Here is a 115,343-nt window from a genome sequence, read left to right as displayed (position 1 = left end):
CTGATCTGAAAAAGTGGTTTGTAAACGTGTGCCGAACGTCCATTTTTCAGTCGCTTTGGTATTTAAATTAAGATTTAATGTATAGCGTTTTCTGTCTGAACCTTCAAGTGCTCCCTGCTCACTAAGTGCAGAAAGTGACGTTGAGTACTGTGTACTTGCGTTTCCACCACGTATGCTCAAATTATAATTTGAAGAAACCTGATTAGATGGGTTGAGTTCCTCCTCCCAATTTGTATCTGCGTTTCCGAAGTATGAACCGTCACGAATACTTTGTGAAAACGCATCTGTACTTGAACTTGCATTAACAGCAGTAAGCCAAACTTCTTTAAACTGCGCTGCATTTAAAACATCTAAAGTAGGTGTCTTTTGTACAGTGGTAGAAGCACTAAATTCAAATTGTGTTTTACCATCTTTCGTACCTTGTTTTGTCGTAATGACAATAACTCCGTTTGCTGCACGAGAACCATAAATGGCAGCGGCAGATGCATCTTTTAAAACGGTAATAGATTTAATATCACTGGGGTTTATGTTTCCTATAGGCGTACTCAATCCTTGATTATCTAATTCTTGACCTAGATTACTGCCTTCGGTACCACCTACCGGGATATTACTTTCTGAAACAACAGGAATCCCATCAATAACATATAAAGGCTGGTTAGAACCAAAAAGAGAAGTTGTACCCCGTATGCGAATTTTTGAAGCCGAACCCGGTTGACCATTAGGTGAACTTACATTTACACCCGCTACGAGACCTTGTAAGCCTTGATCTACATTAATGGTTGGTGCCTGATTTTGAAAACCTTCCATATCGACTACTCCCACAGAACCCGTGATGTTTTCTTTTTTAACTTCACCATATCCTATAACCACGACTTCACTCATTTCTTCGAGTGACTCTTTTAAGGTTATATCTATCTGGCTTCTGCCAGCTACGGCAGTCTCATAGGTTTCAAAACCTACATAGGAAAATATAAGAGTTTCATTAGCCGCAGCAGCGATACTATACTTACCATCAAAATCTGTTGATGCCCCTATACGAGTATCTTTAATTTTAACTGTTACTCCGGGTAAGGGCAAACCATTAGCATCTTTTACGACACCAGTCACCCGTTTTTGTACAGAATTTTCTACAGACTCAATAAATGAACTTACTGCAACTTCTGGAGCGGGTTTAAGTACGATTAGATTTTTACGTATGACATAATCTGTCTTAGAAGAAGCTAAAATCTTGTCAAGGACGACGTTTATTTTTTCGTCGTTTACGTGAATAGATAGTAGTTTGTCTGTACTCAATGTCTTTACATTGTAAATAAACTTAAAATCTGTTTTAGCCTCGATTGCGGCTAGTACCTGTACTATACTCGCATCATTAAGATTAAGCGTCACCTTATTTCGCTGGGAATACGAGTTTGCCTGTAGACTAAATAAGGATACAAAAAGTAATAGCGTCGTGATTTTCATCGCTAGAGAATGTTTGTGTAAACGAGACATTATATGCCTCGTACAAATAGGGATTTTCATACATTTACGTTGTTAGGTTAATTAATTTGAACTAGTTGACTTTACATTTATTAGATCAGGGAATGTTGGCGCATTTCCTGATTTTTTTTTTACAGATTATTAATGATTATCACGTCTTCTTTGTGCGTAAATTTAAATGGCGCATCAAGAGCAAAAGCTTCTAAAACCTCATCTATAGTTTCGGTATCAAAGCTTGCATTAAAACGTTCTTTGTTAATAGTTGTGTTTTTATTTAAAATGGTAACCGCATACTTTCTTTCAATTTTCTGAAGAATTTCTGTAAAGGATGCATCTCTAATAATCAATCTTCCTTCTAACCACGCGGTATGTTCCCACATATTTGCTTCCTGTACAGAAATCGAATTTGAATGAGAATTAAAAGAGCCAAGCTGATTTGGCTTAAGAATAACAGATTGATTTTGAGTTTTAGAATCATTATACATTTGTACAGAACCTTCTACCAGAGCTACTGCTACCAGATTATTTTCTGCATACGAGTTTACATTAAATGATGTACCTAAAACCTCAACATTTACGCCTTGAGTTGAAATAATAAAAGGTTGGTTTTTTCGCTTACTTACATCAAAGTACGCTTCGCCTTTAAGGGTAAGTAATCGCTCTGTACCCGATTTAAAATTTATAGGGTAGGTTAACCTACTGCCGGCATTAAGCCGTATAATAGAACCATCTCCTAATTTTAAGGTAAATGAATTTCCGTTAGGTACGTTTAATGTATTGTATGCAATTTCTGTAGTTGCTGTAGAATTTGTATAGCTTAATGTATCTGCATTTTGAGATGCAATCTGAATCCCTTTTTTATTAAATAATTGAATCTGCTTGTTAGATTGTATAACTTCAATCGCTCCATTTTCAGTCTCTACACTTAGGGCGTTTTGAGTATTAATAGTGTCAGCAAAAGGACGATATACAAAATTAAAAGTTATGAGTATGGCAACGACAGCAGCGGCGGCATAATGCCATACCTTAATTTTTTTCTTTGGTAAAAGTGATACAACAGGTTTTTGATCTTTTACTTTACTTAAAACAATTTCCCAAGCTTGATCTGTGTCAAGATTCTGTAATTCTTCTATATCTGCACCTCTAGATTTTAAAGCGGATATTTTATTAAAGAAGTGTTTATTATCTGCAGATTCATTAATCCAAAGATCAAATAAAGCAGATTCCTCAGGAGTAAATGTTCCGTTGAGTTTTTTTAAAAGAAGATTAATTTCTTTTTTCATAGTAGCACCATAATAAGGGTTCTACTAATAAGAGTCTTGAAAGCTTCTTTGGGGTGACTCCAATTGCGAAAAAATTTATAAAAAAGTAAAAATTAACATTTAAAAATTAGAGAACGCCCATAAAACCTGCGCATATTTCATTGATTCTCGCAAAATTCTGTATGCCTTTTTTATATGTGTTTTTAATGTATTCTTAGAAATGTGGAGACTTTCTGCTGCATCTGCATATTTGTAACCATGTATTACGCAGAGTTCAAATGCTTTCCTGCATTCTTTAGGTAAAAGATCTAATTCTTTAAGAATACTACGGTTCTCTTCTTCTTTTATTATTTGATTTTCTTGGGTAAGATTTTTAGAAGGTATGCGATGTTCTGCATTAGTTAGAATTGCTATTTTAGAGTTTTGGCGTATAGATTTTAAACTCGCGTTATAAACACTTGTTTTAATGTAAGCAGATAAATTATTTATATGATCTATATCATCTAGTTCTAACAACTTAACAAAGACCTCCTGCACAATATCTTTTGCATTGTCTTTATCAAGCACATAACCGTACGCAAAAACACATAGGTTCTTGTAATCGTTTTGAAAAACAGATTTTATTTCGCCGGCCGAAGTATTCAAAAAGTAGGGACTTTCTTATAGTTACCGGGATAAATATAGTTTAGTTCTTTTTAACAGCAGATTTTAGAGCTAATTATTATAAGTTTTTACTTAAGACCCACATAAGTTTCTTTAATTCTGATAATATTTTAAAAAAATGACTTGAAAATTCTGTTCTTCATAAGTATGCAACATATTAAAAAAATAAAGGGAAACCTTTTAAAAAAAGATTTCCCTTTACAATCATAGCAATTGATTTCCCTAACTATTCTGGCATTACAACTGTGTCAATTACATGAATTACGCCATTACTACCCATAACATCAGTAGCTATAATCTCACTGTAACTTCCTTTTTGATCTTGTAACCAGATCTTACCATCTTTTTGCATAACCGTAATACTCTGCCCATTTAAAGTTTCTAAAGTAACGCTTCCGTTTCCTTTCTTTAAAGCAGCAACAACATCTGCAGCAGCAAGTTTACCAGACACTACGTGATACGTTAATATTCCCGCTAGAGCATCTTTATTTTCTGGTTTTAGCAACATTCCTAAAGTTTCTGAATCTACTTTACCAAATGCAGCATTGTTAGGTGCAAATACAGTAAAAGGACCATTACCTTGCAATGCAGAAACTAAATCTGCTGCTTTAAGTGCTGTTACTAAGGTTGAGAAATCTTCATTACCTACAGCAACATCAACAATTGTTTTTTGTGCAGATGCAAACTGACTTGCAGTTAACGTAATTACTGCGGTTAAAATAAATACTAGCTTTTTCATAAAAATTTGATTTTTTGGTTAAACGTTTGCGCTTTGTTTTCATTTGAAGCGCATTCATTTATATTTACACCAGATAATTTACGTTGGATGAGCATGAGCTCATTTTTGGTAAATCTTTAACATTCATGCAGAACGACAAATTTCTTATTGAAAGACTTAAGAATAAAGAAGAGTCAGCATTGGCAAGTCTTTATGACAAATACGCCCCTGCCCTGTATGGTGTAATACTAAGAGTTTGTAAAGATGAGCAGGAGTCACAAAATATTCTGCAAGACACATTCTTAACAATCTGGGAAAAGTCATTTCAATACAATCCAGACAAGGGGAAATTCTATACCTGGTCGTACCGTATAGCAAAGAATAAAGCGCTAAACTTTTTAAGGTCAGAAAATAAACTCATCCAGACAGATGATTTTAGCGTATATAATTTAGAAGAAGAACCCTTAGCTCCAGAACATGATTATTTAAAATTAAAAGGAAGCTTAAAACAATTAGACATACACCACCAGAAAGCTTTAGAGTTGATCTATTTCAAAGGGTTAACCCACAAAGAAGCTCATAAAGAAATGAATGTCCCATTAGGAACATTTAAATCATACATAAAACAAGCTTTAAAAAAATTACAAATAACATATAGCAAAGCTGTGGTATGGTTAATGATTTTAATTGAAGTGATACGATGATGGATAAGTCATACATATTAAAACATAACATCTTAGAGCAATATCTATTAGGTGAGCTGAGTCACGCCGATGAACAAAAGATTGAAAAGTTAGTCTTACAAGATTCAGATTTGAAAGAACATTTACATACGCTCGAATCTAATTTTGAGTCAATGGCTTTAGAAAATGCAATTGCCCCTCCAGAAAAAGTAAAAGATTTTTTAATGAAGGCCGTTAGGGGATCCAAAATCAGCGAAAATCCTGTCCCAAAAAACAACTCATTAAAAGTATATCTAAGTATTGCGGCCACAATTGCCGTGCTATTTATGATCACAAGTCTTTACATTTTAAAACAATTGAGCGACACTCGCAATCAATTACAGCTAGTAGACACTGAAAATGCAGTTTTAAATAAAAATATAGAAGATCTTAATACTAATGTAGAGCAAACATCAAAGCTGTTAGCTCTTTTAAAATCTCCTGAAACTGAACAATACATTCTTAAGGGAAATGAACTAGCTCCCGATGCTAAGGTTATTAGTTATGTGAATCATAAAGAAAAATCAATCATAGTAAATGCTAAAGATTTACCTAAACTAGACGAAAATCACGATTACCAAATGTGGGCAGATGTAGAAGGTGTGATGATAGATATGGGTGTTATTGCTAAAGAAAGTGAATTGCTGGCGATGAATTATATAGATAAAGCAGCATCTTTAAACATAACTATAGAACCTGCCGGAGGTAATGACCATCCTACAGTTTCACGTCTCGTGACCAATGTTTATCTCAGATAAGGTTCAAAAAAACCTTTAGAATTCCATTCTCTTATTACAGTTAAAGTTTTTTAAAATTATAGTATAAAGGTTTCCTTTTTAGAAAGTTAATTTGTTTCTCTACGACTTATATTACTTAGTTTAATTAATCTCAAACTTAAATATGCAGTTAATTCTTCCAGATATAAAAGAGTACGCTGGACTAGATGAACGCGTACAATCTCTATTAATACCTTCAGAAATCACGACTAACAATACACTTAGTAGACCACAACTTAAAGACGGTGAGCAATTAATTGAAGGGCAAAAAGAAATTAATCTTTATTTAGATAAGTTGGAGTCTTTCACAAAACAGTGGTACGCGTGCCGTTGCGATATGTTTCCATAAAACAGATTACCACATCATCACAAACCATAAAGCGTAATATCTACGCTTAATACTGTATTTTTATATCGGTGTTAAATTAAAATTATGCTCTACCATGGTTCTTAGATCAATTTTCTTTTTTTTATTTTCTACTTTAACTTTATTTAGTCAAACCCGTACGGTTACAGAGTTACATAAGGGTTGGCGTTTTCAAAAAGGAAATTTTAAAAATGCTGCGCAACCCGAATTTGACGATTCTAAATGGGAAGAGGTAACTGTACCTCACGATTGGGCTATTTACGGTCCGTTTGATAAAGAGATCGATAAACAAACCGTAGCCATAACTCAAAATGGTGAACAAACCGCCACCGAAAAAACAGGACGTACCGGCTCTTTACCTTTTACAGGAACCGGCTGGTATCGTACAAATTTTGAAGTGCCAGAATATTCAGAAGATAAAAAAGTGCTTTTATTATTTGAAGGAGCAATGAGCGAACCACAGGTTTACCTAAATGGAGAGAAAATAGGTGAATGGGCTTATGGATATTCTTATTTCTATTTTGATATCACGGCATTTTTAAAAAATGGTGAAAACACACTTGCCGTAGAATTAAGTAATAAAGAATTCTCCTCACGCTGGTATCCCGGTGCTGGTTTGTATCGTAACGTAAGCCTTATAGTTAAAGACAAACAAAGTATAGATCAATGGGGAACCTTTATCACTACTCCTATTGCTACGCAAGAAGAAGCAAAAATTAATATTAAAACTGAGGTTAGCGGAAATAATTTAAAATTGGTTACCACAGTTTTTGATAAGGATGGTAATCAAATTACCCAAGATTCTACAGCAATAGCGTATAGCAATCAGTTTGATCAAAATCTAAAGGTTGAAAAACCCAATTTATGGAGTCCTGAAAATCCGTATTTGTACACAGCAATTTCAAGCCTTTATTCGGGGAACGAATTAAAAGATGAAGTGACGACAAAATTTGGTATTCGTTCTATTTCCTATTCCGCAGAAACCGGTTTTCAACTTAATGGAAAAACCCGGAAATTTAAGGGTGTTTGTTTACATCACGATTTAGGACCTCTGGGTACTGCTGTGAATAAAGCTGCACTGCGCCGCCAGATGCAAATATTAAAAGACTTGGGCTGTGATGCTATACGCAGTTCGCACAATATGCCTTCTTTTGAACAACTACAACTAGCTGATGAAATGGGTTTTATGTTTCTCGCAGAAAGTTTTGACGAGTGGAAAAAACCTAAAGTTGAAAATGGTTACAACCGTTTTTTTGATGAATATGCCGAAAAGGATGTGGTTAATTTAGTTCGTGCAACCCGAAATCATCCATCTATCGTTATGTGGAGTGCAGGTAATGAAGTGCCAGACCAGTACGGAAGCGCAGGTGTAAAACGAGCGCGATGGTTGCAAGATATTTTCCATAGAGAAGACCCTACACGCCCTGTAACTGTGGGTATGGACCAGGTTGAAAATACCATGGAGTCTGGGTTTGGTGCTATTCTAGATGTTCCCGGACTTAATTACCGAGTGCATTTATATGAAGATGCTTATGATAAATTTCCTCAAGGTTTTATTTTAGGCTCAGAAACTGCCTCAACAGTGAGCTCAAGAGGTGTTTATAAATTTCCGGCTGAAAAGGCAAGTATGAAACAATATCCGGATTTTCAGAGTTCGTCATATGATTTAGAATATTGCAGCTGGTCTAATCTCCCCGAAGATGATTTTATATTACAAGATGATAAACCCTGGGTTATTGGGGAGTTTGTTTGGACGGGTTTTGACTATCTGGGCGAACCTACTCCTTATGATGAAAGCTGGCCTTCTCGCAGTTCGTATTTTGGTATGATTGACTTAGCAGGAATTCCCAAAGACCGTTACTATTTATACCGCAGCCGTTGGAATACCGAAAAAGAGACCTTACATATATTACCGCATTGGAACTGGGAAGGTCGTGCGGGCGAGAAAACTCCGGTTTTTGTATATACGAGCTATGATAGTGCTGAACTTTTTGTAAACGGTAAAAGTCAAGGTATACAAACTAAAGATAATGCTACACCCCAAACTCGGTATCGCTTAATGTGGAATGATGTTATCTATGAACCCGGCACTCTTAAAGTTGTCGCATTAGATGCTAAAGGAAACCCAGTTGCTGAAAAAGAGGTGAAAACTGCAGGCAAACCTTATGCACTAAAACTCGATGCAGACCGTACAACCTTAAATGCAGACGGCAAAGATTTATCATTTGTAACCGTTTCTGTGGTAGATAAAGAAGGTAACTTATGCCCTACCGCTACAAATCAACTTAATTTTAAAGTAACCGGTGATGGAAGTTATCGCGCTGCCTGTAATGGCGATGCCACATCACTTGAACTATTTCACGAGCCAACGATGAAATTGTTTAGCGGAAAACTTGTAGTCTTAGTGCAAAGTGATACTACACCTGGAGCAATTGAACTTAGGGTTAGCGGTACCAATTTAAAAACAGCTACATTAAATTTAGAAACCCTAAACTAAATATTTACATCCCTGTATATCTTGTTGATTTCGGTTTATAAATTAAAGAAGTTAATACGATTCTAAAAAACCTTAAATTTATAGAAATCAACTTGTTATATGCCTACAATTTTAGATGAGCAACCAGCAGAAGTGCGCGCTAACCTTAATCTTCTTAAGCGTGATTTAGATCTCAAAATACCTACAAAACAATTAGACAGAAACCTTTTAATAGCTACTTGGAATATTCGTTCTTTTGGAAATTTGACGCGCAAATGGGATTCAGATGATACAGACTCTCCTAAAAGAGATCTTCACTCCATAGTTTGTATAGCTGAAATCATAAGTAGGTTTGATGTTATTGCATTGCAAGAAGTAAAAAACAACCTCAGAGCTTTAAGAGACACATTAAAACTACTGGGATCTAATTGGTCACTTATCTTAACAGACGTAAATAAAGGCAACGTAGGCAATGGGGAGCGCATGGCGTACTTGTTTGATACCAGAAGAGTCCATTTATCAGGGCTAGCAGGTGAGCTTGTGGTACCTGAAGAATGGGAAAACTCAATAAAGGATAATGCGCTTTCTAAACAGTTTGTGCGTTCCCCTTATGCCGTATCTTTTAAATCTGGATCGCATACATTTATTCTTGTGACCCTGCATATTCTCTACGGAAAAAATAAAACTAATAGAATTCCCGAACTACGAGGTATTGCAAAATGGTTGAGAGATTGGGCAGAAGACATTAATTCTTATCATCAAGATTTTATTGCCCTGGGTGACTTTAATATAGATGCCCGTGGCGATTTATTAGATAAAACATTTCTTTCTGAAGGTCTATACATTCCTGAAGCTTTACAAAATGAACACGTAACCAGATCCATTTTTAACGAGACAAAATATTACGATCAGATTGCCTGGTTTAATGCTAAAAGTAGCAAACCGAAGCTCTCCTTAGAATTTTTAAACGGAGGCAGTTATGATTTTGTAGATATAGCGCTATGCAACCGTGAGCTAACTAAAAATAGTCTTTCCTGGCTGATCTCAGATCATTATCCGTTGTGGGCAGAATTTAAAATATGAATATCCTATTAAAATTAGAATGGCACTGTATTAAAGAATGTTTTCGTTCATAAAGCAAAAAAATTAGACTTGAAGAACCCCTGAATCACATTTTTCGTAACTTTAATAAAAGAAAAAAATAAGCTATGAAAACCTCATCACGTCTGGAACAAGCTATTAGTAAGCTTTATACCGCCTTTCACAGTGGTAATCTTAACCCAGAATGTTGTAAAAGTTGCGCTGTAGGTAATATTCTAGACAATACAGACACTTGGAAACATCTAACTGAAGGACACGGTTCATTACAACTTACTTACGTAGGTAAAGTAAATGAAGCTTTTGGTCGTAAATTAAACGGCTACTCACCTTCAGAATTGCTGCATATTGAAGCTGCTTTTTTAGAAGGCTGTGGATATACACTTCCACTTTCGCGAAAGCAAAACAAAACTATCGACCGCAACTCAAAAGAAGTCATGTTTAATGGAATGTGTGAAGCAGTCGCTGTTTTATGCAAACTTGATAATGTTGCAAATGTGATGGACTTTTCAAAACTCTTTGACTTTGAAGAAGACAAGCCGGTTTATAAACTTGCCTTTTAAGTTAAATTTCTTTTAGGATAACCATATATATATTCCCACGGTAAGTGCAACCAGTATAGATCCTGCAACGTTTACATATTTCCAGGGTTCACTGGGATTGGGATACAATTCCTGAACATAATTACCTTTAAAAGTTACTTTAGAAACCAAAAACATAATCAGGAAATTTAGAACGAACTCAATACCCCAAAGATGCACAAAGTGTATATCTAATTTTAGAATAAACGTTGTTAGAATATAGAATGAAAAACCAAATAGCAAACCTGCCTTTGCTCCTTTGGCATTGATTCGTTTAAAGAAGATTCCTGCTATAATTACAGAAGAAATAGGAATAAAAAAGATTCCGTTTAGTTCCTGAAGCAATAAATACAAACCGTCTGGTGCATATGCAACCATAGGAGCAACAGCGATAGCTAAAACTGCTAAAACTAATGAAGATAACTTACCAAAGCGCACCAGCTTTCTATCAGATACGGTTGGGTTAATAAGCTTCTTATAAATATCAAGACAAAATATGGTACTCGCAGAGTTGAGTACACTATTAAAGGTACTTAAAACTGCTCCCAGAATTACGGCAGCAAAGAAACCGAATAAGTAGGTAGGCAATACTTTTTTTACGAGCAATGGATAAATTAAATCTGGTGTTGCTTGAAATTCATCTTGAAAATAGTAATACGCTATAAGTCCCGGCAACACGATGATAATGGGGACAAAAAGCTTCAAAACACCAGTATAAATAAGCCCTTTCTGCGCTTCAGCAAGATTCTTTGCACCAAATGCTCGTTGAATAATCGCTTGATTCATCCCCCAGAAATACACTTGATTAATCATTAAACCGGTAAATAAAGTTGAAAAAGGAAGGTTAGAATCAGCAGCACCTATGATGTCAAACTTTTCGGGAGCAAAATCATAAACCGTTTGCATTCCTCCAAAAATACTTCCATCACCTATTTGATATAACGCAAATAGCGGAATCAAAATTCCCCCCGCCATAAGCCCTACTCCATTTAAAGTATCGGAATAGGCAACAGCTTTCAGTCCGCCAAAAATCGCATATAAAGAACCAATTACTCCTATTACCAGGACGGTATAGACAAGTGCTGTAGACCTAGAAATATCAAACATTTCAGAAAAACTGAAAACACTTTCGATATTTATCGCACCTGTATACAATACAATTGGCAACAGTGTCACCACAAAGGAGAGCATTAATAAAAATGCAACTACAGATCGCGTGGTACTGTCAAAGCGTTTCTCGAGATACTCAGGAATTGTAGTGAGCCCCATTCGTATAAAACGCGGTATAAAAAATAAGGCTGCAATAACGAGCGCAATCGCCGAGGTTACTTCCCAGGCGATTACTATAATACCATTTTGATACGAACTCCCGTTCATACCTATAAGATGTTCTGTAGATATATTTGTAAGAATCATTGACCCGGCAATTACAGTACCTGTAAGCGTTCTGCCGGCCAAAAAATAACCATTTGCGGTTGTAAATTGATCTTTACGTAGTTTCCAGGTCGTATAAAGAATTACAAATAAGGTGAATCCAAAAAAACCTATATAGGTAGCTGTCATAATTTAAAAGATCTTCTTTGCCCGATTAAAACATTAAGGTTTCCGGTAAGTATTTTTTTACCAATTCTTCGTAATACGGTCTCAATTTTTTAGAATCTGGCGGCACTGGTGCTTTTGAATACAAATCGTAGGGATTAAATTTCTTAACCCACTCAAACATCTCGTGATCCTTTTGAGTCATTAAATGTGCATATGCATTTTCTCTATGTTGTGAGTAAAACGAGTGATAACGTATCATATACAATGCAGGTTCGGGCATATAGTCTTTAAGTATCTGGTATAAATACTCATCGTGTCCCCAACTCATTTTAACCTTATCGAGACCGCAGTTTTCTTCATAAATCCCAAGTTTAGATGTGTACTTCTCATTATGGATATCAGGATTGTCTTTAAAAAACTCCGGGTAAACTATTTTATCAGAAAAAGCACACCCTACCGGGAAAGTATCTCCTACGACTGCCCATTGTGGCTCTCCAAAAAGACATAATACTTTGCCTACATCGTGTAAAAATCCGGTAAGCACAAACCAGTCTGGGTGACCGTCTGCACGTATAGCTTCAGATGTTTGTAGTAAATGCTGCAATTGATCTAAATCAATATCAGGATCACTATCATCTACGAGTGTATTTAAGAAGTCGATGGCTTCCCATATAGACATTTTTCTACGATCAAACTTTAAAAATTCGTTTTCCTTTTGAGTAACAAAATCATACGTCTGGTATTTATGATTTACACGGTAAAATTCTTTAACCGTATCTATCCGATCTGAATCTATATAGTTTCTAAATTCTTCCTCACTTTTCTCTGAAGGTTCTGGGTCTGGATATCTGTTTAATAAGTCATCTTCCCAATCGTCTAGATTTTGCATAGGACCGTTTGCTGTAGCATCCATAATATTTTATTTTTAATTAAACATTTTAGCTTTAAAACGTACTTTTTAGACCTGTTAGAAAATCTATTGAAGTCTATATAAATTTACAAAAATCAAAGACTCGCAATCGATTTCGAACTCATGGCAACCGAGAATGGTTAAATTCTGATTGGTGTAGTGTAAATACGCTTTACAAGAATAGATTTTATCTTCTTTAAGCATATGGATAAACTATGCAGTTATATGTACAACCTCGCCAGATATAGTATAAACGGGCAGGTGTTTCTAAATTTATTACCTTCAAAACACTAAGCATATTCATCTAGTCTTTTGCATGATTAAGCTGCGGTATTCTCTCACAGAACTCCTATCTTTGAGTTGGCTTTAGGGGTATTCTATCTAGAATTGAGACAGTCCCTTTGAACCTGTTTGGTTAACACCAGCGTAGGGAAAAGTAACAGAACTTCTACTCCAGAAAGAGCAGTATCCTCTAGCCGTAAATTTTAAAACATACGCGATGAACGAGAAACTCTGGCAACATATTTTAACCGTAAGAAATCAATCACCTCTAGTACAAAACATCACAAATTATGTAGTGATGAATAACACTGCAAATGCACTTCTTGCCATTGGCGCATCTCCTATTATGGCACACGCACACCATGAGATGGCATCTATGCAAAAAATATGCAACGCACTTGTAATTAATATAGGCACCTTAGATGAATATTGGGTAGAATCTATGCTCATCGCAGCAACAGAGGCTAACCACAATAACAAACCCTGGATTTTAGACCCGGTGGGCGCAGGTGCTACGCCATATCGCGATGAAGTATTAAATAGACTTTTAGATCTTAAACCTACTGCAATACGAGGCAATGCCTCAGAAATCTTGGCGTTAGCAAAACACAATAAAACCCAAACTAAGGGTGTTGACAGTTCTGCGTCGAGTCTTGAAGCTATAGATGCTGCCAGATACTTAACTAAAGAATTTGGATGCCTTGTTGTAATCTCTGGCGAGACTGATGTTATTGTAAATGAAGATCAAGAATTTAGATTAAGTAATGGTAATGCCTTAATGACAAAAATCACAGGTATGGGTTGTTCTGCAACCGCTATACTTGCTGCTTTCATTGCTATAATACCAGATCAAATTGAAGCAGCTATAGCCGCTACCGCTCTAATTAGTATAGCTGGTGAACTGGCTGCAAAACATAGCGCAGGGCCCGGCAGTTTACAAATGAATATCCTCGATAAATTGTATAACATCACAGAAACCGAATTTTTACAACATATTAAACTTTCTAATTAAATGAATAAAAATTCATTTCCATACCGATTGTATTTAGTCCTATCTGAAGAAGCTTGCGGTGGTAAAGATTTTTTAAAAGTTGCCGAAGAAGCTATAAAAGGTGGAGTAGACCTTATACAGCTGCGCGAAAAGAAAGCAACTTATGTAGAGTTTTTAGATAAAGCGCTTCGGCTTAAAGAGGTTACTACTAAATATGATATTCCCTTAATAATTAATGACAATCTAAGCGTTGCCCAGGAAGCAAAAGCTTACGGAATACACGTGGGTAATAACGATATTAACCCCACAGCAATTAGAAAAGACTGGGAAACCTGCAGGTTATTGGGCTACTCTATTGAATATCTAGAACAGCTATATAACGAACAAACCTATACATCAGATTATCTGGGAATAAGTCCGGTGTTTAAAACTCCCACAAAAACCGATACTGTTACCGCCTGGGGAATTGAAGGTATTCAGCAAATTAGAAATGCTACCGAAAAACCTCTGGTTGCAATAGGCAGTATAAAAGCATCAAATACAAGAGAAATAATTGAAGCCGGTGCAGATTGTGTGGCTGTTGTTTCGGCAATATGTGGTGTTAATAACCCTCAAAAAGCCGCATCTCTTTTTCGTAAAGAAATTGAAAAAGCTTCAAGATATAAACACAACTTAAGCTAAACCATGAAACATTATACGTATCCTTCTGTTTTGAGTATTGCAGGTTTTGACGGCAGTGGTGGCGCGGGATTACAAGCAGATTTAAAAACAATTTCTGCTCTGGGGTGTTATGCTACTACGGTCTTGACGGCACTACCCGTTCAAAATACAACCGGAGTAAAGTCAATTTTCTCAATTCCTGTTTCTGTAGTTGATGAGCAATTAGCTTCTATTTTTGAAGATATATTACCTTCCGCAGTAAAAATAGGGATGGTACATACCCCGCAACTGGTGGAAACTATTGCAAGATACCTCAACCAGCATCCTAACATACCTGTTGTTTTTGACCCTGTAATGGTAGCTACCAGCGGTCATAAACTAATTGAGGAAGCGACTATAAAAAGTCTTACCACTCATTTGTTTCCTGTTGCATCGATTATAACCCCAAATATGGATGAGGCTGCTTTGTTAGCAAATATGGAAGTAAAAAATCTCGACGATATGTATGTTGCTGGACAAAAAATTTTACAATTAGGCTGTAAATCGGTTTTATTGAAAGGTGGACATTTAAAAGAAAATATACTTACATCACTTTACTTCAAAGAAGACGGGAGCGTTGTAGAATATTCATATGAACGTTTTGAAACCCAAAATATGCACGGATCTGGTTGTACGCTTTCTTCGGCGATTGCTTCGTATATCGCACAAGGAGAAACCTTAGAGCGTGCAGTAAAACTAGGACAGGACTATGTGCATAAAGCAATTTATCACGCAAAAGATGTGATGATAGGTAACGGTAACGGACCATTAAATCACTTTTTTGATCCTCAAAAACTTATAAAAAATGAAATGGAGTAATACCAGCTGGAACCGTATTCAGCCTATATACGACAGAATTATTAAAATGCCATTTATCAATCAATTAGCAGATGGTTCGCTACCGCTTGAGCAGTTTCAATTTTATATACAGCAAGATTCAATTTATTTAGAAAACTTTGGGAGAGCACTTGCTTTAATTGCTGCGCGATGTCATGATGTGCAGGATATCCTTGCTTATACCCGTTTTGCTGAAGGTGCAATTGTAGTAGAAAATGCTTTGCATGAATCCTTTTTTAATGATTTCAAAATCACCAAGACACAGCAAATAAGCCCTGCTTGTCATCACTATATTCACTTTTTAAAGAGCACAGCTGCACTAGATCAGGTTGAAGTTGCAATGGCGGCAGTACTGCCCTGCTTTTGGATATATAAAGAAGTAGGTGATTTTATTTATGCAAATCAAACCTCAAAAAATAATCCGTACCAAAAATGGATTGACACCTATGCTGGTGAAGAATTTGGATTACTGGTAGAACAAGCTATTGCTATATGCGATCGGGTAGCACAAAACTGCAGTCAAAGTCAACTTGATAAAATGCATAGTGCTTTTTACATCGCTAGTCAGCTCGAATATATGTTTTGGGATAGTGCTTCAAAATTAAATAGCTGGGAGATCTAATTGTTAAAATTCAATTAAATAAAAAAAAATTTGTCACGCAAGAATAAACCTATCGTCATTAAGATAAGTAAGTAAGATTGACAAAATGTTTTCTATATATTTATTTGGATTAGCCGCCTTAATATCGAATTCACTAAGCGTTAATTATATATTTCAAAATCCCCTAGATTTAACTAGGGGATTTTTTTTTTGGTTATATATAAATATTTACCAAATCTAAATATCACAATTTAAGTTGTCCTTCAGTCAAATAAATACTTCAAGAATTCTTTATAATTGGGGTAAAACGTTTTTGAGATTTTGCTAAGAAATAGCAATTATCGATATGAAAATTATCTAAATTATGCACAAAGTATTCATTATGCGTAATCATCACATATAGTTTTTAACAAATCTTTAATACAACTCAATAAAACCTTAATAATCAATACTCCGTACATATTGTGTATTCTCTTTGGATACAACTTTTAATTAATCCAAAATACTCAATATTATGAAACACATTTTTACTAAAATCAGTATGCTGTCACTTGCGCTTTTGAGCCTAAGTAGTTGCGACAACGACGATTATTCTGAAGATCCTATTGCAATCGCAACTTGTGATGATGGGATTATGAATGGTACAGAAACAGGTATCGATTGTGGGGGCTCTTGTGCACCTTGCGCAGTTCCTGTAACACCGGGAAGACGTTCTGAGCTTTATGTTACAAATACAAACGCTTCAAACCCTTCAATCTTTAAATACAGTATTTCTGGAGATTCATTAGTGACTTTTACTACAAACTCTACAGTTACCGAAGGTATATACTATAATGCAACATCAGATCTATTAGTACAGGCTGCAGCAATGCCATCTGGTGTTTTACAAGCTTTCTCAGGAACAAGTGGTGTAGAAACTTCAACAATTACGGCAGATTTTACAAGTTCTGCAGATTTAACTTCACCTAGAGAAATTGCTGTAATGGGTGATACCTATGTAGTTTCAGACAATTCTGACAATACCTTTTATGTATATACATTAAGTGGTTCTGGTTTTACTCTTACTGCAACTATAGATATTCAATTTCCGGTTTGGGGAATTGCTTTTAGAGGAAATGATTTATATGCTGTTGTAGATGGTCCAGGTTCTAATGAACTGGCAGTATTTGCAAATTTTGCAGCTAATGCAACAACAGGTATTTTAAATCCAACCAAGCGAGTAACTATTGAAGGTATCGTAAGAACACACGGTTTGACATACGATGGCACCGATGATGTTATGATTATGACCGATATAGGTAGTGCTGCTGATGCAAATAATGATGGTGGTTTTCATATGATTTCTAATTTTTCAACAAAATTTGATGCTTTATCAGATGGTGAAGTTTTACCATTAAGTATGCAAGTACGTGTTGCAGGATCAAACACGATGATGGGAAATCCTATTGACGTTGCTTATGACTCTGAAACTAACGCTGTATATATTTCTGAAGTTGGAAACGGAAAAGTCTTAGGATTTACAAGCATAGGAACTGGTGGTAACTTAACGCCTTCATTCTCTAAAGATCTTGAAGGAGCTTCTTCTATTTACTTTTCTAGTGATGAGACTGATGGTCAAACCGGAATGGCTTCTATGAATAAAATGACAAAATTATATACTACTAGCACTGCTAATGGTGATATTACAATCTATGACGGTTCTGGTGCTACTTTAAAAACTGTTACATCTGCTGCTACAGGTTCTGAAGGTATCTTCTACTCTGCTCTTACAGATGTTTTAATTCAAGGAGCTCGCACGCCTGCAGCGCAATTAGAATACTATAGTGCATTCTCTGGCGCAGCGATGACTGCAACAGCAAGCTTTGCAAGCGCTACTAATACAAACTTAACAAGCCCAAGAGAAATCGCTGTTTATGGTAACAAGGTTGTGGTAGCTGATAACGCAAGTGGAATGTTATTTGTTTACTCATATTCTGGTACTGCATTTACACTAGTAAATTCATTCACTCCAGATTTTGTAGATCTTACCGGAGGTACACTAAGAAGCGTTTGGGGAATTACATTTAAGGGTAATGACCTTCTTGCTGTAATTGACGGCCCTGGCTCTAATGAGTTAGCTGTTTTTGAAGACTTTTTAACTACAAATACAACAGACGGTTCTATATCTGCTACTAAAACTATAGGTATTGCAGGTATCGTAAGAACACATGGTATTGATTATAGCGAAGCAGACGATGTACTTGTAATGACAAACATAGGTCTTGCCGCAGGTGGTGCCATTGATGGTGGTATTCACGTTGTACAAAACTTTAATGCTTTATTAACTGCTACTGCAGATGGTGGTACTATTGCTACCAGCAATCAAAACATAATTACAGGAGCTGCAACCTTAATGAATAATCCTATTGATGTTGCTTACGACAACAAAACTAAAACAGTATTTGTTGTAGATGTTGCTCAAGGTGCTGTGTATGCGTTTGTAAATGCTCTCACGCAAGGCGGTAATGTGGCGCCAGCTGTAAATAATACATTAGCACAAGCTGCTTCTATGTATTTATATAACAACTAAGCCTCTAGGCCTATCAAACCTAAATGTAAAAGGCTCCCAAATTGGGAGCCTTTTTTTATTAAAAATAACTTTGAAAAAAATATACCATTAATAATAACCACCCTACAGCAAGTAACAAACCACCTAACGGAGTTATAGGCCCCAAAAATCGCATTTTTCTTCCTGCAGCACTACTAAGGCAAAGACCATAAATAGAAAAAGAAAATAAAAATGTACCCAAGCTAAAGCAGGTTATAATAATTGATTCTAAACGTGTATTAAAATTAAGATTGAAGCTTAGAATCAATAATAGAATGGCGTGATACATTTGATATTTTATTCCGGTCTCAAAACTTCTCATTTGATCTTCATTTAATTTTTTCTTGAGCGCATGAGCACCAAAAGCACCAAAAACAATTGCTAAAAAACCAAATAGCGATCCAAAAAACTGACTTACTAAAATTTCCATAATTTATAATTGAATAGAATTTAAAGGTAAATTTTGAGAACTATTTAAACACAACTTTGCACTGAAAATTATATCTTCAAAAAATGAATTTGAAAAATTATATAACAGACGTTCCTAACTTCCCTAAAGAAGGAATTACTTTTAAGGATATTAATCCATTACTTGCTAATCCTGAAGCTACAAACAAAGCTGTAGAGCTACTTGCAAAAGGTTTGTACGGTTTTGATGCTACAAAAATTGTAGGCATTGAAAGCAGAGGATTTTTATTGGGTATTCTTTTAGCTCAAAAATTAAAACTAGGGTTTGTACCTATTAGAAAGCCAGGGAAATTACCGGGAGCCATAATTAGCCAAAGCTATGCGCTTGAGTATGGTGAAGATTCTATCGAAATTCAGGAAAATAGTATTAAACCAGGAGATCTGGTAATTGTACATGATGATGTCTTAGCAACTGGTGGCACGGCAGCAGCAGCTTGTAAACTTGTAGAAAAATGTGGTGGCACTGTTGTACAGTGCAATTTTTTAATGGAACTTAATTTTCTGGAAGGAAGATCTAAAATTAGCAACTACCCATTACACAGCATTGTGCATTACTAATCTAGTGAGTTTTTAGTAACCCATAATTTATATCCAAAAAGCGCCAACTGAAATTTGCTAGCCTTAGTAAGGTCTAACTCTTTTTTAGTAAAACTGGGCAATACCTTTTTATTAATTTTTGCCAGAGTTTTAAATAGGTGCTTTTTCATACTTTTTACTCTTTAAGTTTTAATAGTCTGATTCTTTCAAATTTAGAATATTAAACACAATTCTGCGCGCGCTTTCAGAAAGTGTTAAGACTTAAGTGCTTTAACTAAATAGCGTCTCGATGATTGTTAGAATTAAGGTTACCATAACTGTGATTTTTTGATTGATGAATTGTTTGTTCTACAAAGAATGCAAGTAAAAACCATATCTACAATTATTTTAAACAGTATTAATGCAATTGAATACAGTATTGTAAGTAAAAGAATCAAGTATACTTCATACTGAAACACTATTCCTATAATCTCGGTTTCATTCGTTAACTATAAGTTTAGCTATACGTGAAAAATGAAACATTTACAGACCTCTATTTTAGGTTTTCTTACTTTCTAAGAGCATTTTTAAAGTTAATTTACCGCTAAACGCAATTATCATCATATTCAAAAAAAAAACCGCTAAAGAATAGTACTCTAGCGGTTCTTTTCAAATATTTTTAATCTTATTATTTTTTGACTTTTGTGGTGATAATTACTACACCATCTTTACCATCCATTTTATCTTTATATAATGCTCTGGCAGCATCTCCTTTTAAGATATTTATTGATTCAATGCTAGAAGGGTCAATACTATTTAAATCTTTATCTAAAAAAATTTCACCATCAATTACAATTAAAGCCTTTGATGATTTTATCTCAGAATTTGAATCATTAGCATAGGTGGTATTAGATTTTTTTTCTTTCAATTCAATTTTAAGAGATTCTACATCTTTCTCAATTTCTTGCTTACGGGATTCTGAACGTTTCTCCATTTCCTCACGTTTTTTCTCCATTTCTTCCCGTCGCTTCTCCATTTCTGCTCTACGCTCATCCATTACTGCTCTACGCTCATCCATTTGAGCACGGCGGGCATCCAGTTCTTGTTGCATAGTGTCACTACTACTTACTTTTGTATTTGTATTTGTGCGTTGTACAATACTATTTGATCCAGAAACTACTCCAAAACTTCCATCTTCAGATCTGTAAATGACAATATCTCCTATAGGATTTGAGCTATTATAAGACGTGCTTGATTGGCTACCAGATTCTTCATCTACTACATTTAAAGATATACTGGTAATAAAACCATCGCTGTTATATTTTAGTTTTGAATATTTTAGCGAAACGTTATATTCAGATTTCAATTCTTTTACTAAAGCATCTAATTCTGATTTTGTAGCAGATTTAGAAATAACCTTCTTAAATTCCTTTGTATTTATCATAGGCGATTCGGCTTCAGTAGTTAATTCTATAACTGGCTTTGTATTCATATTAGAAGTTTCGCCAGTTGCATTTTTAGAAGATAATGATAATACGGGTTGCTTTACATTGGCATGTACGTTTTTCCCTTCGCTTTCCGAAGTATAACTTACAACTTCTTTTATATTGAAACTGTACATAAAAGCTGCCAATGCCGGCAAGACCAAAAGCATTTTCCACTTATTAATTCTTTTAGATTCTTGTTTGTTTAACATAACTATTCGTTTTTTGATAAATGATTGATAAAATGAATGTGAAAGACTAGGCACTCGCTTCGAAAAAGCAACACGTACTAATGCCAACTGATATTTTTTTTGATCTGTAACTTGACTGGCTGTCGCAGAGTCTGCGAGGTATTCTAAATTCTGATCTACTATTTTTTTATAAAGCCATGCGAACGGATTAAACCATTGCACAATTAGTAATATTTGTATTAAAAGCATATCTATACTATGACGTTGTTTAGCATGGGTTTGCTCGTGAAGAATGATCATCTCTAGCTCTGCTTGGGTATGACCCGTATGATCTAAAACGATGTAATTAAAAAAAGAAAATGGGGTCTCTAAACCGTCAATCTGTATATAATGAAATCCTTTACGTGTCGTAGAGCGTGAGCTTCTTACAAAACTTAGGATGTTCTTAACTTTTATAACTAATACGACAGTCATTACTAAAACTCCTAAACCGTATATAATACCTGCTAGTTCCCACCCGGTAATTTCTAACCAATTAGATGCTTCAATTTTGTTTGAAATATTGTTCTGCGTAGGAATATTGAAATCTACAAGTGCTTCATTTTTGTAAACTATGCGGGTTAATATAATTGGTGGAGCACAGACAGCAGTTAGTATGCCTATTAGTAAAAAATGTCTGTTGACTTTAAAAAAGGTTTCGCTTTCTAACAAAATTTTATATGCTAAATAAAATATAGCTAGGATTGTGGCACTTTTTAATAGGTAGGTTATAAGTAACATACTACTTCTTATTTTCAATTAAATCAAGAATCTCACGCAATTCGTTTGCAGTAATCTTCTCTTCTTTCGCAAAAAATGATACCATGTTTTTATACGAACTATCAAAAAATCGTCTGGTCGCTTCGTTCCAGAACTTGTTGCCATAAGCTTCTCTACTTATTATAGGAAAATATTGATGCGTTTTACCGTAAGCTTTATATCCCACATAGCCTTTCTCTTCAAGATTTCTTACAATTGTAGATACAGTATTGTAATGTAGATTTTCATCCTCGAGACCAGCCTGCACTTCTTTTACAAAAGCTTTTTCAAGCTTCCAAAGCACGTGCATAATCTCTTCTTCTTTGTTGGTCAATTTTTCCATTGTCAAAATTTATTTAGGGATTCTGTCTTGCTTTTCATTCGTTACTTATTCAACAACTTTAAATTTTCATAAATAATTAAAGATTAGCAGATAATCAAATGTAAAACTAAATTTTTAGGTAAACAACTATTTTTATAGTTTTAAAACTAGGTTTATAGTAATCTATATTTATAGGAATGAAAACGTATTCTACAAGCGTGAAATTTTTACCTATTTTTACAGAAACCTATTAGCCCTTGGACATTCTTGAAAATTTTAGAATACTCGATTTACTCGACATTCTATTAGTTGCAACTCTACTCTACTACCTTTATAAATTAGTTAAAGGAACTGTTGCTATTAATATATTTCTAGGAATTTGTATTATTTGGGTCATCTGGAAAATCACACAGCTGTTACAGATGGAAATGTTAAGTACCATTCTAGGACAGTTTATAGGTGCCGGAATGTTTGCGCTAATTGTTGTTTTTCAGCAAGAAATACGCAAGTTTCTTTTAATGATAGGTTCTACTAATATAGGTCGCAAAAGCGGATTTTTAAAGCATATTAAATTCTTGCAAGATGAAGCAAAAGATTCGTCAAACACTAAAGTTGAGGTAATCATTGAAGCCTGTGAAAAAATGGGAAGTGATAAAACCGGAGCTTTAATTGTTATTCAACGCACTACAAATCTCGATTTTGTAAAAAATACCGGAGACTCTATGAGTCTAGAGGTAAACAAACCTATTTTACAAAGTATCTTTTTCAAAAACTCTACGTTACACGATGGTGCAGTGATTATAGAAGAAAATAGAATTACCGCTACACGTGCAATTCTTCCTGTATCTAATGAACGTAATATACCGCTACGTTTTGGTTTACGACATAGAGCAGCTGTAGGTATCACTGAAAAAACAGATGCAGTTGCCCTTGTTGTGAGTGAAGAAACCGGTGCAATTAGTTATTTGAAAGATGGTGAATTTGTGCTTTTTAAAAGCAATGAAGAACTTATTGAAATTCTAAGAAAAGACCTTAGTTAAATCTCTATGAGTATCGAAAAGACCGAAAATACGCTCGTTATTGTGGATTACTGCAGAAATTGCGCTAAACATTTAATTCCCCATGCTAAATTCTGCGATAGTTGTGGTGCTAAAATCATTAAAAACCGAATAACGGCACGAAACCTTCTTGAGGATTTCAACGATAGGTTTTTAAGTATTGACGGCGCTTTTCCAAAAACGTTTATAGCTCTTTTTAAAAAACCCGAAGATGTTATAGGAGGTTATATAAATGGGGTGCGAAAAAAATACATATCTGCTTTTGGCTATTTCGCACTCTCCCTTTCGATTGCAGGTATTTATGTTTTTATAATTAGAGAATATTTTATGGATTCTCTTTTTGAAAACATAGCCTTTCCTGAAAAACAGAATAAGGTCAAATTAGATTTCATTAAAAAGATCACGCTGAATATCAATGAATATCAGGCATTATTCAGCATTATTAGTATTCCTTTTCTAGCTTTGATTTCAAGAATTGTTTTCTGGAATTATAAACAATTTAATTATCTGGAGCATATGGTTATTTACCTGTATGCTTTTAGCCACATTAACCTTACGTTTTACATTTTAGTAATTCTTACAATCTGGTCAACTTCCCTCTATACTTTTTTCAGTTTTGTCGGGATGATTGGGTATATGTTTTACTTATGTTATGTATTAAAAAGACTTTATCGTCTTAGCTTCTATAACTTAATCCTGAAAACTTCCTTATTTGCTTTAATAGGTATTTTGTTGATTTTACTACTATTTATTGCAGTGATCGTAATGACAAAAATAGGTATGTTTGATGAACTTTTAAAAAGTATAAAAACAGCTTAGGAAGTAAAAAATTAAACAATTTCTTGATTAGCCGCAAATTGAACCTCATAGAGATTGCGGTAATAACCACCCTCCTTCTGAAGCAGTTCTTTGTGGCTGCCTATTTCTACAATAATCCCTTTATCCATTACAATAATCTTATCTGCTTTCTTTATAGTGGCAAGACGGTGTGCTATAACAATAGACGTTCTGCCTTTTGTTATTTTGTTTATCGCTTTCTGAATAAGCTGTTCACTATTAGAATCTACAGAAGAGGTTGCTTCATCAAGAACTAGGATTCCTGGATTGCTTACATAGGCTCTTAAAAATGCGATAAGCTGTCGCTGACCACTAGAGAGCATTGCGCCACGTTCTTTTACATTATAATGATATCCATTAGGCAGACTACTTATAAAAGAATCAACGCCTATAGCTTTTGCAGCTTCTACCACGTCTTCTTCAGTAATATTAGGATTATTTAAGGTGATATTATTTAATATAGAATCTGCAAATAAGAATACATCTTGTAAAACAACAGCGATTTCAGAACGCAGCGAACTTAGCTTTACCTCCTTAATATCTATGCTGTCTATTTTTATTTTACCGCTATCAATTTCATAAAAACGACCCAGTAGATTAATTATCGTAGATTTTCCTGCACCTGTAGAACCTACAATTGCAACCGTTTCTCCAGCTTTTACTTCAAGATTAATTCCTTTTAAAACTTCTTCATCAGGAACATAGCTAAAACGTACATCTTCAAAAGTGAGATCTCCTCTAATACTATTTAAAATATGAGTTCCCTTATCTTCAATTCTAGAATCGGTATCCAGTATTGCAAAAACCCGGTTTGCAGCTACCATACCCATTTGTAGCGTATTAAATTTATCTGCTATTTGTCTTAAAGGCGTAAAAAGCATTTGTGAAAATTGAATAAATGCGGTTACTAAACCTATGGTTATAACATCACTTTGGGCCGCTCTAAGGCCACCATACCAAACTAATAAACCTATAGTTATCGAAGTTACCATTTCTGCAACCGGAAAGAAAATCGAGTTATACCAGACTGTCTTATTCCAGGCACGCATATGTTTTTTATTAATACCATCAAATTTCTTACGCTCAATATCTTCTCTTGAAAAAATCTGCACGATTTTCATCCCAGTAACACGCTCCTGTACAAACGAATTTAAATTAGCTACCTGCGTACGTACTTCTTCAAAAGCAACTTTCATCTTCTTTTGAAAAACACGGGTTGCATAAAGTATAAAAGGTAGAATTACAAAAACGATGAGTGCTAATTGCCAGCTCTTATAAAGCATAACACCCGCAATGACTAGCATTTTAAGCATGTCACTAATTATCATAAATAGACCTTCGCTAAAAATACTCGCTATAGTTTCAATATCATTTACAGCACGAGTAACCAGTCTACCTACAGCAGATTTATCGTAATACTGCATTTTAAAGCGAATCATATGACCAAAAAGCTTAACGCGAATGTCACGTACTACTTGTTGACCCAGCCAGTTTGCAAAATAAATAAACAGCAGTTGAAAGAGGGATTCACCTAATAAAACAATGAGGGTAAGCTGTATATAATAAATTAAGCTATCAATATCTTTAGGCTGCATACCTTCATCTATTGCAAGCTCAAGATAAATGGGCCTTAATACAGCAAATACAGATATTAATATCGCAGCAAAAGCCACAAAATAAAGCCTTACACGATATGGCTTAGTATAACCAAGCAAACGCTTAAAAAGCCCAAAATCAAATGCGTTACCTTTAGTTTCTTCTGCCATCTATCTTAAAAATTTCTTGAGGATATTTAACTGCGGTTAAGTAAAGCCCGTGTGCTGGCGCAGATGCTCCAGCTTCAGAACGTGCTCTGCTCGCAATTATATCTTTTACTTGAGAAGGAGTTATAATTTGCATCCCTACATCTAATAAGGTTCCTACTACCGCACGTACCATATTACGTAAAAAACGATCTGCGGTAATCGTGAAAATCAACTGTTCCTCTTTATATTTCCAGCGCGCTTGAGTAATCTCGCAAAGATAAGTTTTCACGTCTGTATTTGACCTGCTGAAACATTTAAAATCTTGTTTACCTAACAAATACTCAGCTGCAATATTCATAAGATTTACATCAAGTTCTTTCTCAAAAAAATAAGATTGATTATTCAAAAATGGATTCTTAGCCTGATGTATTTTATATTCATAACTGCGAGCAACAGCATCAAACCGCGCGTGTGCATCATCGTTAACAGGTAAAATTGAATTTACCGCAATACTCTGAGGCATAAATCGGTTTAAACGATGCTGCAAATGCTTTAAGTCTTCTTCTGAAAAAACAGTCTCTACGTCAACGTGAGCAAAGAGTTGTTTTGCATGAACCCCGGCATCTGTTCTCCCAGCTCCAGTAACAGCGACAACACCTCGTAGTAAAGTGGACAAAGCATCTTCTAAGACTTCTTGAACACTTATACTTTGGGGCTGTCGTTGCCAACCATGGTAGGGTTGACCATCATATGCTATCTCGATAAAATACCGCAAACTGTAGGTTTGTAATTAAGCCTGCAAAGATACATCTTTGCAAGAAGTCATGATTCTTCTCAATAGATTTTGACTAAATCTGATTAATTTATGAAAAAGATTCTCCTTCTTAGTGACACCCATAGCTATATAGATGATCGTATTTTAGCGTATGCCGAAAAAGCAGATGAAGTCTGGCACGCGGGAGATATTGGCAGTCTTGAAGTTACAGACGCCTTAAAAAAAGTAAAACCTTTACGAGCAGTTTTTGGTAACATAGATGATCACGAGATCAGGAAAGAATTTCCTTTAAATAATAGATTTATCTGCGAAGGTGTTGATGTTCTGATAACCCACATTGGCGGTTATCCCGGAAAATACTCGCATGCACTACGCGACGAATTACGCACACGCACGCCAAAACTATTTGTATGTGGTCACTCTCACATTTTAAAAGTTATGCCAGATCGCAAGCTTAATCTGTTACATATGAATCCAGGTGCAATAGGAATTCACGGCTTTCATAAGGTACGTACTATGCTACGGTTTACAGTAGATAATGGTAACATAGATAATCTTGAAGTTATTGAGATCGAGCGTAAATAAATTACAAAATATCGAATCTAGATAAAAAGAAAAACCCTGCAAGTTGGCATACTTACAGGGTTTTTGCACTAATTAACTAAGATAGTAGATCTATCGTAACCGGTCAACAGATTTTACAAGATCCTCATCCCGCTTAATTGCTTTGTTGGCCAAAGCGATAAAAACGATAGAAATGATGGGGATTAGCATCCCAATACCCTTCTCAGGAGCCGCCGCCCCTCCAGATAAGATTTGCGACTGGTAAACCAATACACCTAGCAAAATAAAGTTCAAAATTATATTAAGTCTGCCCAGAACAAACTGAAGCTTTCTGTTTTTAAATAAAAAAATAGTAATCAAAGATAATAAAGCGCTTCCAAAAAACAACCCTACTAACTCTAACTTATCAACAGCATACACTAAGCTACCCTCTGCTGTACTGTATACAGGAATAGCAAAAAGCAAACACGCTGAAACTACTGCTGCAAGAAAAAGATAAATACTCTGTATACGTTGAATCATATATTCTATAAACCTGTTAAGGGTCACAAAAATATAAACTTCTTTGAGACTAGAATCATTTAAATAAAAAATATTATCGTATAATTGCATTAGAAAGCCTAACCACTTCTATGTTGGTTACTTACTTGTCGAAAAATTTCTTAGACCTTCTTCAAAATTTTTTGTCGGCTTCCAAATTCAATACAATACAGAAATTCATACTTATATTTAATGTTTAATATTTCAGAATTAAAAGCTAAGAAACTTCCAGAACTTCAGGAAATAGCTAAAGGCCTTGATATCCCCAAATACAGGACCTTAAAAAAACTAGACTTAGTCTATAAAGTCCTAGATCAACAAGCTGCAGATCCTAAAGCAGTGGCAGAAGTTATAGAGGTCTCATCTAACGAGAAACCTACAAAAACCAACACTTCAGAGGTTAAGAAGACACCAAGACCAAGAGCTCAAAACAAAAACAATCCTAAGAATAATCGTCTTGAACGAGACAATTCTAAGAAGACAGAGCCAGCTGCGGCAGCTAAAAACGAGGATGTCAAGACAGAAAAACCTGAAATAAAAGAAGACAGACAGCGCAAACCAAGACCTGCAAAGTCTGAGTCTGATTCTTCAAAACAAAACGACAATAAGCCTCAAAAAACTAGAGCTCGTAACGAGAATTCTTCTAATTCTAATAACCGCTCTAATACTAGAGAAAGAGATACTAACGGTAATAGTAATGGTAACTCAAATAGTAATACCAATTCTAATAACCGCAATAATAATCGTAATACTAATGCTAATAATAACGGAAATAAAGATACCCGTAACCGTTATAGAGAGCCAGATTATGAGTTTGAAGGCCTTATAGAAAGTGAAGGTGTTTTAGATATTATGCAGGACGGATATGGCTTTTTACGCTCGTCAGACTACAATTACCTATCTTCTCCAGATGATATCTATGTTTCACAATCACAAATTCGTTTATTTGGTTTAAAAACTGGTGATACAGTACTTGGGGTAATTCGCCCACCTAAAGAAGGTGAGAAATATTTCCCACTTATTAAAGTTTCAAAAATAAACGGCTTAGATCCTAGCGTTGTGCGCGATCGCGTTTCTTTTGAGCATTTAACTCCTTTATTTCCGAAGGAAAAATTTAATATCGCAGATCGTGAGAGCACTATCTCTACTCGTGTGATGGATTTGTTTGCTCCTATAGGTAAAGGGCAACGTGGTATGATTGTATCACAACCCAAAACAGGTAAAACTATGCTTCTTAAGGATGTTGCAAATGCAATTGCAGCTAACCACCCAGAGGTTTATCAAATGATATTACTTATTGATGAGCGTCCTGAGGAAGTAACAGATATGCAACGTAATGTAAAAGGCGAAGTTGTAGCTTCTACTTTTGATAAGGAAGCTCACGAGCACGTGCGCGTTGCAAATATTGTATTAGAGAAAGCAAAACGCCTTGTAGAATGCGGTCACGATGTTGTGATTCTGTTAGATTCTATTACGCGTTTAGCAAGAGCTTATAACACGGTACAACCTGCTTCAGGTAAAATTTTGAGCGGTGGTGTAGATGCAAATGCACTTCATAAACCAAAGCGTTTCTTTGGAGCTGCCAGAAATATAGAAAACGGTGGATCATTAACTATTATCGCTACTGCACTTACAGAAACAGGCTCAAAAATGGACGAGGTTATTTTTGAAGAATTTAAAGGTACTGGTAACATGGAACTTCAGTTAGATCGTAAGATTGCAAACCGAAGAATTTTCCCTGCTATAGACCTTACTTCTTCAAGCACCAGACGAGATGACTTATTATTGAGCGATAACGCAATACAAAGAATGTGGGTAATGCGTAAATATCTCGCAGATATGAATCCTGTTGAAGCTATGGAATTTGTTAGTGAGCGCATAAAACAAACCAGAAATAATGAAGAATTTCTTATTTCTATGAACGGTTAATATTTGAAACCTTCTGTATACTAAAAAGCCGATATCATTTTGATATCGGCTTTTTAAATTTTTGTCTGTATTTTAGTCTTATGCTATGGAAAATTTGAACAAAAAAATACTTGTAATTGAAGATGATGCAAGTGTATGTGCTTTTATCAACAAGGGCTTATCAGAAAATAATTTTGAAGTTACAGTTGCATTAAATGGTAAACTTGGCTACGAGCTTTCTCTTAAAACGAGCTATGATTTAATTATTCTGGACATTATGTTACCAGAAATGAATGGTATCGAAATATGTTTAAAAATTAGAGAAAAAGATAAACACACTCCTATTCTATTTCTTACCGCACTTGGCAGCTCAGAAAATATAAGTCTAGGCCTAAACAGTGGCGGCGATGATTATCTAGCAAAACCCTTTAAATTTATTGAACTAACTGCTCGTATTAATAGTCTATTGCGCAGATCATCTATAAGTCATCAACTCGAAGTAACAGATGAGGTTTATACATTTCAAGATATAATAGTTAATAATAGGCAGAAAACTGCACAGCGAAATAGCCTCGATTTAGGCTTAACATCTACAGAATATAGATTACTACTCACTTTTATCAAATCTCCTCAGAAAGTATTCTCTAGAGAAGAACTTTTAGAAAAAGTATGGGGCGTAAACTACGAGATAGGCACTAACGTCGTTGATGTTTATGTAAACTATTTGAGAAAGAAAACGGAAAAGAAAAATAATAATCGACTCATCCAGACAGTAATAGGTATGGGTTATGTACTGAAAGAAAATGACTACTCAAGCTAAAATAGTACTATTATTAAGCAGTATATTTCTAACTCATACTGCTATTTTTAGCATATTTATTTACTACTCAATCTCTAATTATGCGTATAATGACTTTTACAAACGACTTGAAATTAGGGCAATAACTACTGCTAAAATTGAGTTAGAAAATGTTCAGGATATAAATGCTGTTAAAGAGATTCGCTTAGAGTATTTAGAAAAACTCCCAGATGAAAAAATAGAATTTATAGATCTATCAAATACAGATTTAAATAACGAAAGTAAAAAACTTAATATTCCAAGATCATTTATCAATGATATATTGAATAATGAGCGCGCATTTTACAAGAAAAATGAAACGTATTATTCTGGAATTCGATATAAAACCATAGGTAAAGATTATATGGTAATTGCCTCTGCTCAAAACTACTATAGTACGCATCATATAGTTTACTTACGCAATCTTTTAATTCTCGCTTTAGTATTTTCTATACTATTAATAGGTATTATATCTTATTTATTCTCGAGAAAAGTAATGCTTCCTGTTCGACGTATAATTAAAGAGATGAAAAAAATAAGTACAGAAAATTTGAATTACAGATTATATGTACCTACAGATAATAATGAATTAGCTAGTCTTACAAGTACCTTTAACACAATGCTCAACAGACTTGAAACATCTTTTGAGTCACAGAAGAACTTTGTAAGCAATGCATCACACGAATTAAATACACCCCTTACCTCTATCATAGGGGAAGCAGATGTAAGTCTATCTAAAACCCGCAGCCCAGAAGAATATATTAAAACTCTAAATACTATATTATGTGAAGCAGAAAAGCTAGATAAAAAAACAAAGGCTTTATTGTTTTTAGCACAAAGCGGTTATGACGGAAAAACTCAAAAATTTAAAACACTTCGAATAGATGAACTGATATTAGAAGTAAAAGATACTGTCGGAAAAATATACCCAAATGTAAAAATCAAAATCGATTTTTCACTACTTCCAGAGAATTCTGAAAAACTTAAAATTACGGGTAATGATCAATTACTGCATCTAGCAATTTCAAATATTCTTTTAAACGCCTGTAAATACAATCTAAGAAATGATGTAACCATAGCATTAGCTGTATCTAATAACAATGTCATTATATCTGTAAAAGATCAAGGTATTGGCATTCCAGAATCTGAAATACCCTATATATACGATCCGTTTTTTAGAGCATCTAATACACGAGAATACGAAGGTTATGGTATAGGGCTACCCCTTGCACGTAATGTAGTATATCAACACAATGGGTTTCTCGAGATAAATTCTGAAGAAAATATAGGGACCACTGTAGAGATAAAATTACCTACACGAAAATTTTAAATTCTCATCTCATTCTAATCTCCTTTTAAGACCTCTCTAAAACGTTGAATATAGCTTTGTTTAAAAATAACATTGCTATGAAAAAGATTCTTATTCCAACAGATTTCACTGTTGACTCCTTAGTACTTTTAAAAAACGCCCTTAGTACTTGTAAAGGGCAAAAATTAGATGTTGTCCTAGCTTATGGAGCACATCTAGATTCTGCTATTTGTGATCTCCTATTTTATTCAAAAAAGAACCACATTCAAAAACTTACAAATAAAGAGTTCAATGAAGGTAAAGCGATCCTTACTAATAGATATAAAGATCAAATAAATTCACTTTCTATAGAGCTTTTTATAGGCACTACTCAAAGTGCATTTAAGAGTTTTGCTGAAGGTTTAAATATTTCTCAGATCTATGCTACAAATGATTACCACGACTTACAAATAAATAAAAAAACTGGATTCTGCTTATATAAATATTTTAAAAAATCAGAAATCGAGGTTTTAGAATTAGATTATAAAACATCGCATTTAAAGGTGAAGCACGGGGTATTATCAAAACTTTTAACTTCTTAGAAATGGAAAACAGGATCCCTTTAATTTACTTTCTTTCCATACTTACGCTAATAATCATTGCCACCGTAGTACTCAATAAAAACTCTAGCCCCAATGAGGAATTACTTGGTAAATGGGAAGAAGTATCCTGGCGTTATGAGAAAGCTCCGCAACGCACAGGCAAAGAAATAAGTAATGATCAACTTATAGAGATTACGAAGAATTTAATTATTCATGAAGCTGAAATTTGGGAATTCAAGCCAAATGGTAATGCTATTCTTTATAATAAAGATACAGCTGAAAAATTAACCTGGACCTTAAAAGGAAGAGGTCATATTTTAAAACTAAACCATAAAAATTCAAGTGAGTATTATCAATTGTATCATGTAAGTGAAGATAAATTAGTAGTCCATTTTCATACTGAATTACAAGCTAAAGGCATCGTTAAAATGACTTTCTTGAAAAAGATTTAGCTATGCTGAGAAAATTTAATAATAGTAGAACTGTAAAAGACAATATTCAGTTAGGTGCTTTGACAGCTTTTTCTGCCGGGATGGTAAATGTTACTTCCGTAATTATATTCTTTGCTTTTACTTCTAATGTAACGGGGCACTATGCAATACTTGCCGAAGAAATCGCTAAGGGTAACTGGTATGAATCACTTATTGTCTTTACTTGGATATTTATGTTCTTTATAGGCAACTTCACATCAAATCTTATAATAATTAATTACAATAAGACAAATCCTTATGCCGCTCATTCTGCTCCTTTAATTATCGAAATTATTTGCTTGTTTGCCGTTGGCACTTATGGCTTCTTTCATTATCAAGAAACTTTGCAAGAAACTGAAATTATGATAGGAGTAATGCTATTTGCAATGGGAATACAAAATGGCCTCACCGCTAGCATTTCTAACTTTTCTGTAAAAACTACTCATCTCACAGGGCTAACTACAGATTTAGGAATTTTAGCCGCGATGTTTACCAAAGAAAAATACCGTAAAAACAAAGCTCTTATAGCAAAAAAACAAATCTTACTTAGTATAGTAAGTGCATATTTATCTGGTGGGATTGTTGCAGGTGTAGTGTATCTTAAAATTGGTTTTCTGGTCTTCTATGCAGTATGCCTAGTTATAATGTTCATAATAGTATATGAACATTATAAATTGAAAGTTACAAAAGCTTTGAGAGGTAAACGCAATAAGCTAAATCCTCCCCTATTTTCAGAATGAAATAATTTACTCTAAGATAAATTATAATTAGGTATTTAGTTATTTACTATAGCTAAATACCTAGTTCTTGCGAGTCAAACTAATCGAACGATTAATATTTTGTAAATACCTACAAACAAAAAAAACGCCTACAATTGCTTGTAGGCGTTTTTAAGTTTTAAAACAAGTTACTATAACGCGTTCACGTGCTTAGCAAGTTGAGATTTCAAGTTAGAAGCTTTGTTATCATGAATGATATTATTCTTAGCTAACTTATCAATCATAGAAACCACAGATGGAAACAAAGTAGTTGCTTCAGCTTTATCAGCCTCACGCAATCTCTTCATTGCATTACGAGTAGTTCTGCTCTGGTAACGATTTCTTAAACGCTTTACTTCGCTGTTTCTAATTCTCTTTAGAGATGACTTGTGATTTGCCATTATCTTGTTTTGTTTTTAAATTGTAGCCCGTAGGGGAATCGAACCCCTCTTACCAGGATGAAAACCTGGCGTCCTAACCGATAGACGAACGGGCCATTATGTCAAATATTCATGCTTTCAGGCGCACGACCAACCTTTACTGTAGTCCGTAGGGGACTCGAACCCCTGTTACCAGGATGAAAACCTGGCGTCCTAACCCCTAGACGAACGGACCGGTCTTTCGCTTAATTGCGGATGCAAAAATACACATATTTTTAGATCGTGCAATAGCTAATCGAACTTTTTTTAAAAAAATTTCAATTAATATGCTTTAGCAAATAGAACGCGCATTTTTGAAGGATTACCACTATAAACACAAACACCTTCTTCCTCATTGACATTCAAAGGTATACATCTTATCGTAGCTTTAGTTTCTGATTTTATACGCTCTTCGCTTTCTTTTGTACCATCCCAGAACGCACTAACAAATCCCGTTTTATTTTCTAAAATATCTTTGAATTCATCATAAGTTTCTACTTCAGTGATATGACTATCTCTAAAATTCTTTGCCTTATTAAAAAGTGCTTTTTGCATTTCTGCAAGAAGTTCCTGTACGCGATCTACTATTGCATCTTTAGAAACAGTCTCTTTAGTAAGCGTATCTCTACGAGCTAACTCAACGGTACGCTTCTCAAGGTCTCTTGGACCTATTGCTATACGCAATGGCACACCTTTAAGTTCGTACTCATTAAATTTCCAACCTGGCTTGTGTGTATCTCTATCATCATATTTTACAGAGACACCTAATAATTTAAGTTCACGCTGGAGCTCTCTCGCTACTTGTGAGATTGAATCTAACTGGTCTTCTCCTCTATAAATAGGAACTATCACAACTTGAATTGGAGCAAGGTTAGGAGGCAATACGAGACCATTATCATCACTGTGTGTCATCACTAATGCACCCATCAAACGTGTCGAAACACCCCAAGAAGTTGCCCAAACGTGTTCCTGACTACCTTCTTTAGTTGCAAACTTAACGTCAAATGCTTTGGCAAAGTTTTGACCTAAGAAGTGACTGGTACCCGCCTGTAATGCTTTACCATCCTGCATCAAAGCCTCAATACAATACGTATCTAAAGCTCCTGCAAAACGCTCACTTTCTGTCTTAGTACCTTTTATTACTGGCATTGCCATAAAGTTCTCAGCAAAATCAGCATAGATACGCATCATTTGCTGCGCTTCTTCTATCGCCTCCTGCTGAGTAGCATGAGCAGTATGACCTTCTTGCCATAAAAATTCTGAAGTTCTTAAAAATAATCGCGTACGCATTTCCCAACGCACCACATTTGCCCATTGATTAATTTTTATAGGAAGATCTCGATAAGACTGAATCCATTTTCTATAGGTATCCCATATAATCGTTTCAGAAGTTGGGCGAACAATTAGCTCTTCTTCTAACTTAGCATCAGGGTCTACAATAATACTTCCATCTTCGTCATTTTTTAAACGATAATGTGTCACAACCGCACATTCTTTTGCAAAGCCATCTACATGACTAGCTTCTTTACTGAAATAAGATTTAGGGATAAATAAAGGAAAATAGGCATTCTCATGACCTGTATCTTTAAACATTCGATCTAATTCTGCTTGCATCTTTTCCCAGATTGCATAACCATATGGTTTAATCACCATACAACCCCTAACACCCGAATTCTCAGCTAGATCTGCCTTTACAACCAGCTCGTTGTACCATTTTGAATAATCCTCTGCTCTTGTAGTTAAATTCTTTCCCATATATGTTTATTTGGCACAAATATTGTGTCTTTATCTGTAATTGAAAGTTTTGCAACATGTTTGTTAAATGCACAAAATTGAGCGCAAAACTAACTAAATTTACAATGTACAACAATAAAATACGGATGATATGCGAGGCGTGAACTTAACTCTAGGAACTTTTATAAAATCAGCTGTTGCTGCTGTTTTCACTTTAGTAGGATTTATTTCCTGTGGGCCATCTCAATATTCTATGAATGATGGAATATATAGCAGAAGCACCCGCGTATCTGACACTGACTATAATCAAGAAACGGTAAGCACTAATTCTGATGTCTATGCTAATTATTTTAATCAAGGTGCAACTGATCTGCAGAATGCTCAAGAAGACGGCTCTATTTTTACAGATGTAGAATCTTACAGCTCAAATTCTCAATACAATGATGAAGATGCAATGCTACAAGGGAACCTTGCTTACAATGCAAATGCCGGTTGGGGTGATACTTATGATGAAGTTATAGTTAACATACAACCATCATTCTATAATCAAATGGGATTCGGCTTTGCCAGACCTTTTTGGGGTAATAATTTTGGTTACGGTGGTTTTGGATACGGTTATGGTGGCTTTGGTTACGGTGGCTTTGGATTTGACCCGTTTTTCTCAGGCTATGCCTGGGGAGGATATCCGGCTTTTGGTTACGGTTTAGGGTGGAGATCACCATTTTATTATGGGTATAATCCTTACTTTGGCTATGGGTATAGAAATTATCCGTTTTATGCTAACAGATATTACTCGGGTTACAATAATGGGAGATTTGCATACGCAAATAACAGACGCTCAAATAATTCATACAGCACAAGCAGAACTGCAAACTCACAGGCTACAGCCACCTCGAGATCAAGAAACTCATCAGTTAATTATGCGCGTACTAGCAGAACGTATAGCCGTAATAATGTAGGTGTAAACCCTACTTCACGAAGTAGTGCATCAAGAACATCTGCAAATACATCAAGATCAAACTCTATCTATAACAGCACAGCGCGTAGAAGTAATACTGCAACAAGAAGCTCAGCAAATTCTAATACTACAATAAATAGATCTACGTCAACTCCTTCAAGAACAAGCACGTACTCAAGAAGCAATTCAAATAGTACACCTGTTAGAAGTTCAGTTCCAACTAGAACCTCTGCTCCTTCCAGAAGCTCAGCTCCAGCAAGAACGTCTGCTCCATCAAGATCTAGCAGCTCTGGTTCAGGCACAAGTAGAAGTAGTAGCTCGGGTAGCAGTAGACGTGGTGGTCGTTAATTAAATTTCAAAATTATTTACAATGAAAAAAATATTCATACTCCTATTTATAGGTCTAAGTATGCAGACTTTTTACGCTCAAACAATAGCTGACGCGGTACGATATAGTTCTCAGGACATAACAGGGACAGCACGGTATCGTGGAGTTAGTGGTGCATTTGGCGCTTTAGGCGGTGATGTCTCTGCTATTATGAACAATCCGGCAGGTTCTGCAGTTTTCAACAGGAGTTTTGTATCACTCTCTTTATCATCAGGTAATTATGATAATCAAACCTACTACAATGATGGTATTACTGTTTCAGATAAGTCTGATATTGACTTAAATCAGTTTGGTGGTGTTTTTGTTTCTCAAGGTAATGGTAACCTTAAAAAGTTTGCATTTAGCTTTAATTATGATCGCTCAAACGATTTTGACAATGGTTATGTCGCTGCAGGAACTAGTACAAATTCTATTGCAGATTATTTTTCAGGGTACGCTCAGGGAGTTCCACTAGATCTTCTAGAATTGCGAGATGATGAGACTACATCGAGTTTGTATCAGTTTTTAGGTGAAAATGAAAGTTATGGTGCGCAGCAAGCTTTTTTAGGATATCAAGGTTATTTAATTAATCCTGATTCTGATGATATCAACAACACAAGCTACACCAGTGCTCAAAACGGCAATACTTTTGATCAAGAATACCAGTACTTGAGCTATGGTAACAATAGTAAATTTACATTTAATGCAGCAGCTCAGGTTTCTGAAAATCTTTACTTAGGAATAAATTTAAATGCGCATACATTTAATTTCAGAAGAGAAACTATCTTTTTTGAGGACGCAAATAGCGCTGCAAATGCAGTGTCTAGCACACGATTTGATAATGAGCTAAGAAGTTATGGTACTGGTGCTTCATTACAATTAGGTGGTATTTACCATATTTCTCCGAATTTAAGACTAGGGGCAACTTATGATACCCCTACATATTTTACAATTTCTGAAGAGACTGAACAGTATCTATCTACAAACGGCATCAATGGAAACGTAGTTCTATCACCTAATGTCACCAATATATATGAAGATTATGATCTTCAAACGCCAGGAAAAGCAACAGGTAGTATAGCGTATATTTTTGGGTCTAACGGGTTTCTAAGCTTTGATTATTCTTATGAAGATTATACATCTATGAAATACAGACCAGATAATGATGTATTTTTTCAGCAAGTGAATACAGATATCGAAAATCAATTGACAGGAGCTTCTACATATAAAGTAGGTGGTGAGTTTCTTTCTGGTAACTGGAGTTTTAGAGGAGGTTACAAATTTAAAGAAAGCCCTTATAAAAATGATTCAATCTTAGGTGATCGTAGCGGTTACTCGGTAGGTCTTGGTTATGCGATAGGCAATGCACGAATTGATTTAGCGTATGACTGGGCAAAACAACAAAGCAATACAGCTTTATATGATGGGGCATTTTCTAACACTGCATTTACAGATACGATAAATACTAATATAGTCGCATCGCTTTCTTTTCAGCTTTAAAAATAGCACAAGAACATTACAAATCCTTCAAAGCATTTTTGAAGGATTTTTTTTTACCTATAACCCACTGATAGATTCAAAACTGATACAACCAAGACGTTTTTAAATTGTTAAATTAACTATCTTTGCAAGCCTTTAGCCTAAGCAGCGACTAATAGCTTTATGAATATGAATTTTGAAAACGAAGAACTAAAAGCGATCGATGAAGCAGGTGATGATCACCACAGCGCTTCAGCCGAAACTCCCCTAAGAGATGACGCTTTTGAAATGAGTGATGCAGAAAAAATCGCTCTAATTAATGAGGATGTAACCCATATTATGCAAACTTTAGGCTTAGATCTTACAGACGATAGCTTAAAAGGAACTCCGAACCGAGTTGCTAAAATGTTTGTAAATGAAATTTTTGGAGGACTTAATCCGCAGCGAAAGCCCAAGGCTTCTACCTTTGAAAATAATTATAAGTATGGTGAAATGCTTGTAGAAAAAAACATCACAGTTTATTCAACTTGCGAGCATCATTTATTACCTATCGTAGGTAGAGCGCACGTAGCTTATATTTCTAATGGTAGCGTTGTAGGACTTTCTAAAATGAATCGAATTGTTGATTATTATGCAAAGCGACCACAAGTTCAGGAACGTCTTACGATGCAAGTAGTTCAAGAATTACAAAAAGCGTTAGGGACACAAGATGTCGCTTGTGTTATTGATGCAAAGCACCTTTGTGTAAACAGTCGCGGTATTCGCGATATTGAAAGCAGCACGGTAACCAGTGAATTTGGCGGAAGATTTAAAGAAGAATCTGTACGTCGTGAATTTCTAGATTACATTAAATTAGATACTGCTTTTTAAGCATCGTACTTCTCATTTAAACCTAAGCACATACACACCATTTTTATGACGTCATTGTATTCTAATCAAGCCGTTACTCTTTATAATTCTCTATCTGGCGAAAAGGAACTCTTTAAACCTATTTTAGAAGGAAACGTGGGGATGTATGTGTGCGGACCTACAGTCTACAGTAATGTGCATTTAGGCAACGTACGTACTTTTATGTCTTTTGATATGATTTTTAGATATCTTAAGCATTTAGGCTATAAAGTACGTTATGTTAGAAACATTACAGATGCAGGTCATTTAACAGATGATGCAGATGAGGGTGAGGATAAAATATCTAAAAAAGCACGCCTGGAGCAGCTAGAACCTATGGAAGTTGTACAACAGTACACTATAGACTTTCATACTATACTTCAAAAATTTAATTGCCTGCCTCCCAGCATAGAACCTACTGCAACTGGTCATATAATTGAACAGATTGAAATTATTAAAGAAATTTTAGAAAATGGTTATGCCTATTCTAAAAATGGATCTGTTTATTTTGACGTTTTAAAGTTTAATGAAACTCATAATTACGGTAAGCTAAGTGGCAGATTACTTGAGGATATGATTACTAATACTCGAGAACTTACTGCACAAAGCGAAAAGAAAAACGCTCAGGATTTTGCACTTTGGAAAAAAGCAGAACCCCAGCACATTATGCGCTGGCCCTCACCCTGGGGTGACGGTTTCCCGGGTTGGCACTTAGAGTGTACTGCTATGAGTACAAAATATCTTGGCGAAAAATTTGATATTCATGGTGGTGGTATGGATTTGAAATTTCCGCATCACGAGTGTGAGATTGCGCAGTCTGAAGCATCAAATGGTAAAGACCCGGTTAATTACTGGTTGCATGCTAATATGCTTACGCTTAATGGTAAAAAAATGTCTAAAAGCACTGGCAACAATATTTTTCCGGCTGAAATCTTTAGTGGAGACAGCCCCTTTTTAACTAAAGGCTACTCCCCTAGTGTTGCTCGTTTTTTTATTATGCAAGCACATTATCGCAGTGTTCTTGATTTTAGTAATGATGCGTTACTTGCCAGTGAAAAAGGGTTCAACCGCCTTATGGAAGCAATCAATTTACTTAAATCATTACCTACTTCTGCAAAAAGTTCAATAGATGTAGCATCCTGGTCTCAATCGTGTTATGATGCGATGAATGATGACTTTAATTCACCTATTTTAATAGCACAACTTTTTGAAGCAGCTAAGTTTATTCATCAGATTAAAGACGGCAAAGCTACAATAACTGAGACAGACCTTGAAGCGTTTCAAAAAGTCATTCATTCGTTTGTTTTTGATATTTTAGGCCTTGAAGATTTAAATGCTACAGCTGAGTCTAATTCAGATAAGCTTAACGGAGCGATTGAGTTATTAATTCAACTTCGTAAAGACGCCCGCGCCAATAAGGATTTTGCTACTAGTGATCAAATAAGAGATCAGCTTCTTGACTTAGGTATTCAACTTAAAGATGGTCGTGAAGGAACAACGTACACATACTCCTAAAAAATATTAAAGGTGAAAAATTTAGCTAAGAATATACTTATTTTTCCCATTCGTCTGTATCAAAGATTTGTTTCTCCCATTTTACCTCCTGCCTGCAGATATACACCTACGTGTTCTCACTACAGTGTAGAAGCCATACAAACGCACGGTGTTTTCAAAGGGATTTGGCTAGCCATAAAACGTATAGCAAGTTGCAATCCCTGGGGCGGTTCTGGTTATGACCCTGTGCCTAGTCGTAAAAATCACTAATCACATTATTAATATAAAAATAAGCTAGAAGCCTACAGGCTTTTATATATTTACGATTAAAACTTTTAATGCTTATGCTTCCTTTAAAAATGACTTGGAATCCTTCTACAGGTTTAGATCTGGGATTTTTAACCATACATTATTACAGTCTTATGTTTGTTCTGGCTTTTTCTTTAGGCTGGTATTTAATGAAAAGAGTATATAAATATGAGGGCGTTGAGGAAGAAAAGCTAGATCCTTTATTTATCTATTCCGTTTTAGCAATTTTACTAGGTGCACGATTAGGACATGTATTCTTTTATCAAACCGAATTACTTTGGGAGGACCCACTATCTGTTTTGCTTCCATTTAGATTTGTACCCGAGATAGAATATACTGGCTTTCAAGGATTAGCAAGTCACGGTGCTGCTATAGGTATGATTTTCGCAATGTACCTGTACAATAAAAAAATATTAAAAAAAAGTGTCTTATGGTTGTTAGACCGGGTAATACTTCCTGTTTCTCTAGGAGCTATTTTTGTGCGTATAGGTAACTTCTTCAATTCTGAAATGGTAGGTAAAATAACCGATTCTAATTTCGGAATTAAATTTGTTCAGGATCAATATAATAAATACGAAGTTCAACGCCTTACCGGTATTCCCAACGAGCATAAAGCATTTAGAGCACTCACAGACGATCCTCAATTTGCAAATTATATTGCAGATATACCGTATCGTTTTCCGGGTCAGCTGATGGAAGCTACGGGTTATGTTTTTGTCTTTCTTATTTTGATGTTTGTGTATTGGAAAACTGAACTACGCAAAAAAGAAGGGCTAATTTTCGGTTTATTTCTCGTGCTTTTATGGACGGTTCGATTTATTGTAGAATATTTTAAAAGAGCACAGGTAGAAGGCCGTGAAAATTGGATCTTTGGGTTGAATACCGGTCAAATACTGAGTGTTCCTTTTATACTTATTGGAATATTTTTAATTATACGCGGTTTCAATCAAAAGAAAAACCCTCAATACTAAATACTATGTACCGTCAATTTCTTTTATTATTTATAACTGCTCTCGTACTCACTTCTTGTAAAGATGAGAATACTTCTGAAGAGAACGCACTAGATCAAGCTCCTATCACATTCACTAAAGAAGGAGAACTTAACATAATAAAAGCAGACAGCAGTACTAAATCCTTAGATATAGAATTTGCAGAAACAGATTATGAGACCTCTACAGGATTGATGTACAGAGAATCTATGCAAGGAAATCAAGGTATGCTTTTTATCTTTCAAGATGAGCGACCTCACAATTTCTATATGAAAAATACTTACATACCGTTAGATCTGTTTTTTATTACTAAGGATAAAAAAATTGCTACTATCATAGAGAATGCAATGCCACTTGATGAATCTAACTTACCTTCACAAGTACCGGTTACCTATGTTCTTGAAACTAATGCAGGTTTTGCAAAAGAATGGAATATTAAAGAAGGAGACTCTGTAATCTGGACACGTAATTAAATGGATTATCAAAAAGTTCTTGATGAGATAGTTGCAGAAATCTCTCTGTTTAATGCAGCAGGCAAAGTAGCAACCTACATACCTGAGCTAGGCAACGTAGATCCTAATAAGTTTGGTATTTATCTTCAGTGCACAGACGGAAAAGGATATGCTACCGGCGATGCTTTAGAACGCTTTTCAATACAAAGTATATCAAAGGTTTTAAGCCTGTCACTTGCTCTTAAATTAGTTGGCAATCATATCTGGACGCGTATAGGCGTAGAACCCTCTGGAGACCCTTTTAATTCACTTGTTCAATTAGAATATGAGAAAGGTATTCCACGCAATCCATTTATTAATGCTGGAGCCCTTGTAGTTGCAGATATTTTGATGTCTGAACTTGATAATCCTAAAGAAGAACTACTTCAATACGTAAGAGATCTCGCCGAAGATCAAACTATAGAATACAATCATAAAGTTGCTGCTTCAGAAATGGAGCACAAATATCGTAATGCCGCACTAACACATCTTATGAAGGACTTTGGTAATATCAAAAATGATGTTAATGAGGTTTTGGATTTTTATTTTCATCAGTGTGCTATAGCGATGAATTGTAAACAGCTGGCACAAGCCTTTACAATTTTTCTTAACTACGGAAAATATGATTTGAGTTCAGAAGCCGCTGTACTAGATTCTACATTAGCAAAACGTATTAATGCATTAATGCTTACCTGTGGGTTTTATGATGAGTCTGGTGAGTTTGCGTTTAGCGTAGGTCTCCCAGGTAAAAGTGGTGTGGGCGGAGGCATTGTAGCCTTGCATCCTAAATACTACTGCATCGCAGTTTGGAGTCCGCCTTTGAATTCTAAAGGTAATTCTGAATTAGGACTAAAGGCATTGGAGCTTCTTACAACAAAAACAGAGCAATCTGTATTCTAAATAAACCCAAGAATACTTTTAAGTATTAGGCATAAAAAAAGAGAGCCGATAGTTTTAAAACTATCGGCTCTCTTTTTATGCAGTATATTCAGTAGTTAAGCTACTGGCTCTTCTTCAACTTCTACTTCAGCCTTTAAAGCCTTTTTCTGTATCGTGTCAAACATAACCGGTGTTGCGATAAAGATAGATGAATATGTACCTACTACAACACCTACAATCAATGCAAACATAAAGCCCATTATACTAGCACCTCCAAAAATGAAGATCGCAAGTAATACGATTAATGTTGTCATCGAGGTATTTAACGTACGACTAATAGTACTGTTAATTGCCTGATTTATGATCAAATCCATCTTGCGAGTAGGACCATATTCTTTCATAAATTCTCTAATACGGTCAAATACAACCACCGTATCATTCAGCGAGTATCCAATTACTGTAAGAATCGCAGCGATGAATGACTGATCTACTTCCATATTAAATGGCATAAACTTATAAGTCAATGAGAAGATCCCTAAAACAATTAATACATCATGGAATACTGCAGCAACAGCTCCTAATGAAAATTGCCATCTTCTAAAACGTAATAAGATGTATAAGAATACCACTACAAGAGAACCTAATACTGCCCAGAATGAATCTTTCTTAATATCATCTGCAATTGTAGGACCTACCTTATTATACTCAAGTATACCTATTTTAGCTTCACTAGATCCACCCTTTACAAATTGCGCATAAGTAAGATCTGATGGTAAATAACTACCTAAAGCAGAAAATAATTTTTGTTGAATATCATCATCAACTTCAGAAGCTTCTTCATTGATTCTATATTTAGTAGTAATCTTTAATTGGTTTGCTTCACCATACGTTTTTGCCTGTGCACTTTCTAGTTCTGCAATTAACTTACCTTCAACTTCACTAGCATTTACAGCTTGTTCAAAACGCACCGTGTAATTACGACCACCTACGAAGTCTACACCTTGATCTAAGTTATTTGTAAATAGAGAAATTAAACTAACAATGATCAATGCACCACTTACGATATAAGCAATTTTACGTTTTGCTAAGAAATCTTTATTGAAATTAGTGAATAAGTTACGTGTAGCTGCAGTACAGAATTCTAGTGACTTACCATTTTTACCGTATCCGTCGATGAAGAGACGTGTTACAAAAATTGCTGTAAATAATGATGTTGCTATACCTATCATTAAAGTAGTAGCAAAACCTTGGATAGGTCCTGTACCAAATAAGAATAAGATTAATGCAGTAAGGAATGTTGTAATGTTAGCATCAAGAATAGAAGATAGTGCATTACTAAAACCATCTTTAATAGCATCTTTTTGCGACTTACCTTTTGCAAGCTCTTCTTTAATACGCTCAAAGATAAGCACGTTTGCATCTACAGACATACCTATTGTAAGTACGATACCTGCAATACCAGGAAGAGTAAGTACCGCTCCCAGACCAGCAAGAATTCCGAAAATAAATAAAATGTTTACCGCAAGAGCAACGTCTGCAAAAAGACCCGCTTTACCGTAATAGAATACCATCCAAACCAGTACTAAAACCAATGCAAGCACAAAAGAAATCAAACCGCTGTTGATAGCTTCCTGACCTAGTGAAGGACCTACCACGTCGTAAGAAATAATTTTTGCTGAAGCAGGTAATTTACCAGCTTTTAAAACATTTGCTAAATCCTGAGCTTCAGTAACTGTAAAACTACCAGAAATCTCTGTAGCACCCCCTGAAATTTCTTGTTTAGCGGTTGCAGCAGAATAAACTACATCATCAAGAACAATTGCGATAGCATTTCCTTCACTTGCAACTTCTCCTGTTAATTTAGCCCATTGTCCTGGACCCTGACCTTCAAAATCTATACCTACAGATGGTAAGCCAGATTGTGTATATTGTTGACGAGAATCCTGTACCACATCACCGTCCATTGCAGGAGTTCCGCTTCTGTCAGATTTTAATGCGTAAAGACCTACTACACTAGTTTCTCCTTCTGCAGTTCCCCATCTAAATTTTGCATAACGCAAATCCTGTGGGCGTAAACGCACAACTTCCGGTTTAGATAAATAGCTGTTAATTGTCGCTGTATCTTTTGCCTGAGCATAACCTACAACAGCAGCCTGCCCATATTGTTGAATAGCAGGATTAAAGCTGAAAAGTTCAAATAAAGGATTATTCTGAGTAGTTGTGCTTACTGAATCTTCTTCGCTAGCCAATAACTCTTCAATAGAATCATCTTTAGTTTCGGTAGAATCAACAGTAACAGCTTCTACCTCTTCATCTGTAGCAGGAGCTACAAGATCTTTTAGAACTGTATTTACCTCAAATAAATAAGGAGCAACGTTAGCTGCATAATGTGTTTTATAAAACTCTAACTGAGCAGTACTTTCTAATTGAAATTTCACACGCTCAATATCTGTAGCACCAGGAAGTTCAATAAGTATTCTTGATTGATTGTCTAATCGTTGAATATTAGGTTGAGTAACCCCAAACTTATCAATACGATTACGCAATACTTCAAAAGCAGACTTTATAGACTCTTCTACTTCTTTTTCTATAACAGGCTCCACATCTGCATTACTCATGTTGAAGTTTACTTTCTCTCCTAAAGTAGTATTTGCAAAAATGTCTGGAGAAGCTAGTTTATTATCTCCTGGAAGTGCATTAAAAGCATCAAAGAAATCATCAAGAAAACTATTTTGACTATCCTTTTGTGCTTCTGCAGCCTGGTCTAATGCCTGGTTAAATGCAGGATCTGTACTGTTATTACTTAAACCTTTAAGAATATCTGCAACAGAAATCTCAAGAATAGCATTCATACCACCTTTAAGATCCAGACCTTTATTAAGTTCTTTAGCTTTTGCATCATCGTAAGTAATACCTAAAGCGATAGGATTATTACCTACCGAATCTAAATAGCGACGCTCTACTTCACCCCGTCTATCTACATAATCTTCTACAGTATTTGATACCTGACGCTCTGCGTAAGCCGAAGCTTCGTCTTCTGCCTTATTTGTAAAGTACGTAAACGAAAGCTGGTATAAACTCACCAACCCAAATAAAATCGCAAATACTCGTATGAGTCCTTTATTCTGCATTATTCTATAAATATTTATTAATTCTTCCCGAACATTTTCCGGGCAATTTTTTAAAACGTGCAAATATAGGGTTTCAATGCAGAAACGCCAATAAATATATTTTAGATTCCTTTAACTTTTTAATATTAAAACTAGTTAAATAAATTCAGATCAATAATTTGAATGTCAATCATTTATAAAATAAATAAAATATACTCTTTACTATATAGCTACACAATCTTAAAATCAGATTCTCTAAGTGTCTAATTTTTAATAGATATTAAGCTCAATTCACCGCTTAGTGACTTCCTTGAAATTTTTAAGAATTATACGTGTATTTATTTCAAATTCTCAATTAGATTTAAAAAAAAATGCCACCCCTAGGGGTGGCAGTTTAATCAAAGTGAACTCAAATTAATATTCAAGTAATCCATTGGTTTTACGCACGGCATCTGCACTTTCTTGCAGTTTTGCTTTTTCAGCATCACTTAGTTCTATGGTAACGATTTTCTCGATACCGTTCTTACCTAAAAGGACCGGCACACCTATGCAAATATCTTCTAAGCCATATTCACCTTCTAATAAAACTGAACACGGAAACATTTTTTTCTGATCACAAGCGATTGCCTGCACCATTCCTGACACAGCCGCTCCCGGAGCATACCATGCAGAAGTACCTAACAATTTAGTAAGTGTAGCACCACCTACTTTAGTATCTTCAAGCACCTGATTTAAACGATCTTCAGTTAAAAATTCTGAAGCCAATACGCTATTACGGGTTGCTAAACGGGTTAATGGAATCATACCTGTATCACTATGACCGCCTATAACCATACCATCTACGTCAGAGATAGGGCATTCTAGTGCTTCAGCTAAACGGTATTTAAAACGAGCACTGTCTAATGCACCACCCATTCCTATAATTTGATTTTTAGGAAGTCCTGTAGCTTTATGTACCAGGTAAGCCATAGTATCCATAGGATTACTCACAACGATTATGATTACATTAGGAGAATGCTTAATTAAATTAGTAGCAACATCTTTTACAATACCTGCATTTATACCTATTAATTCTTCTCTGGTCATACCCGGTTTACGAGGAATCCCACTTGTAATTACAGCTACATCACTATTAGCTGTTTTAGAATAATCGCCAGTGGTACCTGTAATGCGGGTATCAAAAGCATTTAATGACGCAGTCTGCATTAAATCCATTGCTTTACCTTCTGCAAATCCTTCTTTAATATCTAAGAGAACTACATCTGAGGCAAAATTTTTCATTGCAATATATTCGGCACAACTCGCACCTACTGCTCCTGCTCCTACTACGGTAACTTTCATTCTATTTTTATTTAAGTGAATAATTTATTAATTGAGCCCAAAAGTGAACCTAAAAAGTTAACGATTGCGCTTTTCAAAAATACAATTTCTAAAAGAGTATAGTAACAACTAAACTTTTAAAATTGACCTAAATAAGAATGACCTTCAATACTGAAAGTCATTCTTATTCTATTGAGTATTGAATATTATCTAAAACTAAAGGCAATCCCTGCACTAACGTTGCTATATTCCTGAACTGTATAATCTGCAAAAATCTTAAAAAATGCTAGATTTAAACGCGCTCCTAAAGACGCTCTCACACTAGACGGATTATAAGATAATAAGATAGGATCTGTTATTGATCCATCATTAGTAGCACTACCGTTTGTTGCATACTCATAAGTTCCCAGCACATTCAACTCAGATTTACCACCTGTAAAACCTAACCCACCATAAACTGTTACTAGAGGAAAGTCTAAAGATGCTACTCCCTGTACCGTATATGAATTCAGCTTAAATTCTGCTGCCTGATTAGAACCGTCAATTGTAGATTCTGCCTGAATATCATAATCAACATTCATCGTTGTAAATGCTCCTACTACTGCGACATTAAGAGGCAAGTTATCTAACGGACCGAAATACTGCATAAAGTTATGTTTGAATCCCGCACCAAAGAGCTTTCCTTTTACATTATCACTTCCCACTTCAGGTACAAAACGCACCATTAAATCTGTGCCTTTAAAAACTCCAAGACTTGCTTGGATTGCCGGTGCTGGGACTGCATTAATAGGTAAATCATCTTTAACTCCCTCTGGCATAGTAAAGGTTACGTCGCCTTCAGAGGTATTAAATGTCACTTCAGAAGGCGTTGCATTACCGGCAACAGTAGGTGTTAAATCTGAACTGGCAGTATATTGATTTTGAAAATTAAGACTCCGTAAAGAAAATATCTCCTTATCTGAAGGAACTATAGCCCCGTTAAAACCTATAGTAATATCAAAACCCAATTGCTTGTGTGTTTTTGCGGTATGATACCAGCCTCCAGACATACTGTAAACAAGACCTTCCATAGCAGGTGCAATATACGCTCCCATAAGGGTGTTAGCATCTGCTCTTCCCGCTTTTACGATAGCTTCAAAACCATCATCCTGGCTATAAGTTGTTATAGTACAGGTTGTAATAAATAAGATAAGTAAATAATTTTTCATAGAACGTTATCGATTTGGTTTAGTCAAAAATAAGCGAAAGCCCTCGTAATCATAACTTAAAACAATAAAAAAACCTGTTTCTTTTAGAAACAGGTTTTGATAACTTTAGCTTAGTACAAGAATTAGATGTCTATATTAGCATAAATAGCATTCTTCTCTATAAACTCTCTACGAGGCGGCACCTCATCTCCCATTAGCATAGAAAAAATTCGATCTGCTTCTGTACCATTATCAATTGTAACCTGGCGAAGCGTTCTAAACTCAGGATTCATAGTTGTATCCCAAAGCTGCTCTGCATTCATTTCACCAAGACCTTTATAACGCTGTATACCGGCACTACCTCCCATTGCATCGTTATACTCATCACGCTCTTTCTCAGACCATGCATAACGCATTTTTTTACCTTTCTTAACTAAGTAAAGTGGTGGAGTGGCAATATAGACGTGACCACCTTCTACTAATTCGCGCATATAGCGGAAGAAAAAAGTAAGAATCAAGGTTGCAATGTGACTACCATCTACATCGGCATCACACATAATAACTATCTTATGATATCTAAGTTTACTTAAGTTAAGTGCTTTACTATCTTCTTCTGTACCTATGGTAACTCCTAACGCAGTAAAGATATTTTTGATCTCTTCATTTTCAAAAACTTTATGCTGCATCGCTTTTTCTACATTCAGAATTTTTCCGCGAAGTGGAAGAATTGCTTGAAAGTTACGATCACGACCCATTTTAGCAGTACCACCTGCCGAATCTCCCTCGACAAGAAAAACTTCACACTCTTTAGGGTCTGTTTCAGAGCAGTCGGCTAATTTTCCAGGTAAACCACCTATACTCATAACCGTTTTACGCTGAACCATCTCACGCGCTTTTTTAGCTGCGTGACGTGCCTGAGCTGCCAAAATAACTTTCTGAACAATGGTTTTAGCATCATCAGGATGTTCTTCTAAATAGATCTCTAGCATTTCTGAAACTGCTTGAGATACTGCAGAAGTAACCTCTCTATTACCTAATTTTGTTTTAGTCTGACCTTCAAACTGAGGCTCAGCAACTTTTACCGAAATTATTGCAGTAAGACCTTCTCTAAAGTCATCTCCGGCAATATCAAACTTTAACTTATCTAAAAGACCAGAAGCATCAGCATATTTCTTTAATGACGTTGTTAAACCACGTCTAAAACCAGCTAAGTGCGTACCTCCTTCGTGCGTATTAATGTTGTTTACGTATGAGTGTAAATTCTCTGCGTAACTGTCATTATAAATCATTGCAACCTCAACAGGAATGTCGTTCTTCTCACCTTCCATTGAGATAACGTGACCTATAATAGGTTGACGATTTCCATCCATAAAACGTACAAACTCTTTCAGACCTTCTTCAGAATGAAAAGTTTCTACATCAAACTCCCCTTTATCGTTAGTACGACGCTTATCTGTAAGGGTTATTGTAATACCCTTATTTAAGTATGAAAGCTCACGCATTCTACTCGCAAGCGTATCGTAATTAAATTCTATAGTTTGTTGAAATATGGTTGGATCTGGTAAAAAAGTTACAGCAGTTCCTCTGTCCGTAGTGTCTCCTATAGCCTTAACAGGATACATTGCTTTACCTTTCTCATACTCCTGCTCCCATATTTTACCATCACGGTAAACAGTTGCACGTAAGTGGTTAGATAGTGCGTTCACACAACTCACACCTACACCGTGCAGACCACCAGAAACTTTATAAGAGTCTTTATCAAATTTACCTCCGGCGCCAATTTTAGTCATTACCACCTGTAATGCTGAAACACCTTCTTTCTTGTGTAAATCTACCGGTATACCACGACCATTGTCCTTAACGGAGATTGAATTATTTTCATTTATAATAACATCTATGGCGTCACAATGACCCGCCATAGCCTCATCAATTGAGTTATCTACAACCTCATAAACTAAGTGGTGTAAACCACGTACTCCCACATCTCCAATATACATTGAGGGACGCATACGTACGTGCTCCATCCCCTCAAGCGCCTGTATACTATCTGCCGAATATTGCTTCTTATTGGCTTCTTCGCTCATATATTTTTATTTAGTTAAAATCTTCTGTTTAATTTTAAAGCGGAAACTCATTGCTTTATCAAATTAATGCTTAAAAAATCAAAAAATAACCCTTCGCGAGTCGTGTTTTTTGATAGCTAACAAATATAAAAAATCGCTTCTCTATATATAGTCAAAAGCCGAGCCAAACCTCTTAAGTTATCAACAAATTGTGAAAATAAAGTATATAAATGGGCTATGAGGAGTTTATTTTATTTTCAGTATTATATATTATAAAAAAAGCCGCTTCCTCAACGAGAAAGCGGCTTCAAAAGTTAACCTCAACAGCTTACGCGTGTTGTTTTTTAATATATGCATCAGAATGCACATTTGCGACCGCTCTACCAGAAGGATCATTCATATTTTTAAATGCTTCATCCCATTCTAAAGCAATTTTAGTACTACAAGCTACAGAAGCTTCCTGAGGCACAGACCAGGCTGCTGCATCACTAGGGAAATGATCTGTAAATATACTTCTATAGTAATATTCTTCTTTATTTGTGGGTGTTTGAATAGGAAATTTATACTTAGCATTAGCTAGTTGCTCATCACTCACTTTCTCATTTACCACCTCTTTAAGAGTATCAATCCAGCTATAACCTACCCCGTCAGAAAATTGCTCTTTCTGTCTCCAGGCAACACTCTCTGGCAAATACGATTCAAATGCTTTACGTAAAACCCATTTCTCCATGCGCTCTCCGTTAATCATTTTATCTTGAGGATTAATGCTCATCGCCACATCCATAAATTCTTTATCTAAGAAGGGTACACGACCTTCAATACCCCAGGCAGCAAGTGATTTGTTTGCGCGTAAGCAATCATACATATGTAATTTGCTCAATTTACGCACCGTTTCTTCGTGAAACTCCTGAGCATTTGGAGCTTTATGAAAATATAAATACCCTCCAAAAACTTCATCTGCACCTTCTCCAGAAAGTACCATTTTTACACCCATAGATTTAATCACACGGGCCATAAGATACATAGGCGTAGAAGCTCTAATGGTTGTAATATCGTAAGTCTCCAGATTATAAATAACATCTTTTATGGCATCAAGACCTTCTTGTATCGTAAACTTAATCTCGTGATGCACCGTACCAATATGATCTGCAACTTTTTGAGCAGCAGCTAAATCTGGCGAACCTTCAAGCCCTACAGAAAATGAGTGTAATCTTGGCCACCATGCTCCATCTGTATCTCCAGATTCAATTCGTTTTTCAGCATATTTTTTTGCTACCGCAGAAGTAATTGAAGAATCTAACCCTCCCGAAAGTAAAACACCATAAGGCACATCAGACATTAATTGACGGTGCACAGCTGCTTCTAAAGCATCACGTAATTTTTCAATACTGGTCTCGTTATCTTTAACAGCATCATACTCCATCCAATCGCGCTTGTACCATTGTCTCAACTCACCATCTGCACTGTGTAAATAGTGTCCCGGTGGAAACAACTTAATTTTAGTACATGTTCCCTCAAGAGCTTTAAGTTCTGAAGCAACATAGAAAGTACCATGCTCGTCCCAGCCCATGTAAAGTGGGATAACACCCATATGATCTCTTGCTACAAAATATTCATCTTTAGCAGCGTCATACAAAGAGAAAGCAAAAATACCGTTCATCTCATCTAAAAAAGCAGGCCCTTTTTCTTGATATAAAGCAAGAATTACTTCACAGTCTGATTCGGTTTGAAAATCGTATTTACCTTCAAATTGCTTGCGCAGCTCGCGGTGATTATAAATCTCACCATTTGCTGCAAGAATTAGTTTTCCGTCTGGGCTTAATAAAGGTTGTTTTCCTGATCTGGGATCAACAATTGATAAACGCTCATGAGCTAATATTGCTTTATCGTCTGCGTACACCCCATTCCAGTCTGGTCCACGGTGACGTATTTTTTTAGACATTTCTAATAACTGAGGTCTTAACACATCAGCCGGTTGCTTCAATTCATAGGCACATACTATCCCGCACATAATCGTATTGTTTTAATTTGATAGGTCAAAGATGCTAATTCAATTCTAATTGACAAACAAATAAACCTATTATAGTTACATATTGAAACATTATACTTCAAAAGCATATTAATATATAATTAAAATAGCCTATACGTAATGCTTAAAATTTATATTGTTAATCGTCTGGCATTTTAATAAAGCCTTAACAAACCTAAGCTCTTGACCATTGTACATTTGTAGACATATTCTAAAATAAACATCAAAAAAAAATTAAATGAAATCTCTTATAATCAGCAGTTTTCTGCTTGCATTTTTACTTATGGGCAATACTGCAAATGCTCAGAAATTTAGTGAATTAGATAAAAGCCCTTTAGACATTGCTATGTTTAGAGGTCAGGATAAAGCTCCCAGAGTTCGTGTAATCTATAGTAGACCTCAACGAAAAGGACGTGATGTATTTGCTACTAAAGACGGTTTGCAAAAATACGGTGAAGTATGGCGTACTGGTGCAAATGAATCTACAGAGATTAAATTTTATAAAGATATGATGCTGGGTGACAAAAAAGTTGTCGCAGGCACATACACACTATTTACAATACCGGGAGAAAAAGAATGGACTGTTATATTAAATAAAGATCTTGACACCTGGGGAGCTTATGGATATAAGGAGGAGCGCGATCTGGTACGTGTTACAACACCAGTGCACAAAACAGCTGCTCCTATTGAGTCTTTCTCAATCTCTTTTCAACCTACAGAAGCGGGTTCAGATATGTTTCTAGGATGGGATAATACGTATATACAAGTACCTGTAGAAGAAGTAGAGTAATTACTTACTTTTTTTTATAAAATAAAAAAGGCTTTCAGATATCTGGAAGCCTTTTTTGTTATTTACGGTATATTGAGATACTTATGAGTTTGCAAACTTATTTTCCACTTGGGATTTGCCATTACATAATCTACTATCAAAGGCGTCATTTTATCTCGAACGCTCCACTCTGATTGTAAATACAATTCGCAATCATCATTAATGAGTGCTGCATGTTCTTCCGCGAAAGCGAAATCTGATTTATTAAAGATTATCACTTTTAATTCGTGCGCTTCTTTATAGATACGTGGCTTAGGTAACATGCGCTTTTTTGGAGAAAGACAAATCCAATCCCAGTGACCACTCAACTCGTAGGCGCCAGAGGTTTCTATATGCACCTTAAGGCCTTCGGCTTTGAGAAGACTCGTAAGATGCTCCATATCCCACATAAGCGGCTCACCTCCTGTTATAACAATAGTTTTGCTATACTTGACTGCATTTGCCACAATAGCAGCTGCTTCTGTTGGAGGATGTATTGCAGCATCCCAACTTTCTTTTACATCACACCAGTGACAGCCTACATCACAACCTCCTACACGTATAAAATAAGCCGGTGTTCCTGTATGCGCTCCTTCTCCCTGAATGGTATAGAATTCTTCCATTAAAGGAAGTAATTCTCCCAGTTTTACCCGGTTTGCTGTTGCCTCTTTTGTCATAAGCGGTAAAGATACGTCTCATTGAAATCGTTGCCAAAGCTTGACAACCTTATTTTAGCTCGTAGCCTTGAAAGATTATTGAGTAGTATTTATATTTTCTACTCACTCTTCTTTTTAGTATTAATCCTTATTTTTAACCAAATTTCAACTTATGGATCAAACTGAAGCGTTTAAAGAACATATCGTACAAGGCAACAGCTTTAAAGGAGAGTTTATTACTGTGGGAGCAGCAATGCTTAATGGAAATACAATTAGTGGTGCCCACGTAAAAATCCCGCTTAAAACCTTAAATCGCCATGGCCTTATTGCTGGAGCTACTGGTACCGGTAAGACAAAAACGCTGCAAGTCTTAGCTGAAAATCTTTCAGAAAAAGGAGTTCCGGTTTTGTTGATGGATATGAAAGGTGATTTGAGCGGTATTGCTAAAGCAGGACCCGGTCATCCTAAAATTGACGAACGCCATGAAAAAATAGGCATCCCTTACACAGCTAAAGATTTTCCCGTAGAGTTACTAACGCTATCTGAACAAAACGGCGTGCGTCTAAGAGCTACTGTTAGTGAATTTGGACCTGTATTATTCTCCCGTATAATTGATGCTTCAGATGCACAGGCAGGTATAATTGCTATACTCTTTAAGTATTGCGACGACAAAAGCCTGCCCCTTCTTGACCTTAAAGACTTTAAAAAAGTATTACAATACGCTACTGATGAAGGTAAAGAAGAAATACAGGATTTATACGGAAGAATATCTACAGCTTCGGCAGGATCTATTTTACGTAAGATTGTACAACTAGAACAACAGGGGGCAGATATTTTCTTTGGTGAAAAATCTTTTGAAGTTGAAGATCTTTTACGTCTTGATGAAAACGGAAGAGGAAAGATAAATATCATAAGACTTACAGATATACAAGATCGTCCACAATTATTTTCAACATTTATGCTGAGCTTATTAGCAGAAATATACAGCACGTTCCCAGAGCAGGGAGATAGCGAACGCCCCGAGCTTGTCATATTTATAGATGAGGCTCATCTTATATTTAGAGAAGCATCTAAAGCTTTACACAATCAAATTGAAAGTATTGTCAAATTAATACGATCTAAAGGTGTTGGATTATATTTTGTAACTCAAAATCCTACAGATGTACCTGAAGGAGTTTTAAGTCAATTAGGTTTAAAAATACAGCACGCACTAAGAGCCTTTACGGCAAAAGATCGCAAAGCCATAAAACTTACTGCAGAAAACTATCCTGATTCTGAGTATTACGACACTAAAGAAGTATTGACCTCGCTAGGAACCGGTGAAGCTTTAGTTTCGGCTCTTGATGAGAAAGGTCGCCCTACTCCCCTTGCGGCAACAATGATGCGCGCACCCATGTCGCGTATGGATATTTTAACCCAGGATGAGCTTGATGGTATAAATAAAAGGTCTGCGCTTGTTACTAAATATAATAACACGGTTGACCGCGAAAGCGCTTACGAATTACTAAATAAAAAAATTAAAAAAGCAGAAAGCGAAGAAGTAAAAGAAAAAGCTCAGCAAGAACGTGCAACAGTAAAAAGAAGTTCACGTACTTCTACACGAAGCAGCACAGCTGAAAAAGCAATAATTAAAGTACTTACCAGCGCAACAGTTATACGTGGCGTTTTAGGTATTTTAGGAAAAATGATTAAATAAAATAAAAACAAACAATATATTAAATGAAACGTATTTTACTTATAACCCTACTAGCAAACCTTCTACTAACCTCTTGCAATTCTGACAAGCCATACAGTGTAACTGCAAACAGTGTGGGCCCACTTACAAAAGAAACTACAACTTCAGAATTAAAGACACTTTTTGAAAAAGACAGTGTTGTTGATCAAAATTCCGGACTAAGCGAAGAACTAAATGTAAATGCGATCGAGATCTATGAAAAAGGAGGTAAACAACTTTTGAGTTTAATGCCTATAAAAGAAGGTACACCTAAGACAATACGTACAGTTCAAATATTTGATGCGCGATATACAACACAGGAAGGCATCAATCTAAATAGTACGTTTAAAGATATTACAGAAGCTTACGACATCTCACGTATCGAAACTTTAATAAGTAGTGTTGTCGTATTTGTAGATGACATCAATGCCTATTTTACAATAGACCGTAAAGAGTTAGCCGGGGAATTACGTTTTAATATGGATGCTAAAGTTTCTGAAGCTGAAATACCGGATAATGCTAAAATTAAGTATTTTATGATAGGCTGGTAAGCTTTAAAACAGAACTTTGTATGAATAAAGAGAACTATCATATTCAAAAGAATCCTTTTATAGTACCTACAGATGATGGGAAGTATATAGGTGAGCATTTTGGTAAAGCAAGCGATGGCAATTCAGATATAAGTATTGCACACATGGTTGCTCCTCCACAATGGAGTGAACCCTTTCAAACTCCAGAATTTGATGAATATACATTTATTATAGCCGGTAAAAAGCAATTTCTTATAAATGAGGAAGCTATAATCCTAGAGGCAGGACAGTCAATAAAAATTAATGCAGGTACGCGTGTTCAATACAGCAATCCTTTTGACAAACCCTGCACGTATATTTCTATATGTAGGCCCGCTTTTGATTTTGAGCGAGTTAACAGAGAAGATTAATTGCAATATTTATTAAAATCCTATTAATTATAACCCAAAGCCTCGTTAATCTGTATTTACAGATTCATAGATTCAATTACTTTTGATGTGTAACCAATATGAATTTGAATTATGATTAAGATTTTAGCTCTAGTTATGGTAATAGGAGGAGCAATTGCACTTGTTGTCGGTGTACTTGGTATATTCGGAAGTATAAGCACAGGACTTAGCCCTTGGGCAATGGCTATTTTAGGAGGAGTTTTCTTCTTATCTGGCATATCTCTTCTTAAATATAGAAAAGATACTGATGTGATTGATGCCGAAAACAAACGTTAGAAATCTCATAACCCTTATATTTGACCCTCTTCAAAAGAGGGTTTTTTTATGAATAAACTTTTTATGAGAATGCTTCCTAAAATCTTAGGAAACTACGTAAACACTCTGGCGCTAGTTAGTCCTCAAGCGGCTGCAAAAAAGGCTTTTAAGATCTTTAGCAAGCCTAGAAGAGGTAAAATAGGTCCGCATCACGAGGGTTTTTTAAAACCAAATCTTGAACCAGCCTTACAAATAGATGAGTTAAGTATTCAACCCTATAAATGGCCTGGTGGAGAAAAAACAATTTTACTCGTGCACGGCTGGGAAAGTCACACCCATCGTTGGAAAGAAATGATTGTACGATTAAAAAGCGAAAATTATACGATTATAGCTTTTGATGCACCTGCACACGGTTATAGTACTGGCAAATATCTATATGTACCTATTTACGATGAAGTTTTATCGGTTATATTAGATAAATATCAGCCAGATTATATGATAGGGCATTCAATAGGAGGAATGACAGTTCTATTTAACCAATCTCAAAAAGCAACATTCAAACCTAAAAAATTGGTGGTTCTAGGTGCTCCAGACCGGCTTGAAAGCATTCTAATTGATTATCAAAAAATACTTAATCTAAGTGACCGGGTAATGAACGCATTAGAGAATTATTTCCTGAAGCGTTTCAATTTTAAAACTACAGATTTTTCTTCTTCAGTTTTTGCTAAAAATATTGAAACCCCTGCTTTAATCATTCATGATAAGGATGACACTATTACTCCTGTTTCAGGCTCAAAATCAATTCACGCTACTTATAAAAATTCAGAATATATAGAAACAAAAGGGCTTAATCATTCTCTTTACGATTCAAAAGTAAACGATCAAATCGTAGATTTTCTAAAACGTTAATTTGACTTTAAACAAGTTACCTTTACAACTATGGAAGAACCCACTAAAACCCGAATAAACAAATACCTCAGCGAGGTAGGATTTTGTTCTCGACGTGAAGCTGATAAATTAATTAACGCAGGTAGAATAACTGTTAATGGCAGTGTACCCGAAATGGGAACTAAAGTAAGTGCCGATGATGAAATACGCGTTAACGGCAAGCTTGTAGGCGAAAAACAAGATGCTCCTGTATATATAGTTTTTAATAAGCCTGTAGGTATTGTATGTACTACAGACACTCGTGTTGAAAAAGATAATATAATAGACTACATAAATTATCCTACTCGTATTTTCCCTGTGGGTAGACTTGATAAAGCTAGTGAAGGGCTTATTTTTTTAACTAACGATGGGGATATTGTAAATAAGATACTACGCGCTCGCAACAATCATGATAAAGAATATATTGTAGAAGTAGACAAGCCAGTTACGGCTTCTTTTGTAAAAAGCATGGCAGGTGGTGTACCTATACTTGATACAATTACCCGCAAATGCGAAGTAGAGCAATTAGGTAAAAACAGATTTAAAATAATTCTTACCCAGGGTCTCAATAGACAAATACGTCGCATGTGTGAACACCTGGGCTACAATGTAACCCGCTTAAAACGCGTACGTATTATGAACATACACCTTGACGTAGGTGTAGGTAAATACAGAGAGTTTACTAAAACCGAATTAAAAGACCTAAATGCACTTTTAGTAAATAGTACTAAAGAATTTATCGCTGAAGGAAGCAACACTCCAAAACCAAGTGGCCCACGAAGAAGAATTGAATAACTGGAGAAGACATCAATAATTAAACCTGTGTTAATGCGGGTTGTCAACTCGTATATTCGTTATAATTTTAAATAACATCTTTTAATTTAAACTTATGGCTGACCAAATTCCTTCTGTAAAAAACGAAGAACAATATGAAGCCTTACGCGATAAGGGTTACAGCAAAGAAAAATCTGCACGTATAGCAAATACGCCCAACTCTGGTAAAAAAGGTGGCAAAGCCGAAAAGTACGAAAACCGCACTAAGAAAGAATTATACGAGCAGGCTAAAAACGTTGACATAAGCGGTCGTTCTAAAATGACCAAAAAAGAACTTATTGAAGCTTTGAGAAACAACTAACCAAAAATCTAATCTAACCATGCCTTCACCATTTCATCTTGCAATACCTGTTGATGATGTACAAAAAGCCCAAATATTTTACCGCGATACTTTAGAGCTTTCTGAGGGTCGCAGTACAAAAGAATGGGTTGACTTTGACTTTTTTGGTCATCAACTAGTAATTCACTATAAACCTAAAGAAGAGTCAGCTAAAACACACCACAATGAGGTTGATGGCAAACACGTGCCAGTACCTCATTTTGGTGTGGTCCTCGAATGGCAGGATTTTCAAAATTTTGCAAACAAGTTAAAAGCAAAGAATATTCAATTTGTAATTGAACCTTATATTCGTTTTGAAGGTCAGGTAGGTGAGCAAGCTACGATGTTCTTTTATGATCCTTGTGGTAATGCTTTAGAATTTAAAAGCTTTAAAGATATGTCTCAACTTTTTGCAAAATGAATAAACTAAAACCAGAACTCGTAAGGCAGCTTTTTTTAATTCTTTTAATACTATTCCTCTTTATATTAATACTTGAGGAGATGATTCCTTATTTATCTGGAGTATTAGGAGCCATTACTTTATATGTTTTACTTCGCAAATTTGTAAAAAAACTCGTGAAGCGTGGCTGGAAACCCGGTTTAGCGGCCGGTCTTGCAATGCTTGCTTCTTTTCTAATTATAATTGTTCCTATAGGTCTTACCGTAATGATGCTTACTAATAAGGTAGGTAAAGCTGTAAAAAACTCAGAGCGTGTTATTGAAGTTGTTAAAGAACAAGTGGGCACCTGGGAGGCAGACCTTGGCTTTAAGATTAGTGAATCTATAGACACAAATTCTATAACCAGCTGGGTATCTACAAACCTTCAAAATTTTGCAGGGGGTACTTTTAATGTATTTATAGCTGTAGGTATTATGTACTTTATGCTCTATTATATGCTTATAAATCGTACCGAAATGCGCAAATCACTGTTTGCCTTTATTCCGTTAGATGCTGAGAGCATTAAGCGTATAGGTGAAGAAAGTGTTGCTATGGTTAAAAGTAATGCTCTTGGTATTCCGCTCGTAGCAATTGCCCAGGGTGTAGTAGCATTGATAGGGTTTCTTATTTTTGGAGTGCCAGACCCATTCTTTTGGTTTGTAATAACTGCCATAGGAAGTATGATTCCTTTTGTAGGCACTTTATTAGGTATTGTTCCCGTTGTTATTCTAATGGTCGCGAGTGGAGACAACTTACAAGCAGTAGGTATTGCTATTTACGGCCTTGTGGTTGTAGGTTCTACAGACAACCTCATCAGACTTTATGTACTCGAAAAACTAGCAAATGTTCATCCTTTAGTTACTTTGATAGGAGTAATTGTAGGTGTGCCTTTATTTGGATTTATTGGATTAATATTTGGCCCATTAGTGATAAGTTTATTTCTACTTATTGTAAAGATTTATAAACACGAATATGGAGATTCTGATACTGAATTGGAGGAAGAATTAAGCACTGATGTTTCAGAAACTTAAAAAGACAACATATATACCCACAGGTAAACCTGTCTTAATATGGGATGGGACCTGTGGTTTTTGTAAATTTTGGGTTACTCGCTGGAAGCTTGCGACTGGCGATGCTGTTTATTATACTACATTTCAGGAATCTGCTCAAAATTTTCCAGATATCCCACTTAAAGAATTTAAAAAAGCCAGCAGACTTATAGATCTAACAGGAACTATTTATAGTGGCCCCGATTCTGCTTATAAATTGTATGAGTTTGTTCCTTCTAAAGATTACCCTTTTCACAGATGGTATAAAAAATACAGTGCTTTTAGGTGGCTGAGTGATCATGCTTACAATTTTATAGCCAAAAACAGACCTGTGGTTTTTAAACTGGTTAAAATTCTCTTCGGTAATAATCCTACTAACTTAAAACTGTATTGGCTTTTATATATTTTCTGTATTCTTCTCTTCGTTTTTATGCTTTTTCAATAAATTGCCAGTTAATAATGCAAACAGCTTAGAATAAGAAACCGTTTTTAAGCAATTTTATAATTAAGAGCAAATACATTTTATGGAAATTCTGGGAGTTGATGTAGGAGGATCTGGTATCAAAGGAGTACCTGTAAATCTAGATCAGGAGAAATATTTAGGTGATAGATTTAGACTTGACACTCCAATGCCACGTGAACCCAAAGCAATGGTAAAAACGATAGCCGAAGTCGTAAAACATTGGGATTGGAAAGGGGTTGTGGGTGTAGGTTTTCCTACAGTAATTCATAAAGGTAAAGCCCTAGAACACGGTAATCTTGATAAATCCTGGTTGGGTTTACAGGTAGATGATATGATTTCTCAAAAAATAGGTCTACCTGTTAATGTGATGAATGATGCAGATGCTGCCGGTCTTGCAGAGATGGAATTTGGTGTGGGGAAAGGAGTACAAGGTCTTGTTATAACTGTAACTATAGGAACAGGTATAGGAAGTGGAGTCTTTTTTAATGGCGAACTCATTCCTAATTTTGAATTGGGACAAATGAAGTACAAGAAAAAAACCTCAATTGAAGAATTTGCTTCTCGACGAGTACGTTTAGATAACGAAATGAGTTTTAAAAAGTGGGGAAAACGCTTTAACAAATTTATTGAGCTAGTAAGTCAAATTAGTCAACCCGAACTTATAATTATAGGTGGTGGCGCCAGCAAAAACTTAGATGAATATATTAAATATCTTAAAACAGATATTCCTATTATGGCTGCTCATACACGTAATCACGCAGGTATCATAGGTGCGGCTTTGGGTGCGCGTCATCTGTTGAAATAAAATCTGTACAATTTAATACAAAAAAAGAGGCCTTTAACAGGCCTCTTTTTTTTGTATTAAATCAGTTGTGACACCTACACTATAGGCTATTATGTCTAGCTCTTGCCAAAAGCGTATTCTTTAATAACATTGCAATAGTCATAGGTCCTACTCCACCGGGAACAGGAGTAATAAAATCTGCTTTTTTACTTACCGCTTCAAAGTCTACATCACCTGTAATGCGGTAACCACGTTCTTTAGTCTCGTCTGGCACTCGAGTTATACCTACATCTATAATAGTTACGCCCTCTTTAACCATATCTGCTTTTAGAAATTCAGGAACACCTAATGCAGTAATAATAATATCTGCCTGTTTAGTTAATTCTTCTAAATTGCTTGTACGGCTATGAGCAAGAGTTACGGTGCTGTTACCCGGGTTACCTTTCTGAGACATTAATATACTCATAGGACGCCCTACAATATGGCTACGACCTATAACAACTGTATGTTTACCTGCTGTAGGAACATTGTAACGCTTTAATAATTCCATAATACCAAAAGGTGTAGCAGGAATAAAAACCGGCATATCCTGGGCCATTTTACCAAAGTTTGTAGGATGAAACCCATCTACATCTTTATCTGGGTCTACCGCAAGCAATACTTTTTGCTCATCAATATGTTTTGGTAACGGAAGCTGCACAATGTATCCGTCAATTTCAGGATTCTTATTGAGCTTATCTATTTGATCTAACAATTCTTCTTCAGTAGTTTCTTCAGCTAACTTGATTAATGTAGAATCAAAGCCTATACGTTCACAAGAGCGCACTTTACTACCTACGTAAGTAAGACTTGCACCATCATTCCCCACTAGTACTGCTGCAAGATGAGGCACTTTTTCACCTCGGGCTTTCATTTCTTTAACTTCCAGAGCGATTTCATTTTTCAAATCTTCACTGGTTTTTTTTCCGTCTAAAATTGTCATTCTTTCGAAGTTATCTGTTGCCTTTAATTGTTAATCGAAAAGTATATTTAACTTTTAACTCTTAGCATTCAAGTTGTTTATCGCATATTGTTCATCATCTGCATCATTTTGGCTCCGCCTCCACCTTGCATCATCTTCATCATCTTACTCATTTGCGTAAACTGCTTTAATAATTGATTTACTTCTTGTACAGAAGTTCCTGAACCTTTACTAATACGCTTTTTACGACTGCTATTTATGATTGACGGTTGGGTACGCTCGTCTAAAGTCATACTGTGTATGATTGCCTCAATTCCCTTAAAAGCATCATCATCTATATCAAGACCTTTTAAGGCTTTACCGGCCCCGGGTATCATCCCGATAAGATCTTTCATATTACCCATTTTCTTAATCTGCTGAATTTGCTTTAGAAAGTCATCAAATCCAAATTGATTTTTAGCAATTTTTTTCTGAAGCTTTCGAGCTTCATCTTCGTCAAATTGTTCCTGAGCACGCTCTACAAGTGAGATAACATCTCCCATCCCTAGAATACGATCTGCCATACGTGAAGGATAGAAGACATCAATAGCTTCCATCTTTTCACCTGTACCTATAAACTTAATTGGCTTATTTACAACCGTTTTAATAGATAAAGCTGCACCACCACGAGTATCACCATCTAATTTAGTTAAGATAACCCCGTCAAAATTTAAAATGTCATTAAAAGCCTTTGCGGTATTCACAGCATCTTGACCGGTCATAGAATCAACAACAAATAGAGTCTCTTGAGGTTCAATAGCTTTATGTACAGCTGCAATTTCATTCATCATTGCCTGGTCAACTGCAAGTCGACCCGCAGTATCTATAATTACCACATTAAAACCATTTGCTTTTGCGTGAGCAATACCGGCTTGTGATATTTTTACAGGATCTTTTTCTTCTCTATTAGAATAAACCTCAACGCCTATTTGATCTCCTACTACGTGAAGTTGATCTATCGCTGCAGGACGATACACGTCACAAGCAACTAGTAAAGGTTTTTTAGTTTTTTTAGTTTTTAAATAATTTGCCAGCTTCCCAGAAAAAGTAGTTTTACCACTACCCTGCAAACCAGACATTAAAATAACAGTAGGATTACCAGAAAGATTAATACCTTCTGCATCTCCTCCCATTAATTTTGTGAGTTCGTCTTTAACCAGTTTAGTCATTAACTGACCCGGTTTAAGCGCAGATAGTACATCTTGTCCCAGTGCTTTTTCCTTTACGGTACTGGTAAAATCTTTTGCAATTTTATAGTTAACATCTGCATCTACAAGTGCACGACGTATTTCCTTAAGAGTTTCGGCTACGTTTACTTCTGTAATCTGACCGTGCCCCTTAAGCACGTGCATCGCCTTATCTAACTTATCACTTAAATTATCAAACATAGGTTCACTTATAAACAACCTCCTATAGTTTAAAGAGGCAATTGATGGATTCTTATTTTATGTTTCGAAAAATTTTCGAAATACTCAATTCCAAATTACGGAATACGATTACAAATTTAATGATTTTGTTACTGAGATTAAAGGTTTACATCTTTTGTATTTGATCAATTACAAAAACATGCGGAAATGTAATCGCCGCTAAAAAAGAAAACAAAATAGGAAGCAACACAGAAACATCTGTACCCACTATAAAATAAACTCCAAAAAGTCCTAAAATCGAAAAAAACCAGTAGATAGCAGAGCTTTTTATATATCTAAATATGCTAATTCGCGAAACATCTCCATATAAAAAAATAAGCTGATCGTTAAGCGAAGGAATACTATGCCAAATCACAAAGTAAATAGCAAAACCCCAAATTAAGGGAGCACTACTAAAAATGATGCTAAATATAAGTAGGTAGAACCCTTCTGAAACAAAATTACAAGTTAGCAGATTTCGGTACACGTACGTGAGAATAAACAGAATACCAAGGCTTGTTAGCAACAGAGGAAGAAACTAACTTAACGGCACCTCAAATGCCCTCAGGTTTACTACCACTTCCTGAACTTCAAGAGGATTAAAATAAAATAAGAGCAAGAAAATAGTTAGACCATAAAAAAACGCATAAATCTTAGTTTTAAGTGCTCTAGATACAAATTGGCCACTCCAATGCTGTTCTCCAAAATGATAGCCACTTTTACCTACAAATAAAAGTAATGCACTTGTAGGCAATAGATAAAAACAAACCGCTCCTAGAATTACGTTTAGTATATAAAACACGAGATAGCGCCATTTAGACTTTAACTTGTTTTCTGTAGAATCTAGATTTATAAAAAGCTTAATATCATTAGAACCATGCAAAACACCGATGGTCAAAATAAGAATCAGACCACAAACATTCTCGCCCGAAGTAGTCAAAAAAGAACTCACCCAAAGTAAGAAAAATGTCATAATTATTAATAATGACCTCAATGCTATATATTTTTAATAAAAATATAATTATAACAAATAAAATACATCAAAATCGTATTTATTTTGTTTAAAGACTTGTAAATTTAGTTAAACAAAAAAAATATTGCTATAAAAACTTTTACTATGACTTTTAGTGCAATTGCACAAATGGCAACAGACGATTACGTTGGCTTCACATTCTTTGTGGGAAGCATGGCTATGATGGCAGCCTCTGCGTTATCTTCTTATCTATGAATGATTTTGATCGTAAATGGAAAACTTCTATTCTGGTCTCAGGGCTAATCACCTTTATTGCTGCAGTTCATTACTTCTACATGAGAGGTTACTGGGAAGATTATTCAGAATCACCTACCTTCTTTAGATATGTAGACTGGGTTCTTACCGTACCTTTAATGTGTGTTGAATTTTATCTAATTTTAAGAGTTGCGGGTGCAAAACGCTCTTTAATGTGGCGCCTTATTTTCCTTTCTGTTGTAATGCTGGTTACAGGTTACATTGGGGAAACTATTTATCGTGATCAGGCACAAATTTGGGGCTTAATTTCGGGTATCGCTTACTTTGTAATCGTATACGATATCTGGCTGGGAAGTGCTAAAAAACTAGCAACTAGTGGCGGTGGGCACGTTTTAAAAGCACACAAGACCTTATGTTGGTTTGTTTTGGTAGGCTGGGCAATTTATCCTTTGGGATACATGGCAGGAACTCCCGGGTTTTACAGCGGCTGGTTTGACGGTCTTAGTATGGATGTTATTTATAATATAGGTGACGCGATTAATAAAATCGGGGTTGGCCTGGTTGTATATAACCTCGCTATAATGTCTACCGAAAATAAGAAAACTGTTTAAGCGATTTTAGTTAGTAATAAAAAGGCTTATTCTGAAAGCGGAACTTTTAAATAAGTTCCGCTTTTTATATTTTAAACATTATTTTAGAATCTACATACGCTCAGGAACCTCTATTCCTAATAAGCCGAAAGCTGCTGCTATCACTTCACTTACTTTTTTAGAAAGCGCAACGCGGAAACTTTTTTCTTCATCTGTATCTGCTCCTAAAATCGAAACTTGTTGGTAAAAAGAATTAAACTCTTTAACTAAATCATAGGTGTAATTAGCGATTAAAGCCGGACTGTGATTTTCTGCTGCTAATTGTATGGTTTCAGGATATAAAGCGATTTGCTTTATCAATTCTTTTTCTTTAGGATGTAGGTTTTTATGTTCTGCTTTTACCGGCACCCCATTATCTACTGCCTTTCTCAAAATAGACTGAATACGCGCATAAGTATACTGAATAAATGGCCCAGTATTTCCTTGAAAATCTACAGACTCTTCCGGGTTAAAAAGTATACGTTTTTTAGGATCTACTTTAAGAATATAATATTTTAATGCACCCAGCCCTATCATCTTATACAAATCCTGCTTCTCTGCATCGCTATAGCCATCAAGCTTCCCTAATTCTTCAGCAATATTACCTGCTGTGTTTGCCATTTCGGTAATAAGATCATCTGCATCAACAACAGTACCTTCGCGGCTTTTCATTTTTCCGCTAGGTAAGTCTACCATTCCATAGCTTAAATGATACAGGTTTTTTGCCCAGTCGTATCCTAGTTTTTTCAGAATTAAAAACAAGACTTTAAAATGATAATCCTGCTCATTCCCTACCGTATAAATCATTCCGCCTACATCGTTGTGATCTTTTACACGTTGTATTGCTGTACCTATATCTTGCGTCATATATACCGCAGTACCATCGCTACGCAAAACTATTTTTTCATCAAGACCGTCTGCTGTTAAATCGCACCAGACTGAGCCATCTGCTTTTCTATAAAAAACCCCGTTTCTCAGGCCTTCTTCAATATTATCTTTACCTAATAGATACGTATTGCTTTCATAATAATAACTGTCAAAATCTACACCCAAGTTTTTATACGTTTCTTCAAAACCTGCATAAACCCAACCATTCATCATTTCCCAAAGCGAGACTACCTCTGTATCTCCTGCTTCCCATTTGCGCAACATATCTTGCGCTTCAAGAATTAAAGGAGCTTGTTTCTCTGCCTCCTCTTTTGTTTTTCCTTGAGCTACTAAATAAGATTGCTCTTCTTTATAAGCCTTATCAAACTTCACATAGTAATTACCTACCAGTTTGTCTCCTTTTAAACCTGTAGATTCTGGAGTTTCACCTTGACCGAATTTTTTCCAGGCAAGCATACTTTTACAAATATGAATCCCACGGTCATTTATAATTTGTGTTTTATAGATTTTTTTACCGGAGGCTTTTATAATTTCCGCAACAGAATACCCTAGCAGATTATTACGTACGTGACCTAAATGCAACGGTTTATTCGTATTTGGTGAAGAGTATTCTACCATAACAGCCTTACCTTCTGCAGATTTATGTCCGTAGTTTTCTATAGAACGTATCAGCTCAAAAAACTCTAGATAATAACTGTCTGCTATAACCAGATTCAGAAAACCTTTAACCACATTAAAATCAGAAATTTCGGTGAGATTCTCCTTTACATAGACACCTATTTGCTCGCCAATAACCGCAGGGTTTCCTTTAGCAACACGCAGAATTGGAAATACCACAACTGTTAAGTCACCTTCAAAATCCTTGCGTGTAGGTTGTAGTTCTACTTCGTTTAATTCTGCATTAAAAAGGTTTTGTACCGCATCTTTAACGGCTTGACTTATTTTTTCGGGTAAATTCATGAGTATTTTTTCTGAAGCCGCAAAGATAAGCAAAAGCAGGCTTCAGCAAAGCGAAAAGCCTACAGCCTACTATATAGTCTCTATTTTAATTCTATTTGGGGATTGCTAAATAGAATTTCTACACAAACTCGTATCTTTAAAAGAAAAAATGTTACTGAATGTTTCTTACAATAACCCGGAAATAAAACGAAAAATTAATGCTGAGGTAGGTGCACCATTTACACTGCGTGAACGTATAAAAATGCGCGGCATTGGCTCTTCAAAGTTATTTATAACAAGTACAAGTATTGAGATTCATAACCTGCTCATTCTTGACAGCTATGTTGATACGTGCAATATAGAAATGCGGCCAAATGGCATTATCGTGGGTTTTAGATCATTGTTAGAATCGTATGCTCTAATTATACCGTATTACAAACTCTCAGTATATAAAGGCAAAGCTGAAGAATATAGTATTTACAGAGATAATTATTTTATAAAAATACGTGCCAAAGCGAAAGACAAAACTACCCACAGTTTTATCAAAAAAATAATGGATTATAAAGCAGAAAATTTACCAGAACTTCCCGAAGGTATGTAGTTTGAGCACCTAATAGTACCGTAAATAGTTTTAGTAATACCTATCTTTATAAAAATGCTTTATGAAAATTTTACTCACAGGCGCTAATGGCTATATTGGGATGCGTTTGCTGCCTATGTTGCTTGAGCAAGGGCACGAAATTATTTGTGCTGTTAGAGACAAAAACCGGCTCTCTGTAAATGCTCGTACTCGCGAACGAATTGCAATTGTAGAAATAGATTTTCTCGAAGAGCCAAACTTAAATAAGCTTCCTAAAGATTTAGATGCAGCTTATTATCTTATTCACTCTATGACTTCTTCGACTTCAGATTTTGATGAAAAAGAAGAGCGGTCTGCACAGAACTTTAATAAACACCTTGCAAATACAGACTGTAAACAAGTAATATATCTAAGCGGTATTGTTAATGAAGAAAACTTAAGCAAGCATCTAAGATCCCGTAAACAAGTTGAAGACACGCTGTATAAAGGCGATTTCAATCTAACCGTTTTAAGAGCTGCTATAATAGTAGGATCAGGAAGTTCGTCGTTTGAGATTATTCGTGATTTATGTGAAAAACTACCTGTGATGATTACACCTAAATGGGTCACAACCCGTTGCCAGCCTATTGCTATACGTAATGTATTGCAGTTTTTATCTGGTGTTTTAGGCAATGATAAATGCTATAATGAATCTTTTGACATAGGTGGCCCAGATGTTCTTTCTTACAAAGAGATGATGCTGCTCTACGCTAAAACACGAGGCTTATCACTTACGATTATCAATGTCCCAGTAATGAGCCCTAAAATATCTTCCTATTGGCTATATTTTGTTACTTCAACAAGTTACAAGCTGGCTCTAAATCTAGTTGACAGTATGCGCGTAGAAGTAATCACCAGAGACACACGGTTACAAGAAATACTTAATATAAAACCGCTCACCTATACAGAAGCTATAAAGTTGGCTTTTGAAAAAATAGAACAAAATCAAGTTGTCTCAAGCTGGAAAGATTCTATGGTTAGTGGAAGATTTAGGAAAGATGTAAGTGAGTATATTAAAGTTCCTGAATTTGGTTGTTTAAAAGATCGTCAAAAAATACAATTAAAAAATCCTGACCAGGCACTTGAAAATATATGGTCTATAGGTGGTAATCGAGGGTGGTATTATGCAAATAAACTGTGGAAAATACGCGGCTTTGTAGATAAAATTTTTGGCGGGGTGGGACTTAGAAGAGGACGCACACATTCTCACGAACTTTATGAGGGAGATTCTCTTGATTTCTGGAGAGTACTATTAGCTGATAAAAAAGAAAAGCGGTTATTACTGTTTGCAGAAATGAAAGTGCCTGGAGAAGCCTGGCTAGATTGGGAGATAGATGATAATAACGTATTGCATCAAACAGCTACCTTTAGACCTCGCGGTCTTTGGGGCAGATTATACTGGTTTAGCATGTTACCGTTTCACTATTTCATATTTGATGGTATGATACGAAATATCGCAAAATATAATCCTAAAAAATAAGAACATCAGACCCGTAAAAAATTTTAAGGATACGCTACTGCTTAATACATCAATTGTAGTTCTACTAATTGTATGTGTTTTCTTTTATGCATTTACAGAAGAAAGTTATAACGCCATTGAGAATATATCGCTATTAGTACGCAACTACTTTGGTCAATTTTATTTAATTCTTGGCTTATGCTGTGTTCTTATATTAATCGCTGTTGCAATTTCTAAATGGGGAACTTATAAACTAGGAAAACCTAACGAAAAACCTGCATTTTCAAGAATGGCCTGGGTCTCGATGCTCTACAGCGCAGGAATGGGAGCCGGTATTTTATTGCGAGCCGTACAAGAACCGGTTTATATGTTATTAAATACACCTGTAAGTACTAAAACATCTAAAGAAACAATTGCTCTTGAATATACATTTTACCAATGGGGATTTACAGCCTGGGCATTTTACGCACTTTTTGCTTTGGCCATAGGCACAGCTGTTTTTAAATATAACAGACCTGTCTTAACCAGCAGTACAGTATATAATACATTAGAAAATAAAGAGCCTAGATCAAAATTTTCGGGAAGATTTTTAATTGATCTTTTAACGTTATTAACCACAGTATTTGGTCTTGTTGCGGCGGTTGGCTTAGGTGCTAGCCAAATCAAGGGCGGCTTAGACCATTTAATAGGAGTCACATTAAATTCAAATTACATTATTGCACTAATTTTATTAGTGGGTGGTCTCTCCTTAATCTCAGCATTAAGTGGTGTTGAAAAAGGAATTAAACGTTTATCTACTGTAAATATTTACCTCACCCTCACATTACTTCTCTTTGTCTTAATTCAAAGCGATGTGATAGGTGTATTAAAGCAATTTTCAATATCGTTTTATCATTATATTATAGACTTTATACCTATGAGCCTTGCGCTGGGCAACTACAATCCCGGAACACAATTTCTAACCGATTGGACTTATTACTACTGGGCATTCTGGATAGCCTGGGCACCGTTTACAGGTATTTTTATCGCTCGTATTAGTCGCGGAAGAACCATTAGAGAAATAATAATAGGAGTACTACTTCTTCCCTCTTTAGGAACATTTTTGTGGTTTACTGTTTTTGGGCAGTCAGCATTTGAACTTATAGCAAGTTGGCAAACCTACTCAGGAGAATTTGATAATGTATTTACGTCGCTTTTTGTATTTCTATCTAATTATCCGCTTCAAGTTGCTCTTAATAGCGTAGTTGTGCTATTACTTATAGGGTTTTTAGTTACTTCATTAGATTCTGCAATATATGTATTAAGTACATTTACATCTACTGCAACAAAAGAACCTTCAAAAAGACACCGAATTTTATGGAGTATTATATTAACTATGAGTGCAGTAGGTCTTGTTATGTTAGGATTTGCACGTAAAGGGAGTGATGTATTAATAGCCGCTCAAAAGTTGCTCATAATTACATCACTACCTCTAAGTTTATTTATGGTGTTAATGGCAATAAAATGGTTGATAAACCTTAACCACTGGAAAAAGTAGACTTATTTTTTGGGAAGAAAAACTTCGGCCATCATGCAACGGGCACTACCTCCACCACACGTTTCAATAGTCTCTAAATCACTGCTAAGAATCTCGCAATATTTAGAAATATTTTCTATCTGGCCTTTATTTAAAGATTGATGCGCACTCGAGCTCATTACCAGATATTTTTTACCTTCAGCATTAGCAACTTGAAGCATATTACCAGCAAATTGATGCATTTGTTTCTCAGATATGGAAATTATTTCTTTACCAGCTTCCTTTAGCTGATTTAATACAAATTTTCGCTCTTTTTTATCATCTATACAGTCTAAACAAATCACACAAAATTCTTCTGCTACACACATCATCACGTTTGTATGATAAATAGGCAGACGTTTACCATCAACAGATTGATACGCTGTAAAAATAACAGGAAGATACTCAAACTCTTCACAGAATTCTATAAACAAATCTTCGTCTGCACGTGCAGAAAGTGCACAATATGCCTTCTCATTTACACGGTCTAAAATGATACTTCCTGTGCCTTCTAAGAAAATACCTTCCTCTTCTGCTTCTGTATAATCTACAATATTGTTAATCTCAAAACCTGAATCCTCTAACAGCTCAAAAAATTCCTCACGACGCTCTCTTCTTCTATTTTCTGCATACATTGGGTATATTGCAACGTTACCATTCTCATGGGTACTCACCCAATTATTTGGGAATATAGAATCTGGAGTGTCTAGTGTTTTATCATCATTTAATACAAGTACTGTAATACCTGCACTTGTTAATTTTGTAACGAATTGATCAAACTCTGTTTGTGCCTTCTTGTTTATTTCTTCATTTTTAAGAGCTAACTCTTCTTGAAAGTAATTATTAACGGCTGTTTGTTCATTCATTCTAAATGCAACAGGACGCACCATTAATACGGTATTAGTAACTTGTTTCATAGGGGAAATTTTCTAACAAATGTAGAATACCTATTTTGATTGTGCACACGATTTTCCTAAGAGTATTCTATTCTCTAATCAAAGGTAATGTACTACATCTTAGAAGTCCTTCTTGCTTCGATATTTCTGCATAAGGCACTTCTTCTACGGTAATTCCTTTGCTACGAAGCCACGTGTTTAATCTGGTGAAATTTCGTTCAGATATAACTACGTTTTGAGAAATAGAAAAAATATTAGAATTCATACTAAACATTTCATCTGAATCAATCTCAAAGACATTTTCTTTACCAAAATGATTTAATAACCACTCATATTCTTCCTCTATTAGAAAACCATTTTTATGTAAAATTGCATACTTTTCTCCCACAGGTTGAAAACAGCAGTCTAAATGAAGGGCATTTTCATAAGGATTTACGTTAGATTTTCTAAGATTGAAAGACATAACCTTTTTCTCCGGAAATGTTTTTTGTAGAAATTCTACTGCTAGCATATTTGTACGCGCAATAATATAATCTGAATAATCTTCCTCTCTGTAAACTCCCACTAAAATGTAATCTCCCACAGGCATTACATCACCTCCTTCAATATGAGCCTCTTCAGGAAATCTAATAATTTTATCGGAATCTATCTGAGCCAAAATGTGTTCAATAGCTTCAATCTCCTGTTCTCTATCTGGTAAAATATTTGCTTTAATAAATATATCATCAATTACAAAACCTATATCTCTTGTAAATATTTGATTGTAATCTTCTATTAATTTTGGTCTAAAAACCTGTACTCCATATTTATTAAAAACTTCTTCTACAGCTTCTATTTCATTTACCATATCCTCCTCTCGTGGATAGGAATTTGCTTTTATGTACAACATAGATTTAGGATCGTATGCATCTTCAAGAGCGGGTACACCGCCGTTGCTTTTTGCAGTTCCTAATATTACAGAACGAAGGCGGGAGGTTTCGTCATTTATATTGAGCTTTATCATAAATATTAATTATCAGAAATATATAAACAAAAGCGGGTCTCTGACGATTGATCAAAAACCCGCTTTAAAATAATAACCGAAAGATTCTAGCGCTCTTCCATAGGTTTAAATGATCTTAATGTCTCTCCGATGTAAACCTGACGAGGTCTTCCTATAGGCTCCTTGCGTAAACGCATTTCTCTCCACTGTGCAATCCAACCTGGTACGCGACCCATTGCAAACATAACCGTAAACATTTCTACCGGAATACCCAAAGCTCGATAAATTATCCCTGAATAGAAGTCTACGTTAGGGTATAGCTTACGCTTTACAAAATAATCATCTTCTAAAGCTTCTTTCTCAAGGCCTTTAGCTATTGTTAATACTTCATCATTTATACCCAACTGCTCAAGTACATCATCTGCAGCCTTTTTAATAATTTTTGCTCTAGGATCAAAGTTCTTGTAAACTCTATGTCCAAAGCCCATAAGACGAAAAGGATCTTCTTTATCTTTAGCTTTTTGCATATATTTTTTAGTGTCGCCACCATCTGCCTTAATAGCTTCAAGCATTTCAATAACCGCTTGGTTTGCTCCTCCATGCAGTGGACCCCACAGTGCTGAAATACCTGCTGAAATAGAAGCAAATAATCCTGCGTGTGAAGAACCTACTATACGTACAGTAGAAGTAGAACAGTTTTGCTCGTGATCTGCGTGTAGAATAAGTAGCTTATCAATAGCCTCTATAATTGCAGGATCTACCTTGTATTCGCTATTCGGTTTAGAAAACATCATTTTATGTAAGTTTTCTACATATCCTAAACTATCATCACCGTAGTCTAAAGGCTTACTCATTTTAGTACGCATTGTCCAAGCTACTAAAACTGGAAATTTACCCAGCAATTTAACTATAGCTTTATACATGTCTTCTTCAGAATCAACATTAACCGCTCCCGGATTAAATGCTGTCAATGCAGAAGTTAATGATGCTAAAACACCCATAGGATGAGCAGATTTAGGAAAACCATTCAAAATTTTCTTAATATCTTCATCTACGTGATTTTCTTCTTTAATATCTTTATGAAATTTATCAAGCTCTTTTTCAGTAGGTAATTCTCCAAAAATTAAAAGGTAAACTACTTCTAAAAAAGAAGCTTTCTCAGCAAGTTCCTCTATAGAATAGCCTCTGTAACGTAAAATTCCTTCTTCTCCATTTAAAAAAGTAATTGCACTCTCGCAACTACCTGTATTTTTATAACCGGGATCAATCGTAGTATAACCACCAGTTACAGCTCTTAGAGTAGCTATATCGATTGCATTCTCATTTTCAGTACCTGTTATTACAGGAAATTCATAGGATTTACCCTCAATTGTCAACGTAGCATTATCTGCCATTATGTTATATGTTTTAGCTGATTATCAAAAAATTCAAGTGTTGCTAAAATACAAAATTAACAGAGATTACTAAAGCAAATAGGGAGCTCACGAGGTTAAAAAAAACAAAAATAATTTGACATCCTAATGATCTTGACAACAATATAAAATCAGAGGGGTTTTTAATACAAAAATGGAGAACTGCGTGACTATAATTTAAAAAATCTGGAGATGAAAAAAATACTATAAAACAAAAAAAACACCCGTATGGGTGTTTTTTATAGTATTCAAATTAAGTAAACTACTTAATTTTAAAAGCATTCATTTTAGGAAAATAAGCAACAGAGCCTAATTCTTCTTCTATACGAAGTAACTGATTGTATTTTGCCATACGATCACTACGAGATGCAGAACCGGTTTTAATTTGACCTGTATTAAGTGCAACTGCAAGATCTGCGATAGTTGTATCTTCAGTTTCACCAGAACGGTGAGACATAACAGATGTATAACCTGCGTTATGAGCCATATTTACAGCGGCAATCGTTTCAGTTAAAGTACCAATCTGGTTTACTTTTATAAGAATTGAGTTTGCTATCCCATTATCTATTCCTTTAGAAAGGCGCTCAACATTAGTAACAAATAAATCATCTCCTACTAGTTGTACTTTTTCACCTATCTTTTCAGTTAAAGATTTCCATCCATCCCAGTCATTCTCATCCATACCGTCTTCTATTGAGATAATAGGATATTTAGATGCTAGTTCTGCCAGATAAGTTGCTTGCTCTTCACTAGAGCGAATAACACCTTTATCACCTTCAAATTTAGTATAGTCGTATTTTCCATTAACGTAGAATTCTGCTGCTGCACAATCTAAAGCAATCATTACTTCATCTCCAAATTTGTAACCTGCATTCTCTACAGCTTTTTGAATACTTTCAATCGCATCTTCAGTACCATCTAATGTTGGTGCAAAACCTCCTTCATCTCCTACAGCCGTGCTTAGACCGCGATCGTGTAATACTTTCTTCAAATTATGAAAAATCTCCGTACCCATTTTCATCGCATGAGTAAAGCTTTCAGCCTTAACAGGCATAACCATAAATTCCTGAAAAGCAATAGGAGCATCACTGTGAGATCCCCCATTTATAATATTCATCATTGGTACAGGAAGTGTGTTTGCACTAACACCTCCTACATAACGATAAAGTGGCATATTTAATTCATTTGCGGCTGCTTTAGCTGCTGCAAGTGAAACTCCAAGAATCGCATTAGCTCCTAATTTTGATTTGTTAGCTGTACCATCAAGATCAATCATTGTTTGATCTATAAGATTTTGTTCAAATACAGAAACTCCTAAAAGTTCCTGAGCAATAATTGTATTAACGTTATCAATAGCTTTTAAAACGCCCTTTCCCATATAATCTTTACCACCGTCACGAAGCTCAACAGCCTCATGCTCACCTGTAGAAGCTCCTGAAGGAACTGCTGCTCTACCTAAAACACCATTTTCGGTTAAAACATCTACTTCTACTGTAGGATTTCCTCGGGAATCTAAGATTTGACGTGCGTGGATATTGATAATTATACTCATATTATTTTAAAATTGATTAGTTATTTTAGTATGCGCAATATACTGAATAAGCCAGTATTTATAAACCTTTATAGATGGTTTAGCTTTAATTTAATAATAATTTAAAACTATATCCTCAGTTAAAAAAAACTTATAAAACCTGTTACAAAATGACGGTTTTTATCACATTTCTACAAATTTATAGAATAGTGATTTTATCTAATATATTTACTTACGCAGTTTTCTTTTTCATTAATCCTATAAACTCATCAAATAAATAAGTTGCATCGTTAGGACCAGGGCCTGCTTCAGGATGGTATTGAACTGAAAAACACGCTTTATCTTTCATCCTTAATCCCATTACCGTATTGTCATTTAAATGTTGATGGGTAACTTCTAAATTTGAATTTGATTTAGCTTCATCGTAGTTTACAGAAAACCCGTGATTTTGAGAAGTGACTTCTCCTTTACCAGAAACATGATTCATTACAGGATGATTTATCCCCCTATGCCCATGGTGCATTTTAAATGTACTTATGCCATTTGCGAGAGCAATTATCTGATGCCCTAAACAAATACCAAAAAGCGGCTTATCTGCAGCTAAAATATTCTTAGTTGTTTCTATAACTTGCTTTAAAGGATCTGGATCTCCAGGACCGTTAGATAAAAAATACCCATCAGGATTCCAACTTTCCATTTCTTCAAATGTAGTGTCGTAAGGAAAAACTTTAATATATATATCACGTGAGGCCATATTTCGCAAAATATTCTTTTTTATTCCCAGGTCAAGTGCAGCAACTTTGTAAGACGCCTTCTCATCGCCAAAGAAATAGGCTTCTTTAGTTGATACTTTAGATGCCAACTCCAGACCATTCATATCTGGTACGTTTGCTAATTGTTTTTTAAGCCCCTCTAGATTATTAACATCAGTAGATATAACAGCATTCATAGCTCCATTATCTCTTATGTAGGAAACTAACGCCCGTGTATCTACATCAGAAATAGCAAAAAGATTATTCTTATCAAGAAACGATTGTAAAGACTCATCAACACGAGTACGTGAATAATTGTAACTAAAATTACGACAGATCAATCCAGAAATCTTAACTGAACCAGATTCAGTCTCATCATTATTGCCGCCATAGTTCCCTATGTGAGCATTTGTAGTAACCATTAACTGACCAAAATAGGACGGATCTGTGAAAATCTCCTGATATCCGGTCATACCGGTATTAAAACAAACTTCTCCAAAGGCTGTACCTTCCTTGTTTCCTACAGCTTTTCCATAAAAAATTGTTCCGTCAGCGAGTAGAATTAATGCTTTACGATTGGTTTGATACTTCATGTTGTTCTTTTAAAATACTTATTGGATTACGGCAAAAATAATTATAAAAAAAAGGATAAACCTAAACGGCTTATCCTTTTTAAAATTTATTCGATATTAAAGAAATTTTTATTCTTCTTCATCAGAACCTTTAGTCTCTTTTTTAGGAGCTTCTTTCTTAGCAGCAGGAGCATCAGCTTCTGTACTTGCAACTTTCTTACCAGCTCTACGCGTAGACTTCTTCTTAGTTTTACCTAAGTTGTAAATCTCATTGTAATCAACAAGCTCAATCATTGCCATATCAGCATTATCCCCTAAACGATTACCAAGTTTGATAATACGTGTGTAACCACCTGGACGATCTCCTACTTTTACAGCAACATCTCTAAATAATTCTGAAACTGCATCTTTCTGACGCAGTTTGCTCATTACAATACGACGATTATGTGTAGTATCTACTTTAGATTTTGTAACAATAGGTTCTACAAATTGCTTTAAAGCTTTTGCTTTGGCAACTGTAGTATTGATACGCTTATGCTCAATTAGAGAACAAGCCATGTTTGCTAACATAGATTTTCTATGAGCGGTCTGGCGTCCTAAATGATTTATTTTTTTTCCGTGTCTCATGACATTTTAATTTAAGCTAACATCTTGCTCTACCCATTTTGGGGAGCAAATTATGTAGCGTTACTAGTCTTTATCTAATTTGTACTTTGAAAGATCCATTCCGAAATTTAAACCCTTTACATTAACAAGCTCTTCAAGCTCTGTAAGTGATTTTTTACCGAAGTTACGGAACTTCATAAGATCATTCTTATTATAAGAAACTAAGTCTCCAAGAGTTTCAACTTCAGCAGCTTTTAAACAGTTTAGAGCACGTACAGATAAATCCATATCTACTAACTTAGTTTTAAGCAATTGACGCATATGCAATGACTCTTCATCATATGTTTCAGTTTGAGCAATCTCATCTGCCTCAAGGGTGATGCGCTCATCAGAAAATAGCATGAAATGGTGAATCAATGTTTTTGCAGCTTCAGTTAATGCCTCTTTAGGATGAATAGAACCGTCTGTGATGATCTCAAAAACTAATTTCTCATAATCAGTCTTCTGCTCAACACGAAAGTTTTCAATACTATACTTTACATTTTTAATTGGAGTATAGATTGAATCTGTAAAAATAGTTCCTATAGGAGCGTTTTGTTTTTTATTCTCTTCAGCAGGAACATAACCACGACCTTTTTCTACCGTGATTTCCATGTTGATGTTAACTTTCTTCTCCATATTGCAGATTACCAATTCTGGATTAAGAATTTGAAATCCAGAAATAAATTTCTGGAAATCTCCTGCAGTTAACTGTTCTTTATCAGAAACAGAGATTGTTACAGTCTCATTGTCTATCTCATCAATTTGTCTTTTAAAACGAACTTGCTTAAGATTAAGAATGATTTCAGTAAAGTCTTCTACAACTCCCGCAATAGTTGAAAACTCATGATCTACACCCTCTACGCGTACAGATGTAATAGCAAAACCTTCTAGTGAAGAAAGTAATACTCTACGCAGCGCGTTACCAACAGTCAAACCGTAACCTGGCTCTAAAGGTCTGAATTCAAACTTACCTTCAAAGTCGGTAGAGTCTATCATTATGACTTTATCGGGCTTCTGGAAATTTAGTAATGCCATATTATGTTTTCTAAGAGTTGTTATTATTATTTAGAGTACAATTCAACGATGAATTGCTCGTTGATATTTTCTGGTATCTGAATGCGTTCAGGAACCGAAACGAATGTACCTTGTTTAGTGTCGTTATTCCAAGTCATCCACTCATACACATGGCTTGCATTAGAAAGAGAATCCTGTATAGCTGTCAAAGATTTTGACTTCTCACGTACAGCAATAGTATCACCAGCTTTTACTTGGTAAGAAGGAATATTTACTAATTCCCCATTAACAGTAATATGTCTGTGTGAAACAAATTGACGTGCAGCTCTTCTAGAAGGAGCTATTCCCAATCTATAAACTACGTTGTCTAAACGAGATTCACATAATTGTAATAACACAACCCCGGTAATACCAGTAGAACGAGTTGCTTTTTCAAACATATTACGGAATTGGTTTTCTAAAATACCGTAAGTATATTTTGCTTTTTGCTTCTCTTGAAGTTGTATTGCATATTCAGACTTTTTACCACGGCGTCTGTTGTTTCCGTGTTGACCTGGAGGGTAATTCCTTTTTTCAAAAGATTTGTCATCTCCAAAAATTGCTTCGCCAAATTTACGAGCGATCTTAGTTTTAGGACCGGTATATCTTGCCATTCTAATAAATAATTTGTGAGGTGATTAAGGAATTAAGGTCTAGTCCTCCGCAAAATCGTTGATCCTCGATTGATATAAAATAAATAAATAATTAAACTCTTCTACGCTTAGGAGGGCGACATCCATTATGTGGTAATGGTGTAACGTCTACGATCTCTGTAACCTCGATACCACTATTGTGGATAGAACGTATAGCAGATTCACGACCATTACCTGGCCCTTTCACATAAACTTTAACTTTGCGTAAACCAGCTTCGTGAGCTACTTTACTCGCATCCTCAGCAGCTAATTGTGCTGCATAAGGGGTGTTTTTCTTAGAACCTCTAAAGCCCATTTTACCGGCTGAAGACCAAGAAACAACATCACCTTTTTTATTTGTCAAAGAAATTAAGATATTATTGAACGATGCTGAAATGTGTGCTTCACCTATCGACTCAACAATTACCTTGCGCTTTTTTGTACCTTTAGTAGCTTTTGCGCCTTTTCCTCCACCTTTAGTGTTTTGCTTTGCCATTGTTACTTATTATTTAGTTGCCTTTTTCTTATTAGCAACCGTTTTACGCTTACCTTTTCTGGTTCTTGAGTTGTTTTTGGTACGTTGACCACGTAATGGTAAACCAGAACGGTGTCTGATACCACGGTAACAACCAATATCCATAAGACGCTTAATACTCATTGAAACTTCACTTCTAAGTTCACCTTCAATTTTATAAGAACCTACAGCATCACGAATACGACCAATTTGATCATCATCCCACTCGTTTACTTTTAAATTCTCATCAACATCTGCCTGAGCCAATATCTTCTGAGCTCTGCTATTTCCGATTCCAAAGATGTACGTCAAAGCGATTACACCTCTCTTTTGTTTTGGGATATCTACCCCTGCAATTCTAGCCATAATCCTTAACCTTGTCTTTGTTTGAACTTAGGGTTCTTTTTATTAATAACGTATAATCTTCCTTTGCGACGTACAATCTTGCAGTCTGCACTTCTTTTCTTTACTGATGCTCTTACTTTCATCTTGTCTAGTATCTATAAGTTATACGAGCCTTTGATAAATCGTATGGGCTCATTTCTAGTTTTACTTTATCTCCAGGTAATAATTTTATATAATGCATACGCATCTTACCTGAGATATGCGCAGTCACGATGTGACCATTTTCAAGTTCTACTCTAAACATTGCGTTAGACAATGCTTCAATTATCGAACCGTCTTGTTCTATTGCTTGTTGTTTTGCCATTATGCTACTGCTTTTCGATTTTTACCTGACTTCATTAAGCCATCGTAATGTCTATTTAGTAAATAAGAATTCACTTGTTGCATAGTATCAATTGCTACACCTACAAGAATAAGCAAAGAAGTACCACCATAAAAAAGTGCCCAACCTTGTTGCATTCCTAAAACACTTACAGCAACTGCTGGAAAAACAGCAATCAATGCTAAAAATATAGATCCCGGTAGAGTAATCTGAGACATTATTCTATCTAAATACTCAGAAGTTTCTGTTCCTGGTCTAATACCTGCTATAAAACCACCACTCCTTTTTAAGTCATCTGCCATCTTATTAGTAGGAACTGTGATTGCAGTATAGAAGTAAGTAAAAATTATAATTAGTAATGCGAAAACAAAATTATACCAAAAACCAAATATATTAGTAAATTCAGCAGCAATTGATTGGGCAGTTGTAGATTCTGATAAGCCTATTACAGCCCCCGGAATAAACATAATCGCCTGAGCAAAAATGATTGGCATTACTCCAGATGCGTTAAGCTTTAACGGAATGTATTGTCTACTTCCAAAAACGTTACGCTCATAACTACCACTGGCAGTTCTACGCGCATATTGTACCGGTATCTGTCGTACTGCCATTACTAACAATACAGAAAGAAGTATGATAACAAACCATATTACGAGTTCAATTAAAATCATAATAAGCCCTCCATTTGATTCGGAAACTCTTGAAATCCATTCCTGAATAAATGATTGAGGTAATCTTGCTATAATACCCACCATAATTAAGAGTGAAATACCATTACCTATACCCTTATCAGTTATTTTCTCACCTAACCACATTGCAAATACACAACCAGTAGTCAAGATAATAACAGAAGAAATAATGAAAGTGACATTACTACCCATAACAAATGCATCAGCAGGAAGTATATTAAACAAGTTGGTTATATAACCAGGTCCTTGTATAAGGGTAATCGCAATAGTTAACCAACGTGTAATTTGGTTAATCTTGCGACGTCCACTTTCTCCTTCCTTTTGCAATTTCTGCAAGTAAGGTACTGCAATACCCATAAGCTGCACAACAATAGATGCAGATATATAAGGCATTATACCTAAAGCAAATACAGAGGCATTTGAAAATGCCCCTCCCGTAAATGCATTTAGTAACCCAAGTAAACCTCCGTCTGTCTGAGCAGACAAGTTGGCTAATTGAGATGCATCAATACCTGGAAGAACTATTTGAGCCCCAAAACGGTATACTAAAAGTAAACCTAGGGTTAGAAGAATACGATTCTTCAACTCTTCTATTTTCCAGATATTCTTAATCGTTTCTATAGCCTTCATACTAAAAAATGTTATAAAGTTACTGCTTCTCCGCCTGCTGCTTCTATAGCTTTTTGTGCTGAGGCTGTAAATTTATGAACACTAATCTTCAATTTAGCTTTTAGCTCTCCACGACCTAAAATTTTAACTAAGTCATTTTTACCTACTAATCTGTTTTGAACTAAAACGTCAATAGTAACTTCGTCCTGGATTCTTCCAGCGTCAACATACTCTTGTAAAGTATCGAGGTTTACACCAGAGAATTCCTTACGGTTTACATTAGTAAAACCAAATTTAGGAACACGTCTTTGAAGTGGCATTTGACCACCTTCAAAACCTACTTTTTTAGAATACCCTGATCGTGACTTCGCACCTTTGTGCCCACGGCCAGCAGTTCCACCATTTCCTGTAGCTTCACCACGACCTCGCCTGCTGTCGTTCTTTTTTACCGAGCCTGCTGCCGGTTTTAGATTATTTAAACCCATTTCTATAATATGTTTAAGCTTCCTCTACAGAAACTAAATGACTTACTTTATTTACCATTCCCAGAATGTTAGGAGTATTTTCATGCTCTACAACCTGATTCATTTTTTTAAGACCTAAAGCCTCAAGAGTTCTCTTCTGGTTCTGAGTGCGGTTAATCGCACTTTTAACTTTAGTTACTTTTATTTTTGCCATTGTCTTAAAAATTATCCTTTAAAAACTTTATCAAGAGAAATTCCTCTTTGTTTAGCTACAGTCTCTGCACTTCTTAATTGTAAAAGTGCGTCAAAGGTAGCCTTTACCACGTTATGTGGGTTAGAAGATCCTTGATTTTTTGAAAGTACATCGTGAATACCAACTGCTTCAAGCACCGAACGGATAGCTCCACCAGCAATTACCCCTGTACCAGGAGCTGCAGGCATAAGTAAAACTCGCGCTCCACCATATTTACCTTTTTGCTCATGAGGTATAGTACTTTTACTAAGTGGGATTCGCACTAAGTTTTTCTTAGCATCCTCTACTGCTTTTGCGATTGCACTAGCAACATCTTTAGATTTACCAAGACCTTGACCTACTACTCCACTTTCATCACCTACAACAACAATAGCAGAAAAACCAAAAGCTCTACCACCTTTTGTTACCTTAGTAACACGTTGAACACCTACTAAACGGTCTTTAAGATCTAATCCGCTTGGTTTTACTAACTCTACGTTTTTATATTTTTGATACATAACTTCTTAGAATTTTAATCCGCCTTCTCGGGCTCCTTCTGCTAATTGTTTTACTCTACCATGATACAGGTATCCTCCACGGTCAAATGCTACCGCTTCAACTCCAGCCTCTTTAGCCTTCTCTGCGATTGCCTTACCTACTAACTTAGCGATCTCTGCTTTATTTTCTTCTGACGAAAAACCTTTATCACGAGATGATGCTGCAGTTATAGTTTTACCCGTAGTATCATCTATGATCTGCGCGTAAATCTCTTTATTACTTCTATATACAGAAAGTCTAGGACGCTCTGCAGTACCCACAAGAGCCTTACGGATTCTGAGACGTATTTTATTTCTTCTAGTGTATTTTGAAAATGCCATAACGCTAATTTATTATGCAGATTTACCTGCTTTTCTTCTTAATTGCTCTCCTACAAACTTGATACCTTTTCCTTTGTAAGGTTCTGGCTTACGGAAGCCTCTAATTTTTGCTGCAACTTGACCTACTAATTGTTTGTCAAATGAAGTAAGCTTTACGATTGGGTTTTTACCTTTATCACTTACTGTCTCAACAGTAACCTCTGGCGCAACTTCCAAAACAATATTATGTGAGTAACCTAAAGCCAAATCTAATTTCTGACCTTGATTACTAGCTCTATAACCTACACCTACTAATTCTAATGATTTAGTATAACCATTAGCTACACCCTCAATCATATTCGCTATTAAAGCACGGTATAATCCGTGTTTTGCTTTATCTTCTTTTTTATCAGAAGAACGCTCTAAGGTAATAACACCTTCTTCAATTTTTATATCTATGTTAGAATACTCTTGCTTAAGCTCTCCTAACTTTCCTTTTACAGTAATTATACCATCTGTTACATCAACAGTAACACCAGCTGGTATTGTAATTGGGTTTTTTCCTATTCTTGACATTGCTCTGTTCTTTTAACTGATTAATATACGTAGCAAAGTACTTCTCCTCCTACATTCTCTTGTTGAGCCTGCTTTCCTGTCATTACTCCTTTTGAAGTAGAAACAATAGAGATACCTAAACCATTAAGAATACGTGGTACTTCTTTAGAAGAAGAATACTTACGTAAACCTGGCTTACTTATTCTCTGAATATCTTTGATAACTGAGTCCTTAGTCTCTTTATCATACTTCAAAGCAATTTTAATACTGCCTTGAGCGGTTTTATCTTCAAATTTGTAACTTAAAATATAACCTTGATCAAATAAGATCTTGGTTATCTCTTTTTTTAAGTTAGAAGCAGGGATCTCCACAACTCGGTGGTTTGCTGCTGCTGCGTTTCTAATCCTAGTTAGAAAATCTGCAATAGTATCTGTATACATTTATATAAAATTGCGGTTTTGGTTTTTTATCCTGAACTATTCAGGATAAAACCTAAAACCAGTTTATTCTTAATTTACCAGCTGGCCTTTTTAACACCTGGTATAAGACCTTGATTAGCCATCTCACGAAAAGTTACACGTGAAAGACCAAAGGTTCTCATATATCCCTTAGGACGTCCTGTTATTTTACAACGGTTATGTTGACGAACAGGAGATGAGTTTTTTGGCAGCTTTTGTAATGCTTCATAGTCACCAGCCTCTTTTAAAGCCTTTCTTTTATCAGCATATTTGGCTGCAAGTTTCTCACGTTTTCTCTCGCGAGCTTTCATTGATTCCTTTGCCATGATTACTTCTTTTTAAAGGGCATCCCCAATTGAGTTAATAATGCTTTCGCTTCTTTATCAGTTTCCGCAGAAGTTTCAAAGGTAACATTCATACCTTCAATTTTACGAACTTTATCGATATCAATTTCAGGAAAAATTATTTGCTCTGTAATACCTAAACTATAGTTACCACGACCATCAAATCCTGTAGCATTAATACCGTTGAAATCTCTTACTCGAGGCAATGCAGATGTAATTAAACGATCTAAGAACTCGTACATACGCTCACCACGTAATGTAACTTTTGCTCCAATTGGCATACCTTTACGTAATTTAAAAGCAGCAACATCCTTCTTAGACATTGTAGCTATTGCTTTCTGACCAGCAATTGTTGTTAACTCTTCTACAGAGTAATCAATCAATTTCTTATCAGCAACAGCCGCACCTACGCCTCTAGAGATTACGATCTTTTTTAATTTAGGAACTTGCATAACATTTGCATACCCAAATTCTTCTTTCAGAGCCGCGATTACGCGCTCCTTATATTCCGTCTTTAGTCTTGAAATGTAAGCCATAACTAAATTACTTCATTTGATTTTTTAGAAAAACGCACTTTCTTATCACCTTCAATACGGTAACCTACTCGTGTAGCATCACCATTACCATCTACAAGAGAAAGGTTTGAAATATGAAGAGCTGCCTCTTTCTTTGCAATACCCCCCTGAGGATTTGATGCACTTGGCTTCTCGTGTTTAGAAACTAAATTAACACCCTCAACGATTGCTTTGTTCTTATCTTTAATAACGCGCTGCACTTTACCTTCTTCACCTTTGTGATCTCCAGCAGTTACTCGTACGGTATCTCCAACTTTTATTTTAAGCTTTGTCATCTTATTACTGTATTAAAGCACCTCAGGTGCTAATGATACAATCTTCATGAATTGCTTATCACGAAGCTCTCTCGCTACAGGGCCAAATACACGAGTACCGCGCATTTCACCTTGAGCATTTAACAACACACAAGCGTTATCATCAAAACGAATATAAGATCCATCAGGACGACGTACTTCTTTGCGTGTACGCACAACAACTGCAGTAGAAACGGCACCTTTTTTTACTTGACCGTTTGGAGTTGCATCTTTTACAGAAACAACTATCTTATCACCTACAGAAGCATATCTTCTCTTTGTACCACCTAACACTCTAATTGTCAAAACTTCTTTTGCACCAGTGTTATCAGCTACTCTTAATCTTGATTCTTGTTGTAACATAATTACTTAGCTCTTTCAATGATTTCTACAAGTCTCCAACTTTTAGATTTACTCAAAGGTCTAGTTTCCATGATCTTTACTGTATCTCCTATATTGCAGTCGTTTTGCTCGTCGTGTGCTACGTATTTTTTCGTTTTCAAAACGAATTTACCATACATAGGGTGTTTTACCTTTTTAACTTCAGCAACCACAATGGATTTCTGCATCTTATTGCTGGTAACAACACCTATACGTTCTTTTCTTAAATTTCTTTTTTCCATCTTAAGCAGCATTATTGTAATTCGCGTTTTGTCAGCTCAGTAGCAATACGTGCTACAGATCTTCTTAGACCTCTAAGCTGAATGGGATTTTCCAAAGGAGAAATAGCGTGTGCCATTTTTAAATCGGTATAAGCTCTTTTCGCTTTTACTAACTCTTCCTGTAATTCTGCTACAGATAGTTCTTTTACTTCTGATTGTTTCATTTTTCTAGAATTTAGTCAGCTTGATAATCCCTAGCTACTACATATTTTGTTTTAACCGGAAGCTTCTGTGCTGCTAAACGTAATGCTTCACGAGCTACCGGCTCAGAAACACCACCTATTTCAAACAACATTCTACCTGGCTTAACTACCGCTGCCCAGTACTCAACAGCACCTTTACCTTTACCCATACGTACTTCCAAAGGCTTTTTAGTAATCGGCTTGTCTGGAAATATTCTGATCCATAAAGATCCTTCACGCTTCATAAAACGTGTTGCAGCAATACGTGCAGCTTCTATTTGTCTTGACGTAAGAAAATTAGAGTCTAATGATTTGATACCAAAAGTACCATTAGAAAGTAAGTGCCCTCTTCCGGCATTACCTTTCATTCTACCCTTCTGTTGCTTACGAAATTTTGTCTTTTTAGGCTGTAACATCTCTTTTTACTTTAAAAAATTACTTTCTACGGCGTGGTTTTGGTGCTCCAGCTCCACGACCGGCCTTTCCTCCTTGCTTCTTAGCAAGACCTACTAACGGAGATAATTCTCTCTTTCCGTAAACCTCACCTTTCATGATCCAAACTTTGATACCCAATCTACCATAAGTAGTATGAGCTTCTACCAAAGCATAATCAATATCAGCTCTGAATGTTGATAATGGAATACGACCTTCTTTGTAAGATTCTGAACGAGCCATTTCTGCCCCATTTAAACGACCTGAGATCTGTATTTTAATACCTTCTGCATTCATACGTATTGCAGCCGCAATAGCCATCTTCGTAGCACGACGATATGATATACGATTCTCAATTTGACGGGCTACTGAGGAAGCAACCAAAAAAGCGTCAAGTTCTGGACGTTTGATCTCAAAAATATTGATCTGAACTTCCTTATCAGTAATTTGTTTAAGTTCTTCTTTCAACTTGTCTACCTCTTGACCACCTTTCCCAATAATAATACCAGGTCTAGCAGTAGTGATAGTAACGGTTACAAGCTTAAGCGTACGCTCAATAATTACTCTAGACACACTAGCTTTAGATAAACGAGCGTGAATGTACTTTCTAATCTTATCGTCTTCGGCAAGTTTATCGCCGTAGTCGTTACCACCGTACCAGTTTGATTCCCATCCTCTGATAATACCTAGGCGATTTCCGATTGGATTTGTCTTCTGTCCCATTTATTATTTGCTTTGTGTGTTATCTTTAGCAGCAAGTACCACAGTTACGTGATTGCTACGTTTTCTAATTCTGTGTGCGCGACCTTGTGGTGCAGGACGAAGCCTTTTTAGCATACTTCCACCATCCACTCGAATCTCCTTAACAACTAAATCTGCATCTTCAATACTTGCATCTTCGTTTTTCTCTTGCCAGTTTGCAATGGCAGAAAGAACTAACTTTTCAACACGACGAGAAGCTTCTTTATTACTAAATTTCAATATTTGAAGCGCCTTTTCTACTTTCTGACCTCTAACTAAATCCACAACTAAGCGCATTTTGCGAGGCGAAGTAGGGCAGTTGTTCAGTTTTGCAAAGGCTACACTTTTCTTAGCCTCTTTTCTCTGCTCTGCTCTTTCTTTTTTACGAACTCCCATAGCTTCAATTATTTTTTACCTTTATTTTTTGACCCAGTGTGACCTCTAAAAGATCTTGTAGGTGAAAATTCTCCTAACTTGTGACCAACCATGTTTTCTGTTACGTAAACAGGAACAAATTGACGACCGTTGTGAACTGCTATAGTTTGACCAACAAAATCTGGAGTAATCATTGAGGCTCTTGACCAAGTTTTGATTACTGTTTTCTTATTAGCCTCTACATTAGCAGCTACTTTTAGCTCTAATTTATAGTGAACGTAAGGTCCTTTTTTTAATGAACGTGCCATATCTTATTATTTCTTTCTACGTTCTACAATATATTTATTACTCGCTTTCGTCTTAGTACGTGTTCTGTAACCTTTAGCAGGTATACCGTTTCTAGAACGTGGATGACCACCTGAAGATTTACCTTCACCACCACCCATTGGGTGATCTACTGGGTTCATAACAACCGGTCTTGTACGAGGACGTCTACCTAACCAACGCTTTCTACCAGCTTTACCAGAAACGATAAGCTGATGATCACTGTTAGATACAGCACCTATAGTAGCCATACAGTTAACAAGAATTAATCTCGTCTCACCTGATGGTAATTTTACAGTAGCAAACTTACCGTCACGAGCCATAAGCTGAGCAAATGCACCAGCACTACGAGCCATAATAGCCCCCTGACCAGGACGAAGTTCTATACAAGAAATAATAGTACCTAACGGAATGTCAGATAACGGCAATGCATTTCCTATTTCAGGAGCTGAACCACTACCAGAAACTACATTTTGATCTACTTGAAGACCATTAGGAGCAACGATGTAACGCTTCTCACCATCCTGGTAATTCAACAATGCAATAAAAGCTGTACGATTAGGATCATACTCAATAGTGGCTACAGTTGCAGGAACACCTACTTTATTTCTCTTAAAATCAATAACGCGATAGCGTCTTTTATGACCACCACCAGTATAGCGCATGGTCATTTTTCCTTGACTGTTTCTCCCCCCAGATCTTTTCATCGGAGCCAAAAGGCTTTTTTCCGGCTTATCAGTAGTAATGGCGTCAAACCCATTAACTACTCTAAATCGCTGTCCTGGGGTGATTGGTTTTAATTTTCTTACTGACATTTTGTTGTCTTAAATGTTATTATAAAAATCAATCACATCACCTTCCGCCACCTGTACAATAGCTTTCTTAAAGCCTTTTGTTTTACCAGTGATCATACCAGACTTTGTAAATTTGGTATTACGATCTGGGCGAACGTTCATTGTTCTAACTTTAATTACCGAAACGCCATAAGCTGCCTCAACGGCATTTTTCACTTGGATCTTATTAGCACCGGGATTTACTTCAAAGGTATAACGGCTGTTAAGCTCACTATCCATTGTCGCTTTTTCGGTAATCACGGGTTTTATTAAAATACTCATGTCGTTTACTTACTTAAAGTTTGCTCAATTTCTTCTAGAGACCCTTCCAAAAACACTACATTATGAGCATTCATAATTTTGTAAGTGCTTAATTCTGAACTCATTACAACCTCAGAGGTCTTTAAATTGCGTGACGACAAATATACATTATTATTCGACTCACCCAACACAAACAAAGACTTTTTATTATCTAGGCCTAAAGCCTTTACAACATCAATAAAATCTTTTGTTTTAGGAGCATCAAATTTGAAGTCTTCAACAATTATTATAGCCTTATCATTTGCTTTCAATGTTAAAGCAGAACGACGTGCTAAACGCTTTAAACCTTTATTCAATTTAAATGAATAATTACGAGGTCTAGGCCCGAACATACGTCCACCACCTCTAAATACACCAGACTTTATACTACCAGCACGAGCTGTACCCGTCCCTTTTTGTTTTTTTATCTTACGTGTACTACCTGAAATCTCTGCACGTTCCTTAGCTTTATGCGTACCCTGTCTTTTATTAGCCAGGTGCTGCTTTACATCTAAGTAAATAGCGTGATCATTAGGTTCTATTGCAAAAATAGCATCAGAAAGGTTTGCCTCTCTCCCTATTTCTTTTCCTTTAATATCAACTACTGCTACTTTCATTATCTTTCAATAATTACATAAGCGTTTTTGTGACCAGGTACGCAACCTTTAACCACAAGTAGATTCTTTTCAGCAACTACTTTTAAAACTCTTAAATTTTGAACTTTAACTCGCTCATTTCCCATTTGACCAGCCATACGCATACCTTTAAATACACGAGCAGGATAAGAAGCCGCACCAATAGAACCAGGAGCTCTTAATCGGTTATGCTGACCGTGAGTAGATTGACCTACACCACCAAAACCATGACGTTTTACAACACCTTGGAATCCTTTACCTTTAGATGTACCAATGACATCTACAAACTGACCTTCTTTAAAGACATCTACAGATACTGTATCGCCTAAATTGTACTCCCCATCAAAATCTTGAAATTCGACAATTTTACGCTTTGCAACTGTTCCTGCTTTCTTGGCATGACCTTGAGCAGCTTTAGTTGCAGTCTTTGCGTCATCGAAACCTAGTTGAAGAGCACTATACCCGTCAACTTCTTCAGTTCTGACTTGGGTAACAACGCAGGGACCTGCTTCTATAACAGTACAAGGAATATTTTTCCCGTTCTCGTCAAAGATGCTGGTCATACCCACTTTTTTTCCAATTAACCCAGACATATTAATTATTATTGATTATTACTATTTTAATTATTTCTTTATCGATTGGCAAAAGCCCAAATAAAAACAGGGTCAAAATACTTTCAACCCTGAATGTATTTTTATCCGTTTTTCCCTCGCACGCAGCTTAGGACATTTTTAGTAATTAGGACTTTAACTAATTAAAGCCCTAAAACACTTATACTTTAATCTCTACTTCAACACCACTCGGCAATTCAAGCTTCATTAACGCATCAATCGTTTTTGAAGATGAACTATAGATATCAAGTAAACGCTTGTAAGAGCTAAGCTCAAACTGCTCACGAGATTTCTTATTTACGTGAGGAGAACGTAATACTGTAAAGATTTTTTTATGTGTAGGAAGTGGGATTGGCCCAGTCACTACAGCACCGGTACTTTTTACTGTTTTTACGATTTTTTCAGCAGACTTATCTACTAAGTTATGATCGTAAGATTTAAGTTTTATTCTGATTTTCTGACTCATTTCTTAGTAATTAAGCGTTAGCAATTCCTTTAGCCGCTGCAATGACATCCTGCGATACGTTTGCCGGAGTTTCTGCATAGTGTGAAAATTCCATAGTAGAAGTTGCACGACCTGAAGATAATGTACGTAATGTAGTTACGTAACCAAACATTTCAGATAATGGCACAGTTGCCTTAACAACTTTAGCTCCTGCACGGTCACCCATACTAGTCATTTGACCACGACGTCTGTTAAGATCACCTACGATATCACCCATATTTTCTTCTGGAGTAATAACTTCAACCTTCATTATAGGCTCAAGAACTACAGCACCTGCAGCTTTAGCAGAAGACTTAAATCCTAATTTAGCAGCAAGCTCAAATGATAATGCATCAGAATCTACTGGGTGGAAAGAACCATCCTTAAGAGTTACTTTCATCGCATCAACTTCAAATCCTGCTAATGGACCATTAACCATAGCCGCTTTAAACCCTTTCTCTACAGAAGGAATATATTCTTTAGGAACATTACCACCTTTAACAGCATTAACAAACTCTAAACCTACCTTACCTTCTTCTGCAGGTTCAAGTGTAAATACGATATCAGCAAATTTACCACGACCACCAGATTGCTTTTTATAAACCTCTCTATGATCTGCAGCTCTTGTAATAGCTTCCTTGTACTCAACTTGTGGCTGACCTTGATTAACCTCAACCTTAAATTCACGTCTAAGACGATCAACAATAATATCTAAGTGAAGCTCACCCATACCAGATATAATCGTTTGACCAGAAGCTTCATCTGTACGAACTTGGAATGTTGGATCCTCTTCAGCAAGCTTAGAAAGAGCCATACCTAATTTATCAACATCTGCCTTAGTTTTAGGCTCTACCGCAATACCAATTACCGGATCAGGAAAGTCCATACTTTCAAGAACGATAGGATGCTTCTCAGAAGTTAATGTGTCTCCAGTTTTAATATCCTTAAATCCTACAGCAGCACCTATATCGCCAGCTTCAATAAAATCAATTGCATTTTGCTTGTTAGCATGCATTTGATAGATACGAGAGATACGCTCTTTATTACCTGAACGATTGTTCAAAACATAAGAACCAGCATCTAAACGACCTGAATACGCACGGAAAAATGCTAAACGACCTACGAAAGGATCTGTTGCAATTTTAAACGCAAGAGCAGCAAATGGCTCAGCTACGTCTGGCTTACGCCACTCTTCTTTTTCTGTATCTGGGTTTATACCTTTAATACCTTCTTTATCTACAGGCGAAGGCAAATAACGACATACAGCATCTAATAAGAATTGTACCCCTTTATTTTTAAAAGCAGAACCACAAATCATAGGAATGATAGACATATCCATTACAGCAGCACGAAGAGCAGCATGCACTTCATCTTCAGTAATAGAATCTTCATCTTCCATATATTTTTCAAGTAAGTTCTCATCATAAGCAGCAACCTCTTCGATTAACATACCACGATACATTCTTACTTCTTCTTTCATTTCTTCAGGAATAGCTACAACATCAAAAGTTGCTCCCTGAGTTTCATCATGCCAAACTACAGCACGATTTTTAACAAGGTCAATAATTCCTCTAAAGTCAGCTTCATCTCCAATAGGTAAAACGATAGGCACCGCATTAGAACCTAACATTTCTTTTACCTGCTTACAAACCTCTAAAAAGTTAGAACCTTGACGGTCCATCTTATTTACGAAGCCCATACGAGGCACCTTATAGTTATCTGCAAGTCTCCAGTTAGTCTCAGATTGTGGCTCAACACCATCAACCGCACTAAATAAGAAAACCAAACCATCTAGTACACGTAATGAACGGTTCACTTCAACTGTAAAGTCAACGTGACCAGGAGTATCTATAATGTTAAAGTGATAGTCTTTAGAATCAGGAAGTGGCTGTGCGTTTTCCATCGGAAACTTCCAAGAACAAGTTGTCGCAGCTGAAGTAATGGTAATACCTCGCTCCTGCTCTTGCTCCATCCAGTCCATAGTTGCTGCACCATCATGCACCTCACCTATCTTGTGACTAACACCAGTATAATAAAGTATGCGCTCTGTAGTCGTGGTTTTACCCGCGTCAATGTGAGCCGCAATACCTATATTTCTTGTATATTTTAAATCTCTTTGTGCCATTTTATTTTAGAATCTAAAGTGAGAGAATGCTTTATTCGCTTCCGCCATCTTATGAGTATCTGTACGCTTTTTAACAGCAGCACCTTCTTCTTTAGCAGCAGCCAATACTTCTGCAGCTAATTTAGAAGCCATCGATTTTTCGTTACGCTTACGTGAGTAACTAATCAACCACTTCATCGCAGTTGAAATTTTACGATCTGGTCTAATTTGCATTGGTATTTGAAAGGTAGCTCCACCTACTCTACGACTACGTACTTCTACGTGAGGCATAACGTTAGATAATGCGTCTTTCCAAACTTCCAAAGCAGTTTTTTCTTCGTTGTTTTTCTTTTCTTCTACGATATCCATTGCATCATAAAAGATTTTAAAAGCTACCGATTTTTTACCATCCCACATCATCATGTTCACAAAACGTGTAACAAGTTGATCATTGAATCTTGGATCTGGTAAAAGAGGTCTCTTCTTGGCCTGTCTTTTTCTCATTTCTTCTCTTTAAAAGTGTTGATAATTACTTCTTAGGGCGTTTTGCACCATATTTAGAACGACGTTGTAGTCTTCCCTGAACACCTGCGGTATCCAAAGCTCCACGTACAATGTGATATCTAACTCCTGGCAAATCTTTTACCCTTCCACCTCTAACCAATACTATCGAGTGCTCTTGTAAGTTGTGACCCTCACCACCAATGTATGCATTCACCTCTTTACCGTTAGTCAATCTAACACGCGCAACTTTACGCATTGCAGAGTTAGGTTTCTTAGGTGTAGTGGTATACACACGGGTACAAACCCCGCGGCGTTGTGGGCACGAATCTAAAGCAGCCGATTTACTCTTCTTGGTTATTTTGGCTCTTCCTTTTCGTACTAATTGTGAAATTGTTGGCATAATTTCCTTTACCTAATTATAGTTAATCTAATTGCCCCTCTTCTAAGGGCTTGCAAAGGTATAAAATAAATTGAGTAATTCAAGCTATAATTCATTAATTTTCAAAGGTATTTCTAAATCAAGTACTAAAAGAGATTCAAACACTTTACTCGACTATCTTTTAAGCACAAATAATAATTCTTTGAAAACATACTCAATCTTATTTACTCTTGCTGTAAGCTTATGGACATCTTTATATAGTGATGCTCAAGCTCAAAATATTATTTTAGAAGTTAAGACCGAAAATCAAAAGCAAGATAGCATTGCTTCTATTTACTTTCCTAAACGAAGTTTCAACAATATTATTTTCTTGCAAGAAAGTATATTAAACGCAAGAAGTCTATTAGAATCTTCAGGATACTTTAATTATGAGATCGACAAATTATACGCAAAATCTAAAACTAATTATGTCATTGAATTTAAGAGCGGAAAGAAAATTAAAAACATAAGAATCACAACTAATGATCAAAGAGTAAAAACCTACATCAAAAGGCTTTCTTTAGTAAATAAAGACAACTACTTCATAACCTCAATTAATGACATAAAAGGTATACTTCAAAAATTTACGACACTTGAGGCGCAAAACGAATTTGCAACAACTTCCTTTCAGTTAAAAGATATAAGAATTAAGAATGATGAAGTGTATGCAACTCTCTCTATATATAGACAAGAGTTCACTACCTCTACAAATATTGAAATTAAAGGCTATCCAAAATTCCCAAATTCGTTTATTAAACATTTTATTAAACTAAATGGCAGATCTGACAAAGCGTACCTATTACAGAAAGCTGAAACACTCTACCAATTACCATTTATTAAACAACTCAAAGAACCAGAGATTTTAGTTAGTGACAGAAACACAACACTCTACCTTTACGCAAATAAAAAAAATGCAAATCGCTTTGAAGGATTTCTTGGTTTCAGAAGCGGTGAAACAAATAAAAATATTAGGCTAAATGGAAATGTAGAAATAAACCTTTTAAATAATTTTAATTATGGAGAAACTTTAAATTTCTATTATAATAGCGGCAATGATCAGCAAAATTTAGATCTCAACACTCGACTACCTTTCTTATTTAAATCACCCATAAGCCTGAGCGCTCAATTAAATCTTTTTAGAAAAGATTCAACATTTTCAACATCATCCCAGAAATTAAATTTAGACTACTTTGTCTCAAGTCAAACTCAGATAAGCGCCTTTACAAGTTTTGAAAAATCAACACTATTAAGTACACCCACTAGCCTTTTTTTAGAAGATTATACTAAGAATGAAATAGGCTTCAAAATTAAACTCACATCCCCCACCCTAACTAAAATATCAAACAGCCCCGTCACGATAGACTTGGAGCTGGGCTTAATAAGGCGAGAAACTTTAGAAACAAACACAATTGATACTCAGTTTAGACTAGAATTTGAAGCATCATACCTCTTTAAAATCGCAAAAAAACATCAAATTCTATTAGAAAATATAGATAAGATTTTAGAGTCCAAAACATTTTACACAAATGAGTTATTTCGTTTTGGAGGAATAAAAAGCATTAGAGGTTTTAAAGAAAATGAACTAATAGCGAATAAATTTTTTCTACTCCGTTCTGAATATCGCTACTTAAGCAACGAAAACATTTATTTCAATACGATTACAGATATTGTATTTACTGAAAACAAAAATCAAAAAACCTCAAATCTTTTATACAGTATAGGTCTAGGAGCATCAATAATGACTAAAGCTGGAAGACTTAAAATAAGCTTTGCAAATGGCATTCAGCCCAATCAAGATTTTACATTTTCAAATACTATCCTACATATAGGTCTAACTACACAATTTTAGCAAATAGCTTTTATAATTGTATGATTAATAAAGTACGCAAGGAAGCTTCGTTACTATTATTGATATTTTACTTACATAATGCGCCTTTATATGAATTATGCTATTAAATATTCAGTATTAAATTAATTATTCAAAACTAAATTGATTTAACATCGATTCCCTAATTATTAACAAATATTTAAAGTTTTAGTCTAAAAAATTGTTTTCTAGACTTTTTTTATAGATTTTTAGCTCGGCTAATTCAAATAAATTTTAAATATGAAAACAAGATTACATGGTTTCTTAACACTATTAATAGTGTTAATCATGCAAATTTCATTTGCACAAACAAAGACCGTAACAGGTACTGTTACGGACGATACAGGGATACCACTCCCGGGAGTAAATGTTATCGTTAAGGGTACGACACAAGGAACTCAAACAGATTTTGACGGTAAATTCTCAATATCTGCTTCAGAAGGTGGCGTAATTGTTTTTTCCTACGTTGGTTTTGCTAACAAATCTGTTAATGTAGGATCTTCTAACACAATTAATATCTCGCTTGAAGCAGGCGAAACACTTGACGAAGTTGTTGTAACTGCTTTAGGGGTCGAAGCTACGCCAAGATCAGTGTCTTATGCCGTTGAGGCAGTAACATCTGATGATATTGCAAACACAGGGGAAACTAATTTAGTTAATGCACTTTCATCCAAAGCTGCAGGTGTAAGTGTTGTAAGTGCTTCAGGTTCCGTTGGAGCATCTTCTAATATTAGAATTAGAGGAAATACATCAATTAATCGTTCTAATAGCCCATTATTTATAGTAGATGGCGTACCAATCGACAACTCTACAACAGGTAACGATGTTGGAAGTACAGACAATTCAAACAGGGCTATTGATATAAATCAAAATGATATAGCCTCCATAAATATCCTTAAAGGTACGGCTGCACAAACTCTTTACGGGTTAAGAGCTGCTAATGGTGTTATAATAATAACTACTAAAAAAGGTTTAACAGGAGCCCCACAAGTATCTGTAACCAGTACTATCCAATTTTCGGAGGTTAATCAACTCCCTGAATTACAAAGAGAATATGCTCAGGGACGCCCAAGCGGCGGTGTACCTATATATAGAGGTCCTGATACAGGTGAAGGTTTTAGTTGGGGTCCTAGAATATCTAGCTTAGAATACGATGGAGACACAAGCTATCCATTTAATAGTCAAGGACGTATAGTTCCAGCAGGGCAAGGAAATGGTACTCCCGCAAATTCGTATGACCATTACGACTTTTTCAAAACAGGAATCCTTCAAGATCATAACGTATCTGTACGTGGTGGATCTGAAAAAATCAAATATTACCTTTCTGGAGCTAAGCTGCATCAAACAGGTGTAGCGCCCAAGGAAGAATTTGACAGACGCTCTTTTAGAGCAGATATTACGGCAGACTTATCAGATAACTTTGAAGTAAGTGCAAGTGGGAATTATGTTACATCTGGAGGGAGAAGAGTACAAAGAGGATCTAATGTTTCTGGTATTATGCTAGGACTACTTAGATCTACACCTAGCTTTGACAATTCGAATGGGGTTAATAATCCTGCTAATGATCCTTCGGCTTATCAACTTGCAGATGGGTCACAGCGCAGCTACAGGGGAGGTATTTACGACAACCCTTACTGGACAGTGGCAAAGAACCCATCTTTTGATGCTGTTAAACGTTTTATAGGAAGATTATCTTTTGAATATAAACCATTTGACTGGGCAACAATCAAAGGTACTTATGGATATGATCAATATAGTGATGTTAGAAAATCAGGTATTGATATTAACTCTGCAGGTAATCCACAGGGTCAACTTTCAGATGACAATATTTTCAATGAAGATATAAATACACAATTACTTGCATTATTTGATAAAAATATAACTGAAAATATAACTTTTAATGGCTTAATAGGTTACGACAGCTACAAAACTGAAAGCTTATCAAGAAGCGCGCTTGGGAATGGATTAACCATACCAGGGTTTTTCCAAATTTCTAATGCTGCAACACAGAATGCATTTGAAGATATAAGCAGAAAAGAGCTGGATGCATTTTTATCTGAAGTTAAATTTGCAATAAGTGACACCTATTTCGTAAATGCTGCATTTAGAAATGACTGGTCATCAACTTTACCTGCAGACAATAACTCATTTCAATCTTATAGTGTAGGTGCAGCTATGGTATTTACAGAGCTATTTAATTCTAACTCTATCTTAAACTTTGGTAAGATAAGAGGGTCTTTTGGTAAAACAGGTAATGATGCACCTCTATTTTCTACCTTAACTTATTACGGCTCGGCCGCTGCCGGTGGGGATGGATTTATTGATGCCAATCAATTTCCAATATTTTCTACTGTAGCTTTTGAAAGATCTGCTCAGCAAGGAAATCCTGATATACGACCAGAGACAACTCGAGAATTTGAAATAGGGACAGAACTTAAGTTTTTAGACTCAAGAATAAAACTTGATGTTACATATTATAACAAAGAAACTACTGATCAGATTATTGCAGTAGATCAGCCAGCGGTAACAGGATTTACATCCAGAGTAGTTAACGCAGGTGTTATATCTAACAAAGGTTGGGAAGCTTTGCTCTCTATAACCCCTGTACAAACTGAAAATTTCTCATGGAATATTGATGCGAATTTTTCGACTTATGAAAATACTGTAGAAGAGCTTGCTGAAAATGTGACTTCAATTACATTAGCAGGATTTACCTCTACTTCATCAAGAGCTATTGCTGGTGAATCATATGGAGCTCTATTTGGCTCAAGGTTTGCTCGAAATGATGATGGTCAAGTTTTAATAGGTGATAATGGATTTCCATTAGTAGATCCTGAAGATGGCGTTATAGGAGATCCTATTCCAGATTTCACAATGGGAATTAGAAACAGCTTTAGTTATAAAAACTTCTCAATATCTGCACTTCTAGACATTCGTGAAGGTGGTGATGTATGGTGTGGTACCTGTGGTATAATTGATTATTTTGGCACATCACAGACCACAGCAAACCAAAGAAATATAACTGACTTTGTATTTGAAGGAGTGAACGTAAATTCTGGACAAGTTAACACTACTCAAGTAGCACTCGCAGATCCTGCAAATGGAATAAATTCATATCGTTGGGTACGCTACGGTTTTGGCGGAGTTTCTGAAGATTATATTTTTGATTCTTCTTGGGTTAGATTACGAGAAGTGTCTTTAGCATACAACTTAAATTCTGTGCTTAAAAACACTTTTCTTTCTGGAGGGTCAGTTACTTTAGCTGCCCGTAACCTATTTGTTATTACAGATTACCCAGGTATAGACCCTGAAACTAATTTAACAGGAGCTTCAAATGGTATCGGACTTGATTATTTTAATCAACCAAATACTAAGAGTTACGCTTTAACTGTAAAACTTAACTTCTAAAAAAAAATACTATGAATAAAATATTAAAATTTAGGATTATCGCTTTACTTTTTAGCGGTTTTATCCTGTTCACATCTTGTGATTATGAGGATGTTAATGTAGATCCTAGTAGACCTGGAGGCGATTCAGTTCCTTTAGTTGCCGTAGTACCAACAATGCAGACTCAAACTCATAGAAATATAGGTGCCGTATTAGGTCGCTATGCAGGAATAATTACTCAACAATGGCAAGGTTTTGATGCTCAACAATTGCAGTATACTTCATACGTGATTGGTGAAAATGATGTCACAAATCCTTGGGAAGGTGGCTTATATACTGGATCTATGCGAGACGCAGCAGATATCATAGATAGAGCAACATTAACTGACGCACCTAACACGCGAGGTGTTGCAAAAATCTATATGGCAATCAACCTAGGTATGGCTACAAATATATGGGGTGATGTACCCTATAGTGAAGCATTTCTAGGTAGTGAAAATTTATCTCCAAAATACGACGACCAAGAGGAGTTATATGGGGTTATTTTAGACTTACTTGATGAAGCAGTAGCAGATTTGAATTCTACAGACCCATTAGGCGTTCAGGGCAGCTTGATATCTGCTTCCAACGAACTTTGGATACAGACGGCCTATGCATTAAAAGCACGCTTTACTTTACAACAAACAAGTGTAGATGCAGGTGCTGCAGCAAGAGCACTTACAGAACTTGGTAACGCAATATCATCAAATGCTAATCAACTTGATTTTGTATTTGAAAACACCCAAATAGGAGGTCACCCATTAGCTTTATTTGGCTTTCAAAGACCGAACACTCTCGTGATAGGTGATTATTTTGCTGACTTAATGCTTGACGACCCGAGATTTGATCTATATATGGAAACTTCAGATAATACAGTTTATCGCTATTTTAGTGGATCTAATTCTGATTTATTTTGGTCTCAGCTAAATAGCGCTTCTCCAATTATTAGTTATTCCGAAGTAAAGTTTATAGAAGCCGAGGCTTTAGAACGAACTAATGCTGATGGCACAACAGCACTAGAAGAAGCAATTACAGCAAATATGCAATATTTAGGAATATCAGACGCCATCATCGAAGAATACATAGATGATTTAGGTGAGACAAGCATAGAATTGATAATTCTTGAAAAATACAAAGCTATGTATGGTCAATCTCCTTTAGAAGTTTGGAATGATTACAGAAGAACAGGATTTCCTGAACTAACTGCAGATCCCAATGGTGAAAATGGAAACAATCCTTCTGGTATAATACCAAGAAGATTGTTATACCCTATTTCAGAAAGGCAAGCAAACCCCAATGCTTATGAAGCAGCAATTAATGCTCAAGGTGGTCACCTTCTAGATGATGATATTTGGGTTTTTCCTAGAAACTAAGTAAAAATTATATTAAAACCAAAAGCCATTCAATAAATTATTGAATGGCTTTTTTTTTTGTTTAAAAAGTAAAACTTAATTTCTAATCCATATCAATAGGAAGATATTGTTCTATTTTCAGAGAAACCCTCAATGAGAAATATAACAATATAAAAATTTAACATTCATAAATAATATTCAAAACTTGTTAAAATAAATAAATAAGAATTTTTAACTATAACGATTTAGATTTTAAATGATGAAAAAAATACTATAGAGATTAAAATCGCAATTCACTGCATAACAACACATTATATTATTAAAAGCAATAAATTGAATTAATGTTAAAAAAAACCTAATGCCAAGCTTTAAAATCACATATCCCTAAAGAAAATCGATTTTTATTAATTTTAATTTACTAGCCTGTGAAGTTTTAAGACATAAAAATTGGTTTTTGAATATTATTTATACAAATTCGCAGCTGGCTAATTCAAATAAATAACAAACATGAAAACTAAATTTAGTGGATTGCTAACGCTTTTACTGGCGTTGGTAGTGCAAATCTCGTTTGCACAAACAAAGCAAGTAACCGGTACGGTTACTGACGGAAGTGGAGTTCCACTCCCGGGAGTTAACATCGTGATTCAAGGATCAACGACAGGTACTCAAACAGATTTTGATGGTAACTATGCTATTGAAACAGAATCAGGATCAACATTAGTTTTTTCTTATGTAGGTTTTGGAGATGTTCAAAAAGTTGTGGGATCATCAACTACAATAAATGTAACACTACAGGCGGGAGAAGCTTTAGATGAAGTTGTTGTAACTGCATTAGGTATTTCTCGCGAAAAGAAAACTCTAGGTTATGCAACAGAAGAAGTTTCTGGTGATCAAGTGAGCACAGTTACACAAGGTGGTAATGTTGCTAACTCATTATCTGGTAAAGTTTCTGGTTTACAAATTAAGCGTAACAGTAACATTGGAGGTTCTACTAACGTATTGTTACGTGGTACAAACTCATTAACTGGTAACAACCAAGCTTTATTTATTGTTGACGGCGTTATTATTGACAACTCTAATACAAATAGCGCAGGTCAACAAACGGCAGGAGCTGGTTTTGACTACGGTAATGCAGCTTCAGATATTAATCCTGAGAATATTGCATCTGTAAACGTTCTTAAAGGTGCGGCTGCAACAGCTCTATATGGTAACAGAGCATCAAATGGCGCAATTATCATTACTACTAAAAAAGGACAAAAAAATGAAGGTATTGGAGTTTCTATAAATTCTGGAGTTCAAATAGGACGAGTTAATAAAGAAACATTCCCAACATACCAGAGTCAATATGGTGCTGGTTACGGTGCTTTTTATAGCGACACTAACCCCTACTTCTTTGACGGTGATGTTAATAATGATGGTACAATTGATTTAATAACTCCATTATCTGAAGACGCTTCTTATGGTGCTGCTTTTGACCCGACTCTTATGGTATACCAATGGGATGCATTTTTTGATCCTACAAATCCTAATTTTGGTCAAGCTACTCCCTGGACTTTTGCCGGAAATAATGGTCCTATATCTTTCTTTGATACTGCAGTTACCCTAACTAATAGTATAGCAGTATCAGGTGGTACAGACAAGTCAACATTCCGCTTAAATTATTCAAAATTTGACGCTACAGGCATTATGCCAAATAGTGAACAAAATAAGAACACGATTAACTTTAGCGGTTCTCATGACTTTTCAGATAAACTTTCTATCTCAACAAACATTAACTTTGTAAATCAAAAGACATTAGGTCGTAACGGAACTGGATATAACGACAATATTTTATCTAACTTTCGCCAATGGGCTCAAACAAATGTGAATTTTGAGGACCAGAGAGCTGCTTACGAAAGAACAGGTCAAAATTTTACGTGGAATTATACTTCTGCAAACAACTCGACTCCTATTTTTTGGGATAACCCATATTATATACGTTATCAAAACTATCAGAATGATGAACGTAATCGTGTTTATGGAAATGTAGCTTTAAATTATGAAGTTGCCGACTGGTTTAATGTAGTAGGTAGAGTTACTATGGATTCATATGATGAATTTCAAGAAGAACGTACTTCAATAGGAAGTAATCCCGTTGCTAAATACTCTCGTTTTAACCGGACTTTTAGAGAATACAATTACGATTTAATTTTTAATTTTAATAAAGACATTTCAGAAGACATTAGCTTTGACGGTCTTTTAGGTACAAATATTAGAAGAAACGATATTAAATCTATTTTTGCTATAACAAATGGAGGCCTTGTTGTTCCTAATGTTTACTCACTTGCTAACTCCCAAAACCCTATAGAAGCTCCATTAGAGCAAGAAGAGGAAATAGGTGTTGACGGTGTATATGCACAGGCAAGTTTTGGTTTCTTCAATAAATTTTTCTTAGAGGGTACAATCAGAAGAGATGTTACATCGACCTTACCTGAAGATAACAATACATTCTATTATCCTTCAGTAACGGGTAGTTATATCTTTTCTAATGATATAAGTGCAGATTGGTTAAGTTTTGGAAAACTACGTTTAAACTACGCTGAAGTAGGGACCGGAGCAGAATTTGCTCGATTAAGAGATGTATTTTCTAAACCTACTCCATTTGGAAATGCTAATCTATTCTCTGTATCAAGCACAAGACGTAATCCAGACTTGAAAGAAGAACGATTAACTAGTTATGAAGGTGGTTTAGAATTAGATTTTTTTAAAAGAAGACTTGGTTTAGATGTATCAGTTTATAAAACGAATACGAGAAATCAAATTATACCTTTAAGAGTTTCTGGTTCTACTGGTTACACTACTAAGGTTGTAAACTCTGGCGATTTACAAAATAAAGGTATTGAAGTTTCTTTAAATGCAACTCCTGTAATGACAGAAGATTTTCAATGGGATGTACGTGTTAACTTTGCTCGTAACAGAAACAAATTAGTTTCTCTTTTTGAAGGAACAGACAATCTAGTATTGGGCTCTTTTCAAGGAGGTGTAACATTAAATGGTTCTGTAGGTCAACCATATGGAATTATAAAAGGAACAGACTTTGCTCGTGATGACAATGGAAATCGTATCCTAGATGAAGATGGTTTATTTATAACAACTAGCCCTAATTCTGTGATAGGTGATGTTAACCCAGATTATACTGGTGGTGTTTTCAACTCATTTAAATACAAAAATTTAAGTCTTAGCTTTTTAATTGACATTCAAAAAGGTGGTAGTGTATTTTCACTTGACCAGTACTACGGTCAGGCGACAGGTTTATATCCTAACACCGCATTTACTAATGATTTAGGAAACCCTGTACGTAATTCTATCGCAGATGGTGGTGGTGTAATTTTTGATGGAGTTACTGAAGATGGTGCTCCTAATACAACACGCGTGGATGTAAGCTCATTTGGAGTATTTGGTTATCAAACATTCCCGAATTCAGAATTTGTTTATGACGCATCTTATATAAAACTTAGAGAGGTAGCTTTATCTTACAGCTTACCATCACGTTTCTTAGATGATGTATTCTTTACTAAGGCGACATTTACACTTACAGGTTCTAATCTTTGGATAATTCATAAGAATGTTCCTTATGCTGATCCGGAGGCAGGTTTAAGTTCTGGTAACCTTCAAGGATATCAGAGTGGTGTGTTACCTACTACAAGAGATTATGGATTTAACGTAAGTCTTCAATTCTAAAAAAAAAATGATGATAAAAAAAATAATTTTAGTCAGTATTGGGCTTGTATTAGCACAATGCTCTAGTGACATAGAAGGTCTCAACGTAGATGAGAAAGCTTTCACAACTGTTCCTGGCGAGACATTAATGTCTAACGCACAACGTGAATTATCTGACCAATTAATTAATACAAATGTAAACACTAATGTGTTTCGCTTATTTGCTCAACAATGGAGTGAAGCGACTTATGTTGATGAAGCCAGATACAATATTTTAACAAGATCAATTCCTGAAAGGCACTGGAATATACTTTACCGTGATATCCTTAAGGACTTTGATGAATCCTATAAAAGTATTGATGCTCAAGAAATAGTGAATATTTCTCCAGAACAATTTACTGAAGACTCTGCAGTAAAAGTAAATAAGTTAGCAATTATTGAAATTCAGCAAACTCTTGCATGGCAAATTCTTGTTGATACATTCGGTGATATCCCTTATACCGAAGCTTTAGATATTGATAACATCAACCCTGCTTACACAGACGACGAAGAAATTTACATGAGCATAATTGAAAAACTGGATTCAGCTTTAGATGCTCTAGATCCTGCGTATGATAGTTATGGAGATCAGGATCTATATTACGGTGGTAATGTGGCAAGTTGGATAACCTTTGGTAATTCTTTAAAACTACGTTTAGGTATGCATCTTGCAGATGTTAATCCTACAATGGCAGCGCAACTTGTTTCTGAAGCTGCTGATAATGTAATTGTATCTAATGATCAGAACGCAACTATTACCTACTTTGGTTCAACCCCAAATACAAATCCACTTTGGGTTGATTTAGTACAGAGTAATCGTAGAGATTTTGTTCCCGCAGACACTTTCGTGGAAGTAGTAAACGATCTTGATGACCCACGTAGTTCTGTTTATTTAGCTGATCCTGTAAATGGAGAATTTTTAGGAGCTCCTTATGGTAGCACAGTTACCTATGACAACTTCTCACACATAGGAGATATCTTTTTCACGCCTGATTTAGAAGGTGTAATTTTTGATGCAGCTGAAGGTAATTTCTTATTAGCGGAAGCAGTTGAGCGCGGTTTCATTACTGGTGTTGCAGCAGACTATTATAATGAAGCAATTAACTCTAGTATGGAATATTGGGGAGTAAGCGATGCTGATGCCAATACCTATTTAGCTCAACCGTCAGTTGCATATACAACTGCCACTGGAGATTATAAACAAAAAATTGGTATTCAAAAATGGATAGCTCTTTATAATCGTGGTTTTGAGGCTTGGACAGAATTTCGTCGTTTAGACTATCCGCAATTAGAAGCTCCAGCAGCTTCTGCATTTGATGATGTTCCCCTACGCTTTACCTATCCTGTTATTGAACGCAACTTAAATAGCTCTGGCTATTCTGCTGCTGCTTCAGCAATAGGGGGAGATGAATTGGATACTCCTATTTTCTGGGACATTAACTAAGTTAAAGTTCTATTTAGAATATCTAAAACCACCCGTTTACACGGGTGGTTTTTTTATTTCGCAAAACTTAAAACAAACCTATCTTTGCACTATGTCAAAAAACACCCACATCTACGGTACCAGAGCAATTATTGAAGCGATAAACGCTGGTAAGGAAATAGGTAAAATATATTTACAAAAAGGGCTTGCAAACCCCTTATCAAAAGAACTGGAAGGTAAAATACGAGAACACGGCATCTCTGTATCTTATGTTCCTCAAGAGAAGCTTTATAAACTTTCAGATCAAAATCATCAGGGAGCTATTGCTACCATCCCCCCTATTCGCTTTGCAGATTTTGAAGCAACTGCCGAAGCTATTCTGGCTTCAGAAAAACCGGCATTATTTCTTCTACTTGATCAACTTACTGACGTACGTAATTTTGGCGCAATTATACGTACTGCTGTATGCACCGGCGTAGACGCTATTATTGTACCTAAATCTGGTGGTGCACCCGTGACAGAAGATACAGTTAAAACTTCAGCAGGGGCTATATTTAATATTCCTATTTGTAAAGTAGATCACATTAAAGATGCTTTATTTTATTTACAGGGCTCTGGTGTGCAAGTGGTAGCAGCAACTGAGAAAACAGAAGATTCTATTTATGATCTAGACTACAAAACATCTACAGCTTTGGTTATGGGTAGTGAAGGTAAAGGGGTTACTGCCGGAGTCTTGAAACTTGTAGATCATAAAGTTAAACTACCTATGGCTGGCAGCATAAGTTCTTTAAATGTTTCGGTAGCCTGTGGTGCATTTCTATATGAAATTGTAAGACAAAGAAGTTAATCTTTAAAGTCTTTTTCAGAATCGTCTTCAAGCTCTATTGGTGGGTCGATAAAATTTCCATTTTCATCAAATTGTTTTAAAAATGGATCATTATCGGGGTTATAAGCTTCGGTCTCCCATACATATTTTGCTGGTTTAGGTATTTTATTTTTTACAATAAAAGCTAAAATAGCACCTGTTAAGAAACCTGATAAATGACCTTCCCAGCTCATTCCTTCCTGAATGGGCAATGTCCCCCAGATTAAGCTTCCGTAGAGAAAGACAACGATTAAAGAAAAAGCAGTAAGTCTATAGTTTTTAGACCATATTCCTTTAAAAAATAAAAAAGAAGCGAGCCCATATACAACTCCACTGGCTCCTATATGATACGCTTCGCGACCTATAGCCCACGTTCCCAGACCAGAGCTTAAAACTATAATTAGTAAAACTTTGAGTGCGACGGGTCTGTAGAAATAAATTAAACCCGCCATTAAAACCAAGGTAGGAACACTGTTATGCCAGAGGTGACTGAGGCTAGAATGTATAAATGGTGATAAGGCAACTCCTCTCAGTCCAACCACATCTCTGGGAAGCACCCCATATTTTGTGAAATTATATCCAAATCTCAACTCAGACCAAAATATTAACCACATTAAAAGCACAAATAACAGCGGATATATAATCACACTGCTACTAAATTGAAAGCTTGAATTTTGCTTATTGCTACTCATCTTATCTTTACTACTAGCAATTGCCTATCCAAAATCATAAATTAGGAAATAGTGGCAGTAAATCTCGACTAATTAAATAATTTTGAAGTATGAATGCACCATTAGCAGAACGTTTACGCCCTAAAAACCTAGATGATTATTTAAGTCAGGAGCATCTTGTAGGTGACAAAGGATCACTTAGTTCTTCTATCAAGTCTGGTATTATACCCTCATTGATTTTATGGGGTCCTCCGGGTGTAGGTAAAACAACACTTGCTACGATAATTGCCGAAGAATCTAAGCGACCTTTCTATACTTTAAGCGCAATAAATAGCGGGGTAAAAGATGTGCGTGAGGTTATTGATAAAGCTAAAACTGCCGGCGGATTGTTTACTCAAAAGAATCCTATTTTATTTATTGATGAGATTCACCGCTTTAGCAAATCACAACAAGATTCGCTACTTGCTGCAGTTGAAAAAGGATGGGTTACACTTATAGGTGCAACTACAGAAAACCCCAGTTTTGAGGTAATACCGGCATTATTGTCGCGTTGTCAGGTTTATGTATTAAATCCGTTTTCAGCAGATGACCTAAGAGCACTTTTAAAGCGTGCAATGACTCAAGATGCAATTCTATCCAAGAAAAAAATTATACTAGAGGAAACGGAAGCGTTACTGCGTATAAGCGGTGGTGATGCCCGTAAGCTTTTAAATATTTTTGAATTGCTCGTAACCACAACCACTTCTGAAAAGGTTGTTATTACTAATAATATGGTTAAAAGTAAAGTACAGCAAAACACCGTACTTTATGACAAAACCGGTGAGCAACACTATGATATTATTTCTGCCTTTATAAAATCTATACGCGGTAGCGACCCTAATGCGGCAGTTTATTACTTAGCCCGAATGATTGAAGGTGGTGAAGACCTAAAGTTTATTGCTAGAAGACTTATTATTTTAGCCTCTGAAGATATTGGCAATGCAAATCCTACAGCCCTGATAATGGCTACTAATTCATTTACAGCTGTTAATACTATCGGCTACCCAGAAGCACGTATAATTTTGAGCCAGTGTGTAACTTATCTCGCAACCTCTCCTAAAAGTAATGCGTCGTATATGGCAATTAATAAAGCACAACAACTGGTAAAACAAACTGGAGATTTGCCAGTACCTATGGCCCTGCGCAACGCTCCTACAAAGTTAATGAAAGAATTAGGCTATGGTGAAGAGTACAAATACTCTCACGACGGCGCAGGAAATTTTATTGCTCAGGAGTTTTTACCAGAACAGGTAAAAAATCAAAAACTTTACGATCCCGGGGATAATACTCGTGAAGATGGGATTAGAAAGTTTCTAAAGAATCGTTGGGGTACTAAATACGATTACTAATCACAACTAATAATTATATAAAAAACCTCGAAGCACTTGCTTCGAGGTTTTGATTTTTAGTTATTCTTTAAAAGTATTTACTGTTTAGTAAATACCATTTTTACCAAGCCTGAAACGCCTTTAATTTCACGTTCTACAGTAAATTCAGTTTCATTGTAAAATCCTATACCGGTAAATTCTGAAGTGCTTACCAAGTAAGAACCGGCAGAAGTTTTTGTTGCTGTACCTATTTTTGATGCACCTTCATAAACATCAAAACCGTTTGAGGTAGGCTTCATTATAAAAGAACCATCTGTACTCACTAGAACAGTAGTAGCACCTTCTAGTACTTGAGCTTCATTTTGAGTTATTGTGCTCTTAGAATCCTCAACCACTTCGATTAATTCTACTGCTTTCTCTTCTGCTTTATCTATTTTAGTTTGTGCTGTTTGAATAACGCCAGTTACAGCAACCTCTTTGTCCTCTTGCTTTATCGCAGCTTGCTTTTTACGAATTTCAGGAACTAAATCTTCTACTTCAGACTCTTCAACTAAATCTGCTTTACTTACAATCTCATCAGAATAGGTATATCCCATATCCTCCAGACTGGCAAATGCTTTTCTAAATGCATCCTGATGTCCTTCTTTAAAAGATTTTATTTTACTCTTGCCCTCAGGAAGTGCAAACACCTCTTTACCTCTACAGTTTACTAAAGTTATTGCGGCATTAGTACTTAAAAACCCACTTACATCTGCTCGCGCATAAAGCGCATTACAACCTGATGCATTTAAATCTGATGGTAATTCTTCATTTTCTAAAAAGGCATTAAAGCCATATTTTATAAATAAGAAACGGGTTAACGCATTTAAATCATATTCACCAGCTTCATTTTGAAATTCAAACTTTTGCGGAATTACAATGTACTTATAATCCTGTAACTCTTGTGCAGAGATGCTTAATCCACAAATAATCATCAATACTAAACAAACAATATTCTTTCTCATACTTAATAAATATATTAACCAAGACCAGTACATAGGTAATAGTCTGTTATTCTTAGTTTAAAATTACACGCTTAATATAACGAAACAAGATATAAAAGATGTAGGAATTAAACCCACTATAAAAAGATTTTTACAGCATCAATACGATCTATCTCCAGTTCTTTATGATCGTGGTTGGCCTTATGGTAATTAAAAAAAATAGTACGCATCCCTATATTTTTAGCACCTAATATATCTGCCTCATACGTATCTCCTATCATAATACTTTCTGCTACCTGAGCCCCAGCCATCGTTAATGCGTGATTAAATATTTTAACATCAGGTTTTTTAACACCTACAGACTCACTGCTGGTAACCGTTTTGAAAAAGTGATCAATTTTAGATTTTTTGAGCTTTAACGCCTGCACTTCTTCAAAACCATTTGTGATAATATGAAGCGCATATTTTGCATTCAAATTCTCTAGCAAATCTAACGCACCATCAAACAAATGATTGTGATCTGGTAAATGTGTAATGTAATCATCAGACAATTTATTAATTAAAAAATCATCTATATTAATGTTCAAGCCTTCAAAACTTTTCTTTAATCTACCATAGCGCAATTGTTCTTTTGTAATCTTAGATTCTCTAAAATATTTCCAATATTGAAAATTTATAGGGCTATAAACATCTAAAAATTCATCTACTGGAACTACTATTTTATTTTTTTCAAAAATAGTTTCAAAAGCGAGTTTAGAATTTCGGTCAAAATCCCATAAAGTATGATCAAGGTCAAAAAAAACGTGCTTTACTCCCGGTAATTTATTCATGTACTAATTCTCTAAAAAATTGTTTCCACTGCCCTTCGTCCTGCCCTTTGCCTGTTACAGACTTATTTTTAAAACTGAATATAAATGTTCCGTTTACCTTTTCAACTTCAGTTTTCATTTTAAAAAACACATCTAAAACATCATTCAAATCTTTTGCATCTAATGCATCAGCTTCAAAAGCCTGAGACTGTGAGCAAATAGGATTTAAAACTAGCGGAGTAATACTCTCGTAATCCAGGTCATAAAAGAAAAATGGGGTGCAGGTACCTGCTCTAAAACCTAAGGTATCAGGATACCCCATAGAATAATCATTCTTTACTTCTTGATTTATCATCTCTCGATAATGCGATGGTAAACTTGCCATCTGGCTGCCGCAGCGTATCGCATTTAGTGGTTTATTAGTTATACCCTCAAGACGTATTTTTTCAATCTTCATATTTTTCTGTTGCTCTAACGCTTCTTTTGAAAGCAACAATCCTATTTCGCTGTAGTCGCCTACCATTTTAATAAGCTCCCTAAACGACTGCTTGTTATAACGTATGTTTCTAGTATAAGTAGAAAGATCTCCTACCTGAAAAAAGAAAAGAAACTTAAATTTTGATTTTTTCTGAACATTAATTAGCCAACTAAAAGTATCGTAAGGGTCTTTACGCAACCCTAAATTAATCTGCAACCTCAACCATAAACGTGAAAACTGTAAGCGTAAAACATCACTCACAAAACTTGTAATCTCCCGTATAAATCCTATATCATACATCTCATAAGCCTGCTCAACATCTACAAGTGCTTGAAATGCAAATTTCTTTGCTACAAAATCATAATCCGGAAATTTAAGCTGTAGCACTTCTTTAAAATGATAGGCCCATATATCTATAACCGGCTCGGTGAGAAAATCTTCTTGATATCCCAGACTTTCTGATGCCGGAAACCTGCCTTCTGTATCTTTTACGTGTGGTAAAAACTCCTCATATCTGCTTAGGAGTACAAACGCTGCAGCAAATATATCATAAGGCAACGCACTTTTTGTACCGGTTACAAAAAAGCATTTTGTATCTAACCAGGGCTGTACATTAATTTCCATATCAGAAATACCTTGTTCAAAAAGTACTTCTTGACTTTTAATATGTATTTCTTTTCCTAAGGGTTTATTTGTGTAAGATAATTTTAGACTATCATGCACGATAAACTCATCTACTGCCGTGGTAAATTTAACCGGAATCCCCAGTATTGAAGTACATATATGCTTAAATGTATAACGTAAACGAGGTGTAATTTTATGAGTATAAACTAAAAGCATAATCAAGTTCTAGAAGGCAAGTTCTGTATTTTTCTTAGAAAGCCGAAAGAATTACAATAAACCTTCGTCAGCAAAGCTAAAATAGGCTTTTTCGGTAATGATTAAATGATCAAGCACCTTAATATCTAAGCTTTCAGAAGCTTTTTTTAATTTTTCAGTGATATTTTTATCTGCTTGACTAGCCTTTAAAGTGCCTGAGGGATGATTGTGTGCCAATATAATTGATACAGCTCCTGTTTCTAAGGCTTTTTTGAATACAAGACGTACATCAACCAAAGTACCAGTCATACCACCTTTACTTAACTGATGCATGCTAAGTACTTTATTTGCATTATTTAAATATAATATCCAGAATTCTTCGTGCGGAAGTTCTCCTAGAATTGGCTGAAGTAATTCATAAACAGAGTGGCTTCCTGAAATTTTCTTAACCTCTGCGGCGTCTTCTAATTTCCTACGACGACCTAATTCTAAGGCGGCGGCAATCGTAACGCCTTTGGCTTCTCCTATACCCTTAAATTTTAAAAGCTGATCTATACTCAATTTACCTAAAGCATTTAGATTATTTTCCACCGAAGCTAAAATTCGTTTACTTAACGCTACAGCACTTTCATTACGACTACCAGAACCTATAAGAATAGCAACCAGTTCTGCGTCTGTTAAAGCATCTTTTCCTTTGCTTAATAACTTTTCTCTGGGTCGATCATCTAAAGACCAATTTTTAATTGAAAATGAATCTAAATCCTGTGGCATACCATCGTTATTTTCAATATAAAATTGATTTAGTAAATACTTTTAAATGCCTAAGCATCAGTTAAATTATAATATATATAAATTTATAAAATGTAATTCTACAATAACCAATAAAAAATTAAAAACATGGAAAGCTTATTTCATACAGAAACACACAAAACTATTATTAAGCGTTTAGATTCTTTAAATCCTGATTCTACTGCTTCTTGGGGTAAAATGAATGTAAGCCAAATGCTTAATCACTGTCAGAAACCATTAGAAATACCCCTTTATAACAAAGATTTTAATTTAAATTCAAACTTTTTGATCAAGCTCCTATTTAAGAAATCGATGTATGATGATTCAAAAATTAGAAAAAATCTCCCCACTCCTAAACCTTTTAAAATAATTGAAAATAAAGATTTTTCAACCGAAAAAACTCAGCTTAAAAAATTGATTGAAGATTTTTATGAACTTCGCTCAAAAGATTCTTTTCAGCCGCATCCTGTTTTTGGTAACTTTACTCCTTCACAATGGGGGCAGATGCAATACAAGCATTTAGATCATCATTTTACACAATTTGGAGTATGAGTTTATATCCACCCCCGCATCATCAGGAATCTGGTTTTGCTAATGCTATTAAAACATTACAAACCTTCCCGCTGGCATTATTAATCACAACACAAAATGATGTCCCGCTCCTCACGCATTTACCCCTAATTTATAAGGTAGACGATGGTCTTGGTAAACTTTTAGGACATATAGATAATAATAATCCCCAACTACAACATATAGTGCCGGGTGCAAAAGTAACGCTCGTTTTTAATGGGCCAGACAGCTATATATCTCCTGCTATTTATACAACTCCTCAGCTTCCTACTTGGAATTATATCAAGGTTCATTTAGAAGGAAAAATTTTATGTCATCAAAATAATGACGAACTAAAAAATGCAATGGTAGAACTTACGCATACTCT

At 35.6% G+C, this 115,343-nt stretch carries 119 protein-coding genes, 2 tRNA genes, 2 pseudogenes and 1 riboswitch (2 of these 124 cut by a window edge); of the genes and pseudogenes, 54 read left to right on the top strand and 69 right to left on the bottom strand.

Features of this window, described 5'->3' with window-relative positions:
• The 4 genes from ACIGAM_RS11290 to ACIGAM_RS11275 form a co-directional block, all read right to left on the bottom strand.
• Nucleotides 1–1,521, bottom strand: partial view of a TonB-dependent receptor gene (locus ACIGAM_RS11290; protein ID WP_396511538.1) — the 5' end (the start) only. The gene continues 1,944 nt to the left of window position 1, outside the view; only the first 1,521 of its 3,465 coding nucleotides appear in the window; its start codon is at nt 1,519–1,521; its stop codon lies beyond the left edge, outside the window.
• 89 nt (nt 1,522–1,610) lie between these two features.
• Nucleotides 1,611–2,762 carry a FecR family protein gene (locus ACIGAM_RS11285; protein ID WP_396511537.1) on the bottom strand — a complete coding sequence of 384 codons (1,152 nt, stop codon included), beginning with the start codon at nt 2,760–2,762 and terminating at the stop codon, nt 1,611–1,613.
• A gap of 99 nt (nt 2,763–2,861) precedes the next feature.
• Entirely contained in the window at nt 2,862–3,386 is a 525-nt protein-coding gene (locus ACIGAM_RS11280; protein ID WP_396511536.1) for a sigma-70 family RNA polymerase sigma factor, read from the bottom strand.
• A 244-nt stretch (nt 3,387–3,630) separates the two neighbouring features.
• Complete coding sequence (locus ACIGAM_RS11275; protein ID WP_396511535.1) at nt 3,631–4,143, bottom strand: fasciclin domain-containing protein; 513 nt, start codon at nt 4,141–4,143, stop codon at nt 3,631–3,633.
• 125 nt (nt 4,144–4,268) lie between these two features.
• Here ACIGAM_RS11275 and ACIGAM_RS11270 point away from each other — a divergent pair, with 125 nt between their 5' ends.
• From ACIGAM_RS11270 to ACIGAM_RS11245, 6 genes are all read left to right on the top strand, one after another.
• Nucleotides 4,269–4,826: an RNA polymerase sigma factor gene (locus ACIGAM_RS11270; protein WP_396511534.1), complete on the top strand. Its 558-nt coding sequence runs from the start codon at nt 4,269–4,271 to the stop codon at nt 4,824–4,826.
• Nucleotides 4,823–5,602, top strand: coding sequence for an anti-sigma factor domain-containing protein (locus ACIGAM_RS11265; protein WP_396511533.1), 780 nt, complete (start codon nt 4,823–4,825; stop codon nt 5,600–5,602). The genes ACIGAM_RS11270 and ACIGAM_RS11265 overlap by 4 nt, the downstream gene beginning before the upstream one ends.
• Nucleotides 5,603–5,744: 142 nt before the next feature.
• Entirely contained in the window at nt 5,745–5,969 is a 225-nt protein-coding gene (locus ACIGAM_RS11260) for a hypothetical protein (RefSeq protein WP_396511532.1), read from the top strand.
• A 94-nt stretch (nt 5,970–6,063) separates the two neighbouring features.
• Nucleotides 6,064–8,484 (top strand): DUF4982 domain-containing protein, encoded by a 2,421-nt coding sequence (locus ACIGAM_RS11255; protein ID WP_396511531.1) that lies wholly within the window; start codon nt 6,064–6,066, stop codon nt 8,482–8,484.
• Nucleotides 8,485–8,583: 99 nt separating this feature from the next.
• Entirely contained in the window at nt 8,584–9,546 is a 963-nt protein-coding gene (locus ACIGAM_RS11250; protein WP_396511530.1) for an endonuclease/exonuclease/phosphatase family protein, read from the top strand.
• Nucleotides 9,547–9,671: 125 nt separating this feature from the next.
• Nucleotides 9,672–10,124: a Na(+)-translocating NADH-quinone reductase subunit F gene (locus ACIGAM_RS11245; RefSeq protein ID WP_396511529.1), complete on the top strand. Its 453-nt coding sequence runs from the start codon at nt 9,672–9,674 to the stop codon at nt 10,122–10,124.
• A 12-nt stretch (nt 10,125–10,136) separates the two neighbouring features.
• On the opposite strand, the gene ACIGAM_RS11240 is transcribed toward ACIGAM_RS11245, so the two are convergent.
• Both ACIGAM_RS11240 and ACIGAM_RS11235 read right to left on the bottom strand, forming a co-directional pair.
• The gene (locus ACIGAM_RS11240; protein ID WP_396511528.1) at nt 10,137–11,705 is read right to left on the bottom strand and encodes a solute:sodium symporter family transporter; all 1,569 of its coding nucleotides are present in this window, start codon (nt 11,703–11,705) and stop codon (nt 10,137–10,139) included.
• Between the two features lie 25 nt (nt 11,706–11,730).
• Nucleotides 11,731–12,597 (bottom strand): inositol oxygenase family protein, encoded by an 867-nt coding sequence (locus ACIGAM_RS11235; RefSeq protein WP_396511527.1) that lies wholly within the window; start codon nt 12,595–12,597, stop codon nt 11,731–11,733.
• Nucleotides 12,598–12,952: 355 nt separating this feature from the next.
• Nucleotides 12,953–13,044, top strand: a riboswitch (TPP riboswitch).
• A 49-nt stretch (nt 13,045–13,093) separates the two neighbouring features.
• Between ACIGAM_RS11235 and thiM the strand changes: the two genes are divergently transcribed.
• From thiM to ACIGAM_RS11210, 5 genes are all read left to right on the top strand, one after another.
• Nucleotides 13,094–13,888: a hydroxyethylthiazole kinase gene (gene thiM, locus ACIGAM_RS11230; protein ID WP_396511526.1), complete on the top strand. Its 795-nt coding sequence runs from the start codon at nt 13,094–13,096 to the stop codon at nt 13,886–13,888.
• Nucleotides 13,889–14,548, top strand: a complete 660-nt coding sequence (gene thiE, locus ACIGAM_RS11225; protein WP_396511525.1) for a thiamine phosphate synthase — start codon at nt 13,889–13,891, stop codon at nt 14,546–14,548.
• Between the two features lie 3 nt (nt 14,549–14,551).
• Nucleotides 14,552–15,385 carry a bifunctional hydroxymethylpyrimidine kinase/phosphomethylpyrimidine kinase gene (thiD, locus tag ACIGAM_RS11220; RefSeq protein WP_396511524.1) on the top strand — a complete coding sequence of 278 codons (834 nt, stop codon included), beginning with the start codon at nt 14,552–14,554 and terminating at the stop codon, nt 15,383–15,385.
• Nucleotides 15,372–16,025, top strand: a complete 654-nt coding sequence (gene tenA / locus ACIGAM_RS11215; protein WP_396511523.1) for a thiaminase II — start codon at nt 15,372–15,374, stop codon at nt 16,023–16,025. The genes thiD and tenA overlap by 14 nt, the downstream gene beginning before the upstream one ends.
• A gap of 493 nt (nt 16,026–16,518) precedes the next feature.
• Nucleotides 16,519–18,573, top strand: coding sequence for a hypothetical protein (locus tag ACIGAM_RS11210; RefSeq protein ID WP_396511522.1), 2,055 nt, complete (start codon nt 16,519–16,521; stop codon nt 18,571–18,573).
• Nucleotides 18,574–18,631: 58 nt separating this feature from the next.
• Here ACIGAM_RS11210 and ACIGAM_RS11205 read toward each other — a convergent pair whose 3' ends face one another.
• A complete protein-coding gene (locus tag ACIGAM_RS11205; protein WP_396511521.1) occupies nt 18,632–19,021 on the bottom strand; it encodes a DUF423 domain-containing protein in 390 nt (129 codons plus the stop codon).
• Nucleotides 19,022–19,104: 83 nt separating this feature from the next.
• On the opposite strand from ACIGAM_RS11205, the gene ACIGAM_RS11200 reads away from it, so the two are divergent.
• Entirely contained in the window at nt 19,105–19,617 is a 513-nt protein-coding gene (locus ACIGAM_RS11200; RefSeq protein ID WP_396511520.1) for an adenine phosphoribosyltransferase, read from the top strand.
• On the opposite strand, the gene ACIGAM_RS11195 is transcribed toward ACIGAM_RS11200, so the two are convergent.
• From ACIGAM_RS11195 to ACIGAM_RS11185, 3 genes are all read right to left on the bottom strand, one after another.
• Nucleotides 19,614–19,766 (bottom strand): SsrA-binding protein, encoded by a 153-nt coding sequence (locus ACIGAM_RS11195; protein ID WP_396511519.1) that lies wholly within the window; start codon nt 19,764–19,766, stop codon nt 19,614–19,616. The genes ACIGAM_RS11200 and ACIGAM_RS11195 overlap by 4 nt on opposite strands.
• A 497-nt stretch (nt 19,767–20,263) precedes the next feature.
• Entirely contained in the window at nt 20,264–21,961 is a 1,698-nt protein-coding gene (locus tag ACIGAM_RS11190) for a M56 family metallopeptidase (RefSeq protein WP_396511518.1), read from the bottom strand.
• Nucleotides 21,962–22,031: 70 nt separating this feature from the next.
• Complete coding sequence (locus tag ACIGAM_RS11185; protein ID WP_396511517.1) at nt 22,032–22,391, bottom strand: BlaI/MecI/CopY family transcriptional regulator; 360 nt, start codon at nt 22,389–22,391, stop codon at nt 22,032–22,034.
• A 236-nt stretch (nt 22,392–22,627) separates the two neighbouring features.
• Here ACIGAM_RS11185 and cdaA point away from each other — a divergent pair, with 236 nt between their 5' ends.
• Together cdaA and ACIGAM_RS11175 are read left to right on the top strand one after the other, a co-directional pair.
• Nucleotides 22,628–23,410, top strand: a complete 783-nt coding sequence (gene cdaA / locus ACIGAM_RS11180) for a diadenylate cyclase CdaA (RefSeq protein ID WP_396511516.1) — start codon at nt 22,628–22,630, stop codon at nt 23,408–23,410.
• 6 nt (nt 23,411–23,416) lie between these two features.
• Complete coding sequence (locus tag ACIGAM_RS11175) at nt 23,417–24,247, top strand: DUF3667 domain-containing protein (protein ID WP_396511515.1); 831 nt, start codon at nt 23,417–23,419, stop codon at nt 24,245–24,247.
• A gap of 11 nt (nt 24,248–24,258) precedes the next feature.
• Here the strand turns inward: ACIGAM_RS11175 and ACIGAM_RS11170 are convergent, their stop codons facing one another.
• Both ACIGAM_RS11170 and truA read right to left on the bottom strand, forming a co-directional pair.
• Nucleotides 24,259–26,031: an ABC transporter ATP-binding protein gene (locus ACIGAM_RS11170; protein ID WP_396511514.1), complete on the bottom strand. Its 1,773-nt coding sequence runs from the start codon at nt 26,029–26,031 to the stop codon at nt 24,259–24,261.
• Nucleotides 26,015–26,785, bottom strand: coding sequence for a tRNA pseudouridine(38-40) synthase TruA (gene truA / locus ACIGAM_RS11165; RefSeq protein ID WP_396511513.1), 771 nt, complete (start codon nt 26,783–26,785; stop codon nt 26,015–26,017). The genes ACIGAM_RS11170 and truA overlap by 17 nt, the downstream gene beginning before the upstream one ends.
• 90 nt (nt 26,786–26,875) lie before the next feature.
• Here truA and ACIGAM_RS11160 point away from each other — a divergent pair, with 90 nt between their 5' ends.
• Nucleotides 26,876–27,370, top strand: a complete 495-nt coding sequence (locus tag ACIGAM_RS11160) for a metallophosphoesterase family protein (protein WP_396511512.1) — start codon at nt 26,876–26,878, stop codon at nt 27,368–27,370.
• A gap of 90 nt (nt 27,371–27,460) precedes the next feature.
• Here ACIGAM_RS11160 and ACIGAM_RS11155 read toward each other — a convergent pair whose 3' ends face one another.
• On the bottom strand, nt 27,461–27,871 hold the full coding sequence (locus ACIGAM_RS11155; RefSeq protein WP_396511511.1) for a DUF4293 domain-containing protein: 411 nt from the start codon (nt 27,869–27,871) through the stop codon (nt 27,461–27,463).
• A 210-nt stretch (nt 27,872–28,081) separates the two neighbouring features.
• On the opposite strand from ACIGAM_RS11155, the gene rho reads away from it, so the two are divergent.
• The 6 genes from rho to ACIGAM_RS11125 all read left to right on the top strand — a co-directional run bounded on the left by rho (nt 28,082) and on the right by ACIGAM_RS11125 (nt 33,735).
• Nucleotides 28,082–29,818: a transcription termination factor Rho gene (gene rho / locus ACIGAM_RS11150; protein ID WP_396511510.1), complete on the top strand. Its 1,737-nt coding sequence runs from the start codon at nt 28,082–28,084 to the stop codon at nt 29,816–29,818.
• An 85-nt stretch (nt 29,819–29,903) separates the two neighbouring features.
• Entirely contained in the window at nt 29,904–30,617 is a 714-nt protein-coding gene (locus ACIGAM_RS11145) for a response regulator transcription factor (RefSeq protein ID WP_396511509.1), read from the top strand.
• Nucleotides 30,601–31,965: an ATP-binding protein gene (locus tag ACIGAM_RS11140; protein ID WP_396511508.1), complete on the top strand. Its 1,365-nt coding sequence runs from the start codon at nt 30,601–30,603 to the stop codon at nt 31,963–31,965. The genes ACIGAM_RS11145 and ACIGAM_RS11140 overlap by 17 nt, the downstream gene beginning before the upstream one ends.
• A gap of 77 nt (nt 31,966–32,042) precedes the next feature.
• Complete coding sequence (locus ACIGAM_RS11135) at nt 32,043–32,525, top strand: hypothetical protein (protein WP_396511507.1); 483 nt, start codon at nt 32,043–32,045, stop codon at nt 32,523–32,525.
• Nucleotides 32,526–32,527: 2 nt separating this feature from the next.
• On the top strand, nt 32,528–32,977 hold the full coding sequence (locus ACIGAM_RS11130; protein ID WP_396511506.1) for a lipocalin family protein: 450 nt from the start codon (nt 32,528–32,530) through the stop codon (nt 32,975–32,977).
• A 2-nt stretch (nt 32,978–32,979) separates the two neighbouring features.
• The gene (locus ACIGAM_RS11125) at nt 32,980–33,735 is read left to right on the top strand and encodes a YoaK family protein (protein ID WP_396511505.1); all 756 of its coding nucleotides are present in this window, start codon (nt 32,980–32,982) and stop codon (nt 33,733–33,735) included.
• A 170-nt stretch (nt 33,736–33,905) separates the two neighbouring features.
• Here ACIGAM_RS11125 and rpsT read toward each other — a convergent pair whose 3' ends face one another.
• The 4 genes from rpsT to proS form a co-directional block, all read right to left on the bottom strand.
• Nucleotides 33,906–34,154, bottom strand: coding sequence for a 30S ribosomal protein S20 (gene rpsT, locus ACIGAM_RS11120; protein ID WP_028376284.1), 249 nt, complete (start codon nt 34,152–34,154; stop codon nt 33,906–33,908).
• Between the two features lie 23 nt (nt 34,155–34,177).
• A tRNA-Glu gene (locus ACIGAM_RS11115) sits at nt 34,178–34,249 on the bottom strand.
• A 47-nt stretch (nt 34,250–34,296) separates the two neighbouring features.
• Nucleotides 34,297–34,368: transfer RNA gene (locus ACIGAM_RS11110), tRNA-Glu, on the bottom strand.
• An 86-nt stretch (nt 34,369–34,454) separates the two neighbouring features.
• Complete coding sequence (gene proS, locus ACIGAM_RS11105) at nt 34,455–35,927, bottom strand: proline--tRNA ligase (RefSeq protein ID WP_396511504.1); 1,473 nt, start codon at nt 35,925–35,927, stop codon at nt 34,455–34,457.
• Between the two features lie 130 nt (nt 35,928–36,057).
• Between proS and ACIGAM_RS11100 the strand changes: the two genes are divergently transcribed.
• From ACIGAM_RS11100 to ACIGAM_RS11065, 8 genes are all read left to right on the top strand, one after another.
• Nucleotides 36,058–37,212: a hypothetical protein gene (locus ACIGAM_RS11100; protein ID WP_396511503.1), complete on the top strand. Its 1,155-nt coding sequence runs from the start codon at nt 36,058–36,060 to the stop codon at nt 37,210–37,212.
• Between the two features lie 22 nt (nt 37,213–37,234).
• The gene (locus tag ACIGAM_RS11095) at nt 37,235–38,731 is read left to right on the top strand and encodes an OmpP1/FadL family transporter (protein ID WP_396511502.1); all 1,497 of its coding nucleotides are present in this window, start codon (nt 37,235–37,237) and stop codon (nt 38,729–38,731) included.
• Nucleotides 38,732–38,899: 168 nt separating this feature from the next.
• The gene (gene folE / locus ACIGAM_RS11090) at nt 38,900–39,580 is read left to right on the top strand and encodes a GTP cyclohydrolase I FolE (RefSeq protein ID WP_396511501.1); all 681 of its coding nucleotides are present in this window, start codon (nt 38,900–38,902) and stop codon (nt 39,578–39,580) included.
• A 45-nt stretch (nt 39,581–39,625) separates the two neighbouring features.
• Nucleotides 39,626–41,113: a cysteine--tRNA ligase gene (cysS, locus tag ACIGAM_RS11085; protein ID WP_396511500.1), complete on the top strand. Its 1,488-nt coding sequence runs from the start codon at nt 39,626–39,628 to the stop codon at nt 41,111–41,113.
• 12 nt (nt 41,114–41,125) lie between these two features.
• Complete coding sequence (gene yidD / locus ACIGAM_RS11080) at nt 41,126–41,362, top strand: membrane protein insertion efficiency factor YidD (protein WP_396511499.1); 237 nt, start codon at nt 41,126–41,128, stop codon at nt 41,360–41,362.
• A gap of 74 nt (nt 41,363–41,436) precedes the next feature.
• Nucleotides 41,437–42,372 carry a prolipoprotein diacylglyceryl transferase gene (gene lgt / locus ACIGAM_RS11075; protein ID WP_396511498.1) on the top strand — a complete coding sequence of 312 codons (936 nt, stop codon included), beginning with the start codon at nt 41,437–41,439 and terminating at the stop codon, nt 42,370–42,372.
• 5 nt (nt 42,373–42,377) lie between these two features.
• Complete coding sequence (locus ACIGAM_RS11070) at nt 42,378–42,863, top strand: DUF192 domain-containing protein (protein WP_396511497.1); 486 nt, start codon at nt 42,378–42,380, stop codon at nt 42,861–42,863.
• A complete protein-coding gene (locus ACIGAM_RS11065) occupies nt 42,864–43,781 on the top strand; it encodes a glutaminase (RefSeq protein ID WP_396511496.1) in 918 nt (305 codons plus the stop codon).
• Between the two features lie 95 nt (nt 43,782–43,876).
• Here the strand turns inward: ACIGAM_RS11065 and secDF are convergent, their stop codons facing one another.
• The 5 genes from secDF to asnB all read right to left on the bottom strand — a co-directional run bounded on the left by secDF (nt 43,877) and on the right by asnB (nt 53,451).
• Entirely contained in the window at nt 43,877–46,891 is a 3,015-nt protein-coding gene (secDF, locus tag ACIGAM_RS11060) for a protein translocase subunit SecDF (RefSeq protein WP_396511495.1), read from the bottom strand.
• Nucleotides 46,892–47,284: 393 nt separating this feature from the next.
• The gene (gene mdh, locus ACIGAM_RS11055; protein WP_396511494.1) at nt 47,285–48,211 is read right to left on the bottom strand and encodes a malate dehydrogenase; all 927 of its coding nucleotides are present in this window, start codon (nt 48,209–48,211) and stop codon (nt 47,285–47,287) included.
• A gap of 185 nt (nt 48,212–48,396) precedes the next feature.
• Nucleotides 48,397–49,398: a DUF6588 family protein gene (locus tag ACIGAM_RS11050; RefSeq protein WP_396511493.1), complete on the bottom strand. Its 1,002-nt coding sequence runs from the start codon at nt 49,396–49,398 to the stop codon at nt 48,397–48,399.
• Nucleotides 49,399–49,520: 122 nt separating this feature from the next.
• Nucleotides 49,521–51,461 (bottom strand): DNA topoisomerase (ATP-hydrolyzing) subunit B, encoded by a 1,941-nt coding sequence (gene gyrB, locus ACIGAM_RS11045; protein ID WP_396511492.1) that lies wholly within the window; start codon nt 51,459–51,461, stop codon nt 49,521–49,523.
• A 307-nt stretch (nt 51,462–51,768) separates the two neighbouring features.
• Nucleotides 51,769–53,451 carry an asparagine synthase B gene (gene asnB / locus ACIGAM_RS11040; RefSeq protein ID WP_396511491.1) on the bottom strand — a complete coding sequence of 561 codons (1,683 nt, stop codon included), beginning with the start codon at nt 53,449–53,451 and terminating at the stop codon, nt 51,769–51,771.
• A 256-nt stretch (nt 53,452–53,707) separates the two neighbouring features.
• Between asnB and ACIGAM_RS11035 the strand changes: the two genes are divergently transcribed.
• Nucleotides 53,708–54,259 carry a DUF2911 domain-containing protein gene (locus tag ACIGAM_RS11035; protein WP_396511490.1) on the top strand — a complete coding sequence of 184 codons (552 nt, stop codon included), beginning with the start codon at nt 53,708–53,710 and terminating at the stop codon, nt 54,257–54,259.
• A 62-nt stretch (nt 54,260–54,321) separates the two neighbouring features.
• Here the strand turns inward: ACIGAM_RS11035 and ACIGAM_RS11030 are convergent, their stop codons facing one another.
• On the bottom strand, nt 54,322–54,954 hold the full coding sequence (locus ACIGAM_RS11030; protein ID WP_396511489.1) for a 7-carboxy-7-deazaguanine synthase QueE: 633 nt from the start codon (nt 54,952–54,954) through the stop codon (nt 54,322–54,324).
• Between the two features lie 151 nt (nt 54,955–55,105).
• On the opposite strand from ACIGAM_RS11030, the gene ACIGAM_RS11025 reads away from it, so the two are divergent.
• The 11 genes from ACIGAM_RS11025 to ppgK all read left to right on the top strand — a co-directional run bounded on the left by ACIGAM_RS11025 (nt 55,106) and on the right by ppgK (nt 62,717).
• Complete coding sequence (locus ACIGAM_RS11025) at nt 55,106–56,629, top strand: helicase HerA-like domain-containing protein (protein ID WP_396511488.1); 1,524 nt, start codon at nt 55,106–55,108, stop codon at nt 56,627–56,629.
• 23 nt (nt 56,630–56,652) lie between these two features.
• A complete protein-coding gene (locus ACIGAM_RS11020) occupies nt 56,653–57,198 on the top strand; it encodes a hypothetical protein (RefSeq protein ID WP_396511487.1) in 546 nt (181 codons plus the stop codon).
• A gap of 20 nt (nt 57,199–57,218) precedes the next feature.
• Nucleotides 57,219–57,587: a cupin domain-containing protein gene (locus tag ACIGAM_RS11015; RefSeq protein ID WP_396511486.1), complete on the top strand. Its 369-nt coding sequence runs from the start codon at nt 57,219–57,221 to the stop codon at nt 57,585–57,587.
• A 111-nt stretch (nt 57,588–57,698) separates the two neighbouring features.
• The gene (locus ACIGAM_RS11010) at nt 57,699–57,902 is read left to right on the top strand and encodes a hypothetical protein (RefSeq protein ID WP_396511485.1); all 204 of its coding nucleotides are present in this window, start codon (nt 57,699–57,701) and stop codon (nt 57,900–57,902) included.
• A gap of 48 nt (nt 57,903–57,950) precedes the next feature.
• Complete coding sequence (locus ACIGAM_RS11005) at nt 57,951–58,790, top strand: alpha/beta hydrolase (protein WP_396511484.1); 840 nt, start codon at nt 57,951–57,953, stop codon at nt 58,788–58,790.
• Between the two features lie 30 nt (nt 58,791–58,820).
• A complete protein-coding gene (gene rluF, locus ACIGAM_RS11000) occupies nt 58,821–59,603 on the top strand; it encodes a 23S rRNA pseudouridine(2604) synthase RluF (RefSeq protein ID WP_396511483.1) in 783 nt (260 codons plus the stop codon).
• 94 nt (nt 59,604–59,697) lie between these two features.
• Nucleotides 59,698–59,943 carry a Rho termination factor N-terminal domain-containing protein gene (locus tag ACIGAM_RS10995; protein ID WP_396511482.1) on the top strand — a complete coding sequence of 82 codons (246 nt, stop codon included), beginning with the start codon at nt 59,698–59,700 and terminating at the stop codon, nt 59,941–59,943.
• 19 nt (nt 59,944–59,962) lie between these two features.
• Nucleotides 59,963–60,382, top strand: coding sequence for a VOC family protein (locus tag ACIGAM_RS10990; protein WP_396511481.1), 420 nt, complete (start codon nt 59,963–59,965; stop codon nt 60,380–60,382).
• The gene (locus ACIGAM_RS10985; RefSeq protein ID WP_396511480.1) at nt 60,379–61,431 is read left to right on the top strand and encodes an AI-2E family transporter; all 1,053 of its coding nucleotides are present in this window, start codon (nt 60,379–60,381) and stop codon (nt 61,429–61,431) included. The genes ACIGAM_RS10990 and ACIGAM_RS10985 overlap by 4 nt, the downstream gene beginning before the upstream one ends.
• Entirely contained in the window at nt 61,415–61,894 is a 480-nt protein-coding gene (locus tag ACIGAM_RS10980) for a thiol-disulfide oxidoreductase DCC family protein (protein ID WP_396511479.1), read from the top strand. Before ACIGAM_RS10985 ends, ACIGAM_RS10980 begins: the two co-directional genes overlap by 17 nt.
• Before the next feature lie 79 nt (nt 61,895–61,973).
• Complete coding sequence (ppgK, locus tag ACIGAM_RS10975; protein ID WP_396511478.1) at nt 61,974–62,717, top strand: polyphosphate--glucose phosphotransferase; 744 nt, start codon at nt 61,974–61,976, stop codon at nt 62,715–62,717.
• 79 nt (nt 62,718–62,796) lie between these two features.
• Here the strand turns inward: ppgK and ACIGAM_RS10970 are convergent, their stop codons facing one another.
• From ACIGAM_RS10970 to ACIGAM_RS10960, 3 genes and pseudogenes are all read right to left on the bottom strand, one after another.
• A complete protein-coding gene (locus ACIGAM_RS10970; protein WP_396511477.1) occupies nt 62,797–63,678 on the bottom strand; it encodes a bifunctional 5,10-methylenetetrahydrofolate dehydrogenase/5,10-methenyltetrahydrofolate cyclohydrolase in 882 nt (293 codons plus the stop codon).
• Between the two features lie 77 nt (nt 63,679–63,755).
• Complete coding sequence (gene ffh / locus ACIGAM_RS10965) at nt 63,756–65,084, bottom strand: signal recognition particle protein (RefSeq protein WP_396511476.1); 1,329 nt, start codon at nt 65,082–65,084, stop codon at nt 63,756–63,758.
• A gap of 145 nt (nt 65,085–65,229) precedes the next feature.
• A pseudogene (locus ACIGAM_RS10960) lies at nt 65,230–66,075 on the bottom strand (Brp/Blh family beta-carotene 15,15'-dioxygenase).
• 144 nt (nt 66,076–66,219) lie between these two features.
• Between ACIGAM_RS10960 and ACIGAM_RS10955 the strand changes: the two are divergent.
• Nucleotides 66,220–66,941 (top strand): annotated as a pseudogene (locus ACIGAM_RS10955) (bacteriorhodopsin-like).
• Between the two features lie 90 nt (nt 66,942–67,031).
• Here ACIGAM_RS10955 and argS read toward each other — a convergent pair.
• The gene (gene argS, locus ACIGAM_RS10950; protein WP_396511475.1) at nt 67,032–68,807 is read right to left on the bottom strand and encodes an arginine--tRNA ligase; all 1,776 of its coding nucleotides are present in this window, start codon (nt 68,805–68,807) and stop codon (nt 67,032–67,034) included.
• A gap of 148 nt (nt 68,808–68,955) precedes the next feature.
• Here argS and ACIGAM_RS10945 point away from each other — a divergent pair, with 148 nt between their 5' ends.
• From ACIGAM_RS10945 to ACIGAM_RS10935, 3 genes are all read left to right on the top strand, one after another.
• The gene (locus tag ACIGAM_RS10945) at nt 68,956–69,387 is read left to right on the top strand and encodes a hypothetical protein (protein WP_396511474.1); all 432 of its coding nucleotides are present in this window, start codon (nt 68,956–68,958) and stop codon (nt 69,385–69,387) included.
• Nucleotides 69,388–69,448: 61 nt separating this feature from the next.
• Nucleotides 69,449–70,885, top strand: coding sequence for an SDR family oxidoreductase (locus ACIGAM_RS10940; RefSeq protein ID WP_396511473.1), 1,437 nt, complete (start codon nt 69,449–69,451; stop codon nt 70,883–70,885).
• Entirely contained in the window at nt 70,857–72,401 is a 1,545-nt protein-coding gene (locus tag ACIGAM_RS10935; RefSeq protein WP_396511641.1) for a BCCT family transporter, read from the top strand. The genes ACIGAM_RS10940 and ACIGAM_RS10935 overlap by 29 nt, the downstream gene beginning before the upstream one ends.
• Nucleotides 72,402–72,403: 2 nt before the next feature.
• Here ACIGAM_RS10935 and ctlX read toward each other — a convergent pair whose 3' ends face one another.
• The 37 genes from ctlX to rpsL all read right to left on the bottom strand — a co-directional run bounded on the left by ctlX (nt 72,404) and on the right by rpsL (nt 95,801).
• Entirely contained in the window at nt 72,404–73,336 is a 933-nt protein-coding gene (gene ctlX, locus ACIGAM_RS10930; RefSeq protein WP_396511472.1) for a citrulline utilization hydrolase CtlX, read from the bottom strand.
• 67 nt (nt 73,337–73,403) lie between these two features.
• The gene (locus tag ACIGAM_RS10925) at nt 73,404–74,318 is read right to left on the bottom strand and encodes a dimethylarginine dimethylaminohydrolase family protein (protein ID WP_396511471.1); all 915 of its coding nucleotides are present in this window, start codon (nt 74,316–74,318) and stop codon (nt 73,404–73,406) included.
• Between the two features lie 86 nt (nt 74,319–74,404).
• Entirely contained in the window at nt 74,405–75,691 is a 1,287-nt protein-coding gene (locus ACIGAM_RS10920) for a citrate synthase (RefSeq protein ID WP_396511470.1), read from the bottom strand.
• Between the two features lie 280 nt (nt 75,692–75,971).
• Complete coding sequence (eno, locus tag ACIGAM_RS10915) at nt 75,972–77,261, bottom strand: phosphopyruvate hydratase (RefSeq protein WP_396511469.1); 1,290 nt, start codon at nt 77,259–77,261, stop codon at nt 75,972–75,974.
• Nucleotides 77,262–77,472: 211 nt separating this feature from the next.
• Nucleotides 77,473–78,585, bottom strand: coding sequence for a glutamine-hydrolyzing carbamoyl-phosphate synthase small subunit (carA, locus tag ACIGAM_RS10910; RefSeq protein ID WP_396511468.1), 1,113 nt, complete (start codon nt 78,583–78,585; stop codon nt 77,473–77,475).
• Between the two features lie 108 nt (nt 78,586–78,693).
• Nucleotides 78,694–79,191, bottom strand: a complete 498-nt coding sequence (gene rplQ, locus ACIGAM_RS10905) for a 50S ribosomal protein L17 (RefSeq protein WP_396511467.1) — start codon at nt 79,189–79,191, stop codon at nt 78,694–78,696.
• A 63-nt stretch (nt 79,192–79,254) separates the two neighbouring features.
• Nucleotides 79,255–80,247, bottom strand: a complete 993-nt coding sequence (locus ACIGAM_RS10900) for a DNA-directed RNA polymerase subunit alpha (protein WP_028376328.1) — start codon at nt 80,245–80,247, stop codon at nt 79,255–79,257.
• A 26-nt stretch (nt 80,248–80,273) separates the two neighbouring features.
• The gene (rpsD, locus tag ACIGAM_RS10895; RefSeq protein ID WP_396511466.1) at nt 80,274–80,879 is read right to left on the bottom strand and encodes a 30S ribosomal protein S4; all 606 of its coding nucleotides are present in this window, start codon (nt 80,877–80,879) and stop codon (nt 80,274–80,276) included.
• 91 nt (nt 80,880–80,970) lie between these two features.
• The gene (rpsK, locus tag ACIGAM_RS10890) at nt 80,971–81,393 is read right to left on the bottom strand and encodes a 30S ribosomal protein S11 (protein ID WP_035899755.1); all 423 of its coding nucleotides are present in this window, start codon (nt 81,391–81,393) and stop codon (nt 80,971–80,973) included.
• Nucleotides 81,394–81,402: 9 nt separating this feature from the next.
• Nucleotides 81,403–81,777: a 30S ribosomal protein S13 gene (rpsM, locus tag ACIGAM_RS10885; RefSeq protein ID WP_028376331.1), complete on the bottom strand. Its 375-nt coding sequence runs from the start codon at nt 81,775–81,777 to the stop codon at nt 81,403–81,405.
• 5 nt (nt 81,778–81,782) lie between these two features.
• Nucleotides 81,783–81,899 carry a type B 50S ribosomal protein L36 gene (gene ykgO / locus ACIGAM_RS10880; RefSeq protein WP_009779203.1) on the bottom strand — a complete coding sequence of 39 codons (117 nt, stop codon included), beginning with the start codon at nt 81,897–81,899 and terminating at the stop codon, nt 81,783–81,785.
• Nucleotides 81,900–81,904: 5 nt separating this feature from the next.
• Entirely contained in the window at nt 81,905–82,120 is a 216-nt protein-coding gene (infA, locus tag ACIGAM_RS10875; RefSeq protein WP_028376332.1) for a translation initiation factor IF-1, read from the bottom strand.
• Complete coding sequence (secY, locus tag ACIGAM_RS10870) at nt 82,120–83,457, bottom strand: preprotein translocase subunit SecY (RefSeq protein WP_396511465.1); 1,338 nt, start codon at nt 83,455–83,457, stop codon at nt 82,120–82,122. The genes infA and secY overlap by 1 nt, the downstream gene beginning before the upstream one ends.
• A gap of 11 nt (nt 83,458–83,468) precedes the next feature.
• Nucleotides 83,469–83,921, bottom strand: coding sequence for a 50S ribosomal protein L15 (gene rplO, locus ACIGAM_RS10865; RefSeq protein ID WP_028376334.1), 453 nt, complete (start codon nt 83,919–83,921; stop codon nt 83,469–83,471).
• Between the two features lie 13 nt (nt 83,922–83,934).
• A complete protein-coding gene (gene rpmD, locus ACIGAM_RS10860) occupies nt 83,935–84,114 on the bottom strand; it encodes a 50S ribosomal protein L30 (protein ID WP_028376335.1) in 180 nt (59 codons plus the stop codon).
• Between the two features lie 11 nt (nt 84,115–84,125).
• Nucleotides 84,126–84,650: a 30S ribosomal protein S5 gene (gene rpsE, locus ACIGAM_RS10855; RefSeq protein ID WP_028376336.1), complete on the bottom strand. Its 525-nt coding sequence runs from the start codon at nt 84,648–84,650 to the stop codon at nt 84,126–84,128.
• 6 nt (nt 84,651–84,656) lie between these two features.
• Complete coding sequence (gene rplR, locus ACIGAM_RS10850) at nt 84,657–85,010, bottom strand: 50S ribosomal protein L18 (RefSeq protein WP_396511464.1); 354 nt, start codon at nt 85,008–85,010, stop codon at nt 84,657–84,659.
• 12 nt (nt 85,011–85,022) lie between these two features.
• The gene (gene rplF, locus ACIGAM_RS10845; RefSeq protein WP_028376338.1) at nt 85,023–85,565 is read right to left on the bottom strand and encodes a 50S ribosomal protein L6; all 543 of its coding nucleotides are present in this window, start codon (nt 85,563–85,565) and stop codon (nt 85,023–85,025) included.
• A gap of 20 nt (nt 85,566–85,585) precedes the next feature.
• On the bottom strand, nt 85,586–85,984 hold the full coding sequence (gene rpsH / locus ACIGAM_RS10840) for a 30S ribosomal protein S8 (protein WP_028376339.1): 399 nt from the start codon (nt 85,982–85,984) through the stop codon (nt 85,586–85,588).
• A 74-nt stretch (nt 85,985–86,058) separates the two neighbouring features.
• Nucleotides 86,059–86,328: a 30S ribosomal protein S14 gene (gene rpsN / locus ACIGAM_RS10835; protein ID WP_396511463.1), complete on the bottom strand. Its 270-nt coding sequence runs from the start codon at nt 86,326–86,328 to the stop codon at nt 86,059–86,061.
• A 2-nt stretch (nt 86,329–86,330) separates the two neighbouring features.
• Nucleotides 86,331–86,882 (bottom strand): 50S ribosomal protein L5, encoded by a 552-nt coding sequence (gene rplE / locus ACIGAM_RS10830; protein WP_396511462.1) that lies wholly within the window; start codon nt 86,880–86,882, stop codon nt 86,331–86,333.
• Between the two features lie 2 nt (nt 86,883–86,884).
• Complete coding sequence (gene rplX, locus ACIGAM_RS10825; RefSeq protein WP_396511461.1) at nt 86,885–87,196, bottom strand: 50S ribosomal protein L24; 312 nt, start codon at nt 87,194–87,196, stop codon at nt 86,885–86,887.
• Nucleotides 87,197–87,208: 12 nt separating this feature from the next.
• Nucleotides 87,209–87,577, bottom strand: coding sequence for a 50S ribosomal protein L14 (rplN, locus tag ACIGAM_RS10820; protein WP_028376343.1), 369 nt, complete (start codon nt 87,575–87,577; stop codon nt 87,209–87,211).
• Between the two features lie 2 nt (nt 87,578–87,579).
• Entirely contained in the window at nt 87,580–87,837 is a 258-nt protein-coding gene (gene rpsQ / locus ACIGAM_RS10815) for a 30S ribosomal protein S17 (RefSeq protein WP_128757814.1), read from the bottom strand.
• An 11-nt stretch (nt 87,838–87,848) separates the two neighbouring features.
• Complete coding sequence (rpmC, locus tag ACIGAM_RS10810; RefSeq protein ID WP_028376345.1) at nt 87,849–88,040, bottom strand: 50S ribosomal protein L29; 192 nt, start codon at nt 88,038–88,040, stop codon at nt 87,849–87,851.
• A gap of 11 nt (nt 88,041–88,051) precedes the next feature.
• On the bottom strand, nt 88,052–88,474 hold the full coding sequence (rplP, locus tag ACIGAM_RS10805) for a 50S ribosomal protein L16 (RefSeq protein WP_028376346.1): 423 nt from the start codon (nt 88,472–88,474) through the stop codon (nt 88,052–88,054).
• A gap of 19 nt (nt 88,475–88,493) precedes the next feature.
• Nucleotides 88,494–89,213: a 30S ribosomal protein S3 gene (gene rpsC / locus ACIGAM_RS10800; protein ID WP_028376347.1), complete on the bottom strand. Its 720-nt coding sequence runs from the start codon at nt 89,211–89,213 to the stop codon at nt 88,494–88,496.
• Between the two features lie 3 nt (nt 89,214–89,216).
• Nucleotides 89,217–89,627, bottom strand: coding sequence for a 50S ribosomal protein L22 (rplV, locus tag ACIGAM_RS10795; protein ID WP_028376348.1), 411 nt, complete (start codon nt 89,625–89,627; stop codon nt 89,217–89,219).
• Between the two features lie 8 nt (nt 89,628–89,635).
• Complete coding sequence (rpsS, locus tag ACIGAM_RS10790) at nt 89,636–89,914, bottom strand: 30S ribosomal protein S19 (RefSeq protein WP_028376349.1); 279 nt, start codon at nt 89,912–89,914, stop codon at nt 89,636–89,638.
• 6 nt (nt 89,915–89,920) lie between these two features.
• Nucleotides 89,921–90,745, bottom strand: coding sequence for a 50S ribosomal protein L2 (rplB, locus tag ACIGAM_RS10785; protein ID WP_128757665.1), 825 nt, complete (start codon nt 90,743–90,745; stop codon nt 89,921–89,923).
• 9 nt (nt 90,746–90,754) lie between these two features.
• Nucleotides 90,755–91,045: a 50S ribosomal protein L23 gene (rplW, locus tag ACIGAM_RS10780; RefSeq protein WP_028376351.1), complete on the bottom strand. Its 291-nt coding sequence runs from the start codon at nt 91,043–91,045 to the stop codon at nt 90,755–90,757.
• Nucleotides 91,046–91,050: 5 nt separating this feature from the next.
• On the bottom strand, nt 91,051–91,680 hold the full coding sequence (rplD, locus tag ACIGAM_RS10775) for a 50S ribosomal protein L4 (RefSeq protein ID WP_396511460.1): 630 nt from the start codon (nt 91,678–91,680) through the stop codon (nt 91,051–91,053).
• Nucleotides 91,680–92,291 (bottom strand): 50S ribosomal protein L3, encoded by a 612-nt coding sequence (gene rplC / locus ACIGAM_RS10770; protein WP_028376353.1) that lies wholly within the window; start codon nt 92,289–92,291, stop codon nt 91,680–91,682. The genes rplD and rplC overlap by 1 nt, the downstream gene beginning before the upstream one ends.
• A gap of 178 nt (nt 92,292–92,469) precedes the next feature.
• The gene (gene rpsJ / locus ACIGAM_RS10765) at nt 92,470–92,775 is read right to left on the bottom strand and encodes a 30S ribosomal protein S10 (RefSeq protein WP_009779180.1); all 306 of its coding nucleotides are present in this window, start codon (nt 92,773–92,775) and stop codon (nt 92,470–92,472) included.
• Nucleotides 92,776–92,785: 10 nt separating this feature from the next.
• A complete protein-coding gene (fusA, locus tag ACIGAM_RS10760; RefSeq protein WP_396511459.1) occupies nt 92,786–94,918 on the bottom strand; it encodes an elongation factor G in 2,133 nt (710 codons plus the stop codon).
• Nucleotides 94,919–94,924: 6 nt separating this feature from the next.
• A complete protein-coding gene (gene rpsG, locus ACIGAM_RS10755) occupies nt 94,925–95,401 on the bottom strand; it encodes a 30S ribosomal protein S7 (protein WP_028376355.1) in 477 nt (158 codons plus the stop codon).
• 25 nt (nt 95,402–95,426) lie between these two features.
• Nucleotides 95,427–95,801, bottom strand: coding sequence for a 30S ribosomal protein S12 (gene rpsL, locus ACIGAM_RS10750; protein WP_009779177.1), 375 nt, complete (start codon nt 95,799–95,801; stop codon nt 95,427–95,429).
• Between the two features lie 181 nt (nt 95,802–95,982).
• Here rpsL and ACIGAM_RS10745 point away from each other — a divergent pair, with 181 nt between their 5' ends.
• The 6 genes from ACIGAM_RS10745 to rlmB all read left to right on the top strand — a co-directional run bounded on the left by ACIGAM_RS10745 (nt 95,983) and on the right by rlmB (nt 108,472).
• Nucleotides 95,983–97,668, top strand: coding sequence for a hypothetical protein (locus ACIGAM_RS10745; RefSeq protein ID WP_396511458.1), 1,686 nt, complete (start codon nt 95,983–95,985; stop codon nt 97,666–97,668).
• 306 nt (nt 97,669–97,974) lie between these two features.
• Nucleotides 97,975–101,094 (top strand): SusC/RagA family TonB-linked outer membrane protein, encoded by a 3,120-nt coding sequence (locus ACIGAM_RS10740; RefSeq protein ID WP_396511457.1) that lies wholly within the window; start codon nt 97,975–97,977, stop codon nt 101,092–101,094.
• An 11-nt stretch (nt 101,095–101,105) separates the two neighbouring features.
• Nucleotides 101,106–102,485 (top strand): SusD/RagB family nutrient-binding outer membrane lipoprotein, encoded by a 1,380-nt coding sequence (locus ACIGAM_RS10735; RefSeq protein WP_396511456.1) that lies wholly within the window; start codon nt 101,106–101,108, stop codon nt 102,483–102,485.
• A 486-nt stretch (nt 102,486–102,971) separates the two neighbouring features.
• Complete coding sequence (locus tag ACIGAM_RS10730; protein ID WP_396511455.1) at nt 102,972–106,184, top strand: SusC/RagA family TonB-linked outer membrane protein; 3,213 nt, start codon at nt 102,972–102,974, stop codon at nt 106,182–106,184.
• Between the two features lie 7 nt (nt 106,185–106,191).
• Nucleotides 106,192–107,646 (top strand): SusD/RagB family nutrient-binding outer membrane lipoprotein, encoded by a 1,455-nt coding sequence (locus ACIGAM_RS10725; RefSeq protein WP_396511454.1) that lies wholly within the window; start codon nt 106,192–106,194, stop codon nt 107,644–107,646.
• Nucleotides 107,647–107,737: 91 nt separating this feature from the next.
• On the top strand, nt 107,738–108,472 hold the full coding sequence (gene rlmB, locus ACIGAM_RS10720; RefSeq protein ID WP_396511453.1) for a 23S rRNA (guanosine(2251)-2'-O)-methyltransferase RlmB: 735 nt from the start codon (nt 107,738–107,740) through the stop codon (nt 108,470–108,472).
• On the opposite strand, the gene ACIGAM_RS10715 is transcribed toward rlmB, so the two are convergent.
• Nucleotides 108,469–109,104, bottom strand: coding sequence for a rhomboid family intramembrane serine protease (locus ACIGAM_RS10715; protein WP_396511452.1), 636 nt, complete (start codon nt 109,102–109,104; stop codon nt 108,469–108,471). The two genes, rlmB and ACIGAM_RS10715, sit on opposite strands and share 4 nt — an antisense overlap.
• A 167-nt stretch (nt 109,105–109,271) precedes the next feature.
• Here ACIGAM_RS10715 and ACIGAM_RS10710 point away from each other — a divergent pair, with 167 nt between their 5' ends.
• Nucleotides 109,272–110,549, top strand: coding sequence for a replication-associated recombination protein A (locus ACIGAM_RS10710; protein ID WP_396511451.1), 1,278 nt, complete (start codon nt 109,272–109,274; stop codon nt 110,547–110,549).
• 77 nt (nt 110,550–110,626) lie between these two features.
• Here the strand turns inward: ACIGAM_RS10710 and ACIGAM_RS10705 are convergent, their stop codons facing one another.
• The 4 genes from ACIGAM_RS10705 to radC form a co-directional block, all read right to left on the bottom strand.
• On the bottom strand, nt 110,627–111,532 hold the full coding sequence (locus ACIGAM_RS10705; RefSeq protein WP_396511450.1) for a hypothetical protein: 906 nt from the start codon (nt 111,530–111,532) through the stop codon (nt 110,627–110,629).
• 116 nt (nt 111,533–111,648) lie between these two features.
• Nucleotides 111,649–112,341 (bottom strand): YjjG family noncanonical pyrimidine nucleotidase, encoded by a 693-nt coding sequence (locus ACIGAM_RS10700; RefSeq protein WP_396511449.1) that lies wholly within the window; start codon nt 112,339–112,341, stop codon nt 111,649–111,651.
• Nucleotides 112,334–113,638, bottom strand: coding sequence for a polysaccharide deacetylase family protein (locus tag ACIGAM_RS10695; RefSeq protein WP_396511448.1), 1,305 nt, complete (start codon nt 113,636–113,638; stop codon nt 112,334–112,336). Before ACIGAM_RS10695 ends, ACIGAM_RS10700 begins: the two co-directional genes overlap by 8 nt.
• A 51-nt stretch (nt 113,639–113,689) precedes the next feature.
• A complete protein-coding gene (radC, locus tag ACIGAM_RS10690) occupies nt 113,690–114,388 on the bottom strand; it encodes a DNA repair protein RadC (protein ID WP_396511447.1) in 699 nt (232 codons plus the stop codon).
• Between the two features lie 126 nt (nt 114,389–114,514).
• Between radC and ACIGAM_RS10685 the strand changes: the two genes are divergently transcribed.
• Together ACIGAM_RS10685 and ACIGAM_RS10680 are read left to right on the top strand one after the other, a co-directional pair.
• Nucleotides 114,515–114,958 (top strand): DUF1569 domain-containing protein, encoded by a 444-nt coding sequence (locus ACIGAM_RS10685; protein WP_396511446.1) that lies wholly within the window; start codon nt 114,515–114,517, stop codon nt 114,956–114,958.
• A protein-coding gene (locus tag ACIGAM_RS10680; RefSeq protein ID WP_396511445.1) for an FMN-binding negative transcriptional regulator crosses the window boundary here: on the top strand, nt 114,955–115,343 show its 5' portion. 247 nt of this gene lie beyond the right edge of the window; only the first 389 of its 636 coding nucleotides appear in the window; its start codon is at nt 114,955–114,957; the stop codon falls past the right edge of the window. Before ACIGAM_RS10685 ends, ACIGAM_RS10680 begins: the two co-directional genes overlap by 4 nt.

This window comes from Leeuwenhoekiella sp. NPDC079379 (genome assembly GCF_044542075.1).
GTDB lineage: Bacteria > Bacteroidota > Bacteroidia > Flavobacteriales > Flavobacteriaceae > Leeuwenhoekiella.
Note: the sequence above shows the minus strand (reverse complement) of the source record. Positions and strands in the feature narration are given on the sequence as shown.

Bases quoted from the DNA above. Each gene is read 5' to 3' on its own strand.
- ACIGAM_RS11285 (WP_396511537.1), bottom strand. From the start codon at position 2,762: ATGAAAAAAGAAATTAATCTTCTTTTAAAAAAACTCAACGGAACATTT.
- ACIGAM_RS11275 (WP_396511535.1), bottom strand. From the start codon at position 4,143: ATGAAAAAGCTAGTATTTATTTTAACCGCAGTAATTACGTTAACTGCA.
- ACIGAM_RS11270 (WP_396511534.1), top strand. From the start codon at position 4,269: ATGCAGAACGACAAATTTCTTATTGAAAGACTTAAGAATAAAGAAGAG.
- ACIGAM_RS11265 (WP_396511533.1), top strand. From the start codon at position 4,823: ATGATGGATAAGTCATACATATTAAAACATAACATCTTAGAGCAATAT.
- ACIGAM_RS11260 (WP_396511532.1), top strand. From the start codon at position 5,745: ATGCAGTTAATTCTTCCAGATATAAAAGAGTACGCTGGACTAGATGAA.
- ACIGAM_RS11255 (WP_396511531.1), top strand. From the start codon at position 6,064: ATGGTTCTTAGATCAATTTTCTTTTTTTTATTTTCTACTTTAACTTTA.
- ACIGAM_RS11250 (WP_396511530.1), top strand. From the start codon at position 8,584: ATGCCTACAATTTTAGATGAGCAACCAGCAGAAGTGCGCGCTAACCTT.
- ACIGAM_RS11245 (WP_396511529.1), top strand. From the start codon at position 9,672: ATGAAAACCTCATCACGTCTGGAACAAGCTATTAGTAAGCTTTATACC.
- ACIGAM_RS11240 (WP_396511528.1), bottom strand. From the start codon at position 11,705: ATGACAGCTACCTATATAGGTTTTTTTGGATTCACCTTATTTGTAATT.
- ACIGAM_RS11235 (WP_396511527.1), bottom strand. From the start codon at position 12,597: ATGGATGCTACAGCAAACGGTCCTATGCAAAATCTAGACGATTGGGAA.
- thiM (WP_396511526.1), top strand. From the start codon at position 13,094: ATGAACGAGAAACTCTGGCAACATATTTTAACCGTAAGAAATCAATCA.
- thiE (WP_396511525.1), top strand. From the start codon at position 13,889: ATGAATAAAAATTCATTTCCATACCGATTGTATTTAGTCCTATCTGAA.
- thiD (WP_396511524.1), top strand. From the start codon at position 14,552: ATGAAACATTATACGTATCCTTCTGTTTTGAGTATTGCAGGTTTTGAC.
- tenA (WP_396511523.1), top strand. From the start codon at position 15,372: ATGAAATGGAGTAATACCAGCTGGAACCGTATTCAGCCTATATACGAC.
- ACIGAM_RS11210 (WP_396511522.1), top strand. From the start codon at position 16,519: ATGAAACACATTTTTACTAAAATCAGTATGCTGTCACTTGCGCTTTTG.
- ACIGAM_RS11205 (WP_396511521.1), bottom strand. From the start codon at position 19,021: ATGGAAATTTTAGTAAGTCAGTTTTTTGGATCGCTATTTGGTTTTTTA.
- ACIGAM_RS11200 (WP_396511520.1), top strand. From the start codon at position 19,105: ATGAATTTGAAAAATTATATAACAGACGTTCCTAACTTCCCTAAAGAA.
- ACIGAM_RS11195 (WP_396511519.1), bottom strand. From the start codon at position 19,766: ATGAAAAAGCACCTATTTAAAACTCTGGCAAAAATTAATAAAAAGGTA.
- ACIGAM_RS11185 (WP_396511517.1), bottom strand. From the start codon at position 22,391: ATGGAAAAATTGACCAACAAAGAAGAAGAGATTATGCACGTGCTTTGG.
- ACIGAM_RS11175 (WP_396511515.1), top strand. From the start codon at position 23,417: ATGAGTATCGAAAAGACCGAAAATACGCTCGTTATTGTGGATTACTGC.
- ACIGAM_RS11170 (WP_396511514.1), bottom strand. From the start codon at position 26,031: ATGGCAGAAGAAACTAAAGGTAACGCATTTGATTTTGGGCTTTTTAAG.
- ACIGAM_RS11160 (WP_396511512.1), top strand. From the start codon at position 26,876: ATGAAAAAGATTCTCCTTCTTAGTGACACCCATAGCTATATAGATGAT.
- ACIGAM_RS11155 (WP_396511511.1), bottom strand. From the start codon at position 27,871: ATGATTCAACGTATACAGAGTATTTATCTTTTTCTTGCAGCAGTAGTT.
- rho (WP_396511510.1), top strand. From the start codon at position 28,082: ATGTTTAATATTTCAGAATTAAAAGCTAAGAAACTTCCAGAACTTCAG.
- ACIGAM_RS11145 (WP_396511509.1), top strand. From the start codon at position 29,904: ATGGAAAATTTGAACAAAAAAATACTTGTAATTGAAGATGATGCAAGT.
- ACIGAM_RS11140 (WP_396511508.1), top strand. From the start codon at position 30,601: ATGACTACTCAAGCTAAAATAGTACTATTATTAAGCAGTATATTTCTA.
- ACIGAM_RS11135 (WP_396511507.1), top strand. From the start codon at position 32,043: ATGAAAAAGATTCTTATTCCAACAGATTTCACTGTTGACTCCTTAGTA.
- ACIGAM_RS11130 (WP_396511506.1), top strand. From the start codon at position 32,528: ATGGAAAACAGGATCCCTTTAATTTACTTTCTTTCCATACTTACGCTA.
- ACIGAM_RS11125 (WP_396511505.1), top strand. From the start codon at position 32,980: ATGCTGAGAAAATTTAATAATAGTAGAACTGTAAAAGACAATATTCAG.
- rpsT (WP_028376284.1), bottom strand. From the start codon at position 34,154: ATGGCAAATCACAAGTCATCTCTAAAGAGAATTAGAAACAGCGAAGTA.
- proS (WP_396511504.1), bottom strand. From the start codon at position 35,927: ATGGGAAAGAATTTAACTACAAGAGCAGAGGATTATTCAAAATGGTAC.
- ACIGAM_RS11100 (WP_396511503.1), top strand. From the start codon at position 36,058: ATGCGAGGCGTGAACTTAACTCTAGGAACTTTTATAAAATCAGCTGTT.
- ACIGAM_RS11095 (WP_396511502.1), top strand. From the start codon at position 37,235: ATGAAAAAAATATTCATACTCCTATTTATAGGTCTAAGTATGCAGACT.
- folE (WP_396511501.1), top strand. From the start codon at position 38,900: ATGAATTTTGAAAACGAAGAACTAAAAGCGATCGATGAAGCAGGTGAT.
- cysS (WP_396511500.1), top strand. From the start codon at position 39,626: ATGACGTCATTGTATTCTAATCAAGCCGTTACTCTTTATAATTCTCTA.
- lgt (WP_396511498.1), top strand. From the start codon at position 41,437: ATGCTTCCTTTAAAAATGACTTGGAATCCTTCTACAGGTTTAGATCTG.
- ACIGAM_RS11070 (WP_396511497.1), top strand. From the start codon at position 42,378: ATGTACCGTCAATTTCTTTTATTATTTATAACTGCTCTCGTACTCACT.
- ACIGAM_RS11065 (WP_396511496.1), top strand. From the start codon at position 42,864: ATGGATTATCAAAAAGTTCTTGATGAGATAGTTGCAGAAATCTCTCTG.
- secDF (WP_396511495.1), bottom strand. From the start codon at position 46,891: ATGCAGAATAAAGGACTCATACGAGTATTTGCGATTTTATTTGGGTTG.
- mdh (WP_396511494.1), bottom strand. From the start codon at position 48,211: ATGAAAGTTACCGTAGTAGGAGCAGGAGCAGTAGGTGCGAGTTGTGCC.
- ACIGAM_RS11050 (WP_396511493.1), bottom strand. From the start codon at position 49,398: ATGAAAAATTATTTACTTATCTTATTTATTACAACCTGTACTATAACA.
- gyrB (WP_396511492.1), bottom strand. From the start codon at position 51,461: ATGAGCGAAGAAGCCAATAAGAAGCAATATTCGGCAGATAGTATACAG.
- asnB (WP_396511491.1), bottom strand. From the start codon at position 53,451: ATGTGCGGGATAGTATGTGCCTATGAATTGAAGCAACCGGCTGATGTG.
- ACIGAM_RS11035 (WP_396511490.1), top strand. From the start codon at position 53,708: ATGAAATCTCTTATAATCAGCAGTTTTCTGCTTGCATTTTTACTTATG.
- ACIGAM_RS11030 (WP_396511489.1), bottom strand. From the start codon at position 54,954: ATGACAAAAGAGGCAACAGCAAACCGGGTAAAACTGGGAGAATTACTT.
- ACIGAM_RS11025 (WP_396511488.1), top strand. From the start codon at position 55,106: ATGGATCAAACTGAAGCGTTTAAAGAACATATCGTACAAGGCAACAGC.
- ACIGAM_RS11020 (WP_396511487.1), top strand. From the start codon at position 56,653: ATGAAACGTATTTTACTTATAACCCTACTAGCAAACCTTCTACTAACC.
- ACIGAM_RS11015 (WP_396511486.1), top strand. From the start codon at position 57,219: ATGAATAAAGAGAACTATCATATTCAAAAGAATCCTTTTATAGTACCT.
- ACIGAM_RS11010 (WP_396511485.1), top strand. From the start codon at position 57,699: ATGATTAAGATTTTAGCTCTAGTTATGGTAATAGGAGGAGCAATTGCA.
- ACIGAM_RS11005 (WP_396511484.1), top strand. From the start codon at position 57,951: ATGAATAAACTTTTTATGAGAATGCTTCCTAAAATCTTAGGAAACTAC.
- rluF (WP_396511483.1), top strand. From the start codon at position 58,821: ATGGAAGAACCCACTAAAACCCGAATAAACAAATACCTCAGCGAGGTA.
- ACIGAM_RS10995 (WP_396511482.1), top strand. From the start codon at position 59,698: ATGGCTGACCAAATTCCTTCTGTAAAAAACGAAGAACAATATGAAGCC.
- ACIGAM_RS10990 (WP_396511481.1), top strand. From the start codon at position 59,963: ATGCCTTCACCATTTCATCTTGCAATACCTGTTGATGATGTACAAAAA.
- ACIGAM_RS10985 (WP_396511480.1), top strand. From the start codon at position 60,379: ATGAATAAACTAAAACCAGAACTCGTAAGGCAGCTTTTTTTAATTCTT.
- ACIGAM_RS10980 (WP_396511479.1), top strand. From the start codon at position 61,415: ATGTTTCAGAAACTTAAAAAGACAACATATATACCCACAGGTAAACCT.
- ppgK (WP_396511478.1), top strand. From the start codon at position 61,974: ATGGAAATTCTGGGAGTTGATGTAGGAGGATCTGGTATCAAAGGAGTA.
- ACIGAM_RS10970 (WP_396511477.1), bottom strand. From the start codon at position 63,678: ATGACAATTTTAGACGGAAAAAAAACCAGTGAAGATTTGAAAAATGAA.
- ffh (WP_396511476.1), bottom strand. From the start codon at position 65,084: ATGTTTGATAATTTAAGTGATAAGTTAGATAAGGCGATGCACGTGCTT.
- argS (WP_396511475.1), bottom strand. From the start codon at position 68,807: ATGAATTTACCCGAAAAAATAAGTCAAGCCGTTAAAGATGCGGTACAA.
- ACIGAM_RS10945 (WP_396511474.1), top strand. From the start codon at position 68,956: ATGTTACTGAATGTTTCTTACAATAACCCGGAAATAAAACGAAAAATT.
- ACIGAM_RS10940 (WP_396511473.1), top strand. From the start codon at position 69,449: ATGAAAATTTTACTCACAGGCGCTAATGGCTATATTGGGATGCGTTTG.
- ctlX (WP_396511472.1), bottom strand. From the start codon at position 73,336: ATGAAACAAGTTACTAATACCGTATTAATGGTGCGTCCTGTTGCATTT.
- ACIGAM_RS10925 (WP_396511471.1), bottom strand. From the start codon at position 74,318: ATGATAAAGCTCAATATAAATGACGAAACCTCCCGCCTTCGTTCTGTA.
- ACIGAM_RS10920 (WP_396511470.1), bottom strand. From the start codon at position 75,691: ATGGCAGATAATGCTACGTTGACAATTGAGGGTAAATCCTATGAATTT.
- eno (WP_396511469.1), bottom strand. From the start codon at position 77,261: ATGAGTATAATTATCAATATCCACGCACGTCAAATCTTAGATTCCCGA.
- carA (WP_396511468.1), bottom strand. From the start codon at position 78,585: ATGAAGTATCAAACCAATCGTAAAGCATTAATTCTACTCGCTGACGGA.
- rplQ (WP_396511467.1), bottom strand. From the start codon at position 79,191: ATGAGACACGGAAAAAAAATAAATCATTTAGGACGCCAGACCGCTCAT.
- ACIGAM_RS10900 (WP_028376328.1), bottom strand. From the start codon at position 80,247: ATGGCATTACTAAATTTCCAGAAGCCCGATAAAGTCATAATGATAGAC.
- rpsD (WP_396511466.1), bottom strand. From the start codon at position 80,879: ATGGCAAGATATACCGGTCCTAAAACTAAGATCGCTCGTAAATTTGGC.
- rpsK (WP_035899755.1), bottom strand. From the start codon at position 81,393: ATGGCAAAGCAAAACACTAAAGGTGGAGGAAAAGGCGCAAAAGCTACT.
- rpsM (WP_028376331.1), bottom strand. From the start codon at position 81,777: ATGGCTAGAATTGCAGGGGTAGATATCCCAAAACAAAAGAGAGGTGTA.
- ykgO (WP_009779203.1), bottom strand. From the start codon at position 81,899: ATGAAAGTAAGAGCATCAGTAAAGAAAAGAAGTGCAGACTGCAAGATT.
- infA (WP_028376332.1), bottom strand. From the start codon at position 82,120: ATGGCAAAACAACAAGCAATAGAACAAGACGGTTCGATAATTGAAGCA.
- secY (WP_396511465.1), bottom strand. From the start codon at position 83,457: ATGAAGGCTATAGAAACGATTAAGAATATCTGGAAAATAGAAGAGTTG.
- rplO (WP_028376334.1), bottom strand. From the start codon at position 83,921: ATGGGTTTAAATAATCTAAAACCGGCAGCAGGCTCGGTAAAAAAGAAC.
- rpmD (WP_028376335.1), bottom strand. From the start codon at position 84,114: ATGGCAAAAATAAAAGTAACTAAAGTTAAAAGTGCGATTAACCGCACT.
- rpsE (WP_028376336.1), bottom strand. From the start codon at position 84,650: ATGTATCAAAAATATAAAAACGTAGAGTTAGTAAAACCAAGCGGATTA.
- rplR (WP_396511464.1), bottom strand. From the start codon at position 85,010: ATGGCATTTTCAAAATACACTAGAAGAAATAAAATACGTCTCAGAATC.
- rplF (WP_028376338.1), bottom strand. From the start codon at position 85,565: ATGTCAAGAATAGGAAAAAACCCAATTACAATACCAGCTGGTGTTACT.
- rpsH (WP_028376339.1), bottom strand. From the start codon at position 85,984: ATGTATACAGATACTATTGCAGATTTTCTAACTAGGATTAGAAACGCA.
- rpsN (WP_396511463.1), bottom strand. From the start codon at position 86,328: ATGGCAAAGGAATCAATGAAAGCTCGCGAGAGAAAACGTGAGAAACTT.
- rplE (WP_396511462.1), bottom strand. From the start codon at position 86,882: ATGGCTTACATTTCAAGACTAAAGACGGAATATAAGGAGCGCGTAATC.
- rplX (WP_396511461.1), bottom strand. From the start codon at position 87,196: ATGACAAAGCTTAAAATAAAAGTTGGAGATACCGTACGAGTAACTGCT.
- rplN (WP_028376343.1), bottom strand. From the start codon at position 87,577: ATGTTACAACAAGAATCAAGATTAAGAGTAGCTGATAACACTGGTGCA.
- rpsQ (WP_128757814.1), bottom strand. From the start codon at position 87,837: ATGGAAAAAAGAAATTTAAGAAAAGAACGTATAGGTGTTGTTACCAGC.
- rpmC (WP_028376345.1), bottom strand. From the start codon at position 88,040: ATGAAACAATCAGAAGTAAAAGAACTATCTGTAGCAGAATTACAGGAA.
- rplP (WP_028376346.1), bottom strand. From the start codon at position 88,474: ATGTTACAGCCTAAAAAGACAAAATTTCGTAAGCAACAGAAGGGTAGA.
- rpsC (WP_028376347.1), bottom strand. From the start codon at position 89,213: ATGGGACAGAAGACAAATCCAATCGGAAATCGCCTAGGTATTATCAGA.
- rplV (WP_028376348.1), bottom strand. From the start codon at position 89,627: ATGGGAGTTCGTAAAAAAGAAAGAGCAGAGCAGAGAAAAGAGGCTAAG.
- rpsS (WP_028376349.1), bottom strand. From the start codon at position 89,914: ATGGCACGTTCATTAAAAAAAGGACCTTACGTTCACTATAAATTAGAG.
- rplB (WP_128757665.1), bottom strand. From the start codon at position 90,745: ATGTCAGTAAGAAAATTAAAACCAATCACCCCAGGACAGCGATTTAGA.
- rplW (WP_028376351.1), bottom strand. From the start codon at position 91,045: ATGAGTATTTTAATAAAACCCGTGATTACCGAAAAAGCGACAATGGAT.
- rplD (WP_396511460.1), bottom strand. From the start codon at position 91,680: ATGAAAGTAGCAGTAGTTGATATTAAAGGAAAAGAAATAGGGAGAGAG.
- rplC (WP_028376353.1), bottom strand. From the start codon at position 92,291: ATGTCTGGGTTAATTGGAAAAAAAGTGGGTATGACCAGCATCTTTGAC.
- rpsJ (WP_009779180.1), bottom strand. From the start codon at position 92,775: ATGAGTCAGAAAATCAGAATAAAACTTAAATCTTACGATCATAACTTA.
- fusA (WP_396511459.1), bottom strand. From the start codon at position 94,918: ATGGCACAAAGAGATTTAAAATATACAAGAAATATAGGTATTGCGGCT.
- rpsG (WP_028376355.1), bottom strand. From the start codon at position 95,401: ATGAGAAAAAGACAGGCCAAGAAGAGACCTCTTTTACCAGATCCAAGA.
- rpsL (WP_009779177.1), bottom strand. From the start codon at position 95,801: ATGCCAACAATTTCACAATTAGTACGAAAAGGAAGAGCCAAAATAACC.
- ACIGAM_RS10740 (WP_396511457.1), top strand. From the start codon at position 97,975: ATGCAAATTTCATTTGCACAAACAAAGACCGTAACAGGTACTGTTACG.
- ACIGAM_RS10735 (WP_396511456.1), top strand. From the start codon at position 101,106: ATGAATAAAATATTAAAATTTAGGATTATCGCTTTACTTTTTAGCGGT.
- ACIGAM_RS10730 (WP_396511455.1), top strand. From the start codon at position 102,972: ATGAAAACTAAATTTAGTGGATTGCTAACGCTTTTACTGGCGTTGGTA.
- ACIGAM_RS10725 (WP_396511454.1), top strand. From the start codon at position 106,192: ATGATGATAAAAAAAATAATTTTAGTCAGTATTGGGCTTGTATTAGCA.
- rlmB (WP_396511453.1), top strand. From the start codon at position 107,738: ATGTCAAAAAACACCCACATCTACGGTACCAGAGCAATTATTGAAGCG.
- ACIGAM_RS10715 (WP_396511452.1), bottom strand. From the start codon at position 109,104: ATGTGGTTAATATTTTGGTCTGAGTTGAGATTTGGATATAATTTCACA.
- ACIGAM_RS10710 (WP_396511451.1), top strand. From the start codon at position 109,272: ATGAATGCACCATTAGCAGAACGTTTACGCCCTAAAAACCTAGATGAT.
- ACIGAM_RS10705 (WP_396511450.1), bottom strand. From the start codon at position 111,532: ATGAGAAAGAATATTGTTTGTTTAGTATTGATGATTATTTGTGGATTA.
- ACIGAM_RS10700 (WP_396511449.1), bottom strand. From the start codon at position 112,341: ATGAATAAATTACCGGGAGTAAAGCACGTTTTTTTTGACCTTGATCAT.
- ACIGAM_RS10695 (WP_396511448.1), bottom strand. From the start codon at position 113,638: ATGCTTTTAGTTTATACTCATAAAATTACACCTCGTTTACGTTATACA.
- radC (WP_396511447.1), bottom strand. From the start codon at position 114,388: ATGCCACAGGATTTAGATTCATTTTCAATTAAAAATTGGTCTTTAGAT.
- ACIGAM_RS10685 (WP_396511446.1), top strand. From the start codon at position 114,515: ATGGAAAGCTTATTTCATACAGAAACACACAAAACTATTATTAAGCGT.